This window comes from Paenibacillus glucanolyticus (genome assembly GCF_037333485.1).
Classification (GTDB): domain Bacteria; phylum Bacillota; class Bacilli; order Paenibacillales; family Paenibacillaceae; genus Paenibacillus_AQ; species Paenibacillus_AQ glucanolyticus.
Window position 1 is genome coordinate 1,103,892 of the sequence record NZ_CP147845.1, and the last position, 115,343, is coordinate 1,219,234.

General features: G+C 49.4%; 114 protein-coding genes and 2 riboswitches (1 of these 116 only partly in view). Of the genes, 90 read left to right on the forward strand and 24 right to left on the reverse strand.

The features are described 5' to 3' along the window. Positions 1-190 precede the first annotated feature (190 nt). Entirely contained in the window at positions 191-334 is a 144-nt protein-coding gene (locus WDY75_RS05265; RefSeq protein WP_006212600.1) for a sporulation histidine kinase inhibitor Sda, read from the forward strand. A gap of 194 nt (positions 335-528) precedes the next feature. Here the strand turns inward: WDY75_RS05265 and WDY75_RS05270 are convergent, their stop codons facing one another. Continuing rightward, entirely contained in the window at positions 529-1,530 is a 1,002-nt protein-coding gene (locus tag WDY75_RS05270) for an NAD(P)/FAD-dependent oxidoreductase (RefSeq protein WP_036644695.1), read from the reverse strand. Positions 1,531-2,008: 478 nt separating this feature from the next. On the opposite strand from WDY75_RS05270, the gene WDY75_RS05275 reads away from it, so the two are divergent. After that, positions 2,009-3,202 (forward strand): NAD(P)/FAD-dependent oxidoreductase, encoded by a 1,194-nt coding sequence (locus tag WDY75_RS05275; protein ID WP_006212599.1) that lies wholly within the window; start codon positions 2,009-2,011, stop codon positions 3,200-3,202. Then, positions 3,203-3,466 carry a hypothetical protein gene (locus tag WDY75_RS05280; RefSeq protein WP_063477738.1) on the forward strand — a complete coding sequence of 88 codons (264 nt, stop codon included), beginning with the start codon at positions 3,203-3,205 and terminating at the stop codon, positions 3,464-3,466. Between the two features lie 69 nt (positions 3,467-3,535). Here the strand turns inward: WDY75_RS05280 and hemQ are convergent, their stop codons facing one another. Beyond that, on the reverse strand, positions 3,536-4,285 hold the full coding sequence (hemQ, locus tag WDY75_RS05285; RefSeq protein ID WP_006212597.1) for a hydrogen peroxide-dependent heme synthase: 750 nt from the start codon (positions 4,283-4,285) through the stop codon (positions 3,536-3,538). Positions 4,286-4,535: 250 nt separating this feature from the next. Here hemQ and WDY75_RS05290 point away from each other — a divergent pair, with 250 nt between their 5' ends. The 3 genes from WDY75_RS05290 (at position 4,536) to dnaI (ending at position 7,525) form a co-directional block, all read left to right on the forward strand. Continuing rightward, a complete protein-coding gene (locus tag WDY75_RS05290) occupies positions 4,536-4,835 on the forward strand; it encodes a YuiB family protein (protein ID WP_036644784.1) in 300 nt (99 codons plus the stop codon). Positions 4,836-5,033: 198 nt separating this feature from the next. Next, positions 5,034-6,539 (forward strand): helicase DnaB, encoded by a 1,506-nt coding sequence (locus WDY75_RS05295; RefSeq protein WP_036644694.1) that lies wholly within the window; start codon positions 5,034-5,036, stop codon positions 6,537-6,539. 32 nt (positions 6,540-6,571) lie between these two features. Next, positions 6,572-7,525 carry a primosomal protein DnaI gene (dnaI, locus tag WDY75_RS05300; RefSeq protein WP_063477737.1) on the forward strand — a complete coding sequence of 318 codons (954 nt, stop codon included), beginning with the start codon at positions 6,572-6,574 and terminating at the stop codon, positions 7,523-7,525. Between the two features lie 124 nt (positions 7,526-7,649). On the opposite strand, the gene WDY75_RS05305 is transcribed toward dnaI, so the two are convergent. Continuing rightward, positions 7,650-7,805 carry a hypothetical protein gene (locus tag WDY75_RS05305; RefSeq protein ID WP_006212594.1) on the reverse strand — a complete coding sequence of 52 codons (156 nt, stop codon included), beginning with the start codon at positions 7,803-7,805 and terminating at the stop codon, positions 7,650-7,652. A gap of 252 nt (positions 7,806-8,057) precedes the next feature. Here WDY75_RS05305 and trxA point away from each other — a divergent pair, with 252 nt between their 5' ends. Beyond that, entirely contained in the window at positions 8,058-8,375 is a 318-nt protein-coding gene (gene trxA / locus WDY75_RS05310) for a thioredoxin (protein WP_006212593.1), read from the forward strand. A gap of 136 nt (positions 8,376-8,511) precedes the next feature. Then, positions 8,512-10,521, forward strand: a complete 2,010-nt coding sequence (uvrC, locus tag WDY75_RS05315; RefSeq protein WP_063477736.1) for an excinuclease ABC subunit UvrC — start codon at positions 8,512-8,514, stop codon at positions 10,519-10,521. On the opposite strand, the gene WDY75_RS05320 is transcribed toward uvrC, so the two are convergent. Further along, positions 10,493-12,181 (reverse strand): CPBP family intramembrane glutamic endopeptidase, encoded by a 1,689-nt coding sequence (locus WDY75_RS05320; RefSeq protein ID WP_063477735.1) that lies wholly within the window; start codon positions 12,179-12,181, stop codon positions 10,493-10,495. The genes uvrC and WDY75_RS05320 overlap by 29 nt on opposite strands. 289 nt (positions 12,182-12,470) lie before the next feature. Continuing rightward, positions 12,471-12,616: riboswitch (cyclic di-AMP (ydaO/yuaA leader) on the forward strand. A gap of 65 nt (positions 12,617-12,681) precedes the next feature. Between WDY75_RS05320 and WDY75_RS05325 the strand changes: the two genes are divergently transcribed. Further along, complete coding sequence (locus WDY75_RS05325) at positions 12,682-14,022, forward strand: TrkH family potassium uptake protein (RefSeq protein WP_063477734.1); 1,341 nt, start codon at positions 12,682-12,684, stop codon at positions 14,020-14,022. Between the two features lie 16 nt (positions 14,023-14,038). Continuing rightward, entirely contained in the window at positions 14,039-14,713 is a 675-nt protein-coding gene (locus WDY75_RS05330) for a potassium channel family protein (protein ID WP_006212590.1), read from the forward strand. 34 nt (positions 14,714-14,747) lie between these two features. Here the strand turns inward: WDY75_RS05330 and WDY75_RS05335 are convergent, their stop codons facing one another. Continuing rightward, positions 14,748-15,665, reverse strand: a complete 918-nt coding sequence (locus WDY75_RS05335) for a LysR family transcriptional regulator (RefSeq protein ID WP_006212589.1) — start codon at positions 15,663-15,665, stop codon at positions 14,748-14,750. Between the two features lie 117 nt (positions 15,666-15,782). Here WDY75_RS05335 and WDY75_RS05340 point away from each other — a divergent pair, with 117 nt between their 5' ends. The 6 genes from WDY75_RS05340 (at position 15,783) to WDY75_RS05365 (ending at position 21,126) form a co-directional block, all read left to right on the forward strand. Beyond that, a complete protein-coding gene (locus WDY75_RS05340; protein ID WP_063477733.1) occupies positions 15,783-16,052 on the forward strand; it encodes a hypothetical protein in 270 nt (89 codons plus the stop codon). Positions 16,053-16,146: 94 nt separating this feature from the next. Continuing rightward, positions 16,147-16,818, forward strand: a complete 672-nt coding sequence (locus WDY75_RS05345) for a succinate dehydrogenase cytochrome b558 subunit (RefSeq protein ID WP_006212587.1) — start codon at positions 16,147-16,149, stop codon at positions 16,816-16,818. Positions 16,819-16,834: 16 nt separating this feature from the next. After that, positions 16,835-18,577, forward strand: a complete 1,743-nt coding sequence (gene sdhA, locus WDY75_RS05350; RefSeq protein WP_006212586.1) for a succinate dehydrogenase flavoprotein subunit — start codon at positions 16,835-16,837, stop codon at positions 18,575-18,577. A 19-nt stretch (positions 18,578-18,596) separates the two neighbouring features. Further along, on the forward strand, positions 18,597-19,361 hold the full coding sequence (gene sdhB / locus WDY75_RS05355; protein WP_006212585.1) for a succinate dehydrogenase iron-sulfur subunit: 765 nt from the start codon (positions 18,597-18,599) through the stop codon (positions 19,359-19,361). Between the two features lie 119 nt (positions 19,362-19,480). Further along, positions 19,481-20,281 carry an aminoglycoside N(3)-acetyltransferase gene (locus WDY75_RS05360; protein WP_063477732.1) on the forward strand — a complete coding sequence of 267 codons (801 nt, stop codon included), beginning with the start codon at positions 19,481-19,483 and terminating at the stop codon, positions 20,279-20,281. Between the two features lie 155 nt (positions 20,282-20,436). Further along, positions 20,437-21,126: a potassium channel family protein gene (locus WDY75_RS05365; protein ID WP_006212583.1), complete on the forward strand. Its 690-nt coding sequence runs from the start codon at positions 20,437-20,439 to the stop codon at positions 21,124-21,126. A gap of 83 nt (positions 21,127-21,209) precedes the next feature. Here the strand turns inward: WDY75_RS05365 and WDY75_RS05370 are convergent, their stop codons facing one another. After that, positions 21,210-22,589, reverse strand: a complete 1,380-nt coding sequence (locus WDY75_RS05370) for an aldehyde dehydrogenase (RefSeq protein WP_063477731.1) — start codon at positions 22,587-22,589, stop codon at positions 21,210-21,212. 102 nt (positions 22,590-22,691) lie between these two features. Here WDY75_RS05370 and WDY75_RS05375 point away from each other — a divergent pair, with 102 nt between their 5' ends. Further along, entirely contained in the window at positions 22,692-23,600 is a 909-nt protein-coding gene (locus WDY75_RS05375) for a metallophosphoesterase (RefSeq protein WP_063477730.1), read from the forward strand. A gap of 230 nt (positions 23,601-23,830) precedes the next feature. Here WDY75_RS05375 and WDY75_RS05380 read toward each other — a convergent pair whose 3' ends face one another. Together WDY75_RS05380 and WDY75_RS05385 are read right to left on the reverse strand one after the other, a co-directional pair. Continuing rightward, positions 23,831-24,640, reverse strand: a complete 810-nt coding sequence (locus tag WDY75_RS05380; protein ID WP_006212578.1) for a histidinol-phosphatase — start codon at positions 24,638-24,640, stop codon at positions 23,831-23,833. Between the two features lie 59 nt (positions 24,641-24,699). Then, entirely contained in the window at positions 24,700-25,602 is a 903-nt protein-coding gene (locus tag WDY75_RS05385) for a LysR family transcriptional regulator (protein WP_006212577.1), read from the reverse strand. Between the two features lie 420 nt (positions 25,603-26,022). Between WDY75_RS05385 and WDY75_RS05390 the strand changes: the two genes are divergently transcribed. Both WDY75_RS05390 and WDY75_RS05395 read left to right on the forward strand, forming a co-directional pair. Then, positions 26,023-26,481 carry a chemotaxis protein CheX gene (locus WDY75_RS05390; protein ID WP_006212576.1) on the forward strand — a complete coding sequence of 153 codons (459 nt, stop codon included), beginning with the start codon at positions 26,023-26,025 and terminating at the stop codon, positions 26,479-26,481. 97 nt (positions 26,482-26,578) lie between these two features. Next, positions 26,579-27,352: an SDR family NAD(P)-dependent oxidoreductase gene (locus WDY75_RS05395; RefSeq protein WP_063479691.1), complete on the forward strand. Its 774-nt coding sequence runs from the start codon at positions 26,579-26,581 to the stop codon at positions 27,350-27,352. 13 nt (positions 27,353-27,365) lie between these two features. Here WDY75_RS05395 and WDY75_RS05400 read toward each other — a convergent pair whose 3' ends face one another. Beyond that, the gene (locus WDY75_RS05400) at positions 27,366-28,199 is read right to left on the reverse strand and encodes a nucleotidyltransferase domain-containing protein (RefSeq protein ID WP_063477729.1); all 834 of its coding nucleotides are present in this window, start codon (positions 28,197-28,199) and stop codon (positions 27,366-27,368) included. 62 nt (positions 28,200-28,261) lie between these two features. Then, positions 28,262-29,203, reverse strand: a complete 942-nt coding sequence (locus WDY75_RS05405) for a helix-turn-helix transcriptional regulator (protein ID WP_063477728.1) — start codon at positions 29,201-29,203, stop codon at positions 28,262-28,264. A 150-nt stretch (positions 29,204-29,353) separates the two neighbouring features. Between WDY75_RS05405 and WDY75_RS05410 the strand changes: the two genes are divergently transcribed. After that, positions 29,354-30,103, forward strand: a complete 750-nt coding sequence (locus tag WDY75_RS05410; RefSeq protein WP_063477727.1) for an alpha/beta fold hydrolase — start codon at positions 29,354-29,356, stop codon at positions 30,101-30,103. Here WDY75_RS05410 and WDY75_RS05415 read toward each other — a convergent pair. Then, the gene (locus WDY75_RS05415; protein ID WP_006212571.1) at positions 30,087-31,370 is read right to left on the reverse strand and encodes an adenylosuccinate synthase; all 1,284 of its coding nucleotides are present in this window, start codon (positions 31,368-31,370) and stop codon (positions 30,087-30,089) included. The two genes, WDY75_RS05410 and WDY75_RS05415, sit on opposite strands and share 17 nt — an antisense overlap. A gap of 210 nt (positions 31,371-31,580) precedes the next feature. Between WDY75_RS05415 and WDY75_RS05420 the strand changes: the two genes are divergently transcribed. From WDY75_RS05420 to WDY75_RS05435, 4 genes are all read left to right on the forward strand, one after another. After that, a complete protein-coding gene (locus WDY75_RS05420) occupies positions 31,581-32,465 on the forward strand; it encodes a LysR family transcriptional regulator (protein ID WP_063477726.1) in 885 nt (294 codons plus the stop codon). Positions 32,466-32,725: 260 nt separating this feature from the next. Next, positions 32,726-34,072, forward strand: coding sequence for a DEAD/DEAH box helicase (locus WDY75_RS05425; RefSeq protein WP_063477725.1), 1,347 nt, complete (start codon positions 32,726-32,728; stop codon positions 34,070-34,072). A 133-nt stretch (positions 34,073-34,205) separates the two neighbouring features. After that, positions 34,206-34,958: an ABC transporter ATP-binding protein gene (locus tag WDY75_RS05430; RefSeq protein ID WP_036644665.1), complete on the forward strand. Its 753-nt coding sequence runs from the start codon at positions 34,206-34,208 to the stop codon at positions 34,956-34,958. Next, entirely contained in the window at positions 34,955-36,175 is a 1,221-nt protein-coding gene (locus WDY75_RS05435) for an ABC transporter permease (RefSeq protein WP_063477724.1), read from the forward strand. The genes WDY75_RS05430 and WDY75_RS05435 overlap by 4 nt, the downstream gene beginning before the upstream one ends. 133 nt (positions 36,176-36,308) lie before the next feature. Here the strand turns inward: WDY75_RS05435 and WDY75_RS05440 are convergent, their stop codons facing one another. The 3 genes from WDY75_RS05440 to WDY75_RS05450 all read right to left on the reverse strand — a co-directional run bounded on the left by WDY75_RS05440 (position 36,309) and on the right by WDY75_RS05450 (position 38,753). Continuing rightward, entirely contained in the window at positions 36,309-36,425 is a 117-nt protein-coding gene (locus WDY75_RS05440) for a sporulation protein YjcZ (RefSeq protein ID WP_081742878.1), read from the reverse strand. A gap of 289 nt (positions 36,426-36,714) precedes the next feature. Beyond that, positions 36,715-38,013 carry an aminotransferase class I/II-fold pyridoxal phosphate-dependent enzyme gene (locus WDY75_RS05445; RefSeq protein WP_036644661.1) on the reverse strand — a complete coding sequence of 433 codons (1,299 nt, stop codon included), beginning with the start codon at positions 38,011-38,013 and terminating at the stop codon, positions 36,715-36,717. A gap of 125 nt (positions 38,014-38,138) precedes the next feature. Then, positions 38,139-38,753: a pyridoxamine 5'-phosphate oxidase family protein gene (locus WDY75_RS05450; protein ID WP_063477723.1), complete on the reverse strand. Its 615-nt coding sequence runs from the start codon at positions 38,751-38,753 to the stop codon at positions 38,139-38,141. Between the two features lie 120 nt (positions 38,754-38,873). Between WDY75_RS05450 and WDY75_RS05455 the strand changes: the two genes are divergently transcribed. The 3 genes from WDY75_RS05455 to WDY75_RS05465 all read left to right on the forward strand — a co-directional run bounded on the left by WDY75_RS05455 (position 38,874) and on the right by WDY75_RS05465 (position 42,587). After that, a complete protein-coding gene (locus WDY75_RS05455) occupies positions 38,874-40,337 on the forward strand; it encodes a PLP-dependent aminotransferase family protein (protein WP_063477722.1) in 1,464 nt (487 codons plus the stop codon). A 61-nt stretch (positions 40,338-40,398) separates the two neighbouring features. Continuing rightward, complete coding sequence (locus tag WDY75_RS05460) at positions 40,399-41,184, forward strand: helix-turn-helix domain-containing protein (RefSeq protein ID WP_006212562.1); 786 nt, start codon at positions 40,399-40,401, stop codon at positions 41,182-41,184. 551 nt (positions 41,185-41,735) lie between these two features. Then, positions 41,736-42,587, forward strand: coding sequence for an SDR family oxidoreductase (locus WDY75_RS05465; RefSeq protein WP_082834373.1), 852 nt, complete (start codon positions 41,736-41,738; stop codon positions 42,585-42,587). Positions 42,588-42,647: 60 nt separating this feature from the next. Here the strand turns inward: WDY75_RS05465 and asd are convergent, their stop codons facing one another. Continuing rightward, positions 42,648-43,451 carry an archaetidylserine decarboxylase gene (gene asd / locus WDY75_RS05470; RefSeq protein ID WP_006212559.1) on the reverse strand — a complete coding sequence of 268 codons (804 nt, stop codon included), beginning with the start codon at positions 43,449-43,451 and terminating at the stop codon, positions 42,648-42,650. A 165-nt stretch (positions 43,452-43,616) separates the two neighbouring features. After that, a riboswitch (TPP riboswitch) is annotated at positions 43,617-43,729 on the forward strand. A 91-nt stretch (positions 43,730-43,820) separates the two neighbouring features. On the opposite strand from asd, the gene WDY75_RS05475 reads away from it, so the two are divergent. The 7 genes from WDY75_RS05475 to WDY75_RS05505 all read left to right on the forward strand — a co-directional run bounded on the left by WDY75_RS05475 (position 43,821) and on the right by WDY75_RS05505 (position 49,607). Continuing rightward, positions 43,821-44,450 (forward strand): ECF transporter S component, encoded by a 630-nt coding sequence (locus WDY75_RS05475; RefSeq protein ID WP_036644649.1) that lies wholly within the window; start codon positions 43,821-43,823, stop codon positions 44,448-44,450. Continuing rightward, positions 44,443-46,119 carry an ABC transporter ATP-binding protein gene (locus WDY75_RS05480; protein WP_081742877.1) on the forward strand — a complete coding sequence of 559 codons (1,677 nt, stop codon included), beginning with the start codon at positions 44,443-44,445 and terminating at the stop codon, positions 46,117-46,119. Before WDY75_RS05475 ends, WDY75_RS05480 begins: the two co-directional genes overlap by 8 nt. Further along, entirely contained in the window at positions 46,116-46,922 is an 807-nt protein-coding gene (locus WDY75_RS05485; RefSeq protein WP_006212557.1) for an energy-coupling factor transporter transmembrane component T family protein, read from the forward strand. The genes WDY75_RS05480 and WDY75_RS05485 overlap by 4 nt, the downstream gene beginning before the upstream one ends. A 223-nt stretch (positions 46,923-47,145) precedes the next feature. After that, positions 47,146-47,715, forward strand: coding sequence for a TetR/AcrR family transcriptional regulator (locus tag WDY75_RS05490; RefSeq protein ID WP_036644645.1), 570 nt, complete (start codon positions 47,146-47,148; stop codon positions 47,713-47,715). 4 nt (positions 47,716-47,719) lie between these two features. Next, a complete protein-coding gene (locus tag WDY75_RS05495) occupies positions 47,720-48,079 on the forward strand; it encodes a DMT family transporter (RefSeq protein WP_006212555.1) in 360 nt (119 codons plus the stop codon). A gap of 144 nt (positions 48,080-48,223) precedes the next feature. Further along, entirely contained in the window at positions 48,224-48,820 is a 597-nt protein-coding gene (locus WDY75_RS05500) for a LysE family translocator (RefSeq protein WP_036644642.1), read from the forward strand. A gap of 7 nt (positions 48,821-48,827) precedes the next feature. Next, the gene (locus tag WDY75_RS05505) at positions 48,828-49,607 is read left to right on the forward strand and encodes an AraC family transcriptional regulator (RefSeq protein WP_006212553.1); all 780 of its coding nucleotides are present in this window, start codon (positions 48,828-48,830) and stop codon (positions 49,605-49,607) included. 319 nt (positions 49,608-49,926) lie between these two features. Here the strand turns inward: WDY75_RS05505 and WDY75_RS05510 are convergent, their stop codons facing one another. Beyond that, a complete protein-coding gene (locus WDY75_RS05510) occupies positions 49,927-50,352 on the reverse strand; it encodes an ImmA/IrrE family metallo-endopeptidase (RefSeq protein ID WP_006212552.1) in 426 nt (141 codons plus the stop codon). Between the two features lie 78 nt (positions 50,353-50,430). After that, positions 50,431-50,850 (reverse strand): helix-turn-helix domain-containing protein, encoded by a 420-nt coding sequence (locus tag WDY75_RS05515; RefSeq protein WP_006212551.1) that lies wholly within the window; start codon positions 50,848-50,850, stop codon positions 50,431-50,433. Between the two features lie 296 nt (positions 50,851-51,146). Between WDY75_RS05515 and WDY75_RS05520 the strand changes: the two genes are divergently transcribed. From WDY75_RS05520 to WDY75_RS05630, 23 genes are all read left to right on the forward strand, one after another. Continuing rightward, positions 51,147-51,623, forward strand: a complete 477-nt coding sequence (locus tag WDY75_RS05520) for an ArpU family phage packaging/lysis transcriptional regulator (RefSeq protein ID WP_063477719.1) — start codon at positions 51,147-51,149, stop codon at positions 51,621-51,623. A gap of 540 nt (positions 51,624-52,163) precedes the next feature. After that, on the forward strand, positions 52,164-53,003 hold the full coding sequence (locus WDY75_RS05525; RefSeq protein WP_006212549.1) for a hypothetical protein: 840 nt from the start codon (positions 52,164-52,166) through the stop codon (positions 53,001-53,003). Between the two features lie 10 nt (positions 53,004-53,013). Then, entirely contained in the window at positions 53,014-53,223 is a 210-nt protein-coding gene (locus WDY75_RS05530; protein ID WP_006212548.1) for a hypothetical protein, read from the forward strand. A 2-nt stretch (positions 53,224-53,225) separates the two neighbouring features. Then, positions 53,226-54,692, forward strand: coding sequence for a phage tail sheath family protein (locus WDY75_RS05535; RefSeq protein WP_063477718.1), 1,467 nt, complete (start codon positions 53,226-53,228; stop codon positions 54,690-54,692). 93 nt (positions 54,693-54,785) lie between these two features. After that, positions 54,786-55,193 (forward strand): phage tail tube protein, encoded by a 408-nt coding sequence (locus WDY75_RS05540; RefSeq protein WP_006212545.1) that lies wholly within the window; start codon positions 54,786-54,788, stop codon positions 55,191-55,193. A gap of 583 nt (positions 55,194-55,776) precedes the next feature. Then, positions 55,777-56,211, forward strand: coding sequence for a phage tail assembly chaperone (locus WDY75_RS05545; protein WP_063477717.1), 435 nt, complete (start codon positions 55,777-55,779; stop codon positions 56,209-56,211). 23 nt (positions 56,212-56,234) lie between these two features. Next, positions 56,235-56,369, forward strand: a complete 135-nt coding sequence (locus tag WDY75_RS05550) for a hypothetical protein (RefSeq protein WP_006212543.1) — start codon at positions 56,235-56,237, stop codon at positions 56,367-56,369. Positions 56,370-56,386: 17 nt separating this feature from the next. After that, a complete protein-coding gene (locus WDY75_RS05555) occupies positions 56,387-58,165 on the forward strand; it encodes a hypothetical protein (protein ID WP_063477716.1) in 1,779 nt (592 codons plus the stop codon). A gap of 66 nt (positions 58,166-58,231) precedes the next feature. Then, positions 58,232-58,876 carry a LysM peptidoglycan-binding domain-containing protein gene (locus WDY75_RS05560; RefSeq protein ID WP_006212541.1) on the forward strand — a complete coding sequence of 215 codons (645 nt, stop codon included), beginning with the start codon at positions 58,232-58,234 and terminating at the stop codon, positions 58,874-58,876. Next, on the forward strand, positions 58,873-59,850 hold the full coding sequence (locus WDY75_RS05565; protein WP_036644634.1) for a hypothetical protein: 978 nt from the start codon (positions 58,873-58,875) through the stop codon (positions 59,848-59,850). The genes WDY75_RS05560 and WDY75_RS05565 overlap by 4 nt, the downstream gene beginning before the upstream one ends. Next, a complete protein-coding gene (locus WDY75_RS05570) occupies positions 59,843-60,232 on the forward strand; it encodes a hypothetical protein (RefSeq protein WP_063477715.1) in 390 nt (129 codons plus the stop codon). Before WDY75_RS05565 ends, WDY75_RS05570 begins: the two co-directional genes overlap by 8 nt. Further along, positions 60,225-60,683, forward strand: a complete 459-nt coding sequence (locus tag WDY75_RS05575) for a DUF2634 domain-containing protein (RefSeq protein WP_036644630.1) — start codon at positions 60,225-60,227, stop codon at positions 60,681-60,683. The genes WDY75_RS05570 and WDY75_RS05575 overlap by 8 nt, the downstream gene beginning before the upstream one ends. Next, positions 60,683-61,837, forward strand: coding sequence for a baseplate J/gp47 family protein (locus tag WDY75_RS05580; RefSeq protein ID WP_063477714.1), 1,155 nt, complete (start codon positions 60,683-60,685; stop codon positions 61,835-61,837). Before WDY75_RS05575 ends, WDY75_RS05580 begins: the two co-directional genes overlap by 1 nt. Beyond that, complete coding sequence (locus tag WDY75_RS05585; protein ID WP_063477713.1) at positions 61,830-62,396, forward strand: YmfQ family protein; 567 nt, start codon at positions 61,830-61,832, stop codon at positions 62,394-62,396. The genes WDY75_RS05580 and WDY75_RS05585 overlap by 8 nt, the downstream gene beginning before the upstream one ends. A 1-nt stretch (position 62,397) precedes the next feature. Continuing rightward, on the forward strand, positions 62,398-63,744 hold the full coding sequence (locus tag WDY75_RS05590; RefSeq protein WP_063477712.1) for a tail fiber protein: 1,347 nt from the start codon (positions 62,398-62,400) through the stop codon (positions 63,742-63,744). Between the two features lie 236 nt (positions 63,745-63,980). Continuing rightward, a complete protein-coding gene (locus tag WDY75_RS05595; RefSeq protein WP_231887941.1) occupies positions 63,981-64,235 on the forward strand; it encodes a hypothetical protein in 255 nt (84 codons plus the stop codon). 19 nt (positions 64,236-64,254) lie between these two features. Next, positions 64,255-64,392: an XkdX family protein gene (locus WDY75_RS05600; protein WP_082834244.1), complete on the forward strand. Its 138-nt coding sequence runs from the start codon at positions 64,255-64,257 to the stop codon at positions 64,390-64,392. 293 nt (positions 64,393-64,685) lie between these two features. Further along, entirely contained in the window at positions 64,686-65,138 is a 453-nt protein-coding gene (locus WDY75_RS05605) for a holin family protein (protein ID WP_006212518.1), read from the forward strand. Next, on the forward strand, positions 65,125-65,910 hold the full coding sequence (locus WDY75_RS05610) for a glycoside hydrolase family 73 protein (protein WP_063477711.1): 786 nt from the start codon (positions 65,125-65,127) through the stop codon (positions 65,908-65,910). The genes WDY75_RS05605 and WDY75_RS05610 overlap by 14 nt, the downstream gene beginning before the upstream one ends. A gap of 240 nt (positions 65,911-66,150) precedes the next feature. Further along, a complete protein-coding gene (locus WDY75_RS05615) occupies positions 66,151-66,285 on the forward strand; it encodes a hypothetical protein (RefSeq protein ID WP_006212516.1) in 135 nt (44 codons plus the stop codon). Between the two features lie 56 nt (positions 66,286-66,341). Continuing rightward, positions 66,342-67,757: a deoxyguanosinetriphosphate triphosphohydrolase family protein gene (locus WDY75_RS05620; protein WP_063477710.1), complete on the forward strand. Its 1,416-nt coding sequence runs from the start codon at positions 66,342-66,344 to the stop codon at positions 67,755-67,757. 23 nt (positions 67,758-67,780) lie between these two features. Beyond that, positions 67,781-68,887: an LLM class flavin-dependent oxidoreductase gene (locus WDY75_RS05625; RefSeq protein ID WP_063477709.1), complete on the forward strand. Its 1,107-nt coding sequence runs from the start codon at positions 67,781-67,783 to the stop codon at positions 68,885-68,887. Positions 68,888-69,029: 142 nt separating this feature from the next. Further along, the gene (locus WDY75_RS05630; RefSeq protein ID WP_082834243.1) at positions 69,030-70,064 is read left to right on the forward strand and encodes a TRM11 family methyltransferase; all 1,035 of its coding nucleotides are present in this window, start codon (positions 69,030-69,032) and stop codon (positions 70,062-70,064) included. On the opposite strand, the gene WDY75_RS05635 is transcribed toward WDY75_RS05630, so the two are convergent. Further along, complete coding sequence (locus WDY75_RS05635) at positions 70,009-70,320, reverse strand: MGMT family protein (RefSeq protein WP_036640726.1); 312 nt, start codon at positions 70,318-70,320, stop codon at positions 70,009-70,011. The two genes, WDY75_RS05630 and WDY75_RS05635, sit on opposite strands and share 56 nt — an antisense overlap. A gap of 134 nt (positions 70,321-70,454) precedes the next feature. Further along, positions 70,455-71,408 (reverse strand): D-2-hydroxyacid dehydrogenase, encoded by a 954-nt coding sequence (locus WDY75_RS05640; RefSeq protein ID WP_063477708.1) that lies wholly within the window; start codon positions 71,406-71,408, stop codon positions 70,455-70,457. A gap of 297 nt (positions 71,409-71,705) precedes the next feature. Between WDY75_RS05640 and thpR the strand changes: the two genes are divergently transcribed. From thpR to WDY75_RS05655, 3 genes are all read left to right on the forward strand, one after another. Continuing rightward, on the forward strand, positions 71,706-72,275 hold the full coding sequence (gene thpR / locus WDY75_RS05645; protein ID WP_082834242.1) for an RNA 2',3'-cyclic phosphodiesterase: 570 nt from the start codon (positions 71,706-71,708) through the stop codon (positions 72,273-72,275). Between the two features lie 110 nt (positions 72,276-72,385). Then, a complete protein-coding gene (locus tag WDY75_RS05650) occupies positions 72,386-73,285 on the forward strand; it encodes a cell wall hydrolase (RefSeq protein WP_063477707.1) in 900 nt (299 codons plus the stop codon). Positions 73,286-73,327: 42 nt separating this feature from the next. After that, complete coding sequence (locus WDY75_RS05655) at positions 73,328-74,011, forward strand: metal-dependent hydrolase (protein ID WP_063477706.1); 684 nt, start codon at positions 73,328-73,330, stop codon at positions 74,009-74,011. Positions 74,012-74,096: 85 nt separating this feature from the next. Here WDY75_RS05655 and WDY75_RS05660 read toward each other — a convergent pair whose 3' ends face one another. Continuing rightward, complete coding sequence (locus tag WDY75_RS05660; protein ID WP_036640719.1) at positions 74,097-75,272, reverse strand: UDP-N-acetylglucosamine--LPS N-acetylglucosamine transferase; 1,176 nt, start codon at positions 75,270-75,272, stop codon at positions 74,097-74,099. A gap of 340 nt (positions 75,273-75,612) precedes the next feature. Between WDY75_RS05660 and WDY75_RS05665 the strand changes: the two genes are divergently transcribed. From WDY75_RS05665 to WDY75_RS05680, 4 genes are all read left to right on the forward strand, one after another. Further along, positions 75,613-76,194 (forward strand): TetR/AcrR family transcriptional regulator, encoded by a 582-nt coding sequence (locus tag WDY75_RS05665; protein ID WP_006212506.1) that lies wholly within the window; start codon positions 75,613-75,615, stop codon positions 76,192-76,194. A 214-nt stretch (positions 76,195-76,408) separates the two neighbouring features. Further along, positions 76,409-78,676, forward strand: a complete 2,268-nt coding sequence (locus tag WDY75_RS05670) for a YhgE/Pip domain-containing protein (RefSeq protein ID WP_063477705.1) — start codon at positions 76,409-76,411, stop codon at positions 78,674-78,676. A gap of 567 nt (positions 78,677-79,243) precedes the next feature. Further along, positions 79,244-83,839 (forward strand): glutamate synthase large subunit, encoded by a 4,596-nt coding sequence (gene gltB / locus WDY75_RS05675; protein ID WP_063477704.1) that lies wholly within the window; start codon positions 79,244-79,246, stop codon positions 83,837-83,839. Between the two features lie 338 nt (positions 83,840-84,177). Further along, positions 84,178-84,324, forward strand: a complete 147-nt coding sequence (locus tag WDY75_RS05680; protein WP_164481459.1) for a hypothetical protein — start codon at positions 84,178-84,180, stop codon at positions 84,322-84,324. A gap of 103 nt (positions 84,325-84,427) precedes the next feature. Here the strand turns inward: WDY75_RS05680 and WDY75_RS05685 are convergent, their stop codons facing one another. Next, positions 84,428-84,796: a helix-turn-helix domain-containing protein gene (locus WDY75_RS05685; protein ID WP_006212502.1), complete on the reverse strand. Its 369-nt coding sequence runs from the start codon at positions 84,794-84,796 to the stop codon at positions 84,428-84,430. A gap of 846 nt (positions 84,797-85,642) precedes the next feature. Here WDY75_RS05685 and WDY75_RS05690 point away from each other — a divergent pair. From WDY75_RS05690 to WDY75_RS05790, 21 genes are all read left to right on the forward strand, one after another. Then, positions 85,643-86,332, forward strand: a complete 690-nt coding sequence (locus tag WDY75_RS05690) for a CpsD/CapB family tyrosine-protein kinase (RefSeq protein ID WP_006212500.1) — start codon at positions 85,643-85,645, stop codon at positions 86,330-86,332. After that, positions 86,329-87,381 (forward strand): nucleotidyltransferase family protein, encoded by a 1,053-nt coding sequence (locus WDY75_RS05695; RefSeq protein WP_036640714.1) that lies wholly within the window; start codon positions 86,329-86,331, stop codon positions 87,379-87,381. The genes WDY75_RS05690 and WDY75_RS05695 overlap by 4 nt, the downstream gene beginning before the upstream one ends. Before the next feature lie 287 nt (positions 87,382-87,668). Then, positions 87,669-88,460: a hypothetical protein gene (locus WDY75_RS05700; RefSeq protein WP_063477703.1), complete on the forward strand. Its 792-nt coding sequence runs from the start codon at positions 87,669-87,671 to the stop codon at positions 88,458-88,460. Beyond that, positions 88,457-88,738 (forward strand): PqqD family protein, encoded by a 282-nt coding sequence (locus WDY75_RS05705; RefSeq protein ID WP_006212496.1) that lies wholly within the window; start codon positions 88,457-88,459, stop codon positions 88,736-88,738. Before WDY75_RS05700 ends, WDY75_RS05705 begins: the two co-directional genes overlap by 4 nt. Further along, complete coding sequence (locus WDY75_RS05710) at positions 88,728-89,165, forward strand: hypothetical protein (protein WP_063477702.1); 438 nt, start codon at positions 88,728-88,730, stop codon at positions 89,163-89,165. Before WDY75_RS05705 ends, WDY75_RS05710 begins: the two co-directional genes overlap by 11 nt. Before the next feature lie 76 nt (positions 89,166-89,241). Beyond that, positions 89,242-91,422, forward strand: coding sequence for an ABC transporter ATP-binding protein (locus WDY75_RS05715; protein WP_063477701.1), 2,181 nt, complete (start codon positions 89,242-89,244; stop codon positions 91,420-91,422). 80 nt (positions 91,423-91,502) lie between these two features. Then, a complete protein-coding gene (locus WDY75_RS05720) occupies positions 91,503-91,913 on the forward strand; it encodes a DUF1854 domain-containing protein (protein ID WP_231887938.1) in 411 nt (136 codons plus the stop codon). A gap of 276 nt (positions 91,914-92,189) precedes the next feature. After that, entirely contained in the window at positions 92,190-92,969 is a 780-nt protein-coding gene (locus WDY75_RS05725; RefSeq protein WP_152826608.1) for a YveK family protein, read from the forward strand. A 221-nt stretch (positions 92,970-93,190) separates the two neighbouring features. Next, complete coding sequence (galU, locus tag WDY75_RS05730; RefSeq protein ID WP_006212491.1) at positions 93,191-94,084, forward strand: UTP--glucose-1-phosphate uridylyltransferase GalU; 894 nt, start codon at positions 93,191-93,193, stop codon at positions 94,082-94,084. Positions 94,085-94,100: 16 nt separating this feature from the next. Next, complete coding sequence (locus tag WDY75_RS05735; RefSeq protein ID WP_006212490.1) at positions 94,101-94,808, forward strand: sugar transferase; 708 nt, start codon at positions 94,101-94,103, stop codon at positions 94,806-94,808. Between the two features lie 17 nt (positions 94,809-94,825). Continuing rightward, positions 94,826-95,779, forward strand: a complete 954-nt coding sequence (locus WDY75_RS05740) for a GDP-L-fucose synthase family protein (RefSeq protein ID WP_063479688.1) — start codon at positions 94,826-94,828, stop codon at positions 95,777-95,779. 2 nt (positions 95,780-95,781) lie between these two features. Further along, complete coding sequence (gene gmd / locus WDY75_RS05745; protein ID WP_006212488.1) at positions 95,782-96,780, forward strand: GDP-mannose 4,6-dehydratase; 999 nt, start codon at positions 95,782-95,784, stop codon at positions 96,778-96,780. A 77-nt stretch (positions 96,781-96,857) separates the two neighbouring features. Next, on the forward strand, positions 96,858-98,237 hold the full coding sequence (locus WDY75_RS05750; RefSeq protein ID WP_338842205.1) for an oligosaccharide flippase family protein: 1,380 nt from the start codon (positions 96,858-96,860) through the stop codon (positions 98,235-98,237). After that, the gene (locus WDY75_RS05755; RefSeq protein WP_063477698.1) at positions 98,234-99,034 is read left to right on the forward strand and encodes a glycosyltransferase family 2 protein; all 801 of its coding nucleotides are present in this window, start codon (positions 98,234-98,236) and stop codon (positions 99,032-99,034) included. The genes WDY75_RS05750 and WDY75_RS05755 overlap by 4 nt, the downstream gene beginning before the upstream one ends. Then, the gene (locus WDY75_RS05760; RefSeq protein ID WP_006212485.1) at positions 99,024-99,872 is read left to right on the forward strand and encodes a glycosyltransferase family 2 protein; all 849 of its coding nucleotides are present in this window, start codon (positions 99,024-99,026) and stop codon (positions 99,870-99,872) included. Before WDY75_RS05755 ends, WDY75_RS05760 begins: the two co-directional genes overlap by 11 nt. Before the next feature lie 62 nt (positions 99,873-99,934). Next, complete coding sequence (locus tag WDY75_RS05765) at positions 99,935-101,119, forward strand: hypothetical protein (protein WP_006212484.1); 1,185 nt, start codon at positions 99,935-99,937, stop codon at positions 101,117-101,119. After that, positions 101,116-102,405 carry a membrane protein gene (locus tag WDY75_RS05770; RefSeq protein ID WP_036640705.1) on the forward strand — a complete coding sequence of 430 codons (1,290 nt, stop codon included), beginning with the start codon at positions 101,116-101,118 and terminating at the stop codon, positions 102,403-102,405. The genes WDY75_RS05765 and WDY75_RS05770 overlap by 4 nt, the downstream gene beginning before the upstream one ends. An 11-nt stretch (positions 102,406-102,416) precedes the next feature. Continuing rightward, positions 102,417-103,649 carry a glycosyltransferase family 4 protein gene (locus WDY75_RS05775; protein ID WP_063477697.1) on the forward strand — a complete coding sequence of 411 codons (1,233 nt, stop codon included), beginning with the start codon at positions 102,417-102,419 and terminating at the stop codon, positions 103,647-103,649. Between the two features lie 32 nt (positions 103,650-103,681). Continuing rightward, positions 103,682-105,046 (forward strand): sugar phosphate nucleotidyltransferase, encoded by a 1,365-nt coding sequence (locus WDY75_RS05780; RefSeq protein ID WP_006212481.1) that lies wholly within the window; start codon positions 103,682-103,684, stop codon positions 105,044-105,046. Positions 105,047-105,079: 33 nt separating this feature from the next. Continuing rightward, a complete protein-coding gene (locus WDY75_RS05785; RefSeq protein WP_063477696.1) occupies positions 105,080-105,628 on the forward strand; it encodes a VanZ family protein in 549 nt (182 codons plus the stop codon). Positions 105,629-105,634: 6 nt separating this feature from the next. Beyond that, positions 105,635-106,573, forward strand: a complete 939-nt coding sequence (locus WDY75_RS05790) for an LCP family protein (protein ID WP_063477695.1) — start codon at positions 105,635-105,637, stop codon at positions 106,571-106,573. A 76-nt stretch (positions 106,574-106,649) separates the two neighbouring features. Here the strand turns inward: WDY75_RS05790 and WDY75_RS05795 are convergent, their stop codons facing one another. Next, positions 106,650-108,443 carry a glycosyl hydrolase family 28-related protein gene (locus tag WDY75_RS05795; RefSeq protein ID WP_006212478.1) on the reverse strand — a complete coding sequence of 598 codons (1,794 nt, stop codon included), beginning with the start codon at positions 108,441-108,443 and terminating at the stop codon, positions 106,650-106,652. Between the two features lie 483 nt (positions 108,444-108,926). Here WDY75_RS05795 and WDY75_RS05800 point away from each other — a divergent pair, with 483 nt between their 5' ends. Together WDY75_RS05800 and WDY75_RS05805 are read left to right on the forward strand one after the other, a co-directional pair. Further along, positions 108,927-109,844 carry an ABC transporter ATP-binding protein gene (locus tag WDY75_RS05800; RefSeq protein ID WP_006212477.1) on the forward strand — a complete coding sequence of 306 codons (918 nt, stop codon included), beginning with the start codon at positions 108,927-108,929 and terminating at the stop codon, positions 109,842-109,844. Beyond that, complete coding sequence (locus WDY75_RS05805) at positions 109,837-110,610, forward strand: ABC transporter permease (RefSeq protein WP_006212476.1); 774 nt, start codon at positions 109,837-109,839, stop codon at positions 110,608-110,610. Before WDY75_RS05800 ends, WDY75_RS05805 begins: the two co-directional genes overlap by 8 nt. A gap of 140 nt (positions 110,611-110,750) precedes the next feature. Here the strand turns inward: WDY75_RS05805 and WDY75_RS05810 are convergent, their stop codons facing one another. Both WDY75_RS05810 and WDY75_RS05815 read right to left on the reverse strand, forming a co-directional pair. Then, a complete protein-coding gene (locus tag WDY75_RS05810; protein ID WP_006212475.1) occupies positions 110,751-111,164 on the reverse strand; it encodes a polymer-forming cytoskeletal protein in 414 nt (137 codons plus the stop codon). Positions 111,165-111,204: 40 nt separating this feature from the next. Then, entirely contained in the window at positions 111,205-112,176 is a 972-nt protein-coding gene (locus WDY75_RS05815) for a M23 family metallopeptidase (RefSeq protein ID WP_006212474.1), read from the reverse strand. Between the two features lie 274 nt (positions 112,177-112,450). Here WDY75_RS05815 and cls point away from each other — a divergent pair, with 274 nt between their 5' ends. The 3 genes from cls to WDY75_RS05830 all read left to right on the forward strand — a co-directional run. After that, entirely contained in the window at positions 112,451-113,881 is a 1,431-nt protein-coding gene (cls, locus tag WDY75_RS05820; protein ID WP_063477694.1) for a cardiolipin synthase, read from the forward strand. 167 nt (positions 113,882-114,048) lie between these two features. Continuing rightward, positions 114,049-114,966, forward strand: a complete 918-nt coding sequence (locus WDY75_RS05825) for a YitT family protein (RefSeq protein WP_063477693.1) — start codon at positions 114,049-114,051, stop codon at positions 114,964-114,966. Positions 114,967-115,188: 222 nt separating this feature from the next. Further along, positions 115,189-115,343 carry the 5' end (the start) of an SPL family radical SAM protein gene (locus tag WDY75_RS05830; protein ID WP_063477692.1) on the forward strand. Its footprint extends 934 nt past the window's final position, so only the first 155 of its 1,089 coding nucleotides appear in the window; its start codon is at positions 115,189-115,191; the stop codon falls past the right edge of the window.

Below are 115,343 nucleotides of genomic sequence, written 5' to 3' on the forward strand. Positions count from 1 at the left end.
TAGAGTTGTTCCAAATCCTGTGTATAACATTTATCCCCATAATCCACTTTGATATGACCCTGTTTTTTACACTTACCAACAAATTATACACAGGATTTCCACAGAAGGCTGTGGATAAGCGAACAGTTGTTCCGCTTTAGTATGTCTGATATGATAGATTCAGGAAATTTGAGGAAGGGGTGTGAGAGGGATGGCTATGTTGACGGATGAGATGCTTCTCGATTCCTATCATATGGCTGTTGAATTGAAGTTGGAGCGAGAGTTCATCACTCTACTATTAGCTGAAATTCATAAACGGAACTTGGACACCGATTCCGGCAGCATCCTGCATTAATCAGATTTTTCGTATATAGAGCAGATAACTTACGACATGATACGTATATAATGTGGGAGCTTTCAACCAAGTTCTACATAGGCTTTGACGAAATAGAAAAGGTATCTTCGATTCTGGGCCGGGCTTAAGCCCTTCAGAACGAAGATACCTTTTTTTCTATAATAACGTTCTATATGAAGTCGAAGTCATGAACCTTATAATTTCATGTTACTGCTGTGGCCCGGAGCGAGTCTGGCCTCAGGATCAAAGTATACCTTGGCGTTATTCACAGCGGTTGGCGCTTCACCAAATCCGACGGCGATCAGTTTAACCTTGCCCGGATAGGTGGTGATATCACCGGCCGCAAAAATTCCGGGAATACTGGTTTCCATGCGGGAATCCACAACGATGGAGTTGCTTTCAATCGCAATGCCCCATTCGGAGATTGGACCGAGGGAAGAGACAAATCCGAAGTTGACAATCACATCGTCCACTTCAATCTCCTGCGTTTCCTTGGTCTTGATATGGGAAAGGGTAACCTTGGAGATGGCTTCCTCACCAAACAATTCGGTGATTTCTGTTGGTGTAATGATGTTCACCTTGGACGCCAGCAGCTGCTCGACACTATGCTCGTGAGCACGGAACTTGTCGCGTCGGTGAACCAGGGTGACTTGCTCTGCAATGGGTTCGATCATGAGTGCCCAGTCCACGGCGGAATCGCCGCCGCCGCTAATGAGAACCTTCTTGCCCTTGAAGCGGCTGAGATCGTTCACGAAATAATGAAGGTTGCTCTTCTCGTATTTCTCGGCACCTTCAACTTCCAGACGACGGGGTTGGAACGCACCTACACCTGCTGTGATAATCACGGCTTTGGCATGGTGTTCACCCAGATCGGTTTTCACGACAAAATGACGTTCCTCGAGCTTTTCCACAGCCTGGACTTTTTCTTCAAGACGAATATCCGTTTGAAAGAGCTCCATTTGTGTGGACAGATTGTTCACAAGCTCCTGAGCGGTCACTTTCGGAAAGCCTGCTACGTCATAAATATATTTTTCCGGATACAGCGCAGCCAGTTGACCTCCGAGTTGAGGCATGCTCTCGATAAGTTTTACCGAAGCTTGGCGCATTCCGCCGTAAAAAGCAGCAAACATGCCGGCAGGTCCGCCACCGATAATCAAAAGATCCGTCATGTTGTTGTCTTGTGGCATCGTTGTCATGCGGTAAGCACCTCCATAAAATGAGATTATATTCGAATCAGACAGACGTTCTTGCCTGGATTAAGCTGATTCATGAATTCCTTACCTATTATAATCGCCCCGAACCAGCATGAAAAGACGAGAATTGAGCTAAAATACCTAACATTGGAATGTTTGCGCTTACTTAGTATGTCAGGGTATAAATGGTGGATAAATTTGCATATTAAATGGCAAAAAAAATCTTGATATTTGCATGGTTTATGCATATGATTAACGTGATAACTTGTGTTCATTACAGGGTTGCAATATATTTTGATAATAGTAGCAACTGTACGGAAACCGCAGAATGACAGCTGTTTTTGAACAAAAATGGATAATCAGGTCAAATGATGAAACGGGCTCTGATAAGGGCTCTTCTCTTTTTTTGGGTGTAATTCACAGAATGTTAACATGTGTACCATACTGTATATATAAAGAGTAAGCTGGAAGGAGCAGTAGAATGAGCAGCATACCGAAGATCGTAATCCTTGGCGCGGGTTACGGGGGCATATTGACAGCGCAGCGGCTGCAAAAAGAGCTGAATTATAATGAGGCCGATGTTACATTGGTGAATCGCCATGATTATCATTATATTACAACGCATTTGCATATGCCGGCAGCAGGAACAGACAGCATTGAGAACACCCGGGTATCCATTTCGAAGCTGATTGACGAGTTTAAAATCGATTTGGTCAAATCCTCGGTGCAGGAGATCCGTCTTCACGACAAGAAGGTGATTCTTGAAGATGGCACTTTATCTTACGACTACCTAGTCATCGGGCTTGGAGGGGAACCGGAAACCTTTGGTATTCCAGGGCTCGCCGAGCATGCGATGACCATCCGAAGCATCAACTCGGTCCGATTGATTCGTGAGCATATTGAGTATCAATTTGCTTTATATAAGAATGAGCGCAGACCGCAAGAGCGCATTAACTTTGTTGTGGGCGGGGCAGGTTTCAGCGGCATCGAGTTTGTAGCCGAGCTGGCGGACCGCATTCCGAGATTGTGCAAGGAATATGATGTCGATCCGACACTGGTGAATATCTATAACGTAGAAGCCGCGCCAGCTGCTCTTCCGGGATTTGCACCGGAGCTGGTTGAGTACGCCATGAACGTTCTCGAGAAGAAGGGCGTAACCTTCAAAATGGGCATTGCCATCAAGGAATGCCTGCCGGGCGGCGTCGTGCTGAACAACGGTGAAGAGATCAGAGCGGCAACAGTGGTATGGACCGGCGGTATCCGCGGCAATCGCTTGGTTGAAGCAGCAGGCTTCGAAACGATGAGAGGCCGCGTGAAGGTCGATGAATATCTGCGTGCTCCCGGGTATGAGAATATTTATATTATCGGCGATAACTCCCTGATTTTTAATGAGGAAGGCCGTCCTTATCCGCCGACTGCCCAGATGGCGATGCAGCAGGGCGTATGCTGCGCCCAGAATATCGTTGCGGCGATTAGGGACAAGTCAATGCGCAAGTTCGAGTTCAGTAATAAAGGCACGGTAGCCTCCCTCGGCCGAGGTGAAGGCATTGCTGTTGTCGGGGATAAGAAATATCAGGGCTGGAAAGCGGCTCAGCTGAAAAAATTGGTTGATCTCCGCTACCTCTTTATTATCGGGGGGATTCCGCTCGTCCTGAAAAAAGGTAGGTTTCTGTAAATGAGACACTGCAGCGTTCAAGTACGGGGGCTGCTCACAAGAGATGAGCTGGATCGTTACAACGCCTTAATGGAGGTTGGCTCCTATCTGGAGTCGCAAGATCAATACGATCTTGCGTATACGATTCAGCAGGAAGTCGACATTCTTATTCTTCCTGCCATCGAGCGGCTAAAGGATAAAGGACGTGCCCGCGACCGGGCGACAGCGGAATATCTTGAAACCTTGCGCAAGCAAGAACAAGATGAGGAAAACGATAATGAATGAAGAAGGGATGCTCTCCTGAATTAGAGAGCATCCCTTTTTTTGTACATGTTATCTATGTGTTAGAAGGAGTTATACCTTCATCAAATCGGTAAATGAAGCCTGGTCAAGCAGGTTGCCGACATAGAAAGGACCGAACTCGCCAAAACGTGCACTCACTTCGTCAAATCTCATTTCATACACGAGTTTTTTGAACTGAAGGGCTTCATCGCTGAACAGCGTTACGCCCCATTCCCAATCGTCGAGTCCTACAGAACCGGTAATGATTTGTTTTACTTTGCCTGCGTAGCCGCGGCCAATCATCCCATGGCTCTTCATCATGGATTTACGGTCATCCATGCTCAGCATGTACCAGTTGTCCGACAAGTCTCGTTTTTTGTTCATCGGATAGAAGCAAATATGCTTCGATTTAGGCAGGGCTGGCTTCAGACGAGCGATAACATGCGGATTCTGCATCGGATCCTCATCGGAAGAGCCGGCCAGATAGTTGCTCAGCTCAACAATGCTTACATAGGAATAAGCCTTGGTGGTGAACTGCGCAAACGTCGTTTTGTTAAAGGCATTCTCTATCGCGTTTAGATCTTCCAGCGTCTCGCGCAAATGCATGAATACAAAATCGGCTTTCTGGCCGACGATCGTATATACAGCGGTGCTGCCTTGCTTAGCGGCTTCGATGGCATCCCATTCCTGAAGGAACGCATTCAGCTCGTCCAGCGCAAAAGCGCGTACTTCTTCATCTGCAGCTTTCCAGGCTGGCCAATTGATGGTACGGAAATCATGCAGCGCATACCAGCCCTCCAGCGTCATTGCAGCTTCGTTCATGTAATCACTCCTAAACGTTATGTTCGTTATCATTGAAGCGGATAACCGCTTGCATTAACTCCCTTCATTGTACTGTAAGCGTGGTCGGAAGGGCAAACGATGACACAATGTATTCACGATTGTTCGTTGATCTGTGACATGATTTTTAGTAAACTAGCTATTAGCTAAAGCTTGGTGTGCTGTTTCTTGCTGCAATATTGTAGAATAGCTGCTATGCGTAGGTGATAAAGAAGAGGTGAAAACAGCGATCATGCTTCAATTTATTCCTGTGCTCGTGCTGATGATTTTGTTTTTTGTCATGATGTTCGGTATCGGTTTTATCCTGAATATGTTGATGAAAACGACTTGGTTTCCATGCTTTTTGTTTGTGATTGTTATCTTGCCAGTCGTTGTATACAGCTTGTGGGATCGGGGCCAAATGTCGTTCTGGACTCACGTCGGATCATTCCAACTGGTTGATTACTTAACGGGGGTTGCAGGTCTGATCGGTGCTTATTTGAGCGGATGGACCATTAAGACATTGCGTATTAAAGGCTTTAGAATGTTTTAGTGCGCTTGGCGCAAATTGAATGTAGTGTTAATGGCGGCTCTTCAATACCCGGGGGCCGTCATTTATTATTTGTGGAACCATGCAAAGCGTGAATATGCGAATTCCATAATTTTTGATGCGAAAGAACCGACTTCTGATCTTCGGATTTATGATAGAATAGAGGAAGTCTATTTTTGGGCGACAGGGGGAGCATAAACGATGCGCATGACTAATTTTTTACATTTTACCGAGAACCACCGTTACTGCGTATACCGTGACTTCTGTTTAAGCGGCCTGGATGACAAAATGCTTGGTTCGATTTATCAACCGATGGTTGGTGCGTTTGCGGTCAGTCTGTACCGTCTTCTCGTTTCCCATGTACCGGTGGAGAAGGTGGGTTATTCGGCCATTGAACAGCAGCGACGATTATTCCTGACCCTGGGACTTGATCCTAGTGAAAAAGGACGCCGTTATCTCATTGAACAAACCTCCAAGCTTGAAGCGGTAGGGTTACTGCAGACAAGCCGGATGTTCGTCCCGGAAACGGATGACCATGTATATGAATATGAGCTGCAGGCGCCGCTCAGTCCGGCGGAGTTCTTCAACACACAGCATCTGACACTGCTGCTTCGGGACAAGGTGGGGAAATTCGCCGTCCTGTCGCTAAGGGAAGAGCTGTGGAGCAAGGAGCCTCTTGAATGGTCCGGTATTTCCTTAAACAAGGAGAACATTTCGGTTCCCTTTTATGATATTTTTGAGTTGAACACGCACGTTATTGATTATGAGCTGGAGCAAGCGCTGGAGGAGGTCGCGGTGTCGCGTAAGTCCATCCTGCCGCCGAATCCGCAAGGGGATGGCCTGAATTATGCCGACATCATTCTTCGCTTCCCGCGTGAATCCCGCAATCGGGTATTTGTGGAGCGGCTCCGCTATGATCACGAGCAAATGGGCATTGTGAATTACGTTGTGCGCAAATACGATCTGAGCACGCAGGACTTGTGCCGGCTGCTGGATGAGGACGGCATATTTACCGAGCATGGCGAGGTCGTGCTGGATGATCTGCAGCACAAGGCCAGTCTTCACTTCCGTCAAGGAATGAAGATGCAGGAGAAGCGGCAGATTACGGCAGGCAAAGTGATCGCTCTCCATCAGGAGATGACAGCCGATCCGGACGAGCCCGTACAGGAGCATGCGGTACAGACGGAATTTTATGTGGAGGTTCCAGCCCAGTTCCAATCGAAATGTGATATACACCAATATAATATGATGCTTCGCAACGAACCCTATACCCGGCTGCTGCAGACGTTCTTTCCAGGCTCCGTTCCTGCACAGTTCCTGGATATCTTTGAAAAGATTGATCTGAGCTACAAACTGCCGGGCGAAGTCATCAACGTGCTCATTCATTATTTAATGTCGCTTATTGCCGCAGGCGGCGAGCAGCGGATCAACCGCAATTTTGTGGAAGCGATCGCTTCCAACATGCTGCTGAAGCAGGTTAACAGCTACGAGAAAGCTGTTCAATATATACGTGATCAAGCCAAGATGAAAGGCAAACAGAAGGCAACCACGCAACGTACGCGTACATACGCTAAGGGCGGGAAGGTGAAGCCGGAAATCCCGGTGGCGCTGGAGTCCGATCAGGGTGAGGCCGTATCGGATGAGGAGTTCGAAGAAATGATGCGATTTGCGGCAGAAATGCAAGCTGGCAATAAGAAGGGCGGATAATGAGATACCGCTCATGAGAGGAGGAAAAAGAGATGGAGTCCCTTGGTGAACTGCTGGAGAGTATGAAAAGTCCTGCGCTTCGGCGCAGAACCGAGCAGATTACGGAGGATTTACTCAAGAATCCTCTGATACAAGCATTGCGGAGCGAATTCCCGGAAATCGATGATCGGGTCATACGCTTAAATTTAAGTAAACTGTATCAATATGCGGGGGACCAGGCCCATTGCCAGTCGTGTCCGGGGCTGAACCGATGTCCAAATGATTTCCAGGGGCATATCAGTAAGCTGGATATTCAGCGGGTGAATGGAACGGTAGAAATTTATGAGCGGAAGGCTCCTTGTTCCTTGCAGATTGCAAAGACCAGCGAGGACCAGATCAAGAAACGGATTCGCAGCTTTTATGTGGATGAGCATGCCTTGAACGAAGGTTATAACAATATGGAGATTATGGCAAAGGACCGTTTGCGGGCACCTGCGGTTCATCAGGTCTTTAAATATATCCGGGATACCAAGGAGAACGGCTTGTCTCCGCGAGGACTGTATCTTACCGGTTCGTTTGGCACCGGGAAGACCTATCTGATGGGGTATTTGATGCATGAGCTCGCGAAGGTGGGCCACTCGGGCGTCATTGTGTACATGCCTGATTTCGTGGAGGATCTGAAGACCATGATGCAGGATGGACAGAAGCTGAAGGAAATGGTGGAGACCATGAAGCATTGCGATCTGCTGATCTTTGACGACATTGGTGCGGAGAACTTGAATCCGTGGGTTCGGGATCATGTCCTTGGTTCCATCCTGAATTTCCGGATGAACCGTCTGCCGACCTTCTATACGTCAAACTATCCGCTCGACGGACTTGAGCAGCATCTTAGCTTCACAAGCAAGGACGGCGAAGAAGCCCATAAGGGGCAGCGGTTGATGAACCGGATTGCGCCTTTTGTGGATGTGGTCCACTTATTCGGCGAGAACCAGCGAGGTAAATTTTAGATCGATTGCGGCGTTCACATCTTTATCATGGACAAACTTCCCGGAAATCGTAAAAAGTCTGATCCCGTTAGCGTACAGAACGCGGCGGGATCAGACTTTTTAATGCTGCACAAGGAATCATCAATTAGCCGACCAGGAACTTGATAATAACGAATCCGAAAAAGATGATGGTCATGAAACCGAACATCCCCACGAAGCCCATCATCAAATCGCCAAAGTCATTGCGTGGTTCTTCATTGATGTGCTCCCGTGGATCGTTAACGCGTACGTTTACATCCATGGTGCTTGCCTCCTCAAAAGGTGAACATGTCGTGTGAACACGAAAACTTGACAGTCACCCGACTTGTTACTAGTAGTATACCCAATGCGCAAATCATTTGTAAAGATTGCATAAAAATCCCGTGAAATCCTCTTTCTTTAGGTGAGTATATTTCACTTTTTCGGGCCGATTGTGGTATACTAAATTCGTCGACCCATTCGACAATTATGATTTGCACTATACCCGATCTTATCCTGTGAGGAGGAGAATACAATGGCTATCGTCAATGTTACCGACCAAACCTTCGTGAATGAAGTTGAAGGCGAAGGAACGGTTGTAGTTGATTTTTGGGCGCCGTGGTGCGGCCCTTGTAAAATGCTTGCTCCGATTCTGGACGAATTGTCTTCAGAACTCGGTGATGATGTGAAAATCGCAAAGGTGAACGTGGATGAGAATCCGGAATCCGCAGCACGCTTTGGCGTGATGAGCATTCCGACCATGATCTTCTTTAAAGACGGCCAGCCTGTCGATAAAGTGGTTGGTTTGAATTCCAAGGAAGCCTTGAAAGGCATTATTGCAAAACATCAATAAGCGTGGTTTGGCATCAGCTGAAATCCGCTTTCATACAGCGCCTTCGGTATAAACCCGAAGGCGCTTTGTGTGGTTATTCATAATGGTTTATATTTATGGTTAATAATATATAATCTCCTTGGAGAGGAGGAAAAGCATGGACGATTTTGCCAAACAGCTGCAGGAGCAGGAGAAGGCGCTTGAGAGTATTCGCCATAAGCTGGCATTACTGCCGGATCTGCCCGGCTGTTACCTGATGAAAAATCAGGATGGAACGATTATCTACGTGGGCAAGGCCAAGGTGCTGAAGAATCGGGTGCGCTCTTATTTTACAGGTAGCCATAACGGAAAAACCCAAATGCTCGTTTCGGAAATTCGCGATTTCGAATACATTGTGACAGGCAGCAACATGGAAGCGCTCATTCTGGAGTGCAACCTGATCAAAACACATCAGCCCAGATTCAACGTGCTGCTGAAGGATGATAAAACCTATCCATACCTTAAAATTACGAATGAAGAGCATCCTCGTCTGGAAGTGACCCGAAGGGTGCTTAAAGATAAAGCGAAATATTTTGGCCCCTACCCGAATGCGTATGCGGCACAGCAGACCAAAAAGCTGCTGGACCGGATGTACCCTTTGCGCAAATGCGGTGTCATGCCTAAAGAAGTGTGCTTGTATTATCATATGGGGCAATGCTTGGCTCCATGCGTGAAGGAAGTGCCGAATTCCGCTTATGAGCAGATTACCGGCGAGATTAACTCTTTTCTGAACGGCGGACATGAAGAGATCAAGAAGGAATTGCAGCGCAAAATGCAGGAGGCCGCGGAGGATTTATATTTTGAGCGTGCCAAAGAGCTGCGGGATCAGATCATCCATATCGATACCTTAATGGAGAAGCAGAAGATTACGACCACGGATACACGGGACCGCGACGTATTCGGTTATGCTGTGGATAAAGGCTGGATGTGTGTGCAGATTCTGTACATGCGGCAGGGGAAAATGGTGCAGCGCAACAAATCCGTCTTTCCGTTCTACGGGGATGCGCACAGTGACTTTATGTCTTTTATTGCCCAATATTACAGCGACAATCCTGCACTGCCGCAAGAAATTCTGCTCCCTGGCCCTCTGTTGATAGAGGAAGCTGCTGGTTCAGTAACCGCAACGGGAACCGTTATCGAAGCTGAAAGCGTACAGGGCAAGGAGAATGCCGCGGATTCGGCGAGCCAGCCAACTGCAGGTTCTGCGGAAGAGCTGCAGGAAGCCTTAGTCCAGGCTCAAGAGGAGAAGGCGGAGGCAGAGGGTATCGTGGATGCCGCCGGCGGGGCTGCCGCCTTGCAGGAATGGCTTGGAGTGAAGGTACACGTGCCGCAGCGGGGCTTGAAGAAACAGATGGTGGGCATGGCATCGGATAATGCGAGGGTTTCCCTGGACGAGAAGTTCCGGTTGATCGAGCGCGATGAAGAACGCACCTCGGTTGCGGCGGCTAATCTGGGTGAAGTGATTGGACTCCAGTCGCTAAACCGGATTGAAGCATTTGACAACTCGAACATACAGGGGAGCAATCCAGTATCGGCCATGGTGGTATTCACCAATGGGAAGCCGGATAAAAAGGAATACCGCAAATACAAAATCCGCACCGTCCTGGGACCGGATGATTATGATACGATGCGTGAAGTGATTCGGCGGCGGTACGAGCGCGTCTTGAAGGAGAACTTGCCGCTTCCCGACCTTATCGTGGTTGATGGAGGCAAGGGACAAATCTCTGCGGCCATCGATGTATTGGAGAATGAGCTGGGACTGTTTGTCCCGGTATGCGGGCTTGTGAAGGACGCCAAGCACAAAACGGCGCAGTTAATGATCGGAGATCCACCGGAGCCGGTAACACTGCCACGGGACAGCCAGGAGTTCTATTTACTGCAGCGCATCCAGGATGAGGTTCACCGCTTTGCGATTTCCTTCCACCGCGATCAGCGCGGCAAATCGATGGTGACTTCGAAGCTCGATTCCATTCCCGGCATAGGGGAGAAGCGCCGCAAGCTGCTGCTGAAGCATTTTGGCTCGGTCAAAAAAATAAAAGAGGCTTCAGTCGAAGACTTCAAGCCCCTTTCCATAGGTGAAAAATTAGCAACGCAAATTCTTAATGCACTTCGTAAGGAGGAGTCGTAACATACGGCTTCTCTTTTTTTGTCGGATTGAAACGGTATATCAAATATGCAACAATTCCCGGCAGCACCATGTAGAACACCCCGATCAGCAAGTTGGCGGTATCCTTGAGCATAACGAGGCTGAGGCCCATCAGAATGCTGTTGAAGATGACGTGGGAGAACATGGCCGCGAGATACCCGTATTTCAAGAAGATGTAACTGAACAGCAAGCCGATGATGACCAGCTCGATAGGCCTCGAGATCACAGGGTATATCGGATAAAGCGTATGCCCCAGCGCCCAGATGAGCGAGGTGATCAAACTTGCCACAAAGGTATTGCGAACGATTTTCTTCACCATTTTAATACCAAACAGCCGGTATACGGCTTCCTCCGATATGCCTGCAAACCAGGCCATCAAAGGGAACAGCCATGGATACAGCATATTGTAAGGCGATTGCGTGGCATCGGTTGTGGACCATGTATTCAAGGTAAGACCAAGAACAATAAAGATCAGAGATTGAACTCCGAGCAGAATGAACGCCCACATATACCCCAGCTTCATGCTATCCAGCACATAACGTCCATACCCGGCTTCCTTGGCCCGCGGCCATGGGTTAAGGCCGTCTTCTTTTTGCCACAGCCCGTTGCCCCCGACCAGGGAAAAGTAGAGCAGCGCGGAGAAGATGAGTGAATAGACCGCATAGAATATCATCATGCCGAGAATGCCGGTAGAAGACATGCCCTCGGATTTGAACACGGGTACCAGATTGTACGTATTCAGCATTTGAATAACGAATAGCAGCGCCGATAGGAACAAGCCGCGTTTAAACGAGGTGTAAGCTCTGGTCTTCACACTGTACACAATGGCAAGTATGCCAAGAATCAGGGTAAACAAACCGTAACCCGCCAGCGTCAGCAGTGTTGCATCTTGAGTCTGCTTGTTAACATAAGCGGAATGCGCAGCCGGAATCGAGAAGGATGGCTCATAGGAGCGTAATTTCCCGTGCTCGAAGGTGAAGCGCAGCTCCAGCACGGAATCGCCGATCTTGGTTTCCGGATCCACGTATTTCAGCCGGGGTTCTCCTTCCCGCGTAACCAGCTTCAGATGCGAAATATCGTAGCCTGCACGCTTGAGCCAAGGCTCGGCAAGCTGCTGCTTATCGGCCAAAGTCATGCCGTCCTCTACGACAAGGAGCATTTGTTTCTGCACTTTACCCTTGTTCAGTTCAATCCGGTCATAACTGGAGCGGGCAAAATCATACGAGAACCCAACGATGCCGGAATTCTGCATATGCACGTCCACATTGAGGGCATCGCCTCCCGGCTCGCTGAAGCGAACGCGGTATACGTCATAGGGATATTTGGCCTCAAAGGTTTTGTTGTACTCCGAGAGTTTCTTTTCCCTCGCTAAATATCCGTAAAGCTCCGATTTGGATTGATATGTAATCAATGTCTCCTCAGCTTCCGCAGCGGAGAACTGCAAGTGCTCCTGTGCGAACCTGGAAGCGGCTTGCTGGGCTTGTGCTTTGGATATAATATCCGGAGTGGCCATCTCGGTAGAATCCGTATTGGCTGATGGAAATACCTGAAATAACAGGAACAAAATCAGGCCAACTGCGGCAGGCGCGATGAGCTGCTTCAAGTTGGGCTTCAGCCTCAAAGGCTCTCTTGCACGATTCATGAATTTCCTCCTCTGGAAAGTTGATACTCCACTGGGTATTAGAGCTGCCTGATGAAGAACGCATAGAGCCAATATAACATAGATATGAAAGGGATAAGCAGCTTATCCCAATTTGGTAATAATGAAATAAAACGATGAAAATGAATGAAAGGTTTCGAAAATGTTAGAGAACCATACGCTTGTATTCTTGAATATGCCCAATTCGAGCTCTTTTAAAGACTTTTTGGGTGAAAAACGGCGTTGGGTTACGTACCGGATTGGGTTATAATCACATCATGCTTCAAGGAACCGAATATTCCAGCCGAATTTCGTACTGAAAATGGGGGAACCATGTAATTGGGGTGAATTTCATTATTCTATAGAATAATGAATAGGGCGACCTGTGGAAATGCCCGAATCCGTCAGCTAACCTCGTAGGCTGCAGCACAGGAACCAGACCGTAAGGGGCACTGCGTTTTCCAGTGTCTTTTTTCTTTGACTTTTTTTAAGAAGGTGACGGATTGAACTCCAAATTAAAATGGCTCAGGTTGTCCCCGCCGCAGATTCTGGTGCTTGGTTTTGCGGCCATTATCTTCATCGGGGCTGCATTGTTAATGCTGCCGATTTCCAGTAGAACCGGCGAGCCGCTTGGATTTATTGATGCATTGTTCACTTCGACATCAGCAACGTGCGTAACGGGTCTGGTTGTGGTGGATACAGGGACAACATTCAGTTCTTTCGGTCAGATCGTGATCATGCTGCTGATTCAGATTGGCGGGCTCGGCTTCATGACGATGGCTACTTTGTTTGCCCTGGTCCTCAAACGGCGAATTTCCCTCAAGGATCGTCTTGTCCTGCAGGAGGCGATGAATCAATCCTCGATGGAAGGCATCGTAAGGCTGATTCGCAGAGTATTGTTATACTCACTCGTGATTGAGGCTTGTGGCGCTGTACTGCTGTCTATCCGGTGGGTGTTTGATATGCCGATCGGAAAAGCGATATATTACGGTGTTTTTCATGCGGTGACCATGTTCAACAATGCCGGTTTCGATTTGTTTGGCGATTTTCGAAGCTTGACCGGGTATGTATACGATCCGGTGGTAAACGTAGTCGTGATGTTTTTGATTGTTTCAGGCGGTATTGGCTTCATTGTATTGTCTGATCTGATTGACTTTCGGAAACAGCGGAGACTGTCATTGCATTCCAAGGTGGTGCTCTCTATGACAGGAGCGCTGCTGCTGCTCGGATTTATCGTTATTCTCATATTTGAATTCACCAATCCGCGAACGCTCGGCTCCCTCAATTGGGGCGGGAAGTTCTTAGGAGCGTTGTTCCAATCTGTAACGCCGCGCACAGCGGGTGCGAATACTATAGATATTACGGGCCTAAGGCAGGCCACACAGTTTTTCATCGTGATTCTCATGTTTATCGGCGCATCTCCCGGATCAACCGGGGGTGGTATCAAAACAACGACGTTTACCATAATGGTTGGTGCGGTCATCGCCATGATGCGGGGACGCGACGACATCGTCATGTTCCGTTATCGGCTTGCACAGGAGCGGGTACTGAAGGCGTTAACCATCGCACTTCTCGCCTTGCTGCTCGTTCTTGCGGTCTCCATGATTCTGTCCACGACAGAGGAAGGGGAGTTCCTGGAAATCCTGTTCGAAACAACGTCCGCGTTCGGTACGGTGGGGCTCTCGATGGGCTTAACGCCTGATCTGACCGTGTTCGGCAAAATATTGATTAGTATTACGATGTTTGCAGGACGATTGGGTCCGCTGACACTTGCTTATGCACTAGGGCCGAAAAAGGGTAAAGAATTATATCGTCATCCGGAAGGCAAAATGATTATTGGATAAGGAGTATAGGAGAGACATGAAACCAAAGCAATTTGCAATTATCGGTTTAGGACGATTTGGCTCCAGCCTGGCGCTTGAACTGATGGAACAGGGATATGAGGTGCTCGGCATCGACCGGAACGAAGAGGTTGTCGAGGATATGAGCGAGCTGCTAACACATACGGTGGTCGCGGATGCTACAGATGAAGAGGTGCTTAAATCACTCGGGATCCGCAACTTCGATTGTGGGATTGTTGCAATCGGGAATGATATCCAGATGAGTATTTTATCCGCCATCTTGTTGAAAGAGCTTGGTGTTACCACGGTAGTGGCCAAGGCCATTTCGGTCCTGCATGGCCGGGCTCTGGAGAAGCTGGGCGTGGACCGGGTCATCTTTCCGGAGCGGGATATGGGCATTCGGGTAGCTCACCAGCTCGTTACGCCGAACCTGCTTGACTATATCGAATTATCCAAGGACTATTTGATTGTGGAGATGACGGTTACGGACTGCATGGACGGAAAAACACTGAGCGAGCTGAATACGAGGGTTCGTTATGGCGTAAGCGTGGTAGCCCTGAATAAGCAAACCGGCATTATTGTGGCTCCGACCGCCATGGACGTGGTGAACTCGGGCGATATTATGGTCGTTATCGGATCCAATGATAACGTAGACCGCTTTGAATCTGAAGTCGTGAACATGCTTGAGAAATAAATATAGAAGAAAAACCTGACGGCTATGAACGCTGTCAGGTTTTTTTTGATTTTTCCTCTTCCAGTCTCCGGAACAGAATCTCTGTCTCATCAATCCACCTGCTGGCCGCTTTGCTGAGCTCCGAGGCCTGGCCGTAAATCAGCGACGTCGTTCGACGGGTTTCGATGAGTGCGGGAATATGAATGTCGACCAGTCCGTTATCGGATAATAACTGCGGACGGAGATACGACTTGGGCAGAAGCGCTGCCGCCTTGCAGGTAGGAATCAAACGGACGATCGCCTCGAAGGAGTCAATTTCCATTCGAATATCCGGCATAATGCCCCAGCGGTGGAACAGGTCATCCGTCAGCTTGCGGTACCACGTTCCGGTCGAGAAGATAATCATTGGCAGTCCTTGGAGCTGCTCGATTCCGACGTCTTCGATGTCAGCCAGCGGGTGCGATGAGGGAATGACAAGCTCCAAGTGGTCATCAAACAGCGGAATGCAGTTTAGGCCGGGCTGGTTGATTGAGGAGGCAACGATGCCGACATCCACCCGCTTATCTCTTACATACGAAACGATTTCATGGGTTTTGCCGGTAATCAGCTTGATTTCGGCTGCAGGATGGCGCTCCATGAATGCATTGACCAGCGGGGGCAGCGTCGTCTGAAGAGTGGTCAGGCTGGCACCCAGATTGATCGATATTTGGTCGCCCTCCCGGTAATGGGCCAAAGTCTGCATGAATTTGAGCTGCTGCTGCCGCTGCTCCAGGGCAAAGGTGTACACAATCTGACCGATGGAGGTGAGCTCCAGGCGTTTGCCGCGGCGGTTAAAAAGCTGCAGTCCGAGCTGATCCTCAAGCTTCGCTATTTTTCTGGACAGGGCTGGCTGTGACAAATTAAGCAGCTTGGACGCCTGGTTAATGCTGGATTGCTCTACAACGACGGCAAACATGTCCAGTTCCTCGAACATGAAATTCCTCCTATATAAAATAGACATACGTGCAAATAATTGCTTATGCGTATAGATTATAACGATTAATAATTATATTGCAATTCCATTATAAGAAAAAAAGGAGTAACATGAGACATGACACAAGTTGTTCACACTATTGCAGAAATAGGCAGCTTTTTGTCGTTGAAACGGTTTGAGTCCGCGTTCAAAGAGGTCGGTTTTCAATACTGTGAGGCTTGTGCTGCCGGTGTGCGTTTCTTCAAAACGCTTAGATTGGATGAAGCCAGGGACGTCAGGTGCGCAGCTGGAAGTTTGGGTACGCTGCACCGGAAGGCGCGGCTGAATTCAAGATTCGATGCCGAGTGGCTTCTTGATTCACTTCGCGATCCCAAGCGGGCTTTTTGAACAACCTCTTTAGGACAGGGAAAGTGTAATTGTTCTGAAAATAGGAAAGATTGAAAATGAAAACGCTGCACATTGGAAAGGGGAACGTCAACTAATGAAAGGGTATTATTCCAGAAAGCTACATTCCTTACTTGGTGTCATACCGCTGGGAGCATTCTTGATCAGCCATATGATCTCCAACTTTAAGGCTTTCGAGGGCGGAAAGAAGGGCTTTGAGGGGGCCGTGCATTTCCTGAACAGCATGCCGCTCGTTTTTTTCCTCGAGCTGTTCCTGATCTGGCTGCCATTGTTTTATCATGGCATCTACGGTCTGTACATTGCTTATCAGGCCAAAAATAACGTAGGGAACTACAGTTATGAGCGCAATATTCGCTTTACTATCCAGCGTGTCACCGGGGTTATTACGTTTGTATTCGTTATCTGGCATATGTACGATACGCGTTTCCAAATCATCATCGGCAAAATCACGCATGATGATCTGGGCGCCACGATGCACAACATTATGAACAACCCCGTGCTGTTTATTCTGTATGTTATCGGTGTAGTCTCAGCAACCTTCCACTTCGCAAACGGCCTGTGGGCGTTCCTCGTCAGCTGGGGCATCACCGTCGGTCCGCGCGCGCAGAAGGTATCTACTTACATCTGCATGGGCTTGTTCGTGCTGATGAGCGTGCTGTTTATTCTTGCTATGACTGCATTCCGCAGTTCTGAGTTCCAAGCGGCGGCAACAGCAGCGATCGATGTAGTTAAGACAGTCTTAAGTTAAGGGGAGTGAACGAAAAATGGCATCTAATATTATTGTAGTGGGCGGCGGCCTTGCCGGGTTGATGGCAACCATCAAAGCGGCAGAAGCCGGGGCTCACGTTCATCTATTCTCACTTGTACCTGTTAAACGCTCTCACTCCGTGTGTGCGCAAGGCGGAATCAATGGAGCTGTTAATACCAAGGGCGAGGGTGACTCTCCTTGGGAGCACTTTGACGATACGGTATACGGCGGCGACTTCCTGGCGAATCAGCCACCTGTAAAAGCGATGTGTGAAGCGGCTCCTGGCATTATCCACCTCATGGACCGCATGGGCGTTATGTTTAACCGTACCCCGGAAGGGCTGCTCGATTTCCGCCGTTTCGGTGGAACGAAGCGCCACCGTACTGCGTTCGCTGGCGCCACGACAGGTCAGCAGCTGCTGTATGCGCTTGATGAGCAGGTTCGCCGCTGGGAAACCGCCGGTCTCGTTACGAAATACGAGAACTGGGAGTTCCTGAACGCAATCATCGACGACGAAGGCATCTGCCGCGGTATTGCTGCCCAGGATCTGCGCACGATGGAGATCAAGGCGTTTAAAGCGGAAGCCGTCATTCTGGCAAGCGGTGGTCCCGGCATTATTTTCGGTAAAACCACGAACTCCGTCATCAACACCGGTACAGCAGCAAGCGCTGTCTATCAGCAAGGCGTTCATTATGCAAACGGGGAATTCATCCAGATTCACCCGACGGCGATTCCAGGTGATGACAAGCTTCGCTTGATGTCGGAATCGGCACGCGGTGAAGGCGGACGGATCTGGACCTATAAAGATGGTAAGCCTTGGTACTTCCTCGAAGAGAAATACCCGGCTTACGGAAACCTGGTGCCGCGTGACATCGCAACCCGTGAGATTTTCTCTGTGTGCGTAGACATGGGACTCGGCATCAATGGCGAGAACATGGTTTACCTCGATCTCTCCCATAAGGATCCGAAAGAACTCGACGTGAAACTCGGAGGCATTATCGAGATCTATGAGAAGTTCATGGGCGATGATCCGCGTAAAATCCCGATGAAAATCTTCCCGGCAGTCCATTATTCCATGGGCGGCATGTGGGTCGATTACAACCAAATGACAAACATTCCGGGGCTGTTTGCAGCCGGGGAATGCGAGTATCAATATCACGGTGCAAACCGTCTGGGTGCGAACTCCCTTGTCTCCGCGATTTATGGCGGCATGGTGGCCGGACCGAAGGCCATTGAATATATCAAAGGCATGAAGAAGTCGACAGAGGACATTTCCTCGACCGTATTTGATCGCGTAGCGAAAGAGCAAACCAACAAATACGAAGGCCTGCTCAAGATGGAAGGTACCGAGAATGCTTACGTGATCCATAAAGAGCTGGGCGAATGGATGACCAACAATATGACGGTGGTTCGTTATAATGACAAGCTTGAGGCAACCATCGGCAAAATCAAGGAATTGAAGCAGCGCTACCGCAATATCAATATGACGGATACGTCCCGCTGGAACAACCAGGGCGTGGCATTCACCCGTCAGCTGTGGAACATGCTGGAGCTGTCCGAGGCGATGACGCTGGGCGCACTTCTTCGGAACGAAAGCCGTGGCGCTCACTACAAGCCTGATTTCCCTGAACGAAACGATGAAGAGTTCCTGAAAACAACGAAAGCTGCTTGGACGCCTGACGGACCGCAGATTTCATACGAAGAAGTGGATGTTTCCTTAATCCCGCCGCGTATTCGCGACTATTCGAAAGACAAGTAAGAAGGAAGGGGGATTTAATATGTCTCAAACGGCAGCCGCCTCAAAGAGTGTCAAGTTTATCATTACACGCCAGGACAACCCGGAGACGAAATCCTACACTGAGGAATTCGAGCTTCCGTACCGTCCAGGTATGAACGTCATTAGTGCGCTGATGGAAATTCAGCGTAATCCCAAAAATGCGCAAGGTCAGACAACCGCGCCGGTATGCTGGGACTCCAACTGCCTTGAGGAAGTTTGCGGAGCTTGCTCCATGGTCATCAACGGCAAGCCGCGCCAAGCATGTGCCGCGCTGATCGACAAGCTGGAGCAGCCGATCCGGATTCAGCCGATGAAGACGTTCCCGGTCGTAAGAGACCTGGTTATCGACCGCAGTCGTATGTTCACGGCGCTCAAGCGTGTTAAGGCGTGGATTCCAATCGACGGCACCTATGACCTGGGACCTGGACCGAAAATGGCTGAGAAGAAGCGCCAGTGGGCTTACGAGCTGTCCAAATGCATGACATGCGGTGTATGTCTTGAAGCTTGCCCGAATGTTAACGAAAAAACGGACTTTATTGGTCCCGCGGCCATTTCCCAAGTCCGCTTGTTCAACGCTCACCCGACAGGAGAGATGAACAAGGAAGAGCGTCTGGAAGCTCTGATGCAGGATGGAGGCATTGAGGGCTGCGGCAACTCGCAGAACTGCGTCCGTTCTTGCCCGAAAGGCATTCCGCTTACAACGTCCATTGCGGAAATGAACAAGGATACAACCAAACATCTGTTTAAGCGCTGGCTTGGCGTTTAATCGGATTTCAGGTTTCACAACCAAGGCGTCTGACCGGGGCATCACTTCGGTACAGGCGCTTTTTTAATGTGTGATATAATTCATGTGTTTTACGGATATTTAAACAGAGGTGAGTTAGGTTGATTATAGAAAGACCGATTACGATACAAGACATAAGCGATGACTTGATGATTCTGGGCGTACAGAAGGGAATGACCTTGCTTGTCCATTCCTCGCTCAAAAGCATTGGGGGGTGGGTTGTTGGCGGTCCAGAGGCAGTCATACTGGCGCTGGAGGAGGTGTTGGGCGAAGAAGGGACACTGGTCATGCCGACACAATCTGCGAACTTGACCAATCCTGAGACGTGGGGAAATCCTCCGGCGGACCCGAAATGGTGGGAGCTGATCCGCGAGGGCATGCCGCCCTATCATCCCGATATGACGGTCACTACGGGCATGGGGATTATACCGGAGGTGTTCCGGAAGCAGGAAGGCGTTATCCGCAGCGCTCATCCTCATGTCTCGTTTGCTGCCCGCGGCAGGAACGCAGAGTCACTCATGCATCCTCATGCGCTTGATTATAGCCTGGGAGAGACCTCGCCTTTAGCGCGTTTATATGAGACAGGAGCCTACGTGCTGATGCTGGGGAGCGGTTATGGCAATAACACATCATTCCACCTTAGCGAATATCGCGCCGATTGGGAAGGAAAGAGGATAGTTACCGCCCATGCCCCGGTACGCAGAGTGCAGGGGAGAACGGAATGGGAAGCATTCCAGGACATCACCTACCATTCCGATGATTTCGAAGCCTTGGGAACAGCATTTGAAGTTGAATGCAGGGAAGCATACAAGCATGGCCGTGTAGGCAAGGCGAAATGCATCTTGGCTGAACAACGGGCCATGGTGGATTATGCGGTGCGCTGGATGGAGGAGAATCGTTAGACTCGTAAAGTGTCTTGAGAACCAGCTGCCATGAACACATCACGCCAATTACGCCGATTACCAACCACCTCCAGGTGTTTCAGTACCGTTTCGAGGGTAATAGGATGATAGTAAGGCCTGCTGGTCAGGCCCCAAGCCGAAGGAGGGGACTGAACATGTCCTGGTGGATGTGGCTGCTCAATTTAACTGGATTGCTGCTGTTGATCTATTTTTTCTACAGCATGGATAAGAAATGGTCCAGCAGGCCTTTGCTGCTAGCCCCGCTGCTCATTTATGCCCTGGTGTCGGTTGAAGATCTGCTCGGGTGGATCGATCTCATGAAGATTGTGCCCGGAGAAGGCGGCATGCGCGCTTTGATCCTGCTGTTTGCGTTATGCTCCGTTATTTTTTATGTGCTGTACATATTTGATAAGATCGCTGACTCTGTTCATCAGCACGTCGATATGAAAACAACTCTGGTTCGAATAAGCATGGCGGCGGGCATGTGTATTTTGTTCTTCACGTTGGTGTATATGTCCATCTATAAGCTCTTTGGAGGTGTATCCTTCGAAGGTGTTAATATCGGTCAGGATTTGCTGAGCCAGTTCATTACCTTCCTGTATTTCAGCATGGCGACGTTTGTGACGGTGGGGTATGGTGATGTAGCCGCTGTGGACAACACGTCCCGGCTGGTGGTCGTGCTGGAGATTGCATTCAGCTTCATTACCGTAGCCTACGCGCTGTCGATGCTGGGAACGCTTCGCCGGATCTTTAAACCGGGTGGAGACGGCTCGGAGATGCTGGATGGCGGCGAAGAGAGTAAGAAGGCCAACATGCCGCACCGGAGAAAGCATTCTTCCATGTAATAAAAAAGAGGCGCACCAAGTTGGTGCGTCTCTTTCAGTTCTGCCGGCGTAGAAGGAAACGGACGCCTTGCTTACAGCCGGGCCTACGGCTTCATTAATTTTTTCAGGATGCCCAGACCGTTTTTTGAAGGGTAACGGAATTTAAAATCAAACCGGTTGGTCTGTTTGAGCACACTCTTCATATGGGAAAAGGTATGAAAGCTGTATTCTCCATGGTAAGAGCCCATGCCGCTCTCCCCGACACCCCCGAACGGAAGGAAGGGCGTTGCCAAGTGCATCAGCGTATCGTTCACACATCCTCCGCCAAAAGAAACGGAAGAAAGAACGTAATCCTGCACGTCTTCATTCTCGGTGAACAGGTACAACGCCAGCGGTTTAGGGCGGGCATTAATTGCCTGGACAGCTTCATGCAGTTGGTCATAGGTCAGGATCGGGCACAGCGGCCCAAAGATCTCTTCCTCCATCACGGGCATATCCCACGTGATATCATCCAGCACGGTGGGTTCAATGAGCAAGCGATCTCTAAGGGTATTTCCGCCGTGACGAAGGGTCCCATTGTTCAGAAATCCGGATAATCGGTCAAAATGCTTCTCCGACACAATACGGCCGTAGTCGGGGTTGGCCAGTGGTTCCTTGCCATAGAACGAAGTTATGGCATCCTTCAGATGCGAGATGAACTTCTCCTTCACCTGGCTGTGGACCAGAATATAATCCGGGGCAACACAGGTTTGGCCGGCATTCGTATATTTGCCAAAAGCGATACGTGAAGCCGCTAAGGCAAGGGGGGCATCCTCATGGACGATGCAGGGACTTTTTCCACCAAGCTCAAGTGTGACCGGGGTCAACTGCTTGGCTGCGGCTTCCATGACAATTTTGCCGACATGGGTGCTGCCGGTAAAGAAGATATAATCCAAAGGCTGCTCCAGCAGGCTTGTGCTGACCTCGGGTCCTCCCTCGACAGATGCTACGTATTCGGGATCGAACGTCTCTTCGAACATTGCAGTAATCAGCCTCGATACGTTAGGTGTTAGCTCGGAAGGCTTCACAATAGCAGTATTCCCGGCCGCCAGTGCTCCGATGAGCGGAGAGATGGCCAGCTGCCAGGGATAGTTCCATGGGGCGATAATCAGCGCGGTGCCGTATGGCTCGGGATAGACCATCCCTTTGCTGCCGACGTGCGTCAGCGCGGTTTTGACACGCTTGGGCTTGGCCCAGCGCTTCAGATTCTTTATGATGAAGGAAAGCTCTTTGTAGACAATTCCAATCTCGGTGGAGAAGGCCTCCTGCTCGCTCTTGTTTAAATCCTTGCGAAGGGCTTCCATGATGTCGTTTTCTCTGGCTATCACAGCTTGTCGCAGTTTCCCCAGCTGCTGTAGACGGAAATCGATTTCCTTGGTGATATCTTTATGAAAAAAATGCTGCTGTGCCGAAACTATTGCTGCTATAGAATCGTTAACAGTCATAATTAAGACCCCTTTCTCTTCGGATCGTTTATGTATATGAGTCATGGGTAAGGCTGCAAAACGGGTATTCTTTCATTTTATTATATAGGAGGATGTCCATATATGAGAAATCCATCCTCAGAACCGCTGCATGGTACCGCTCGCCAAGGAGCAGAACGAGTTAGTCAACGTAAGACGTTGTCGCGCCGCCAGTTTCTTAAGGCAGGTCTATCGACGGTGGTCGGAGCAGGCGCTGCAGCCGGGGCCTACGCCTATCTATGGGAGCCTCATCGGCTGGAGGTTACCCGACTGGAGGTGCGGCTTCCTTCACTGCCCAAGGCTTTTGACGGGATGAAAGTGGCACACTTTAGCGATTTGCACCTGGGTTTTCATACTGGAGCGAAAGATGTGGAACGTGTGGTGCAAGCGATTCATGCAGAGAAGCCGGACATGATCTGTTTTACAGGGGATATGGTGGATGGTCATGCAGAGGATATGACAGAAGCGATTAAGCCGTTTGCCACGCTCAAGGCCCCTCTTGGTTTATTTTCCATACTGGGTAATCATGATTACGGAGACGTGGAGAAGCTGACCCACATGGAGGAGGAGGCCGGGTTTAGAGTGCTTCGGAACTCTTCGGTGAAGCTGCGGCGGGACGGTGCTGTGATCGCGGTGGTGGGATTGGACGATGGAATCTGGGGAAATCCGGATCCGATAGCGGCCACTCGCGACTTGCCTGAGGGCATGTTCAAGCTGCTGCTGATGCATGAGCCGGATTATGGAGACATTGCGGCTGGGTATTCATTCCATGTCCAGCTCTCCGGACACAGCCATGGGGGCCAGGTCCGCCTGCCCTTGGTGGGTGAGGTAATAACGCCTCCCGGAGCAAAACTTTATGTGCAGGGGCTGTACCATATTGGCTCTCAAGGGATGCAGCTCTATGTAAACAGAGGAATCGGCACGACAGGGCTGCCTTTTCGTTTCTTGTGCAAGCCGGAGCTTACCATGCTCACATTACGCTCAATGACATGACAGGATCTTTAGTTATCTATCTAAAAATTTCAATATGAAAGGTTTAACTGGAATTTGTTACACAAATGAAATATACCTGTTATCAAACTCTAACAGCCGCAGGTTAAACTTATCACATGACCCCCTTTTGAGAATATATATTATGTTTTGGACCCGGAAACGGGTCCACTTTTTTTGCCTATTTTGCTTAACTTCATAGGTATATACGAAAAAACAGAAGGGGTACCCCATTAGAGAGGTACAGTCACCTTCTGTTTTTGTTCGAAGTATACCCATTCCTTATATCCGATTTCTTTGAGCACTTTGGCAACTTCATCGAACTCATCCCCGACACGGGAAGGCTTGTGTGCGTCAGAACCGAACGTAATATCAACACCATGGTGGTGGGCAACTTCCAGTATGGCATGGGAAGGATACCAGCCGCCGGATAACTTGGTTTTACCCGAAGTGTTGACCTCGATAGCCAAGCCGCATTCTGCGATAACGCGTAAGGTTTCATCGATAGCAGCATCGGTCATGATATCGGAAAAAGGCGGGTAATTGCCTTTCATGGCATCCATGTGGGCGATAATCTGGAACATCCCGCTTCGCGCGGATTGACGGATCAGATTGAAGTATTCCTCTTTATCGGCAATCTGCTGCTCCGGGGTCAGGTTGTTCCAGCGCTTCTTGTTAAAGATGCTTACATCTCTGACGTGATGAATAGAACCGATGATGTAGTCAAAAGGGTGAGCAGCTAACGCTTGCTGATAAACCGGGGCATGGTCAGGAAAATAATCGGATTCAATGCCCAGCAGCACCTTGATTTTCCCTTCGTATTCCCGCTTTAATTCCAAAACCTCTTGGACATAACCTTCAAAATCCGTTTTCCTCATGGAGATGGCCGGGAAGGGCTGATCTTCGGGGCTTCCAAAATACGGAGTATGGTCAGAGATCCCAATCACCTTAAAATCCGCGGCGATCGCAGCGTCGATATAATCCCGAATGCTGCCTTCTGCGTGACCGCAGCGGAAGTGATGGGTGTGCAGATCAAATTTCATATGGACCTCCTTCATGTTGATAGAATGGTTGTTAAGATCCTCTAGGGATTGTATTTGCGTTATTCACTGCTGATGAATTGTGTTTCCGGCATGCCTTTCAGATCGCTGAGGAATTGACGCATCGCGGAACTGACGTATCGCCCGCTCTTATAGATTACGCCGACAGGATGGCTGACTTCAAGCTCGCTGAGTGGTACGATCTGCAGGGTGCCGTTGCGGAGCTCGGTAGAGACCGACTGCTTCGAGATGATCGCTGCGCCCAGATTGATCTCGACCATCCGTTTAATTTCTTCGCTGCTGGACAATTCCATGACAACCTGCGGATTGATGCCGTGCTTTTTCATCACGTCATCGGCGAAACGTCGGCCGACGGTGTCACGCGTAAGCAGAATGAGCGGCGTTCCGCCCAGTACGTCCATACTTGCAGTAGACAGTTTAGCCAGCGGATGCTGTGGAGATACAACCAGCTCGAAGGTATCGTAATACAGAATGGATGTGCTTAAGTTGGGATTGCGCTCGATCAGATAGCCGATCCCGATGTCGATGAGACCATTCTCCACGCTGTGATAGATCTGTGAGGAAGCCATGGATTGAATGGTAGTTTTGATATGAGGGAATTGATCCTGAAAGTAGGAAAGCACCCGTGGCAGGATTTGAATCGCAATGGAAGTAGTTGTACCTAGCTGGATATGTCCCTGGGGAGTTTGGTCAAGGTCGGATAACCGCTGTTTCAGCTCATCCACAATGCTGAGGATTTGTTCGGCGTGATCCACAAAGACCTGCCCCCGGTCGGTTAACGTCACTGGCTGGCTCCGGTCGACCAGTACCGTCTTGAATTCTTCCTCCAGGCTTTTGATCTGAGCGGATACCGCTGGCTGTGTCAGATTAAGAAGCTCTCCCGCTTTGCGAAAGCTCATCGTTTTGGAGATGGTAATTAGCGTTTCCAATTGGCTGATGTTCATAGCCTTCCTCCTTACTTGATATGTTCTTCCGCTCCTACGATCGCGTGCAACCTGTATTATTTAAATTATAGGTTATTCTCCCCGGTGGAGCAATGAAGAGAGCAAACCTGCCGGTTATCGACTAAAAAAGCTTAAAAACATTTTAATTTCCACATAATTATTATTAAAAGATGGGGCAACCATCCGATAATAGTAAAGTAGACATAGAAAAAAGGTGAGACCAAAGGCCCGTTTAAGCGAAAGGATTATCTTCGTATTAAAGCGTTTCAGGCGATATCTGACATAGCAAGACAGTTGTTGTCATGGGGGCTGTCGCTATTTTGTGATGATTTATTACAAGGTATCCATTATAATGTTTAAATAAATAGGTGGGACTTTGGGACCCTGACCAACAACCCAGTGAAAGGGGCGTAATGAGGAATGAAAGCTGAAGTCATCAATCCTTTTTTAGAGTCCGCACGACACGTAATCGAACAAGTCATACAGGTTTCACCTTCCACGGGGAATCTTGGGGTCAAAGAGATCGCGTATATCGAGAATCATATCTGGATCCAAATCGGCATGACAGGTCAGATGAATGGTGATATTGTATTTGGAATTCAGGAGCATGTAGCGCTGCAGATGGTATCCGTGATGATGGGCGGTTATGTCATTACCGAGATGGACGAGATGGGCCGGAGTGCGATTTCAGAGCTCGGCAATATGATCAGCGGCAATGCCAGCACCATTTTATCGAATCAGGGTGTAAGTGTAGATATTACGCCGCCAAGAGTGATGAAGTCGGATAGTACGTCAAATCTTATTCAGAAAAAGGCGCTTTGCATTCCGCTCTTCATGGAAGGAATCGGAGAGCTGGATATTCAAGTCATGATTTCATAAAATAAGAGTAGTAAACCCAAACCGTGCACGTAACGGCCCTTCATCTAAATCGGTGAACGGGGAGCTGCTGCCGGTGAAGAAAGGGATAAATGAAATCATGCTGAAAAACAAAGTTGTTGTCGTTACAGGAGCATCGAGCGGAATCGGGGCCTTGATCGCGGAGAAACTTTCTGCGGAGGGCGCCCATGTAGTGCTGTGCGCACGTTCAGCAGACCGACTGCAGGAAGTCGGCGAACGGATATCCGGATCTCATGAATTAGCCATAATGGATGTCCGGAATTCCGAGCAGGTTGAGTCCGTCATGAAGGGGATTCAACGTCAGCATGGCAGAATCGATGTGCTGGTCAACAATGCCGGTTATGGCAAGTTTGAAGCCATTATGGATATGCCGGTGGAAGAGTTCCAGGACATGATGGACGTGAATTATATGGGCATTGTGCGGTGCACCCAAGCCGTGCTCCCAGGCATGCTGGAGCGGGGAGGCGGCCAAATCGTCAATATCGCGTCCATGGCTGGGAAGATCGGAACGGCCAAATCGACTTCCTATACGGCTACCAAACATGCTGTGCTGGGATTTAGCAATGCCTTGCGACAGGAGCTGCGTCATACCGGAATTACGGTATCTACCGTCAATCCGGGGCCCATCGATACCCCGTTCTTCTCGTTGGCGGATCCAACAGGCGGGTATGTCAAGAATGTGAGCTGGTTTATGATGAAGGCAGACTATGTTGCGGATCAGGTTGTGAAGCTGGTTAGAAAGCGCAAGGAAGAACTCAATCTTCCAAGGCTTGCTTCATTCGGTATAAGGCTGTATCAGCTATTCCCACGGTTTGCGGACCGTGTGTCGTATAAATGGATGAACAAGAAGTAGCGTGGCTGCTGATTCACAATGCTTCTGTTTCGATAATGATGTCCTGAAGCAGCGACAAGGCCAGTTTTGTTTTTTCTATATCGGATGAGAGCAGTGTAATCACTTGGTCCAATCGATCCTTGTAGTTCGCAGGCTTGAGGAGAAAGGTCTCGATCATGGATACTGCACGCTTCTCGTTGATACAGTATAGCCCGTTTTTGGCGAAGATCACCTGATTCAGGCACGAAATACTGCGGAAGCAGTGACCGGTTACATAAGTGATATCATCGATTAATACTGCTTTTTCCGCAAGCATCAAGGAGAAGGATGCCTCGAAGGTAAAAGAGCCGATCATCGCATCCTTTAATGCTGGTGGATATGGAATCGTTTTGGCTTTCCATGTCTTGATCCGATCATCGGGGTCAGACAGTATCTGGCAGATTGCAACTTCCCCCATATACATAACATTCAGATAAGCGTGTGGATGTCCGGTCTGGTAATGGGCTGATACCATGCCAGTAGAACATTCCTCAATTATGCGTGACACGCGGTGAACATCGCGGAATAAGAAATCCACATGGTAGCCTTCTGACCTTAACCAGCCGCCCCCGTTAACCCAGGCTCCCCATTCTCCCAGGGAAGTGATGATGTTATCACGATGCTCGTCGTCTAATTTCCTGGCTGCCCTGGCTACATCCTCCACCTTGAATCCCTGTGATTCATCATAATAAATGCCAATATCGATGTCGGAGCCCGCTGCGGCGGTGCCTTTGGCCCTTGATCCTCCAAGGACTACACCTGTAATGCCAGGCAGACCCTGCAATTCTGTCGTTATGCGCTGGATTAAATGCTCCAATACTGATTTCATTACGAGACCATCCCCTTTATCGCCATTCTAAAAAGTCTGCTATCTCTATTGTCCGATGTCTTTTATGTATATCTTCGCTTTATGGCCTCTATTCTCTCTAACGTCCATTGGACCGCTTCAGTCGGTGAGATGATGGTTGCTTCCTCTCCCAGCCGCCAAACATAGTCCGAGTAGAACGCAATGTCTGCGGCCGGAATTTCAATTTCAACCGATCCACTGCCGTCCTTGTTCTTGTGGATAAAGGGACCGAGCCGTGTATCCGTTTCGAGCTGCCAAACTCCTTTGGAAGTTAATTGTACCTTGAACTCTTTCATTTCCCAACCACTGGTTACCGGTTTGTCCTTCAGCGTCTTGACGGCGATGTCCTCGCGGATGGCGATGGACTTATTCAGGCTGGCAGCCGTCATCCGATCAACTCTGAATTGCCTGATGTCATCTTGTGTGAAGCAGTATGCCGGACAATACCAGTAGCCCGAGCTTGCATACAGGCCGATCGGTTGTATATCCCGCTGGCTGCTTCCGGTTGATGAGCGGTAGTGGACGGTAACGACTTGCCGAACCATTACAGCTTGCATAAGCGTCTGGAGAATGTTGGCTGACATCGGCCGGAACGCATTGTGAATCATGACGCGGTATTTAAGGCGATCGATCTGTTCCTTGATGTCTGCGGGCAAGTAATGATAGAACTTGTGAATTGCCGCGGCTGCCCCGTCACCGAACGGTAACGAACTGAAGTCGTTCAGGGATTGGCAGGCAAAAAAGATCGCGATCGCTTCGCTTTCCGTGAAACTGATCGGCGGCAGCATCCGCTCCTGCAGCAATCGGTAACCGCCGCCCCGCCCTTGCACGGAATAGATCGGCACGCCGAGAACGCACAGCTCATCCAGATCTCTGGACAAGGTTCTGACGGAGAGACCAAATTCGTCGGCCAACTCTTTAACGGTAAACGTTTTTTTTGCGTTGATCATCATCATTAATTGAATCAGACGCTGGGATTTCTGCATGGCACGCCTCGTCTCATCATTTTTTATTTATTTTATCTTATTCCTTAAATAAGACAATATCTGTCTTATTTAGTTGATACGATATCACCAGAAGATGGATTTCATGATAAACCGGGAACATGACAAGTCATTGGAAGGGAGTCATAAAGGATGAAACAAGAAATGTCTCAAGAGCTTGGATTTGTGTTTGTGCATGGTGCAGGGTTGAACGGAGGGGTTTGGAATTCGGTTGTAGATGAGCTGGGCCATCCGTATTTGGAGGTCGATTACCCTATGCGAAGCGGGTCAGCAGCACCGGGACATCATCTAAAGCTTGAGGATTACGTAACTCATATGACGGAACAGGTGAGAGGGTGGAAGACGGACAAGTTTGTAATCGTGGCTCATTCTCTGGGTGGAGTGTTTGCTCTGGAGATGGCTGCTCAATTATCCGATCGTGCTGTAGGATTCGTGGCAATCGGTGCCGCCATTCCTAGGCGCGGCAGGTCGTTTGTTTCGATTCTTCCGTTTCCCCAGAGAGTGATCATGCCATGGGTTCTAAGAATGGCCGGGACGAAGCCGCCGGAATTCGCAATCCGTAAAGGGCTATGCAGTGACCTGCCGGTGGAGCATGCCTCCCGCATAGCAGCAGCGTTTGTTCCAGAGTCACGCCGAGTCTATACGGATCGGATTCAAGTGGCTGTTCCCGATATACCCAAGCTTTATGTGAAGCTTACCCGAGATAAGGAGTTTGGAGGATCCACACAGGATACCATGATAGCCAATCTGTCCCCGGATGGGGTAGAGAGTCTGGACACCGGGCATTTGCCGATGTTGAGTAATCCCGGTGGAGTCCGGCGGATTCTGAAAAGCTTCGCCGCTCAAGTGAATGCACGCCACTCGTCTATGATCTCATCATAATTTGATCCCGTCTTGGACCGACGGATATCGTCTTGATAGGAACTCCAATCGACGATTCAACAAACTGCACATATTGCTGCGCGGCTTCAGGGAGCTCTTCAAACGATCGGATGTCCGACAGGTCACACTTCCAGCCTTTGAGCGTCCTCAGGACGGGTCTCGCGGATTGCAGATCGGCCGTGACAGGAAAATGATCCAGAATGCTTCCGTCCTCTAATTCGTAACCAACGCATACTGGAATGTCATCCAGGTATCCCAGAACGTCCAGATTGGTCAGTACGGCCTCCGTAGCGCCCTGTACCATACACCCATAGCGTGTGGCTACCGTATCAAACCACCCCATTCGTCTGGGCCGGCCGGTCGTTGCGCCGTATTCCCCGGCATCTCCACCGCGGCGCCGGAGCTCGTCGGCTTCATCTCCGTGGAGTTCGGTCACGAAAGGACCCGCTCCGACACAGCTTGAATAAGCCTTCACCACAGCGATGACATTGCTGATGGCGTACGGCGGGAGCCCGGCACCTACTGGTGCATAACCTGCCAGAGTAGATGAGGAGGTAGAGAACGGATATATCCCGTGATCCGGGTCGCGCAGTGCTCCTAATTGGCCTTCAACCAGGATGGGATCGCCTTTGATATAAGCCTGCTGCAGCATCGTGGTGGTGTCTTTTATATAAGAAGTTAAGTATTGGAAAGGCTCGAGAAGCTGATCGACCATTTCATCCACGCTTAGCGGATCTCTGCCGTAAAGGTGCTGAAGCTGTACATTCTTGATATCCAGCAGCTGCTGGAGTCGCACACGAAGTCGATGGGGATGGAACAGATCAGCGACCTGTATCCCGAGCTTAGCATATTTATCCGCATAGAATGGAGCAATTCCTCGTTTGGTAGAACCGAATCCCCGGGCACCGAGTCGTTCTTCCTCCAGCTCATCCAGCAGCCGATGAATGGGCAGGACGACTTGGGCACGTTCGGATATAAACAGATTGGGCTTTGGAACATTCCTAGCTTCCAACTCTTGCAGCTCCTTCAGTAATACATCCATATCCAGAGCCGTCCCTGGACCGATAATATTCGTTATATTCGGATAGAACACACCGGATGGCAGCATGTGCAGTGAAAACTTCCCGTAATCGTTAATAATGGTGTGGCCGGCATTGCTGCCCCCTTGAAATCGAACGACATACGAAGATTGTGCCGCAAGAACATCCGTCATTTTACCCTTACCTTCGTCTCCCCAATTAGCACCTACAATGGCTGTGACTGTCAAACTGTTCGCCTCCTGCGATCATTTTCTTTTACTGGCTCATTATAATTGGTTGTTACAATATAAATAAAATTGATATTAATAATGTTAGACATTAGTTTAAGTTATGTTATACGATTCTGTGGTGAAGGATACTTCGATGCCGGATGAATTCCGGTCCGGCTGTCATGGATCCGGTTCACGTTATCATTTGACAAAATCGAGGTTATCATTATGGAAATCAATATGGAGTGGTACCGGGTCTTTTACTGGACATCCCGGCTCGGCAGTTTATCCAAGGCAGCGGAGCATCTGCATATCACCCAGCCGGCTGTCAGCCATACGATTAAGCATTTGGAAGGAACGCTCGGAGGACCGTTATTCTTTCGAACGACCAAGGGAGTGAAGCTTACATCGGAGGGGGCTGTGTTATTCCGCTACATCGAGCAGGCATTCAGTTTCATTGAAATCGGCGAGAAGGCAATTGGGGACATGCATAATTTGCACAGCGGCGAAATCAATATCGGTGCCAGTGATACCTTGTGCAAGTATTACTTGCTGCCGCATTTGGAACATTTCCATGCTGCTTATCCGGATATCCGCATCCGCATTACCAATCGCACAACACCGGAAACCTTAGTCCTTCTAAAAGAAGGGAAGATTGATTTCGGCATCGTTCATTTACCGGCCTCCGACAAACAAATCGACTTTCGGGCCAGCTCACCGATTCAGGATTGTCTGGTTGCCGGCAAGCCGTTTGCGGAGCGGGCTAATATCCATAACCCTTTACCCCTTCCCGGTATTCAGGACTTCCCGCTGCTCATGCTGGAGGGGGGAGGGAGCACGAGAAGATATATCGACCAGTATGCGGCGCAGCAAGGTGTGACATTGAAGCCCGAGTTTGAGCTTGGCAGCATTGAGTTGCTTGTGCAGTTTGCACGGAGCGGCTTCGGACTTGCCTTTATTATTCGTGACTATGCTTCTGAAGAATTTCGAACGGGTCAGTTAGTGGAGGTTCCCCTTCATCCGCCGATTCCTGAGCGGAGCATCGGCATTGCAACGCTTCGCGGAATTCCGCTGTCCGCTGCAGCAAAATCATTTCTCTCCTTACTGCCTTAGCTGTCTATAAGAATAAGACAAATCTTGAGTTATCCATAAATAATGGGATATTCGCACGTATTCCTCATGTTCTATTTGGTGAGGACTCCTGTTTTGGCATATAATGATAAAGAGCGAACAAGGCTTGTGAAGAAATACGCCTGCTGCACCACTTGTAAAGCAACAAAACGGAAATTAACGGAAGTTTTTCTAGCGATATCAGGCAGACGCGCTTTGGAATATATAGACTTCTGATATCTAAAAAAAGGATGGACTAACATATGACTTCGACTACATTTCATACATTAGGAATAACAGAGGATTTGTCCTCCAGACTTGCGGAGTTCGGCATCGTTACGCCTTCTCCCGTTCAGGCTGAAGCTATCCCGCCCATACTGGAAGGCAAGGATGTGCTTGCGACTTCCCAGACAGGCACAGGAAAGACACTGGCATATCTGCTGCCCGTGCTTCAGAGCATCGATCCGGAGATCAAGGGAGCACAGAAACTGATCCTTGCTCCGACACAGGAACTTGCTGTTCAGATTGTCAGAGAGAGTGAGCGTTACGGGGAGACCCGTGGAATCGGTGTGCTCGGATTAATCGGCGGGGCCGCGGCCAAGCGCCAAATCGAGAAGTTGAAGTCGCATCCGCAGCTGATTGTCGGGACACCGGGGCGAGTACGTGAACTGATCGAAATCCGGAAACTCAAGATGCACCAAGTGACCACTATTGTGGTTGACGAGGTGGATCAGGTGTTCAATCTCGGCGGTGCCGGCGATGTTGACCGCATTCTGCGCAGTGCGCTTCGCGACCGCCAATTGGTATTCTTATCCGCCACGGTGAGCCCGGAGACAGCGGAGCTTGTCAAGAAGGAGATGGACCAGCCGGTTGAGATCGGGATCGATCCGGAGCAGCGGACACCGTCTGCGCTGGAGCATTATTATTTTGTGACGGAAGAGCGTGACAAGTTGGACATGCTGCGCAGAGTGGTGCGGCATTACAACCCCGACCGGGCTATTGTTTTCGTGAATGCCACCGAGGATTTGGCAGAAGTCGAGGCGAAGCTGAACTATCTGGGATTAAATGCAGCTGCCATATACGGAGATGCGGACAAGATGACAAGAAGCCGCGTTCTGAATGCGTTTAGAGAAGGGCGGACCAAACTTCTTGTAGCTAGTGACGTTGCGGCCAGGGGGCTTGATATTGAAGGGCTCGGGATGGTGATCAACTACGATCCGCCCATCGATGCGGAGCATTATACCCACCGTGCCGGTCGTACAGGGCGTATGGGGCGAAGCGGCATGGCGATTACGCTTGTCACGGACCGTCAGACGTTCATTATGCGCAAGTTCAATCGTGAGCTTGGCATTTCGATTGAAGAGCGCGCACTCTATGGCGGCAAGGTAAGAACTCCGCGTTCAGCGCCTCCGGACCGGAGAAGCGGCGCCCGTGGGCCAGCAGGGGGAACCGCCCGTAAAGATAAGCCAGCCGGCAAGCCGGCTTCCATAAGTGCGCAAGGAAAAGCGGGAGGCGGAAAGGCATCCGGTGAACGGCAAAGCGAGCGGGAGCGCGACCGCAAGAACAAGGGTGCTCCAAAATGGCTGAAGAATAAGCCTCCACGGGGCTAACGGTTCGCATTTTCCATCAGCTTAAAGTGTGTATCCTATTCGAATTTGTTGTTTACGGGGTCCGGACGGTTTTCAACCGAGGAAGAAGTAAGCCAGTAGGGACCGGACTCTTTAGAATAAGAGGTGATTGATAATGAGTGAACAGCCGGTATTGTCTGTTCAAGGATTAAGTGGTGGGTATAGCATCAACCGCCCGGTTCTGCATGATGTAACCTTTCAGGTTGAACCAGGCGAGATGGTAGGGTTGATTGGTCTGAACGGTGCGGGCAAGAGTACCACGATGAAGCATATTCTGGGACTGATGAATCCCCAAAAGGGAAATATAGAGGTTCAGGGCAAACGCCGGGCGGAGCATTCAGAGGCCTATCACAGCGCATTGGCGTTTGTTCCCGAATCCCCTCTTCTGTATGAGGAAATGACCGTGCGCGAGCATTTGGAATTTACCGCGCGTTCTTACGGCGTATCCCGCGAAGATTATGAGGCGCGATCGGAGCAGCTGTCGAAGATGTTCCGCATGGAAGAGAAAATGGACAGCTTGTCCACCCATTTATCCAAAGGCATGCGTCAAAAAGTGATGATTATGTGCGCGTTCGTGGCCAGACCGTCCTTGTATATCATTGACGAGCCCTTTCTGGGGCTTGATCCGCTAGGGATACGCTCCCTGCTTGATTTTATGCTGGAGTTGAAGGCATCCGGCGCTTCCGTATTGCTCAGCTCGCACATTCTCTCCACGATCGAGAATTATTGCGACCGGTTCATTGTGCTGCACCGCGGCAGCATTATTGCTCAGGGGACGCTGAAAGAAATCCAGGATCAAACCGGAAGACCGGGAATGTCCCTGGAAGAGCTGTTTAACGTGTTGATTCAGGATGGTAACAACGAATGAATCTGCGTGAGCTGTATGTCAAACGACGCGGACAGTTCTGGGGCGAGATTCTTCCCTATCTGGGTTATGTCATACAGAGCGGCGTAGCAGTGGTATTTCTCTTCCTGCTTATCGCATTCGCAGCCTGGTATACCGCCCTTCTGCAGCAAGTACCGCCAGATCTTCCGATACGCTGGATCATGCTGGTCATACTTGTGCCCATCATGATAAACAGCAGCATCCGCACGTATCTTCGTACTGCGGATACGGTGTTCCTCATTCCACAGGAATCTCGGATGAAGGAATACTTCCGGAAGGGCTGGTTCAGCGGAGTCATTTATAAAATCATCGGCTTAGGCTTAGTCATGCTGATCCTGTGGCCATTGTACATACGCAGCGATATTTCGCCCAAACCGCTTTTGGCTACATTTGCGGTCCTGATTGCCTTTAAATTGCTGTCCAGTTATGGAAGCTGGAAAGAGCAGCTTATGGTTTCTAGGAATGCTGCAGCCGCCTATCGGGTGCTTCGCTGGATCGTTCCCGCGCTAGCCGCAGCCGCCTGGCTATGGCATCCAGCAGGCCGGGCGTTCATATTTATGGGGCTGCTCGCTCTAACCTATGCTGCCGCCTTGTCCGTACCTGCGAGGCATCTGGTAGCCTGGGAGCGATTAATTGCGGTGGAGCAGAGGCAGGCAAGCCGGGTGATGATGGTCCTGAGCTGGTTTGTGAATGTGCCTCAGCGTGGACAGCGCGTGCATGCGCGAAAATGGCTGTCCGGGTGGGGGAAGGGGCTTGCTTGGAAGAAGGAGAGCGCATATCGCTTTCTTCTTATCAAGAGCCTCTCACGCAGCGATATTCTGGGCATATTGATTCGGGTCGGATTGCTTGCGGCTTTTCTTGTATGGATAACCCGCGATAGTCTGTCATCTGTGCTGGTGTATCTGATTAGCCTTATGATTATCGGACTCCAGCTGTCCGCACTGCGAAAACTTCATCCTGAATCGTTCTGGCTGCATGTATACCCGCTTCCGGAGGGAACGCGCCGCGACAATGAAGGGAAGCTGATCTTCCAGGTGCAAATGTTCTGGGCTGTGCTCCTGTGGCTTCCGCTCATTCCGAGTATCTTCAGCGCTCCAGGCCGGATCCTCGGTACGGCAGCTGCAGGCATCGTGTTGGTATTCCTGTTCCGAAGCGCAGCTGCACGAAAAAATCGCCGCGAGGACGAAGATGACGAATAGACATAGAAGAGGCCGAGACGTTGACGTCTCGGCCTTCTATGGGTGAGGATATAGTATAAGTTATTGCTGCAGAAATCGCAGTGCTTTCTCGCGTGAAGACTTGCGATTTCTGTACGCTGTTATCTAGATGTCATTACACCCAGAAAGAGCGAGTGATGATAACGAGCAGGATAAAGAGAACCAGAATTGCTCCGACTCCGTATCCACCGCCGTATCCGCCACATCTTGCTTCTTCTACTACTCCACTCATGTTCATTCCCCTTTCGGTTCGTTGATTTGTAGTACACGGTATTGTATGTAGCAAAGGAGCTATGTGTATGGGCGAGCGCTTATTTACGAATATAGAAATTATAAGCTCTCTGCGAAGCTGAATAAATGCGATAATTCCATGAAAAACGTTTCCTTCAGCCGAGGGATGTCTTCTTGGTCATGGTAAGTTGATGCATTCTTCTTATGGCTGAAGGACAAATAAAGACCGGGAGGAATCCCGGTCTTTATTAGGTATGATGGATTGGCCATGTGATCTCCAAACGTTTAATTTAAGCCTGCTGCAGGTCCTGAATCCCTCTGTAAACCAGATCAAACAGATCCTCCAAGTACTCTTCATCGATACAGGAGAACGCAATTCGGAGATCATGCTCTCCGAGGGCGATCGTTCCCACGCCGTACTCATGGATCAGATGGGAGCGCAGCGCTTCCGCGGATACCGTGTTCAGCTTGAGGCACATGAAATAGCCGGAATTGAATGGATAATACTCCCATACGTCACCATACTTACCGCTGTCGAGAATGGATTTCACTTTGTTGGCGCGGCCCTTCATAATGACAAATTTCTCTTCCTTCTGCTCGTGGAATTCAGGTGCCTTCAGCGCTTCCAGAACAAAGGTTTGCGAAGGATGCGAGGCGCTGGAAATCGTCGCGCGGATAATGCCGAGGGTCTTCTGTTCCAGTGCGTCCAGTACGTCTTTATCGTCAGCCGCGAACGTTATGAAGCCCACGCGGAATCCCCACACAAATTCTTCCTTGGTTGCACCGTCCACTTTAACGGGGAGCACCCGAGGATGAAGGCCAGCCAGACGGCCGAAGAGTGATTCCTTCAGCGAATCCTCAAAGAACAATCCGAAATACGCGTCATCCGTAACAACAACAACGTTAATGCCGGCTTCGGCAGCTTCCTGGATCGCGGAAACAATGGCAGCCCCTTCTTGGGCGCCAGGCGTATACCCTGTCGGGTTGTTCGGGAAGTTGAGCAGAACGACAGCTTTGCCTTTATCCTTCTGGCTCAGCAGAGCCTGCCGAAGTCCTTCGGCGTTGAATTTCATATCTTCAGTGAAGAGAGGATAGGTTACATGAACGCCATGGCGGCGAATGCCAAATGTGAGCTCGTAGTTCTCCCAATTCTTGTCCGGATAAATAACGGCATCCCCTTCATCCACAAACAGATCCGCTACAATGCTAAGTCCGTGCGTCAGGGCATTGGTCACAATCGGATTGCTGAAGTTCTTGCCTTCCAGGGAGGGATTCTCCTGAATCATTTTGCTTCGCCATACGGAGCGCAGCTCCGGCTTGCCTGCCGGCGGGGCATACGGGTACAGATCCTTCGGCTGGTAAGCCGAAAGTTTGTCTTGGATGACGCCAAGATGCATCGGGATTCCACCTTCGGTGGCAATACCGATCGTCGCGTTATATTTTTTCGCATGACTCGTTGCTTCCGCAGATTGGCTCAGGATGCCTTCCTTCGGGAAGTAAATTTCTTTGCCGAGTGTGGAGAGCATGTCGTATACATGCGGATTGCCAGCTTGCATTTTTTCATTCAATTGACCAACCAATGGGTTCATGAACTGATTCCTTCCTTCCGATTGCTTTTGGTTAACGTGAGAGCAGATGACGTGTTACCTTTACGTTTTCATTGCCTAACATTATACCACCTACCCCTGGAACCGTCACGGATAAATGTAATGCTTTAACGCGGTACAGGATGATACTTGCACATAAGTTCCGCGGTCTCCTCATCCCGGTGTTTTCCCCGGCACTCAAGCTCCTCTACGACCGAGTTCAGCCGTTCCGGCTTCAGGTTCTGACCGAACTTGAATTTGGCACTCATTCGCTGCGGAGCAAGTTTAATGACGGCTACCCCTTTTAGTCTGGGAATATAAGCCCGGTCGCTTGCATCGATGGTGCGGTACCCGCCCTCAGGCTGCAGCTTTTTCATTAAAGCCTCCATCGCAAGTGCTTTCTCCTCCAGATCATCGACGAGGATCACCTCTCCGACAGCCGTTACACTTTTGAAAAAAGCCGTGGCCGGGCATGCCATCTCCGGATCGGAGAAATAAGAAGGGATGAGGGCATATTCGTCGGCAACGGTAAAACAGACCGCTGGCGTTCGGCGCAGATGCTCCATTTTCTCACCCATTCGGCTGCCGTGGAAATAAAATGCACCGTTGACATAGGCGAAGTTCAAGGGGGTGACGCGAGGGATTCCCGCCTCATCCGTCGTTCCAAGGAAACCAAAACTCATGCCATTCAGGAAATCCTCGACCTCATGTGGGTCTTTCATCGCAAATTCGTCTCTTCTCATGATTAAACTCTCCCTCTATCATTTTGAATAACAGCATACGATGAACATTGACAAGGAAAAAGCGCCAATTTAGAGTAATTTATATAGTCCAATCTTACGAAGGTTAGAGGAGTAGGTAACATGGAGCTGGGATTGCCTTTCGAAACGTATGTGGAACAATATCGATATAAATATTTGGCTTTATATCACGCCATTCGTACTGCGATACACAGCGGCAAGCTGCCGGAAGGAACCCGTCTTCCTGCAACCCGGGAGCTGGCGAAGCTGTACGGGGTGTCCAGAGGATCAGCCGCACAAAGTTATGACATGCTCATGGCAGAAGGGTATGTTGTATCCAGACCGGGCAGTGGAACCTATGTGGCTAAGGGGATTGCTATGATAGACCAGCCGCCGGCGGCAGATCGCGCACCCGTTCTCTCGGCTTGGGGTCAGCGATTAATGGAGAAGAGCGGGGAATATGCCTCTGCTCTCATGTCGATTCAAGAGCCTCCCCTAGGTACGATCTCATTCGCGAATGCAAGGATGCCCATTCAAGATTTTCCGTATTCGGAATGGAGGAGTGCCCTGTCCTACGCGGGCGGAAGCGGAGGAACGCAGCTCCAGAGCGGAGCGCCGCCCGAGGGAGATACGGAATTGCGTCAGGCGATTGCCGGGCACTTGCGCTTTACAAGAGGAATCCAGGTCGATCCCGAGCATATTGTCATCTTCAGCGGATCGATGCAGGGGCTTGTTCTGTTATTTCAACTGCTTGTGGATCCTGGTGATCATGTGGTCATGGAAGATCCGGGATATCAGGGAATCCACCGGGGTGTAAGCCTTAGCGGCGGAATCCCGCTGCCCTCCCCGGTTGACGAGGCCGGACTGATTCCGCGTGATTGGGATGCCGGGCTGCTGGTCGTAAGCCCCAGCCGTCAGTACCCGACAGGTGCTGTGCTGCCGCTGGAGCGGAGAAGGGCTTTGCTCAATTGGGCGAGAAGCCGTCAAGCCTTTATCATTGAGGATGATTATGACAGTGAATTCCGCTGGGGCGGCAAGCCTATCGAGCCCTTGAAAATGCTGGATGACGAGGGACGTGTCATCTTTGTCGGTTCCTTCTCCAAAACGATGTTTACCGGGCTTCGCATCGGTTATGCTGTACTGCCCCCAAGCCTGGTAGAGACGGTCGTGCAGGCCAAGGCTCTGTACGAGCCGATCTCGCCTGCCGTACTGGAGCAGCGTGCGCTTGCGCGTTTTATTGTAAGAGGTGGCTATGGACGGCATCTAAGAAGGATGACGAGGCTGTACGGTGCGCGGTACGAGGCGCTTCACCAAGCGATGGATGCTTATGCCTCCGATCTGTTCTGCCTGCACTCCGGTGATGCAGGTCTGCACGTGTACGCGAACTGGCTGCGATCGGGGGAAGAGTATGCGGCGCTGCGGGATGCAGCCCGTAATCGAGGGGTTATGTTTCGGGATGCTGCGGTCTATCACCTCACGCCTGGACCGCCTGCCGCCTGCTTTGGCTTCTCGCATTTAGATGCTTCTATGATTGAGGAAGGGGTTAGACGAATAGCCTTGGCATGGCTGGACATGCAAAAAACTTAAAAACCGGGTATGATGGAAAAGAGATAATTTTCAAGAAATGAGATGAGGGGGTAATGACGTGATGCTGAATGCATCGCCGTCTTCTTTTATAATCATGCCTGCGCTTGCCAAAATCGTCTGTGAGCCGGGCTGGAAATGGCAGAAACGCGAAAGACCCATGCAGAACTATGATTTGTTCTATGTATGGAGCGGGGAAGGCACAGTCGAGGTGAATGACGAGCCTTTTACCGTGGGAAAAGGAAGCTGCTTCCTGTTCCGACCTGGAGATCATACGAGTGCAACGCATAATCCGCAGAAGCCGCTCGTATTGACATATATCCATTTTGACGTGACCGATCCGGTCCAAGACATCCCTGCGCCGTATCGCCAGCTGACGGAAACGATGGATTTTGAATACTTGCTGGCACGATACGTGCGATTGTATCTGGACAAGCCTTACGGGGCATTGGAGGAGGGTCAGCTGATTCTCAAGCAGCTGATGATTCATCTACTGCGTGTGGACCTGGATGAGCCCGTTGTCAAAAAAGCGAGCAATCAGCTGTCAGAGGCGATCCATGAAATCGCGAATTACGTCCGTCAGCACCCGGGGGTTCCCCATCGGGTAGAGGATTTGGCGGCGAGAGCGGGTTTGTCCCCCCGCTACTTCTCGATCAAGTTCAAGGAACTGATCGGTACGCCGGTGCAATCCTACATCATTCAGATGCGGATCGAGCGGGCACAGCATCTGCTGCTGCATCAAGGGATGAATGTCACGGAAGTAGCCGACGCGCTGGGCTATCGGGACATTTTCTTCTTCAGCCGTCAATTTAAACAGTATACGGGCAAGAGCCCATCCGAAATTCGGTGATTCCCCCACCCTTCCATAACTTACCTGATTGATGGAAGGGGCTTATGGGTTTCATAGTAAGCGCTTTAGGGTAAATGTGACGTACAGTTTAATTTTATGAAGGGGGGAGAGGGGAATGAGCCCAAGAAGACGGGTGCGCGGTCGTTTCTTCAGCCGCGGTGGCTGCGGTATATTCAGAAATCGCTTGCGCCGCATGAAGACAGCGAATCAGGATCATCAGGATGTGTGGTTTTAATGAGCCTTGGCCTTCATACGGGTGATGTTGAATCCCGATTTCATATATGCTTTTCTCAGGATGAACCGCAAAGGGAGCTAACCGGCTCCCTTTTTCTCGTATATATAGAGTACGCGATAGGGATTTTTTTCTTATGTGTACCTTCGGGTGCCAGACCTATTCATACAACGGAAATTTGATATATTAAGCATATACATAAAGTTTGTTCGGCTGAGGCCAAAGGGAGTAAGTTTGTTGGTAAGGTATTCTGAAGGAATAGAAAGGTGATGGGAGTGACGTTGTTGGTGGCAAGTACGGAATATGTGGTGAACCGTTGGTGATTGCAGGGACAGGAAAAGTGGCATTGGTGACGGGGGCCTCCAGCGGCTTTGGGCTGCTTATCAGCCTGGAGCTGGCGCAAGCGGGATATGATGTGGCTGCAGGGCTTCGCAGACCGGAGGCGGCTCAAGAGCTGATGACCCGCGCGGAACAGGCGGGTGTTGCAGAGCGAATTCATCGGGTTCGATTGGATATATGCGATGAAGAGCAGATACGGGCGGTTGCCCTGCATTTGGAGCAGCGGTTTGGTCGATTGGATGTGCTGGTGAACAATGCTGGTGAAGCGGTAGGCGGAATGGTGGAGGAAGTGCCGCTGAGTGGGTGGAGAAGACAGATGGAGACGAATTTCTTCGGAACGGTATCTGTGACACAGCACATGCTGCCGCTGATGCGCCGGACCGAGAATTCCAAGATTATTCTCATGAGCAGCATCAGCGGCGTGGTCGGCTTCCCGGGTTATGGACCTTATGCTTCCTCCAAATTTGCGATTGAAGGATTCGGGGAGAGCCTGTCGCTGGAGCTTATGACCTTCGGCATGCACGTTGTGCTGGTTCAGCCAGGTGCTTATGGCACACCGATCTGGAATAAGAGCTTTGGTGAGTTAGAGGTGAAGGAAGGGTCACCCTACAGCGACATGCTGAAGGGTGTGCTGGACTATTCCGAGCGGACAGCCAGGGGAAGCGGAAATCCGCTGGAGGTGGCGAAGCTCGTGGCAAGGATTGCCTCCATGTCCAAACCGAGATTCCGATATAAGCTGCCTCAAGGCACGCGTATAACCGCATGGATTAAGGGATTGCTGCCGGACCGGTGGTTTCAGCAGATGATTTATCGGATGCTGGGCAGACGTTAATCATTCATGCTGCTAATGATCGATTGCCTTAACTTGTCATGTGCGCTGAGTCGGCAGGAATTACCCTTTTTTGGCCGTGGAGGGGTGCAGCAAACCGAGTAATTCTCCCATTTTCACTTTGGAGCCGGGCTCCAGGTCGCCGCGAGGGCTAAACGTGCCGTTCTCCGTCAAAAGCACAACGGTAGAGCCGAATTCAAAATACGCGAGTTCATCGCCGATCTGCCATTTCTTAACGCTCTCATCGGCGTAACGGATGCTGCTCACGTTCATTGCGCCCACCTTCACGACGGCAACTTCTCCGAATTCATGGGCAATGTAGGTAATGAGACGCTCATTGCGGCTCAGCACAGTTCGGATATGGGTCATCGCAAAGTCATTCACGGGGTAAACCTTCCCCTTCAGATGCTCGCTTTCCGCCTGAACACCGGTTACGGGTGAATGGATGCGGTGATAATCTGTTGGGCTTAAATACAATACGAATGCATAACCGTTTATATAGTTTTCCATTCTCGGGGATTTCGCGAGCAGCTCGCTCAGGGTGTAATCCTGTCCCTTGACACTCAGAATGGTGCCGGCATGAATGGCGCACATTGCTGAAATAGTGGCATCGACAGGGCTTACCATGGCATCGACGGTGTCATCGATGGCACGCAGGCCTATTTTTAACCGGCGGGAAAAGAACTCGTTCAATGAGCGGTATTCGTGGATCTCTTTCTCCGCTTCATGAGCCGGAATTTGATAGATTCGTATAAATGCAGGTATTAGATGACGGCTCAGCCGGCTGTGGGAACAATGCCCCATCATTCGGGACAACCATTTTCGGGAGGAGAGCTCAGTCATCAGACGCAGCAATTGTTTAGCCATGTCATTCTCCTTTGTGCATAGGTGTAAGCAATATAACGATGGTGGAAAAGCCAATCACTCTGATATTGACATAGAATGAGATGGAAATCAATAAATAGCCATATTTGAAAAAAGGTTCTTGCAAATTCTGGAGCGGACCTGTATTTTAAAATTAACATAAAACCGAATAGGGAATACGGGGGCTTGAGTGAATCAGGCTGAGATTGCAGCTATTATCCGCTGTTGACCGTTAATCTGAACTGGGTAATGCCAGCGTAGAGAATATCCGACCCTGCCTACATAGGGCCTATTTTTCCGTCTGCGCGTTTTTCCAGACGGTTTTTTGTTGTGTTTACACAAAAATAGCGGTGGAGAGGGGTACAGGTTGTTATGGGAACATCAATGCAAGAGAAGTTGGGGGTTCAGCCCAGAAGAGGGCTGCGGTTAAGCGATATTTTGGTGACGGTGCTGGTATCGCTTGTGTTTGGCGTGATTTATCACTTCTGGGGGTCGGTCTATAATCTTTTTAAACCGTTGTTTTTTGAAGCGGATGAGCTGCTCTACGGCATGTGGTTTGCGGCAGCTACGCTGGCTTATTTGTTAATTCGCAAGCCGGGCGTGGCCATCATCGCGGAAGTGGCTGCGGCCCACGTGGAGGTGCTGTTTGGCAGCGGCTGGGGATTGACTCTATTGTTATATGGCTTGATTCAAGGACTGGGGGCAGAGTTGGTATTCGCGGCGTTCCGCTATCGGAGTACCTCAGCGTGGACCTTGGTGATTGCCGGGGCCGGAGCGGCCATCGGTTCGATGATGATGGACTTTTATTACAGCTATACGGATGATCTGCAGACATGGATGTTCCTTGCCAAATACGGTATGCGGGTAATCAGCGGTGCAGTTATTGCAGGTCTGTTAATGCTGCTCTTGGCCAAGGCGCTGGATCGCACAGGCGTAACGTCTCTGCTGCGTCCCGCGTCGAAGAAGGATTACGAAGCGCTGGATGATGCGCGCCATGTCTAATGCCACGGTAAGCCTATTTCCGGCTCAGTCCGCTGAGGTTCAACAGGAGCAGGCTGTGCAGGTGGAGGGACTGCGCTTGAAGTATCCCGGGGAAGAGAGGCTGATGTTCAAAGATCTCTCGTTCTCGGCAGCCCGTGGGGAAAAGGTGCTGCTGCTTGGTCCGAGCGGATGCGGCAAATCCACGCTGCTCCAGGTGCTTAGCGGAATGATTCCCCGCGCTACGGAAGTGCCAATGAAGTGTGAGGCACAGATTGTCCCGCGCTCCTGGGGATACGTATTTCAAGACCCGGATACGCAGTTTTGCATGCCGTATGTGGATGAGGAGCTGGCCTTTGTACTGGAGAATCTGAGTATTCCCCGAGACGAGATGAAGGAACGGATGCAAGCGGCGCTGCATGAGGTGGGGCTGAATTTGGAGGAGCTTCATCTGCCGATCGGCCATCTGTCGCAAGGGATGAAGCAGAGGCTGGCGCTGGCTTCCGCCCTGCTGCTGGAGCCGGAGGTGCTGTTCCTTGACGAGCCGTCCGCACTGCTTGACCCGGAAGGACGGGAGCAGATCTGGGATGCAGTGAAATCCGTATCGGAAGGACGTACACTGATCATCGTCGAGCACCGGATCGAAGAGATGGCGAAATACGTGGATCGTGTCGTTCTGTTCAGTCCGGATGGCGTTATTCTGGGCGATGGACCGCCGGCGGCAGTATTTGCTAAGTATGAGTGCGAGCTTAAATCCTATGGAATCTGGTATCCCGGCGTGTGGGAAGATTATGCTCAGACCCGGGCCGGCCGGGAATTGTTTGCTCCGGTTGATGCCTATGGCGAAGATCTGGGGAATCTCCTGCACGAGGCTGCCCTGCCTTACCCTTTAGATGGGGAGCCTGTGATCCGCTTAGAGGATTTCAAGGGACTGAGATGGGATAAACCTGTGATTTCTCTCCCTTCGGCAGAAGTTTATCGGGCAGAATTTATTGCGGTGGTAGGGCCGAACGGAGCGGGGAAAAGCTCGTTTCTTCTCAGTCTGATGGGACTGCTGCGCGCGCAAGGGACCTACGTGCTCTGCGGGGAAGAGGTTGTGCAAGGCAAGGCGAGAAAGGTGCGGAAGAAGAGAGAGCAGCAGCTCCGTCAAATCGGATTCGTGTTTCAGAATCCGGAGCTTCAGTTTCTGACGGAGCGTATTGGCGACGAGGTTGTTTACTCCTTGCTGGTGGATAACATGCCTGCGGAGGAAGCGAAGGCCCAAGCCGATCGCTGTCTCGAACGCTTCGGACTAAGCGGAATGGAGAACAGGCATCCCTATCAGCTGTCAACCGGTCAGAAGCGGCGCTTAAGCGTTGCCACTGCGATGGCCAGACAGCCGGAAGTTCTGCTCCTGGATGAGCCGACCTTCGGTCAGGACGCGCGGAATACGTTTGCGATTCTGGAGATGTGCGAGCGTCTGCGCCGCACGGGAACCGCCATTCTCATGGTGACCCATGAGATGGAGATTGCGCAGCGGGTCGCCACGCATATATGGGAAATTCGGGAAGGTCAGCTGACCTCGAGCATGGCTTCACCCCGATTGTGTACCGGTGCGGAATCCCGGCAGGAGGATGATGGATTGAACCGGGCCGGAGAATCCTACGATCCCTCCTCCGCAAGCGCAGCTCACCTCACGGGGGTGAATTCATGAATATATGGAACCCTGTACGGATCACCTGGCTGCACCGGGCCAATCCGGTGGTGAAGCTCGGCCTTATTTTTGCCCTCTTTTTCATGACGGTGCTGACCCATGATCTGGATTTCATGATGTATCAGGCACTGGTATTTATGGTCTGTCTGGTGGTGCTGAGTGGGGTTAAACCGTGGAAGATGCTGCTCTTCTTCATTCCGTTTCTGCTTGCCTTTATATCTTCGTCCTCTTCCATGATGCTGTTCGGCAAAGGGGAGACTCTCTGGTGGGAGTGGGGGTTGTTCCGGGTATCGGAAGAAAGCTTCTACCGGGGACTGCATCTGGGGTTTAAGGGGATTGCTTTTGCCTCGGAGGGACTGCTCCTTGTAACGACAACTTCCTCCGTGGATTTATTCTACAGCCTGATGCAGAAGCTGAGGCTTGCGCCCAAGTATGCGTACAGCTTCATGGCTTCGATACGGCTTCTGCCCATGGTGTGGGAGGAGTTTGTGATTCGCCGTCAAGCCTTGAAGGTAAGGGGAGTTCGCCCGATTCGGGGCGTGCGCGACATGGTCAACCGTGCGGGGATGTACGTGGTGCCGCTGCTGGCGCAGAGCATCCGCCGGGCACACCGGGTGGCTGCGGCAATGGAGGCGAAGCAGTTTAACGGGGACCAGGTGAAGGCCCGGACGTATTATTATCCGTCACGTTATTCGCGGTATGATCTGCTGGTGATCGGCTTGCTGGCGGCCGCAGCCTGCTGCGCTTATGTGGCAGCCGGGTATTTTCCGTGGTTCGGGATTGGCGATGTGCGCTTTGATTAAGAAGAATTCATTTTGCAGCAACTAAGCCGGGGATATCCTGAAGGGTCTTTATGGACCTTTTGGGATATCTTTTTTTGGTGAGATTTCAAGGCTATGCCTGAGTGTGGAACAGGCCATTCTTCATATTTTTGTAAGGATGTCTGGATTTAATGCCGAGTTTGGCGTTATAATACTGTTGGTACTGATATAGTATTTGAAGTACCAGAAGCGGGGGAGTATTCACTTGCGTGAGCGAATATTGAATGAAACGATGCGATTGATTCAGCGGCAGGGCTTCACCTTCACCGTTAGTGACCTGGCCCGAGAACTTGCCATCAGCAAACGGACGATTTATGAGCATTTCTCTTCCAAGGAAGAGATTGTTGAACATATCATTGATGGAATGATCCGGCATATCCAGGAACAGGAACGTGACATTGCAGCGGATGAGGAGCTTACCATTCCGGAGAAGCTTCGCCAAATTCTGATCTGTCTGCCTCAGGAGATGGAGAAGATGGATTTGGGGATGCTGCCGGATTTGAAACGGTCGCATTATCCGCAATGGGAGAAGCTGGACACCTTTTTCAGAGAAGAATGGGGTATTGTCAGCGAGCTGATGGAGCAGGGGATGGCGGAAGGAAGTCTAAAGAGAATCCATCTGCCGGTGTTCATTGATCTGTACCTCGGGTCGCTTCATCAGATTTATGACTCGAGAGCGACGGTTAAGCATCAATTGCCGCTGGGAGAACTGCTGGAGTCCATCATGGACATATTACTGTTTGGCATCGCCGCGGATAAACGGGAGGGGTCGTAAGATTATGCATTGGTTGTATTTAGGTTTGGCGATTGTGTTTGAGGTGGCGGGTACCCTGAATATGAAACTGTCGGAAGGGTTCAGCAAACCGCTGCCCAGCGTTCTGCTGGTTGTATTCTACATCTGCAGCCTGAGCTTTCTGACGCTGAGTCTGAAGCAGATTGAAATCTCGGTGGCATATGCGATTTGGTCAGGTCTTGGCATTCTTATTATTACGCTTATCGGATATATGTTTTTTGCGGAGCAGATCAATGGATTGAAGGTCTTCTCCATCCTGCTTATAATTGCGGGTGTAGTGCTGCTGAATTTGTCAGGCAGCGCGCATGCGCAGGAACAGCCAAGGATTCATCAGTCCGGCAACTAAGTGCGTCAACCATATAGGATTCTTAGAGAAGAGCTGTGCCAAGTACTTGGTGCGGCTCTTGTTCTGCTGCAATAATGTACTATGCCCCGCAGCGCAACCGGCTCTATAATGGCAAAGGAAATTCCTTTGTAAGGAGCTATCATCATGAACCTTTCGTCGTTTTTTATTTACTGTGTCATTGTGGCGTTCTCGCCGGGGCCAGCGAATATCGTCATCTTGGCCTCTGTTCAAAATTCCGGCATGAAAAAGACGCTGCGCTACATTGCCGGAGCATCGATTGCCTTTTTCCTATTAATTGTCGCTTCGGTTGTGTTAGGTCAATTGCTGACGTCCAGCATGCCTTTCATTCTGCCGGTGCTGCGAATTGCGGGCTGCCTGTTTATGCTGTATCTTGCGTATCAAGTGTATACCATGGATGTATCCAAGTCGTCCGGTAACCAAACGACATCCTTCACATCCGGTTTTCTTATGCAGTTTCTCAATCCGAAGGTGGTGCTGTTCACCCTCACGGTTATTCCGAGTTATGTCATGCCATATTATACGGCAGGCCCTGTCATCTCTGCGTTTGTTGTTGCGGTATCACTAATCGGGCTGTCTGCGTACATGACCTGGGCGGTGTGCGGTAGCCTTTTTCAAGGAATTATGCAAAAATATCGGAGAACGACCAACACGATTCTGGCTTTGTTTCTGCTGTATTCGGCAATCGTGGTATCTGGCATACCTGAGCTCATAAAGGGGTGATGGAAAGATGGAGCAGTTTATCTATAAAAAAGCGGTAGGCATTACGGCGCTGTCCGCGAGCCTGACTGATTTTAAATACAAAAAACATTACCACGAGGAGTATGCCCTTGGCGTAACCCTGCGCGGCATTCAGAAATACTCGCTGGATGGCAGTCAGCAGGCTTCCTACCAAAGCGGGGTGATGCTGTTCCATCCAGAGCAGAATCATGATGGCTGGTCGCAGGAACGGACGGGTATCGACTATGTCATGATCTACATTCATCCTGAGCTGTTCCTGGAATTGATCGAGAAGAAGGATATTGTCCGTTTTCAGTCCCCGGTTGTGTATCATGCCGGACTTCGGCAAAGCATCCTGGACGTGACAAAGTCGATTTTCACCGGTCAACCGGAGGCAATGAGCAGCGAGCTGCTGCTGGGTTTGGCGGGACATTTTAACGAGCATATTCTGAACCCGGACGGCAGGAGGGACACCATCTTTACCCGGAAGGCAAAAGAATTGATGCAGGGTCACCTGGACCATGTTCTAAGGCTGGACGAATTAAGCGGGGAGTTCGGGATGTCGAAGTATCAGTTCATCCGTTCCTTTAAAGCGAATACGGGGCTCTCGCCTTATCAGTACTATCTGAACTGCAAAGTGGAGCGCGCCAAACATCTGATCGAGGACAGCAGGGATGTCTATCAGGCTGTTACCCAGTGTGGCTTCACAGACCTTGCCCATCTGAACCGGCATTTCAAGAATGTGTACGGCACAACGGCGTTTGACTACATGTCCCACCTGGATAAGTAAGGGACAGCCGCGTATTTCAGGCGATGCGTGGCATTCGTGCATCATCTCTGTTCAAATGTGTATAGAATGTAAGAGGGACCGTGCGCTAACACGATCCCGGGATACAAGGTACCGCTATAAGGGCGGCCTTGCTATGGGAAATCCGATCAGAAATAGACCGCTATCCTGACCAAAGGACGGTCTATTTCTTTTTATGTAAGGAAAGTATGAACACAACCACCGGTGCAAATGAAATCATTCGCGTCACTTTTTAGGGTCTGATTTCAAGTTTGTTTAGAGCTTTGGCATATGGATATACATATTCAGAACGTATGTTCGATTAAAGTCTAAAAAAATATAGCATTTCCTGTGGGATGCCAGCCCGTAGATAGAATTCGTGCAAGGATTCTCCCGGTCCCGGGGCCAGATTGGCCGTCAACAGGGCGATGGCAAAACGGTTGGCCTGCCGCTCCAGTTTGCCGGGGCTGAAATAGGAATGCTCCTCCAGAAAAAAACGGCTGATTCCCTTATGGAGACGATCATGTCCCAGCTCATGGGCGCACACAAAGCGCTGCCAAGGGGGTGGCAGCTGATTATGAATGACGATGAATCTCCGTCTTAATTTACGGAAATACAGCCCTTTGGTCGTCTGGCCTAAATCTGCAAATCGAATATGTATGCCCAGCGAAGCCGCAATTTCAAAAGGGCAGTTGGTATGATGTTTTTTGATCAGCTGGCGGATTACGGGTTGTAATTGATCATCCATGCCGGTTCACCTGCAATATTGGTATTGGTTGAATCGTAGTAATCGGTATGTAGCTCCTTATTATGTAGATTTAGTAGATTATTTCTTGCGTTTGTTCATCTGTTTGGCTTCCCAGAACAGTCCGGTCAGCACGTCCTTGATGCGCTGCTTGTCCTCTTCATTCAGAGGGACGCCATCAAACATCAGCTCACCGTCATCCTCAAGCATTTTCTTAAAATCCCGTTTGTCCCTGGAGGTTGCCCAAGCGGGAGCCGATATTTCATCTTGATGTGCGGCATCCGTCGGCAGATAGCCTGCTTTATTCATTAGCTCTTCGTAGGGGATTTCAAGCGCATCGGCAATCTTGCGCAAGGTTTGCGGCTTGGGTATGCCCCGCAGCCCGTTCTCGATACGGGAGATCTGTGATCCGCTGATGTCAGCGGCGTGTGCCAGCTGATTGATGCTCCAGCCTTTATCCTCCCTGATCTCTTTCAAGTATGTTCCAAATATGTGATCCACGTTCCGGCCACTCCTCACCATAGTCCATCTGAGACATCTACCCCTAGTATAAACACATTCACAATCTTTGCCAACAGGTAAAATAAAAGAGAGTATTATTGCCAAAAGGCAAGAAAACGAGAGTTATGATCCCTATTTTCGTGAAAAGTTCACCCTTTTGATGGTTTACGTCTCTCTCCAAATAGTGGTATATTAATGAAAAAATACGAACAATATACGAACGTAAGAATGAGACCATCTTCTGCCAAATGGCAAATTAAACTTTGAAAATGACATTCAAAAGGGAGTGTTTTAAAATGAATCCATTTTTACCGGAATTAGATCGCAGAAAAACCCAGCATGCCGTTGAGGCGATATTCGAGAAATATCGTATCTATAAAACCATTACATTCGAAGTAAGAGAGGTAAGCGTCACCGCTTCCTACACGGAACGGTTCCATGGGCCAACCAACGTAACCTCGGATCAAACGGCGAAGGTCGCTATATATAATGTAGATGTTCCAGCGGCGAGGAAGCAGTATTGCGAGACCATCGAATCGATTGTGGAACGGCTTGGCGAGCGGGAACAGCTCCTGATCCGGGAACGGTATATGAAGCATGACGACGTATTTGATTACAAGGTGTACAACCATATCCTCGAACCGCCGGTCAGCAAGGATACGTATACAAAGATCCGCACCCGGGCGTTCTATAAACTGGCCTTGGCCTTGGCGGACAGGGGACTGCTGAAACTGAACGAGTTGGAAAAAGCCGTGAAAAGCACACGGAGCTGAGCTGATACATGTCCAGCTAGAACAGCATATGGAAGTTTAAAGCTGGTACATGCCCAGCTAGAAAAGCACATGGAAGTTTGAGCTGATACACGCTCAGCTAATGGATCCAGGCAAACGATAACCGGAGCACCTCTAAGAGGCGCTTCGGTTTTTTTGTTTCAAGATGTGTGCAGTTTACCATGATGTTAGAACTCAAAGGAGGTTGTGGATTATACAATAAACAAGAACAAGTGTTCTTACTTTTTTCCGCCGACAATCCACTTTAATTTCCGCTTTAACCGTCCAACGATACGTCAGCGTATCCGATTTAGGGGTGTAAGATTGTATTATCGGGAATGAAGCAAAAGAGCATATCGAACACGCATCGTGTAGATGTAGGCCGGCCTTGTAGAGGACCGGTTTTTTGCTTTCGGATGAGTTTCGATTGCTTCATTTTCGATCCCTATATGAACAGAAAGGAGGGGCCGTGTTGCACAATGTGATCGTAGTGACAAGCTGCCTGTCCGATGAACGAGCGGAAGCCGTCCGGCAATCTGCGGAATGAGAGGGGCGGTCAGGCAGGCCGTTGTAGGCATCATTCCGGAGCTTGAAGGCCGCGTGTATGATGTATACCCGCCGGATGGGGCCGTTGAGCCTCTTTTTGCGGCCATCACGCTCGGTGAGGACGTATGGAAATCCTCATGGGCGGGGTACCGGCAGGTGGTTCGCTTGAAGCTGTATGCGAATCCTTCCGAATTGCTGCAGCTGGATCGCTGGGCGAATCAATTAATTCCGGGACTTCACCGCAAGCGGGTTACCGGAGCAGACGGGAACAGCTTCAAGCTGCATTATTTGGGTGTGCCGGAAGCCGACAAGTTCGATCCATCCACAGGCAAAATGATCCGAATCATGCGATTCGGTGTCTATGTGCCGGAGCTTTCAGGAGCTGGTTTCACCGGACAGCCTGACGAATGGCTGAGTGCGCTGGCAGCCTGGACGGGAGATGTGCTGGGCAATTCCTGGAGCATCTACCACACGGCATGGCCGGCAGGGCGGGACGATTGCGCCATGTTATGGCGGATGACGGGTTGTGAGACCCGAATGGCGGGTGCTTCGATGGTTGAGGTCCGCAAAACCTTCACCGGGCACATCGCCGCTCTGGATTCCGGAAGCGAGCAGCTCACCGCTGTAAGGCTTGTGGAGGAGCTGGGCACCCAGGTTCAGCTGCTGCTGGATTCACAGAATCGCCGCTATGCATCGGTGGTTGAGATTGCGAGCGATATGCAAGCCGATCCCATTCTCGACGGACAGCTGAAGCTGACCCTGGCGCAGCGGAAGCTGCGTTCACCGGAAGAAGCAGCCTTGATCAGGCGCGTTAACATTCAACCTATTTTAAAGTGAGGTGGCCACAATGGCTGTGAAAAAAACAAACAAGGCGGAAGCCCAGAGCAGCAGCGCTCCGCGATATGCACTTGCAGAGCTTAAAGCACACGCCAAGGAATTGTTCGAGGTTCGGACGGAAGTGCTCGCAGGCGCCATGTATGGAATTGACGGAGCGTTGTTCACGGTAGCCGAGGTCAAAGAAAAAATCCAACAATTTATGAAAGCGAAGGTGGTCTAATCATGGCGGGTGGAACATGGGAAAGTACAAATAAACCGGTATTGCCGGGGTTGTATATGAATTTCAAGGCGGCGGCCGCTTCGGCGATCTTGGGCGGAGCCCGAGGTACGGTCGTTGTGCCGGTCAAGGCCAATTGGGGACCGGTGCGCGAATTCGTAGAAATCGGAAGCGAGTCTGCAATTGCCGACCTGTATTCTGTGGATAACCAGGACGGGGCAACGGCCTACGAGACGCTTTACCTGGCCTTGCTCGGCGGTCCGAAGAAGCTGCTGGCTTATCGCCTGGCAGATAACACAGCAGCCGCGGCAACTGTTACGCTTCAAAATGCGGAGGCCACGCCATCCGATGTGCTGAAGCTCACGGCTAAATACCCGGGCAGCCGGGGCAACGGCTTCTCGGTCAGCGTTCAGCCGTCGCTGATTGATCCGGCAGCCCGGGAACTTCGCCTCTATGAAGGCGCCAAGCTGCTGGGTTCTTACACAAGTGAAGACGGTTCAGCCGCTTCGATTGCGGCTCAGATCAATGCGGATGACGCGAATCTCTGGGTAACGGCTGCAGCGCTGGATGCTGCCGGTATTCCCGCCGATGTGAGCGGTGCCATGCTGTCCGGAGGCAAGAGCGGCAACGGCAGCCTGACCAACGCGGATTACATCGAGATGCAGGATGCGGTCGAAGGTCAGGAGTTCAACGTGCTGGCACTGGATTATGCGGCCGATATGGCTCTGCTGCAAAGCTTTGCCGCTTGGGTGAAGCGCCTCCGCCAAGAGGGACGCGGCGTGCTGGCGGTGTTCGGAGGGAGCGCTGCGGACGATACCTCCAAGGATGCAGCAAAACTGGCGGCAGATCGTTCGCTTGCATTGAACCACGAAGGGATTATCAATGTCGGTACGGGCGTGCGGCTGTCCGGCGTGAACTACAGTTCCGCCCAAACCGCTGCTTATGTTGCCGGGCTCATTGCCGGCCAACGCTTGAATCAATCTGCTACATACGCGGTAACGCCTTTTGAGGATGTGACCCGGCGCTGGACACGCTCCGAGCAGGAGCTGGCCGTACGCAGCGGTGTGTTCGTGCTCTTCTATGACGGACGCCAGGTAAAGGCGCTGCGCGGAATCAACACACTGGTGAGTCCGGCAGAAGGTCAAAACAATGCCTGGAAAAAAATCCGTTCGATCCGCGTCATGGATGCGATCCATGCGGATTTGCAGCTGGCTGCCGAACAAACCTACATCGGCAAGGTAAACAACACGGAGGAAGGCCGACTCGCATTGATTGGCGCCGTGAAGGAATATCTCGCTTCGTTGTCGCTCAGCAATGTCATTGAGCCTGATGGCTATGACGTCATTCTCGATCCGTCCTATTATGGCGATTCCGCCGTGAACACGCCGGAACCCGATCAGGTCTTCCTGCAGTGGAACGTGAAGTTGACCGACGTGATGGAGCAGCTGTTTGGAACATTCTACGTGCAATAAATGGGACGCCCGATCAGCGTATTTAAGATACCACGAACTGCCCGAAGAGGGCTTTGTTTGATTAAAACCTAACCATTCGAGGAGGAACTTAACATGTTGGATGCTTCAAGAGTCATTATGGGGACATATGGCCAGGCGTATATTGACGGGGTATGGCAGACGCATATTAACAAGCTGGAAGCCAGCGTGGAATTGGAGAAGCGCGAGCTGAAGCTGGTCGGCAACGACTGGACGGTGCACAAGAACGGCAGCAAAAAAGGAACGGGCACGATGACCGGCTACAAGGTCACCTCCGATATGATCTCCCGCGGCTTCACCAAATTCGATATCATCTCCAAGCTGGATGATCCCGAATCCTACGGTCATGAGCGCGTTCGCCTGATCCGCTGCATGCCGGACAAAATCCAGCTGGCCAACTGGACAGCGGGTGAGGAAGTGCAGGAAGAAACTTCCTTCACCTTCGAGGGGTATGAGCTGCTGGATCCGATTCAGGGGGATTAAGAGGGACAGACTTGATGTATGCAGGATGTAAAGTCGGGGGTTGTTCGTTTTAGGACGCCAATGGCTCCTCAGAGTGCAGCGTGTCCCCTTTACGGCTGTCTTCTATTTGTGTCTTTTGAGTAGCGGACTCTGGTTCCGTTATGTCTTGGGTATTGCCATAATTTTAGATTTAGCGGACATTAGATGCGCTATTGGGTCTATTATTGGCACTTTTATTGTGTTTTCGCGCAAATAGCGGATCGTGGGTCCGTTCAGTTTCTAAAAAAACCCATTTATTCGAAATAGCGTCTGCTGGGTCCGCTTTAAGAGTAGGGTCCTACCGATGGGAGCCGGTGGCTAGCCGCTGGATGATTTTGATGAACGCTATGTTGGTGTTATGACAGCTGAAGTTAAGCATAGAGGGAGTGGCTGCATGTACGGATTCGTTCTGCCCATTTCCTCATGCGTTTGAAGGTAGGGGATTGTTACGCTGTACACTACTGTACGCTTCAATCCTACATCGGAACAGACATTGGCTCGCGCAGCAGCCCCATTGAGGGCACCGATTTGATTTGATTACTTGATTCATAAAGGAGATAGACGCATGAGTTTAAACGAGAACATGAGCGAAGAGCAAATTTTGGATGGTCTTTTTGAGGCGGCGGAGAAGCTGCCGGAGGAAACCGTACGCATTAAGCGGCTGAATATGCAGATGGTACTGCAAGGCTTGACCTCTAGTAAAGTGGACAGCATCCGCGAGCGCTGCACAGTCCGCCGGACGATCAAAGGCGCGGTGGACGAGAAGGTGGATACGGAGACTTTTAATGCATTGCTGATCTCCGAGGCCACCAGCAGCTTGTCCGTAAAGGGTCTGACGCTTAGCGGCTGGGGTGATTCCCGGATTACTAGCCGCTTGAAGCTGTCGGGCGGAGAGCAGGCGGTCCGCCGCATGCTGCTGGCGGGTGAACTGGATGCCGTAGGCGATAAGGTGCTGGAGCTTTCCGGCTTCGGGGTCGAGATTGCTGACCTAAAAAACTGATCGGCTCCGGGGGAATGACAACGATGCTGTATCATCTGTGGGTCCGGCATCACCTTCGTCCCGGAGATTTTTGGCTGCTGCCGCGAGGCGAGCGGCTGCTGCTGCTTGCCTTCTCCCAGGAGGAGATGGAGGGCATGGCCGGTCAGAGCTTGAAGTGAACAGGAGGTGAAATGAAATGGCTGAAGCCATGAACTACCGCATGAATCTGGTCATCGATCCGAAAAACGTGATCAAGGCCAACCGTGAGCTGCGGGCGATGGAGCGTTATTTTGAGCGGATCCAGGGACGCGTCATGCGTATCGGGCGCACCCGCATGGCGCCTGAAATCGTGCTGAAGGACAGCGCCTCGAAAGGGCTGGACAACCTGCTTGCCAAGATGCAGCGGGTGAAGTCGCAGGTGATCCAGGCCTCGGCCAATGTGAAGCTGAACGTGCAGAAGCAGATCGATACCAATCTGAACTTAAGCGTGCAGAAGCAAATCCAGGCGAGTGTTATGGTGGATTTGCGGGCATCGGGGCTTGATTTTACTCCCATGATCGATGCCTTGAAGGCGAATACGGAGGCTGTGATTCAGCTTACGAGTTCGCTTGGGGCGATAAAGCCTGCAGGCGGGAGCGGGAAAAAATCTGGTTGGGATACGGCGATAGGTATATTGGGGAACGTAGCGTTGGTTGGTTCCACTATGCGTGGCACGGGCCAAATGAAAGATAAACACCAGAAGATGCGCGAGGCCTGGAGTAAAGATAAACCTGCTGATAACAAGCCCGCTGAGGTCAACAAAGAACGAAGGGTAGGCTCCAGAAATAGGGGGCGTCAGGCGAATCAAAACACGGCTGCTGTTCCCAAAACTGAACAAGCGGAGAAACCTTTAACGAAGTGGGGCAAGGCTTTTAACAGAGCTGAAAAAACAGGGGACTTTATAGAAAACGTTGGATCAACGGGAAAGGGGGCAGTGGAATTACTTAAGAAGGCCTCAGATTTTGCCAAGGATATGTTCGGCGGCGGTGGTGCCAGCGGCATCGTTTCCGGAGGTTTGGCAGGTGCTAGCAAGACGGGTGCAGGATCAGACGCCGTAAAACAGGCGGCCGATGGCAGCACAGCAAACGCAGTGAAAAATGCCGGCAAAAACGGCCTAGGCTCCGGTTTAATGAAGGGTCTTGGTAAACGGGCCCTTGGTCCGTTAGGATATATAGCCGATGCGGCCGCAATCGCTACCGCTAAACCAGGGAAAGAGCGCAATCAAGCCATGGGCTCTGCCGTTGGCGGCGGCATTGGAAGCACAATTGGCGGAATTGTCGGCTCCGTGATCCCGGTTGCAGGGACCTTGATTGGATCGACGCTCGGCGGCACCGTTGGAAGTTTTGTTGGCGAGAAGGTAGGCGGTGCCATAACGGGCATCAGCGAAAAGTTTAATGAGAGCAAGGAGAAGGTATCGGCATGGTTCTCCAAGACGTTTTCCTTTGGAAAAAAAGACGAGGAAGCAGTCAAGCCGAAGGAGGCTCCAAAGTCGCCGCCTCCTAATTCCAACGTGGCTGCTCTTCCTGCTCCCATCATTCCGAAACCAGCGCCGGCTGATTTCAACAAGCCGCTGCTGCCGAACCCAGCTCTGAATCCGATGTATGGTTCCTATGTGCCGCCTAGTCATGCTGCAAGCATGAGTACTTTTGGGCCGCCTGCAAGTGCTGCCCAGAACCAGGCTTTTGCCGGGAAGCCAACGTCCCCGCAGTCCGTTCAGATTAGTCCGGACCAGATGAGCACCATATCCGGCTTGCTGATGGACTTCAAAACGGAGACAACCGTCAACTACAATCTTCCTCCAGGTGCGGTGCAGGTTACGGTTCATGAGGAACACCCTGTCGATGTCGAAGGCTTGATCCTTCTGATTGGGCAGAGGCTGAGAGCCGAATTCAGCAAGGCGGCGCAGAACCGGAAGCCGACCCCGATGGCCTATTGAGGATAATCGATAATGACAGGCATGAAAGGGGCGGAACGCATCCATACAGAAAGGAGGGGGCCCAAGGTGGAGTTTCTTTTGAAGAATGGAAAGGGCATGACGTTCATATTCCCGGTTAATCCCGAAGAGGTGACCATTTCACGGCAAAAGGGCCTGGAAACGGCCACGATTCTTAACTATGGAGAGTTTGATTTTCCCCAGGGCAATCGGATCAAGGAGATTTCGTTTTCTTCATTTTTCCCGCAAGAGTATGATGCAGCATTCTGCAAGGGGGATAAGAAGGATCATATTAAACCCCAAACCGCGATGAATAAACTTAACGAGTTTCTGGCGTATAAAACGCCGCTGCAGTTCGTCATTACCGAGACGGCGGTGAATGTGCCGGTGTATGTTGCTTCCCATCAGTCCACGTTCCGTGGCGGCGAGGTCGGGGATGTGTATTTTGATATCACGCTTCGGACCTGGAGCGATATGAAGGTAGCCAAAACAGCGGGCAGCAGCGGGGCAGCGGGAGCGAATAAAAAGCCTCGGGCAGACATGAAGGAAAAGAACAAAACCTACATTGTGAAGTCAGGGGACTCACTCTCCAAAATCGCCAAGCTGGAGCTCGGGGACAGCTCAAAATGGAACCAGATCTACAAGCTGAACCAGAAGATGATCGGTAAAGATCCGAACGCCATCAAGCCTGGACAGAAGCTGGTGTTGTCATGAGTTACAAGGTGATTTTGCAGGATCAGTACGATTTATCTCCCTTAGTAGAAGCTATCCATCTGCGGGATTCGCTTGAACAAGTTGCCTATCAGGGGACCGTCAATCTGGTCGTAACGCCGGATATGCCGCCGATCTCGCCGGGAATGGCAATCCGTATCAGCGGAATTCCTTACGGCAAGAAGGATTATGTCCCCCTGCTGCACCCGGCTGTCGTGTGGGAAGTGGAAACTTCGAATAACGGGGTGAAGCGAATGACCCTCACACTGTACGACCGTACGGTCTATCTGGACAAATCAGAGGATGAGTACCTGTTCCCGGCGAAGCAGACGGCCACCCAGCGGTTCAAAAAGTATGCAGCCGACTGGAACCTGAAAATTGCGGTTTTGCCGGATACCGAGAAGCAGCTGGGACGTTCCGTTTACCGCACGCAGTCGATCTACGCAAGTATGTTCGCTGATCTGCGGGAAACGGCCAAAGCCGGCGGCAAGCTGTACCACCCGAGAATGATCTCTTCCGGGCTGGAGCTGTATGAGCTTGGAACGAATCGAGATGTGTATATCCTGGAGGCTTTAACCGATACCACGCAATCGCGGACGCTGGAGGGTGCGGCGACCAAGGTCAAGGTGCTGGCAACGGCCGCAAGTGAGACGGGACAAGAGGTTCCGTCCAAGGTGATGGCGATTGAGGAAAAAGATATCGCTAAATATGGCCAGCTCCAGGCCATTATTCAAGATGATGAAGTGAAGTCGCCTGCGGCTGCCCGCCAGCTGGCTCGAAATAAATTGAGAGGAATTCGGGAGACCATTTCCCTCAATGCACCCGACATCAATACGATTCGCGCCGGTGATGCGGTGATGCTCGGTTCGATGAGGCTGCTCGTCATTTCCGTCAGTCGAGAGCTGGGCAGCCCCGGTAACATGATGCTGGAGCTGGGGAGTTACGACGATGTAAAAAGGAGGTTTTACCTTGAATAAAGACCCCTATGGACAACTGGCGTCCTCCCTGTATGCCTCATTAAACAAGCAAACTCGTCAAGCCGTGGGCGGCGTGGGGGCCGTGCTTGGCACGATAACCTCGACAGGACTCAAGCTGGATGATTTTAAGCATGAGCTGCAGGACTATATGGTGGCGGAGCTGCCGGGCTTGTTGTCCTTACCCCGTTATACGGTTGCTGGCAGCGCCAATCTGGGGGGCCAGCAGCAGGATATGACGTTCGATGTGGAAGAGCATGAAATGGAAGACACCCTTTTTCAATTGGGAAAAGGCTTGAAGCCGGGGGATCGTGTGCTCGCCGTTCGGGTCAACAGCGGCAATGACGTGGTGGTCGTGTGTAAGGTGGTGAGCAGCGGTGGCTAATTTATTTCCGGAAAGTGATGACATGATCTGGAGTGATGCCACGGATCCGGAGGTGCTGGAGGGAGACGGGGCTGTTTTTGGACGGAGCTGGCGGTATGATTTTGAAGCTGGCGAGTTTATTATGACACCCACCCGGAAGATTCCGGTTGCGGACGAGAAGGAAGCCTGGGTCATCTGGTGTGAAAAAGCGATTCGTACGCCGCGTTACCGTCATCTGATCTATACGCGGGATTACGGCAGCGAGCTGGAGGAGCTGGTCGGCAAAGGCTACGACCGTGCCTTGCTGGAAAGTGAGATTCAGCGCATGGTGACCGAGACGCTGCTGGCAGATGCGCGGACGGAGAGCGTGGACCAGTTTCTTTTTGCCTGGGAAGGAGAAGCTTGCCGTTTCAGCTGCCGTATTACGAGTGTCCGGGATGAAACGGAAATTATAGAAAGCGTGGTGATCTGATGGCAGACTTGCCGTTGTATTTGTTGGATCAGACGGAAGAAAATATTATGAACCGCATGCTGAATCAAGTGCCTTCGGACATCGACAAGTCGGAGGGCTCTTTTATCTGGGATGCGCAGGCACCGGTGGCATTTATGCTGTCCGAGGCGGCCTTGTGGGCGCAGGAGCTGCTGCGGCGCGGCTTTGCAAGCACCGTGGCAAGTGATCGTCCGGAGATCCGGTCAGTCGAACTCGATCTGAGGACAGCAGAACATGGGATCACGAGACGAGAAGCGGTCGCTTCGTCCGGTAGTGTTGTGTTTACGGGAAAACCGAGGACAACGGTGCCTGCCGGAACTTATGTAGCCACACCGGCCGATGAAGGTTCCGGGGAGTCCTCGGTGGAATATGTGACGATATCCGGCGTTACGCTGGGTGACTTGGGTACCGGCACGGCGCCGATTCGAGCCGTTACACCGGGCAGCAGCGGGAATGTTCCGGCAGGCGTCATTCAGCTTATGATGACGTCGGTCAGCGGCGTAACATCGGTTACCAACCCGGAACCCACGCGGAGCGGGACGGATACCGAAAGCGACCAGTCGCTGCTGGAGCGTTTTTACGCCAAGGTTCGCAGTCAGGGGACCAGCGGCAACAAAGCGCAGTATATGCTGTGGGCCAATGAGATTGCGGGCGTTGGCGGTGTGGAAGTGGCGCCGCTGTGGCAAGGGCCCGGTACGGTCGGGCTGTATCTTCTGGATACGGACAAGCGTGCGGCAAGCCAGGATATCGTAGATGCTGTTCAACAGCACATTGACCCGTCCCAGGATGGGCAGGGGGAAGGCGTTGCCCCGGCTGGGCCGGTTATCACGGTGATGCCCGCGGCGGAAGTAGCGATAAATATTTCCGTCAAAGTGCAGCGCACGCAGGAGCAGCCCTCGACGATGGATGAAATCCGTAAGCTGATTGAGGACGGTGTTCGTTCATATTTACAGCAGATCGCTTTTAACAGGAAAGATCCGTTGGTTCGTTACACGAGAATTGCCGCTGTACTGCTGGATATTCCGATTATCGTGGACTACTCGGATTTGACGATTAACGGCCATACCGAGCAGCAAAATATTGAAATTGGCTCCGGTCAGGTAGCGGTGCTGGGGACGGTGAGCGTAAGTGAATAATGTCCGAATGAACAGCTTGCGCGGTCGCGAGCTGTTTTCTTATCTTCCGGCCTATTACGAGACCTCGCGCGTCATGTTATCCGATATGGATGCCAAGGGCAGCGAGTTGGACGCGCTTTATCAAGCGCTGAATTCAGCGGCGGACCAGTTTTTTGTCCGTACAGCCACCTGGGGGCTGGCACACTGGGAAATGGAGCTGGGCATTCCCACCGACCGGAACAAGCCAATCGAGCAGCGGCGGGCGGTGCTGGAGTCCAAGCTGCGCGGAGCAGGAACCTTCTCCGGTGCGCTTTTGAAAAATGTGGCGGAAGCTTATGACGGCGGAACCGTGGAGGTTTTTTTCCAGCCGGAGGCATGGGGCTTTACCGTCAAGTTCGTGGATACGCTCGGCATCCCGCCGAACCTGGAGGATCTGAAGTCCGCCATTGAGGAGATCAAGCCGGCGCATCTGGCGGTGGGGTATGCGTTCAACTATTTGCTCATACGCGATATTCATGACGTGATGACTTTGGGCGAGCTAGGGCAGACGCCGTTAAACAAATTTGCAGGAGGTGTTTGAGTTGTCCAGTAACACACCGAATTTAGGACTATTGAAAAAAGACCCGATGGTGGATGGCAATGAGACCTTTAACATCGAGACGATGCTGAATGAGAACTGGGATAAGGTTGATGAGGCTGTGGGGAATATTAAAGTTCCAGACGCTTCGTTGACGGAGAAGGGTATAGTGCAGCTCTCCAGTGCCACAAATGGTACGAGGGAGAATGTGGCGGCTACGGAGAAGGCGGTGAAGGCGGCATATGACGAAGCGCTCGCGGGAAAACAGTATACTGATCAGCGAGTAAATGGAATCAACAAGGCGCATGTTGGGTTAGGAAACGTTGAGAACTACGGGATAGCTTCTCAAGCAGAGGCTGAAGCAGGTACTGTCGAAAATAAATACATGACCCCCATGAGAACAGCACAGGCTATCGCCCGGAGGGCTATTGGACAACGTTCTGCTACTATTGTAATCGCTGCAAGCAATGCCACCGAAACATCAAAAAAGGGTGCAGATTATGTGTGTACCGGTGTGAACGATGAGGATGTAATAAACGATGCAATGTACTATGGTTTGCCTGTTGGCGGCGGCGAAGTGGTGCTCACAGAGGGTGCCTTCGTAGTAGGCAGCAGATCTATTGCTATCCCCAGCAATACAACTTTCAGGGGGGCGGGTTTTGGAACCATAATTAAGTTACGCGACAACGCCTCTAATAACGTAACTTTGTTAACTAATGAAGACACCTCTTCTGGAAACGGTGGAGATATTACCGTTTGTGATTTGGTCTTAGAAGGTAATACCGCAAATAATCCTACTAGGGGTGCGGGCGGACTTAGTTTTTCCAACGGTGAACATTTTATCATCCAACGGGTGCTGATTAGAAACATGAAGCACGAAATTCTCCGCGTTAGCGACAGCCGTTACAACCTCATTCTAGGTAATATTATTAGAAATAATTCTGCATCATCGTCGAATTCGGTAGACTTATCCTCAACCGGTTTTAGCACCGTATCCAATAATATAGTTGCGGATAACGGAACAACTGGGGTGTATGGTGGAAACCACCTAAACATTACTGACAACATATTTATAGGAGCTTATGACGCTGTAGACCTCCGAAGCACCGGCACAAGGGTAGCAGGCAACTTGATTTTTAGTAGTTTGCGAAATGGCATATCCATCGATTCCGCTGCAAGCTACAACACCGTTCAAAATAATACAGTTAGATTCTCGGCGCAGAATGGAATTCGTATACATTACCAGGCCCAAGGAAACTTTGTGACTAATAACGACCTATATAACAGCGGTTCAACAGCGTTTTTCGATCAAGGGACAGGTACCATTATAACTGCGGGCAACCGAACGTAGTTAAATACCTATATCTTAAGCCCAGCCCCGTACCTAGCGAGACAACTGAAGAACGTACGCTTTTTCTTCACGTGCTTTACACAAATCGTAAAAAAGAGACATCCCCCCCTATTTTTTATGGGGGGATGTCTCTTTTTTAGATCTCAAAGTCGATCCAATCACTGTATTTTTAGTCTATCAGTTTCAATATCCGCTTAAGATTTACAGCGAATATGGTCATTGCGCCTTGCATTTCCATGTCAAGCAGACCCGAGGATGTAGCAGTTCAGGAGTCCCCACCTCAGCCGACTCTATGGATTGAAGGCTTAACCCCGGAAGAAATCGAGGAACTAACAAAACCTCAACCACGGGAAGCCAATGAAGTGGATCGCCTAGGCAGCGAGATGGTGACACGTGAACTGGAGGTATTGGAGCTGCGTCAGCAGAATGAGGCGCAGGGCGCTCAAATCGTGGGGCTTGAATTGCGGCTGCTGTCACTTGAAAATAGCTGATTGAAAGGAGCGGGAGACGATGTTTGAGAACGATTTTGAACGATTGAAGTATTACTATGAAAAAAAGTGGGCGCAGAAGTCTCAATTGAGACAGTATGTTGCGTTTGGCGTAATCACCTCGGATGAATATGAAGTCATCACTGGCGAGGCATACTAGACGCTGCTTTGAATGAGCTTACATTAAAAAGCTTCAACGGAGAAGGCGGAATCAGGCTGGAGAAGCGGAGCGTTCGCCTTTGTCCCCGGATTTTAACCTCATTTATATTAGGCACGAAAAATCTGGGGGCAACAGCGATCGGAAGCATGATCCGCATACGAAGTGATGCACATACTAAAAAGGTGATCTCTATTATGATCAGCTATGAATAACTTCAATTCTAACTTCAATCCAGCCCTCGGCTCACCGAGGGCTTTTTCACACCCTCAAAACCATATAAAGGAGGAGCAATTATGTATGAGCACATCGGTCAGATTTTTAAGATGCTGGTGGCGGGGACGGGGGCCGTGACAGGGTACGTCTGGGGCGGGTGGTCGCTGCCGCTGCATCTGTTGTTATGGTTCGTGGTGATCGATTGGCTGACAGGATGGGGCGCGGCCTGGATGAACGGTGAGCTGCGCAGCCGCATTGGTTATACTGGTATTGCACGAAAAATGACCATTTTTCTCATCATCGCCCTGATGCATCTGGTGGACCGGGTGCTGGGAGAGATGAATTATTTTCAGAATACCGTGATTTTCTTCTATCTTGCGAATGAGCTGCTGTCTATTATTGAGAACGTTGGGCGAATGGGAGTACCGATCCCTCAGTCCCTGCGTAATGTGGTACAGGTGTTCCAGATCAAATCCGAAGAAGGGGACAAGCAAACCGAAGGAAAGGAGGAGAAAAAGAATGAAGCCTCTTGAATTTATTGCCCGACTTGCCCCTATTGCTGTTCAGGACATGCGTAAATACGGGGTACCGGCTTCACTTACGCTGGCCCAGGCTATTTTGGAGTCGAATTGGGGAACGAGCGGTCTCACGCAAAAAGCAAATAATCTGTTCGGTATCAAGGGAACCGGTCCGGCGGGAAGTGTCACCATGCAGACAACGGAATACCGGGGGCAGACACCTTATACAACCAACGCCCAGTTCCGCAAGTATAACAGCTGGAGCGAATCGGTTGCTGATCATACGCGCCTCATCCTGAATGGAACGAGAGACAAGCCAATGCGTTACCATGGCGTGTTATGGGCGGACTATAAAACGGCAGCTACGGAGATATGGAAGGGAGGCTACGCTACAGATCCCAATTATCCGAAAAAGCTGATCTCCCTTATGGAGCAAAACGCACTTCATCAGTATGATGTACCCAGTCCGGAGGAGGAGGAAGGCATGAAAATCGAACAATTAACAGCGGAGCTGCAAAAGACACAAGAGCAGGTACGTCAGCTTAACGAGCAGTATGCTTCCGCATTGAAAATGTTAACAGAACAGAGCAATACCATGAAGCAAATGAACTCCAGGCTCAAGGACATAGAGAGTGGAAAGTCTGCAAAAGTTCCAAGCTGGGCAGAACCCGCGATACAGGCTGCTCAGCAGGCAGAGGTTTTGAATGACCCGGAAGGCAGCTTCGATTTTTACCGAATCATGACTGTCCTGCACCGGGTAGGGGTCTTTAATAACGAGAGTAAGTGACAAGCACTGCTTAACGGCACATGAAATAGCCGCTAATTTTGCAGCATCTAACAGCCGTATTCGCAGAAAAAAACTTATTGTGAAACACTGGGGTCGCCAATAGGCGGCCTTTTCATTTGGTACGGGTTTTGTGTGAATCCTAGAAGCATCTGGTGCTTTACATAATGTAAGCTTTATTACGCTCCAATCCATCCTTTTTACATAACATGAAATGCTTGGCAGAGGGAGAGTCTGCTCACCGTGTCGGTGTTTGAAGCTTGGTATATGAAGGAAAATCCTCCACAGCGGATAACAGGCGTTACGATAGGGGTATACAATGAGGGAACGGGTACAGAAGGAATAACCTTTTTCTTTCAGAAGCGAGATGGCATATAATCTAAGGAACGAACAATTCAGAATCGACCATAAACAGATAAACAGGAGTGGGGAAAATGAGACTGAGGGAGCTTAGAGAGCATCGCCAATACCCGGAGCAGACGAAGTCGGATGCTTCGCGCGCAGTATACGAGCGGGATTATTCCCGCTTGATCCATTCGCCGACGTTCCGCAGGCTGCAGGGGAAGTCACAGGTATTCGGTGCAGGCACCGGCGATTACTACCGAACGCGCTTAACGCATTCACTGGAGGTTGCGCAGATTGCACGGGAAGCGGCGCGAAGCCTGACCCGTCATTATCCTGAAGTGCTGCCGGAACAAGCCGAGAATGCGGGCCTGATGATTGATCCCGAGGTGGTAGAATGTGCGGCAATCGCCCATGATTTTGGACATCCTCCATTTGGTCATAAGGGTGAAGAGGTACTCCAGGGCATTCTGGAGAAACTCATCGACCGCAGAACCGAGAAGGAGCTGACGCGTCAGCCGGGTACACCGACACCGGAGCAGGCTGCTGAAGTGCAGCGGGCGATGCGTCGAAAATATGAGCATTTTGAAGGGAACGCGCACAATTTTCGGCTGATCATGTTTTTGGAGAAAAGAGAGAACGTGAACGGGCTCAACCTGTCCGATGCGGTTCTGCTTGGAATTAATAAATATCCGTTCTCCGGTTTGGTGAATCCGAAAGGGATGTACCGGCATGAATGGGAATATATCTCCCACATCCGGGAGGCTTGGCAAATTCCTGGCGCGTATCGGACGCTCGAAGCGCAGCTGATGGACCTCTGTGATGACATCGCGTATTCCGCGCATGATCTGGAGGATGGCATTAAAGCCGGAAAGATTGAGGTCCATGAGCATTTTCTGCGGGACAGTCATCTGAACAAGCTGATCGTGGAGAAGATCATGACGCTGGAGGACGAGGTGTGGAAGGGCTGGACCCCTGAGAAGATTCATCCGAAGGTGGATTCGGTGCTGGATGAGTTCCTCAAGATTTGGAATGAGAAGATGCCGACCTGTGAGAATGACTATTCCCGTACCCGGCGCGAGGTAAAGGCCTATTGGGTGAGTCTGTTTGTAGGCAGCCTGGGCGTGATCACGAACGGGGACTGGAAAAAGGTGACGTTTGTCAGAGACGGTGCGGAGGACGAGGATATGCTGCGCACGGTCAGCGTCCTGAAAAGTTTCGCCTGGGTGACCATGATTCGCGACCTGCGGGTCCAGCGTCTGCAAAAACGCAGTGAGTGGATTATTAAGCGCCTGTGGGACGCTTTTCTTGATCCTGTTGCCTCAACGGCCATCATTCCATCGGATTGGCTTCAGCGTTATGAAGCGGATCAGAAGCGGGCGCACCCGATCTGGACATGGGAGCATATGGTGATTGATTATATCGCGGGCATGACGGATGCCTTTGCCGAGAAAATATACAACGAGTTATATGGCCTGAAGGTTGGCTCGATCTACGATCTGGATTAGGGGTCAGGAGAAGGAGGGAGCTTATGAACAACCCATTGAAACTTAGCGTGCTTGATCTTGTTCCGCGTTTTGGGGAGAGCACCTTCGAGGAGGCCCTTTTGCATGCGGTGGATCTGGCACAGCATGCGGAAGCGTGGGGCTACCGCCGTTACTGGGCGGCGGAGCATCATGATCTGGAGCACTTGTCCTGCGCTTCGCCCGAGATTCTGCTCTCCCATATCGGCGCCCGGACAGAACGTATTCGCCTCGGCTCCGGGGCCGTGCTGCTGCCGCATTACAGTCCGCTGAAGGTAGCGGAGAATTTCCGTATGCTGGCGGCGCTGTATCCCGGACGCATCGATCTCGGGATCGGGCGGGCGCCGGGAGGTTCCGCGCATACAAGCATGGCGCTTAACGGAAATTTCCTGGGCCACGTGGCAGATTTGCCTCATCGGATTCGGGCCCTTACCGAACTGCTCGAAGACCGGTATCGCTACGAGGATGTGCCGGTGGCAGCGAAACCGGTTCCTGTAACGGAGCCGGTTATGTGGATGCTCGGCACGAATACGAAGAGTGCCGGTTATGCGGCGGAATTCGGCACGGGGTATGTATTCGGCCAGTTCATGAGCGACACGGATGGTGCCGAGGTTTTGCGCTCTTATCGTGAAGGTTTTCAGCCCAGCGCACGTCTGCGAGAACCGCACACGATGGTGGCAGTAAGCATTGTGTGTGCAGAGACGGAGGAACGAGCAGGCGAACTTGCTGCTGAAGCTTCCGGGTTCGGACAGCGCCCGCTGCCCTCGGACCGCTTGGACACGGGGGCAGCTGCTCCCGAACAGAGCTCTGCTTCAACCAGGATTGGACAAGCTGAGTTTTATGGATCGGCCGATCGCGATAAAGGGGGGAGCCGCAGCCGAGATCCGATCTACAACGGAGATCCGGCAGGCAAATCCAGACAAGGAAGTCCGGATACGGCTGCTTCCAGGACGCCAGGCCCTAGTCGACTTATTGTCGGTACGCCTGCAAGCGTGCACCTCAGGCTGCAGAATATGGCAGAGCAGTATGAATGTGACGAGTTCTTGATTGTTACACCGGTGAGTGATTATGCTGCGCGGCTGGCATCTTATCGTCTATTAGTAGAATCCATATAGTTCTCTTTATAATAGAAGAAACTATTCTAAACTGCGCAGCATTTTATTTCCATACAACATTTATCCTGCCACATATGTATTAATGCGTACGTTTAAGCTGATGCAGGGTACTCACCTATATAATAGAAGGAAGTAGAAATAAATGACGAATTTCGTTCAAGATGACATTGCATGGGGCCCTTCTTCCATAAGGGATAAGTCATCATATCTGTATACTTACACCTGTCATGAAACAGAGCGTGAGCTGTGCTTCATGGAGCTGGCCGAGCTGTTCGGACATATGCCGGATGGAGAGGACTGGCTGGAAAGCGAGCAATGGGTGGATCCGGATCGCAGCCCATTCCTGTCCGCTTGCCTGGATGTCAGGGTGACTGGCAATTCGATAGAACAAATGGCAGAGCAAGCAGGCCAAATTCAGCTTAGGAACGCCACCTTCAAAGTTGTTTCCCTAAAGGCGGGAGATCCTTATACTTATGATCAATTACGCGAGTTTGAGCGGAGGGTAGGCCGCCGAATCGCAGGAACAGCACAGATGAAATCACCCGATATCACGTTTGGGATGATATCCATAGACGGCATCTGGCGCTTGGGCATACTGCAAGAGCCAGCGCGTGCCTGGCTGAAGCATAAGCAGAAGCCGCAAAATTACTCCACAGGTCTTAGCTCTCGGTTAGCAAGGGCATTGGTTAACATCGCTGCACCTGAACCCGATGGGGTCATGCTGCTGGATCCCTGCTGTGGAATGGGAAATGTTCTGATCGAGGCGTTGTCGATGGGAATTTCGGTCGAGGGCTGTGACATTAACCCGCTTGCGGTGCGGGGAGCAAGGGTGAACCTGAAGCATTACGGTTATGATGACAACATAGTTGCCATTCATGATATGAATACATGGCAAGGACATTATGACGCGGCTATTCTGGATCTTCCTTATAATGTGTGTTCCGTTTTCCCAGAGGAAGAGAAGTTGAAGATGCTGCATAGCTTACACGGGTTGGCAGATCGGGCGGTTATCATTAGCACGGAACCATTAAGGGGACATCTGCAGGAGACGGGGTGGAAGGTGCTTCGTCATAGCACGACCCGCAAGGGGAGTTTTGTAAGAGAAATCTGGCTGTGTGTATCTATTCCGCAGGATCGTAACCAAATTTCTTCAAGTCGATCATGCCCAGGTGGTTAACCGTAACGCCTTCGTCCTGCAGGTACAGCTCCTGCATTAATCTGGACTCATCGTCCTTGATGGCAATTTCGCCTTTGGCATTAACAACCCGATGCCATGGAAGCTTATGAATATGACTTTGGGTGTGAAGTATTCTAACGACTTGGCGTGCGGCCCGCGGACTCCCAGCCAATCGGGCTACTTGTCCATAAGTCGCCACATATCCTTCGGGGATGCTCTGGATCACTTCGATCACGCGTTTCGTAAATGGCTGCATACATGTTCACTCCTGCCGGCATTGGGATTATTATATAAACGAATAGGGTGTCCCGAGGATACAGATCACGGGACACCTTTCTATTTGCTTCAAGATCGCTTCAAACGAATGTTCAGACTTCTTGCACTCTGATCCTAGTACGACTTGCTGTAATCGATCACATTGCGGGATAGCGGCTCGCCGTTTACATAGTTCTTTAAATTTTCCAGGAAAATAGCCACGGCTCGCTCGCTGTAGCGATCCGTATCGCCCGCCGTATGCGGCGTGATGATAACGTTGTCCATCGCCCACAGCGGATGATCCGACGGAAGCGGCTCTTCCTCGAAGACGTCAAGGCCTGCACCCGCCAATGACCCGTCCTGAAGCGCCCGAATCATATCATCGGTTACCACGGTCTGGCCTCGACCCACGTTGATGAAAATAGCGGTGTCCTTCATAGCGGAGAATCGTGCTTGATTGAATAAGCCCTGGGTCTCATCCGTCAGCGGGAGGATGTTCACGACATAGTCGCCCTCCGCCAGCGCTTTATCAAGCTGATCGACCTTATACATCACTTCTATATGGGGATCTGATTTACCGGAATGACGAACCCCGACCGTCCGCATGCCGAACGCCTGCGCGACACGTGCGGTGTGGCTGCCGATCTGGCCGACGCCGACAATGACAATCGTTTTGCCTGCCAATTCTGTGAAGGTACCCGAAGTATCCCATTTCTTGTTCGACTGCTGCCGGATGGAAAGATGCAGGTTGCGGGTGAAGCCCAGGATCATGGCAAAAATATGCTCCGTAATCGGAACGCTATGTACACCGCTGGCATTGGTGAGGCGGATGTCCTTTTCCTGAAGCTCTGGAAGCGGCATTTTATCCACGCCAGCGGACCATGCTTGTATCCACTTGAGTTTACTGTTCGCAGACAAGACATCCTCCTGGATGGAGCGCGACCAGCCGATCAGTATTTCGGCATCCTGAACTATGCTTGTCGTAAGCTCTTTGGCTTTTGTAACGATCAGCTCATAGCCGGGGGCGATATCCTTGATTTTTTGCTGCTGCTCGGTGGTTAAGTCGTGAATGGCAACGATTTTCGGCATGGTACTACCTCCTGGGGAATGTGATGATAATACAGAATAAAAGCGATACTCTCTTTGGAACATATTATCAGAAATCATGGCTTTGCGCATGGCGGAACCCGTCCGCTTAACAAATTTATACATGTATTATTGTCCGATTTATGGTAAATTGAAGCTTCATCATATTTTTAGGCGAAATGATGTACCCCTCATATTTATTTTCAGGCTCTATTGCTCACACTATAAACGAACTGCGAAAACATGGTGCTTATAGCAGCCGATGGCTGCTTGATGATGATTAGGAAGGAAGTGTCTTAGTTGAGCCATTCGGCTGAGGGAGCTATGGATCGTTTATTTGTTGCCGTTCATCTGCCATCCGAGGTATCTTCCCGGATTCAGGAGTGGGCGGACAAGCTGGCAGAGCATGTGAATTTCAAAAAATGGGTTCATCCGCAGGATTATCACATTACTTTACAGTTTCTAGGTGATACACCGACTCATCGCATTGAGGAATTGACGAAGGGGCTTCAGCAGGTAGCCGGGGAGCACAAGCCTTTCAAACTTGGCATACAGGATGCCGGCGTGTTTGGGACAAGCAGCTCACCCCGGATTTTATGGACAGGGGTCGGCGGAGATTTGAATGCGTTGGCCCATCTTCAGCAATCGGTGGTGTCCAAAATGCAATCCTTCGGATTTGCGCCGGAGGATCGTCCCTATCGTCCACATATTACCATCGCCCGGAAATTTCAAGGAAATCAAAAATTTTCATTGGATGAAATCGGAAGAGGACCCGATCCTATCCAGTGGAACGTGCAGGAGCTTGTTCTTTTCCGTACAAATTTGCAGTCGATTCCGATGTACGAAACTGTAGGTGTGGCGCGGCTTTAAACCTTTTTCTGAAATTGAAAATAAAATGTTCATAAAATTACCATGTTTTCAACGCCTAAAAATGTGGTTACATAGTGTAGGAAATGTGCCGACATCATAGGAGGAAAAATATGGTTATAAAAATTCTTCGGCAAAATCGCTGGGTTGCGCTGCTCATCGGAGCGCTCTTTGTGAGTTTGTCTCTTATAAGTTTGCTTGGAATGCAGGCAGAAACAACTGAAGGGGAAGAACAGCAGCAGGACATGCCGAAGTTTGTGATGGCTGCCCTGGCTCCTGAAGGCGACCCTGATACATTAGCGGTAAAAGCGAGTACAAAGCAGGATAGGGAACCTGTCAACATTTTGTCTTCAATTGTTTTCCATGAGTGGAATAAGCCGGGTGGCAAGAATGACGCTTTTTCAAGTTCAAAGGGCATTGGTTTGGCTGATCCCGGGAACTTATACTCACAAAAAACATTGAAGACTGCAGATGAGAAGAAGGAAGAATCCAAATCTCAGGATGCAGACGGGAAACCGGCAAAACAAAAGGGGACACATGTCGTCAAATCACAGGCTAAAAGCCTAACACCCCCCACAACTTTATTCTTCACAAGAACAAATACGTTAACCCAGGCTCAGAAAGATAAAGCAACCTGGACCTATGATTTGTCAGCTGAAGAGCTGCTTCTGCTCCAGAAGATTGTCATGGCAGAGGCGGAAGGCGAACCGTACGAAGGCAAAGTAGCAGTTGCTAATGTTGTCTTAAACCGGCTGCGGTCAGCCAATTTTCCCGATACTATTACCGATGTAATCTATCAAAAGCACCAATTTAGTCCTGTAGCGAACGGGCGTCTTAAGCGTGTCCAGCCAAACGAGGAGACGATCAAATCTGTGAATGCGGCACTTCACGGCCAAAAGGAAGTAAAGGACGACACGTATTTTTTCCTGTCTCTAAAGCTTGCTCAGGACCTGACGGTTCATCATTCAAGAACGTTCGTGAAAAAAATAGGGAACCACTCTTTTTACAAGTAGTGCCCATATGGGTAAACTAGTATGTAGGAGGTGTGTTTAACCATGAATATTACGTATTACGGCCATTCTAGCATGTTGGTGGAAGAAGGCGGAGTTCGTGTTATCATCGATCCGCTGCTATCAGGCAATCCAGGCTCCGGTATTAAACCAAGCGATGTGAAAGTTGATGCGGTTGTGCTGACGCATGGGCACTCCGACCATTTTGGCGATTGCATCGAGATTGCCAAGCAGAACGATTGTCCGATTATCGCGGTTTATGAACTCGCGGTGTACTGCGGTACCCAGGGCGTCAAATCCCATGGCATGAATATCGGCGGAAGCGCACAGTTTGACGGCTTTAAGGTGAAGTTTACCCCGGCCTTTCACTCTTCATCCATTTCGGTAGGGGACACCTGGATCTATGCAGGGCAGCCTGGTGGCGTCATTCTGACGATGGGCGGCAAAACATTCTACCACGCGGGCGATACGAGTCTGTTTGGGGATATGCGCCTGATCGGGGAGATGAATCACATCGATGCAGCTGCGCTGCCGATCGGTGACATGCTGACCATGGGTCCGGAGGACGCTCTGCTGGCCGCACAGTGGATTCGTGCGAGGCATGTGATTCCAGTGCACTATGACACCTTCCCGGGCATTAAACAGGATGCAGGGGCCTTCTGCGCCGAATTGGCCAAAACCGGTATTCAGGGTCATCCGTTGAAAGCGGGAGAAAGCCTCGAAATATAGATGGGTTAATGCAAAAAAGCTTCCCTGTCCTCCGTGACAGGGAAGCTTTTTGTTTGAATAGGCAATGTAAGAATTAGAATGGATATTAGGGCTGGTCCGCCAATATCTTGATCGTTTCTTCCTGATAGCCGGGTATGCGTCCTTCGTTCAGCAGCCCCATCACCTGGCCTGCGCAGTGATCCGGCTCCAAATGCCGAATGCGCCGCCTGCCTGCATCATTACGGTGTTTCGTTACTTGATCATAGCGATCCGACAGCAGATTCAACCATTTATCGATAACGGAAGCAGAATCCAGAATCTCCGCATAGCCCTCGCTAACAAAGAAGTGGGAATTCACTTCCTCCTGTCCCGGGATCGGCTCGTAGAACAGCATGGGAATCCCTTTGGCGGCTCCTTCCGTACAAGTCATTCCGCCGGGCTTCGTAATGAGCAGGTCCGACACGTCCATGAGTTTATGTATATCCTCACGATAACCAAGGACGTGGATGTTGGGGTGCTGAAAGATCGGATCCTCGCGCATGCTGGCCACCAGCTTCTCGTTCTGTCCCATACAGAAGACAAGCTGGATATCACCGGCCCGGCTTGCCAGCTTACTGAGCAGTTCCTTATTGAATACGAGACCCCATCCGCCGCCCATAATCAGTACTGTAGGCATGTTTTTTAATTGAAGCTCGGCTTGAAGCGCCTTGCGATCGCCCCTTTCCCAGAATTTCGGATGCACGGGAATGCCGGTCACATGTATGTATTCCGGCAGAATGTCCCGGAGCATGAGCATCTTTTTCACATGGGGAGTGGATACGAGATATTCATCCACTTCCGGATTGACCCAGGTGCCATGTGCATCATAGTCGGTGATGAGTGTATAGAGCGGGACTTCAAGTCCTTGACGCTTCAGGCGTGAGACCACGGCGTTAGGAAACGGGTGCGTACATATAATAAGATCCGGCTGCAGCTCCTCAATCACCCGCTGGGCCTGTGCATAGAAAATCCGGTGAAGCGCGAGCCGCGTCAGACGGTTTAACGATTTCTTATATTGCGAACGGTACAGCATGCCGACAAGGCGCGGCCTGGTGCTGACGGTTTTTCGATAAGCGGACAAGATTAACGGCCCTACGGTCGGATTTAAAAAATTGCCAAGCTCAATGACACGGCATTGGATGCCGGGACTCATCCGTTGTATACCTTCAGCCAGCGCATACGCTGCTTGCGTATGTCCTGTGCCGAATCCCTCGGAAAAGAGGAGCACTCTTGTATATCGCATGGTTTCACCTACTTCTTTCTCCCTCTATCTTACAAAACAGGAATCGTTTTTTGAAGAGCGGCGCGAAAAAAAAGAGTATGCACCCTAAGTATACGCGCAAAAGGGAAAAGCATTTCAATTATTTTGCGGCCCCATATTCGTTGATCGACGTTTTTCTTTCATTAGACGTTATAATAAGATTTGAACACTTCACTTGGAATTATTTAAAAATTTAACGAAAGATATTGCAATGGAATCGATAATCTGATAAAGTGATTTTTGACCGAATGACCAGAATTGTATTATGGTCAGTTTCGAGGGTAAGACCAATCTTAAGAAGATCATAGAAGGAGGGGTAAGCATGCCAGCTGTGGACCGTCGGAAGCAGGTGCTAGATGCTGCCTCCAAGTCGTTTGCTTTGTTCGGATATAAAGCGACGACGATGGAACAGGTGGCGAAGATTGCGAATGTTGGGAAAGGTACGATCTACACGTTTTTCACGAATAAGGATGAACTGTTTGACGAAATTCTGCTCTCGGCGATTATGGAGATGAAGCGTCTTGCGGAGCGGGAGATCAAGAAGGACAGGGATTTCTTTGACAATCTGTATCGCGTGCTGGATGCGCTGCTTGAATTCCGGAGCGAGCATGAGCTGTTCATCAAGCTGTCTCAGGAAGTGCGGGATATCGGCACGCCGAAGGCTCATGAAGGATTGACGAAAGTGGAGAACGGGATCGTCGGCTATCTCCAGGGGATTGTGGAGCATGCCATATCGATCGGTGAGATCAAACCGCTGGATGCTCAAGTGGTATCCTTCGTGATGCTGAAGCTGTACGTTGCGCTCACGACCGACTTTAATCAGCTTCATGAGCCATTAAGCAAGGAACAGATCAAGGAATATATGATGGTGTTCCTGGCTGACGGGTTGAAGGCCTCTTCATAAGAGGTAAGAATGCAGCCTCCTTCGTGATGAGGAAGGCGGACTCTCTTGGCTTGAGGGATCGTCTTCCTTGCCAGCGATCGCTTTTTTTGGTTTAAACTGACCGAATGAGAGAATTGGTCATTATGTACTGGTTTGGAAATGTTATCTGCCTGTGATGCAAATTCATGTCGGCAAAATAGCTGCTGTATCTAGAGAAAAAAAGGAGAGAGACTGGATGAAGTCATTATCTGTATTTGCAAAGGATCTTGGCGCTGCCGTTCGGAACAAAAAAATCTTGATTCCGATTATCGCAGTGCTGTTCATACCGGTCATGTACAGCGGTATGTTCTTGGGGGCCTTCTGGGACCCCTATGGAAAGATGGAGGATTTGCCTGTAGCGGTCGTCAATAACGACCAGGGCGCTGTTTTTGAAGGGAAGACGCTTCAGGCTGGCGAGGACTTGGTCGCCGAACTGAAGAAGGGAAAGGATTTTAATTGGCAGTTCGTTGACCGGAATGAAGCTGAGCAGGGCATGCAGGATAATAAGTATTACATGACCATCAGCATTCCGGAGAATTTCTCGCAGCAGGCGACAACTTTAATGGATGAACATCCGCAGCCTGCGCAGATCGTATTTGAGCCGAATGAAGGCTACAACTTCCTGGCAGCCCAAATTGGCGGATCTGCCGTGAAGCAGATTCAGTCCAAGGTGTCCGCGAAGGTAACGGAAGCCTACACAGAGACGCTGTTTGATCAAGTAGCCAAAGTATCCGATGGTTTAAGCGAAGCCGGAGACGGCGCGACCAAGCTGTCCGAAGGTGCCGTTAAATTGGACGATGGCGCCGTGAAGCTGAAGGAAAATCTGGCTAAGCTGGTCAGCGGCACGCAAGAGCTGCAGGACGGAATTGCGCCTTTAACCCAAGGGGTGCAGGAACTAAATAACGGTGCTGGCAAGCTGAACACGGGAGCAGGCACCCTCGCCTCCGGCTTGGATCAGCTTAAAGCGGGTCACAGCCAGCTGCAGGCAGGCGCTGAGGAAGCAAGCAAGGGCAGCGCGAAGCTGCAAGCAGGGATTGAATCTGCTGCAGCGGGCAGCACCGGTCTCCATGAAGGGCTGCAAGCCAACCAGGCCGGAGCTTCCCAGCTTGCGGCAGGAGCGAAGAGCGCTCATGAAGGCAGCAGCAGCCTTAAAGCCGGGCTGAATCAATCGCTGGAAGCTACGGCTGCCCTGGAGCAAGGGGCTCAGGCTGTTGCGGATGGATTGAAGAAGCTGGCAGAAGGGAATCCGGAGCTTGCGCAGAGTCCCGAGGTTCAGCAGCTGCTGGCAGCGAGCCAATCCGTGTCATCCGGCACGAGCGAGCTGAATGCGGGCCAGAAGCAGCTGGCACAAGGTGCAGCGGAGCTGAACCAGGGCACGCAGCAGCTGCAGGAAGGCGCAGGCAAGCTGAGCGCAGGAGCGGCTCAGCTGACTGAAGGCGGCAAGCAGCTTGCAGCCGGCGGCCAAGAGCTGCTGGCGGGTGCAAAGCAGCTGAACGCCGGCCAAAGCCAATTGGCTGACGGCATGAAGCTGTTCGGCACGAAGCTGAGCGAAGCGGCAGCCGGTGGCAAGGAGCTTGCCAGCGGTGCGGCCACGCTCTCGCAAGGGACGCAGCAGCTGGCCGGCGGAGCAGGCAAGCTTGGAAGCGGCGTAACTACGCTGGCCGACGGCTCGAAGCAGCTGGATTCCGGCGCCGGAGAACTGGTGAGCGGAATGAATGAATTGAAGGATGGCAGCGGGGAGCTTGCAGGCAAGCTGAACGAGGCTGCCGGCAAGACGGGCGACATTAAGACAACCGACGAAACGGTGACCATGTTTGCCGGACCGGTACAGGTTGAAGAGCACAAAGTGAATGAAGTGCCGAACTATGGTACGGGCTTCGCACCATACTTCCTGTCGCTCGGCTTGTTTGTCGGGGCATTGATTTCTACGATTATCTTGCCGATTCGCGATGCCTCTGTTCCGAATGCATCCGGATGGAACCGGTTTGTCAGCCGTACATTATCCTTCGCCGGTATGGGATTGATCCAGGCATTACTGGCTGTGGTCGTCATGCTGTACGGGTTGAAGCTTGAGGTGCAGAGCGTTCCGCTCTTCTATCTCTTCTCCTTCATTACAAGCTTGTCGTTTATGTTCCTGGTGCAAACGTTCGTAACCTGGCTGGATCAGCCTGGACGCTTTGTTGTCATTGTGATTCTGATCTTCCAGTTGACCACGAGCGCAGGCACGTTCCCGGTGGAGCTCATTCCAGGCTGGATGAAGGCATTAAATCCGCTGCTGCCGATGACATACAGTGTCAAAGGCTACAAGGACGTCATTTCTACAGGAAGCTTCGACGGCATGTGGGCCAGCGCAGGCGTACTGGCCGGATTCGGTTTGGTATTCCTGGTTTTGACCGCCGTATACTTCCTGGCTGCCCGAAATAACAAGAAGGCGGCAGAGAGCGGCGCAGCGGTGACTGCTTAAGCAAGATCACATTTATATGTAAGCAAAAAACAAAGAGACTTCCCCAAAGGTCGATCGGATCTGGGGGAAGTCCTTTTTTTAATGACCAGATGAGCTTGGCAATGTATACTTGAGCACGCTCTAAAGACGGATCCATTTGGACGAGGTTTTTGGTCCGAACAGATCCCTGAAGTCTGATTTCGGTAGAATGGGGAATGGCAAAGCTGAACCGAATATATTCATTTTGCAAAAAAAGTCAATACATCGACCTGTTCGGAATGTTTTATTTGCATGTTTTTTTGCACTATTCTACATAAAAATAAGCGATCTGTTGTGATTACTCTCACAAAAACAATTCTTATCAAATTCATAAAAACTTTGAATTGCCTGCATTGTATGAGGGTGATAAAATATATAGAACTAATTAATCTACGTGTTAGGTAAATGTCAACCTTTGGCGCTTTTGCACAATACTGCATCACCTCAAGACAGTGTGTCCACTGCAGGTGAGGATTGATGTCCAACCTTTATGTTTTTTCTGTTATTGATCAGCAGTTTTTTATTCTATAAAAAGAAAGGTTGCATCTTATGAAACATACTGATTTTCCCCAGAAACAGGGCCTCTATGATCCGCAGTTTGAAAAAGATGCTTGCGGTATGGGTTTCGTTGCCCATATCAAGGGTAAGCCATCCCACGAAATCGTCAGCAGCGCGCTGACTATGCTTGCCAATATGGAGCATCGCGGCGGTCAGGGCAGCGAGCCGAACTCCGGTGACGGCGCTGGGATTATGTTGCAGATTCCTCATTCTTTTTTCTCCGCAGAAGCGGCCAAACTGGGCTTTGAGCTCCCCGAGGCTGGGCACTATGGTGCGGGCATGCTGTTCCTTTCTCATGATCCTGCCGTTCGCACGGCACATGAGGACCAGTTGGCTTCCATTATTGCTGAGGAAGGTCAGACCCTGATCGGGTTTCGCGATGTGCCAACCAGCGATGAAATGCTTGGCAAGTCCGCAAAAGCGGCAAAGCCGTATGTTCGCCAAGTGTTCATTGGACGCAGCGCCGACATTCAGGATGATCTTGCGTTCGAGCGCAAGCTGTATGTCATCCGTCGTCGTGCCGAGCTGGCTATCCGTTACAGCGGCAAGCCCGAGGGCGACAGCTTCTATGTATCCAGTCTCTCCTGCCGCAAAATCGTATACAAAGGCATGCTGACGACGGAACAGGTCGGGGAGTTCTACCTTGACCTCCAGGAAGAAGGACTGGAATCCGCAATCGCGCTGATTCACTCCCGTTTCAGCACGAACACCTTCCCGAGCTGGGAACGGGCGCATCCGTACCGATTCATGATTCACAACGGCGAGATTAACACGCTGCGCGGTAATGTGAACTGGATGCACGCACGCCAGTCGCTGTTCGAGCATGAGCTGTTCGGAAGCGACCTCGAGAAGGTGAAACCTGTAATCAATCCGGACGGTTCCGATACCGGTATGTTTGATAATACATTTGAATTCCTGTATCTCAGTGGTCGTTCCCTGCCGCATGTGGCTATGATGATGGTTCCCGAGCCATGGAGCAATCATGAGAGCATGGATAAAACCAAAAAAGCATTCTACGAATATCACAGCACGCTGATGGAACCATGGGACGGTCCAGCAGCCATGGCGTTCACTGACGGAGTCCAGATCGGGGCTACCCTGGACCGGAACGGACTGCGTCCATCCCGGTATTATGTGACCAAGGATGATCTGATCATCCTGTCCTCCGAAGCGGGCGTGCTCGATGTTCCGCCGGAAAATGTGTTGTACAAGGACCGCTTGCGTCCAGGACGGATGCTGCTTGTTGATACGAAGGAAGGCCGCATCATCTCCGACGAAGAGGTCAAGGCCAGCATTGCAGCCGAGCTTCCTTACTCGGATTGGCTGGATGAGCATCTGGTAGAGCTTCATGATCTTCCTGAAGCGCCGGAACTGCCGGATCCGAAGCACGAGAATGTGCGCCAGCTCCAGCAAGCGTTCGGCTACACTTATGAGGAGCTGCGCAAAGTGCTGGAGCCGATGGCGATCACCGGCGCAGAAGCCATAGCGTCCATGGGTTACGATGCACCGCTTGCGGTGTTGTCCGACCGGCCGCAGCGGCTGTTCAACTACTTCAAGCAGATGTTTGCCCAGGTTACCAACCCGCCGATCGATGCGATTCGCGAAGAACTGGTGACTTCAACCGCAACGACCATCGGTCCGGAGCGCAACCTGCTGAAGCCGGAACCGGAAAGCTGCCGCCACATCCGCCTGGATTCGCCGGTGCTGTCCAATGAAGAATTTGCGAAGCTGCGCCATGTTCGCCGTCCCGGCTTCAAGTCCATGACGATTCCGATCTTCTTCCCGCCAGCGGAAGGGGCTGAAGGTCTGCGCAAAGCAATCAATACGCTGTGCGAGGCAGCGGATCGAGTGATTGCCAAGGGCCATAACATTCTGATCCTATCGGACCGGGGTGTGGACAAAGACAATGCTGCGATTCCTTCGCTGCTCGCCGTCTCGTCGCTCCATCACCACCTGATTCGTCAAGGAACTCGGACGAAGGTGGCTATCCTGCTCGAATCCGGTGAGCCACGCGAAGTGCATCATTACGCGCTGCTGCTCGGTTACGGTGTGAGTGCAGTCAATCCGTACCTCGCGTTCGAAACGCTGGACGATATGATTCAGGAAGGCATGCTGCGCGGCATTTCACATGAGAAGGCTGTGAAGAACTACATTAAAGCAGCAAGCAAGAGCGTTGTTAAAGTCCTGTCGAAGATGGGGATTTCTACAATCCAGTCCTACCGTGGCGCTCAGATCTTCGAGGCTGTCGGCCTGAAGGAAGATTTCGTGGAAAGTTATTTCACACGTACACCATCCCGTATTGGCGGCATCGGCCTGGAGGAAGTGGCCAAGGAAGCGCTGGCCCACCACGACCGTGCCTTTACCGATAAAGATGGCAATGATAAAGCGCTGGATTCAGCCGGCGAGTATCAATGGAGAGCAGACGGGGAAGAGCATTTGTTCAACCCGAGAACGATCCATCTGCTGCAGCAGGCTGTTCGGACGAATGATTATGCAACATACAAGAAGTATGCCGAGCTTGTACAGGGTGAGAATGAGCAGCATCTGACACTGCGTTCCCTCTTGAAAATCAAGCCGGTCGGCGAACCGGTTCCGCTGGATGAGGTTGAATCTGCAGCCTCCATTATGCGGCGTTTTAAGACCGGTGCGATGTCCTTCGGCTCCATCAGTAAGGAAGCGCATGAGAGTCTAGCAATCGGGATGAACCGCATCGGCGGCAAGAGTAATACGGGCGAAGGCGGAGAAGATCCGGGACGTTATGTGCCGGATGCTAACGGCGATTCCCGCCGCAGTGCCATCAAGCAGGTTGCTTCGGGAAGATTCGGCGTAACCTCCAACTATCTGGTTAACGCAGACGAAATCCAGATCAAGATGGCGCAGGGGGCGAAGCCGGGTGAAGGCGGACAGCTGCCGGGACGTAAAGTGTATCCTTGGGTAGCTGAGGTTCGGGGATCAACGCCGGGTGTAGGCTTGATCTCGCCACCACCGCATCACGATATCTACTCCATTGAGGATTTGGCAGAGCTCATCTATGATCTGAAGAACTCGAATCCGCGTGCGGATATCAACGTGAAGCTTGTATCCGAGGTCGGTGTAGGTACCATTGCAGCAGGTGTTGCGAAGGGCCGTGCAGATATTATTTTGATTAGCGGTTACGATGGCGGTACAGGCGCTTCACCGCAAGGCTCCATTCGCCATGCCGGTATGCCGTGGGAGCTTGGACTTGCCGAAACGCATCAGACCCTCATCATGAACAATCTGCGTGACCGCGTTGTGCTTGAAACCGATGGCAAAATGCTGAACGGACGCGATTTGGTTGTGGCGGCGCTGCTTGGAGCCGAAGAGTATGGATTCTCGACTGCACCACTGGTTGCCATCGGCTGTATCATGATGCGTGTATGCCAAATGGATACTTGTCCGGTTGGCGTAGCCACGCAAAATCCGGAGCTGCGCAAGAACTTTACGGGCGATCCGGAGCATGTGGTCAACTTTATGCGTTTTGTTGCTGAAGACATGCGGGAACTTATGGCGGAGCTTGGCTTCCGTACCATTGATGATATGATCGGACGCACCGATTGCCTGGACGCCGTTCAAGCCGATTATCACTGGAAGAAGAAAGGCGTGGATATTTCCGCACTTCTGTATACGCCGGAGCTTCCGGAAGGCAGCACACGCTTCCGCACGCAAAGGCAGAATCATGGCCTGGAAGAAACGCTGGATATGCGCTCTCTGCTGAGCAGCGCTGCATCTGCATTGGAATCGGGAGCAGCTGTTGAAGGCACGTTCCCGATCACGAATGTGGATCGTGCGGTTGGTACTATTCTGGGCAGTGAAGTGACACGTAAATACGGTGCTGCCGGACTGCCGGAAGATACGATTCAATTCAGCTTCATTGGTTCCGCTGGTCAGAGCTTTGGTGCATTTGTGCCGAAAGGGATGACCCTGACGGTAGAAGGGGACGCCAATGACTATATTGGTAAAGGACTTTCCGGTGGCAAGCTGATCGTGAAGCCTTCACCGAAAGCGACCTTCAAAGCAGAAGAGAACATCATTGCGGGTAATACCGCATTCTACGGTGCTACAGGAGGCGAAGCCTACGTAAGAGGCATCGCGGGCGAGCGCTTTGCCGTTCGTAACTCGGGTGCGAACATCGTGGTTGAAGGTGTCGGCGATCATGGCTGCGAATATATGACGGGCGGCCGGGTGGTTGTTCTCGGGGAAACCGGGCGCAACTTTGCAGCGGGCATGTCCGGTGGCGTTGCATACGTCTATGATCCGGAAGGTACTTTTGTAGATCGCTGCAACCTGGAAATGGTGCTCCTCGAGCGTGTAGAGGAAACATCAGAAGCGGAAGCACTCCTTCGTCTGGTTCAGCAGCATGAGCGGTATACCGGCAGTGCGCCGGCACAGCAAATTCTTGCGGATTGGGATCAGGCGCTAAGCCGCTTTGTTCGTATCATTCCGAAGGATTATAAACGGATGCTGCTGCATATCGAGAAGGTTCAAGACCAAGGCCTGACAGGCGAAGCGGCGCTCCTCGCTGCATTTGAGGCAAATATGAAAGAACTGGCTCGTACAGGGAACTAGAACCGGGCTCAAGTTGCGTCAAACCACATTGTATTCTTAAATGAATCCAATGTGGTTTTTTTATATATAAATAAGATACAATCGAAATCATCAATAATCTAAAATATGTGACATCATCTCCCCATATAAAATTCGACAAAATTAGAACCCGAAGCATAGGACAATGGTTCCACAAGACGACAGTATCGTGTGAATACATTCGCTATAATATTGGTAAGTAAGTTTGGTGAGTAAATTGGTCTAGCGAGTAAGTTTTTGTACGGATGAGAAATAATGACAACGAGTTTGCGGAGTTGGGGATGGAGAGGAAATTATAGATAAGCGAGGTAGTTGTGGAAATGAGTGTGGACAAGGAGAGAGGCTCTGGAAGCACCGAGCAGCAGCTTGACCAGCAGAAGACGAATATAGACATCTATAAGCTCATGACTCAAATGGGAATCCATCCTGATAAATGGCTGCAAACGGAGGAACTTCATAAAGATTAAATCATTTGTCATCACTTATACATGACAATTAGTGAAAATCCCCGATATCACTGAGAACTTCTCATCAGTGATTATCGGGGATTTCCATTATTCGTTGCCATGATTACTTCATAGACCGTTCCATGCGAACAAATGCAATAAACCGTCTGGCTTCCTCTTCCGTTAGCTTGCGACCATCCACCGTGAGATTGAATCGCTCCAGCAGGTCTTGATCCGAGAGTTCAAGTCCGTCCACAAATGATCGAACCTCCGGATCAAGCACCGCTTTCTCCTGTGCCGTTCTCCCGATTAGATAATCTATCGATACGTCAAAGAGGTCTGCCAGGCGGGTCAATGTTTCGAAATCCGGTTTGCGCCGGTTTTTCTCATAATGGGATAGTGCAGCACGAGTAATGCCGACAGAGGTAGCGAGTTCTTCCTGAGTCCACCCGCGCTGTTCACGTAGTTCTGAAATTCGTACTCCGTAGTTCATGCTAGATCCCCCTTTCAATTGCTGGCAATACCTGTTGTGTAAAAAAATAAATTTGTCCAAAATTTATATCAATCAGCCTAAGGTACTTTAACTCAGTCTTATCCTGAGAGGTTGTACCTTTACGAAACATGCTAATTTCACACACAGGAGGTAGAAACTGACGATTTTCCTGTTGACTTGATACAATATGTATCGTAAAATTGGAAAATAAAATGATACATAATGTATCTGGATAATTCAAAAGAAGTAACACTTAGTATCATTTTATCCATGGATAAAATGTCCCATACCAGAATTTATAGAAATAAAGGAGCGAATTAAATTCCTGATGTCAAGTGAAACGAAGCATCTTATAACGCTTGGGATTAGAGTCATGGAAATTGGCGCACTGAGTGTGCACGGCAGAAGCCACAATGTAACTCCGGTTGAGCTTAGCCCGGAGAAGCTTGTTTTCCTGTGTCCCTGGGACATCCCGATAAGTCCTAAGATAAAACTAAGCTACGAAATTGATGACACTTATGATCATATTCAAGTTTTTGGCAGGATCCAGATTCAAGAGCATTTACATGATTATCAGTTATATCAGGTTGAAATATGTACAGACCGCGATCAAAAAGCACGGATAACAGGAATGCTTAACCGAATGATCAGTAGTCATATGGCGCTAAATCACTCCGTTTATAGAAATTACATACATAGTTCGCAAGGCCAATATAATAAAAAGCTAATCATACAGTGATACAGACATTTTACTATATTTGAGTTGCTTGGTCATTAGTTCTTTTACCTTAAATCCGTGCACTCATGCATAGAGAACGGACTATTTTAATAGGCAGGTGAGGTAATATGGCAAGAAAATACAAAAACCCCTTGGTTACCGTCATTAATCCAAAATCTCCGGCAGCAGAATCTTATCGAGGACTGCGGACTAATATTCAATTTTCTGTTCATGACAAGCAAGTAAGGGTCATCATGGTTGCTTCGGCCCAAATGAATGAAGGCAAAACCACAACGGTAAGTAATCTGGCTGTTGCCTATGCTCATGAAGGTAAAAATGTATTATTAATCGAAGCAGATTTACGCAAACCATCGTTACACCATGTATTCGGCGTTTCCAATGAAACTGGATTAACAAATGTTTTGGCCCAGCAGATGGATGTTGAAGATGTGATACGACAGACTGCTGTTCCTAATCTCTCCGTTATTCCTTCAGGCTCTATTCCATACAACCCCTCCGAAATGTTAGGTTCTCAAAATATGCAAGTGTTAATCCACGATCTCAAGCAGAAGTATGACATGATCTTGTTTGATACGCCTCCGGTATTGGCAGTCAGTGACGCGCTTATTGTCAGCGCTTTGTGTGATGGTGTTGTTTTAGTTGTGCTAGGGGGGAAAGTAAAGAAATCCCAGGTCAAAAAGGCAAAGGCTCAACTCGAGCATGTTAAGGCACGTCTTCTTGGGGTAGTGCTTAACAATATCACCATTCGCGAAAATGAAGCTGAACAGCTTTATTATGGCAGTACATGGCTGAAATGAAGAACCAAGATGTCCTGGTTACGTTTCTTGATGAGTTATATCAGGGACGATTGCCCTCTCTTGATGAGATGCAATATGTCAACCTTATGATGGATATCGATTTATTTGATATCGCCCCACAGGTGTTCGCTGAGCTTCGACAAAAAGGATTGTCTCATCAAGTACCTGAACAGGTCCGGCTCAAGTTAAGCTCTGAAGCAGATATTGTCCTGATACAGAACTTCCTCATTAAAACCGAACTGAAAATGATACTTCAGACCTTCGAAGCGTCCTGTATAGAGGTAATCCCTTTAAAAGGGACACAGCTTGCTGAACGCTATTTCGGCGGTCTTGCAGCTCGTGGAACGACGGATATTGATTTGCTTGTTGGTAAGAAGGACTTACATCAGGCAAGCGATTTGTTGATCAGCCTTGGATTTGATAAAGTGACAGGCGATCCGACCCATTTCCATGAAGAATACGTCAAACCATTGAATAATGCCAGTTTCCCCTCATTAACCGTAGAACTGCATTGGAATATTATCAGGGAAGATTTTACGAATACTGATGTCTCGCGCTTGTGGAGAGATGCTTCCTTAATGAGTGGCTGCCATTATGTCTATGAGCTGAGTCCCTTGCACACTTTCTATCATATATGCTTGCATGGTATGAATCATCATATGATGTCGATGAAATATTTTGTAGATATAGCAACCCTTATTCACGTGATGGATAGCAGGCTCGAGTATGCTGAATTACTAGATGTTGCCGCCGCAGATCGAAATCTTTCTAAGGTATGGATTGCTTTGTCTTTAGCTTATGATATGCTTCCACATCTTCAAAGGTTGAAGCCGATGCCCATGCTTCCTTATAAGTTTAAGTATCCTGGATGGAATCTTGAAAAAGCACGCAAGGTAATGCTGGGTCGTAAAGGTTTCAGTTACTCCTGGTTTCGAATTGTGACTGCATTTACGGTTCACGATACATGGGGGCAGCGTTGGTCCCAGCTAGGGTTCCTGATTTGGAATCTTCCATTATTGTGGATCCGAAAACGTGAAATCTTCAGATAGGTTCTTTTTACTATTTACAAGTTACGATGTGTAACAATAATCAGTTGACATGATACATATTGTATCATAAACTAATCCTCAAGAAGGAGGTGTTAAGTATGAAAAAAACGTATGAGGCTCCCAAGATTTTGGCACAAGGCAAAGTGGAGTTCGGCACAACTCGTCCCAGCAACCCGGGTGGAGGCGGGAATCCTATCTGGTAACAGGTATACATTTATTTATTAATGACTCCATGCACAGTTTTCGCTCGAATTGAATTATTATAAGTGGAAGTTGAGGTTGATCATATGTTTGTAGCTACTGCAATAGTCGGAAAGTCCCGGATATCCTTCAAAACACAATCAGAACGAATGGCTGAATTTGTCAAGCGGCGGTTCAGGATATCCAATATTCAACATCAGGAGCCGCAGGCTGACCTGTATGTTCGTATTCAGGATGGGTACGGAAAGCCCTTTGATGAAGGACCTGTCCATATTTCCGCATCCGACCATTCGGTTACTTTCCAGCGCTGCGACTATCATATGGTTTCATCCCGGGATTACAGCTCGGCGGAAATTCATATCTATGATGAGTTTGCCTTGAAGCATGCACTTATTAACTTGTATAGCTCATGGCTAATCCATGGAGCGCGCGGGCTGCTGATCCATTCCTCTTGTGTGATTCATGAAGGCAAAGCATGGATGTTTGCAGGCCAATCCGGTGCAGGGAAGTCTACTGTAGCTGAGTTGTCGCGTCCGCGTCCGATTTTATCTGATGAAGCTACGTTTCTGTACATAGAAGAAAACGGACGTGTGACCGTATACGATTCTCCATTTCGTAGCGAGATGGAGAATCCCTGTGAACTTGAAGAGGCGAAATTATACGGTATTCATTATATTATTCAATCACCTGACGTTGAGCGTATTTCAATCACACCGTTAGATGGATTCGCTCTTATGTTGGATAAGGTATTTTATTGGCGCCACGATGCAGAGGAAACAAGAAACATGATCGCTTTATGCAAGAAAGTGGTACAGCAGGTTCCATCGTACCAGCTCTATTTTCAGAAAAATGATACGTTTTGGGAGAGGATTTCATGAGTCAAACACAAACGAAGCTGCTGAGAAGGAATGAACATGTTGAGAGCGAAATGATTGGCAGTGAATGGATTCTGCTAAATATGAAGGAGCATGTGGCGACCAAGTTGAATGAGCTTGGAGGTTATATATGGAGCATCATCCCTGAATATGGACTCATTGATGAGATCATTGAGAAAATTGCCGAAGAGTATGAGATTGATCGTCATACTGCTGAACAAGATGTGAACTCCTTTATAGAGCAGCTGTTAGGCAGCGGTTTGCTGAAATATGATGGATGAGACCAAAATCGTGACCGAATGGTTGACTAGACGCGGAGGGATCGAGCTTCCCTCCTGGGGACGCAGTATGTTTCCCTTCATGATGGAAGGGGAGCGCAGCTCCTTTGAGGCGTTCAACCATGACGGACTCCGGATCGGTGAAGTATATCTCTTCATTACCACAGAGGGAAAGCTCGTCTGTCATCGTCTTTATGATATTCAAGGGGAAGGCGATTCGAAACAGTACATATTTAAAGGGGATACGAATATTGTCCCTGATGAACCGGTAAATGCCGCTCGGATTCTGGGGTGTTTCACGGGCACGTATAAGAAAAAAGGCTGGATTCCGGCCCATCATTGGAAGTTGTCATTGCTAACCTGGATAACACTTAACATACCGCTGTGGCCAAAGATGGTGAGGCGGTATTTGTCGTTCAGAAGGCTATAAATAGAAAGTTGTGTTGATTATGAGGGGAATAAGAAGACGAGAATCGAGCGCATCTGGTAATTCGGGATTATTTGGCATGGAAGAAGCATGGCTGACATTACAGGGAGACTTGAACCGCAATATGCAGTTTGAACAATTACAGGTTTTGTTTACTGCTTCCAAGCTTCTCGTACTGGATCGTGAAGGGAGACAAATCCTGCACATTCCCAAGCAGAATGTTGAAAACATTAGATTGATTGAGGCTCTGGGCGGTGGCTATCTTGTGGCTTCGACAGCTAAAGGTCCGGTTGAAATTCTTCGGTTCACGGAAATGCATCTCGATTCCTGTCGTAAGGCTCTATCACGGGTTGAACAGTGGGTATCGAAAGATTCATTCACCACGGATAAACGCAACGATTTGAAGGATAGAAATAAAACCTGTGCCCATTGTGGGCGCGTTATGAGATCTGCTAAGGATTCCTGTATGCGTTGTAACCGTAAATGGAGTACCGTGTCTCATCTTCTTCAGCGGAGTAGAGCCTATAGTGCTTCTATGATTGTGATGGGAATTATCGTTATCCTTACGGTTCTTGTATCACTTGCCCCTCCGTATATAATCAAATGGATTATTGACGGGATATCAGCACCTGTCGGTATGGGTGGCGTTTCCTCTCATTTATTATGGATGTCTGGTTTGCTCGCGGGGATTTACATTTTACAAGCCCTGCTGCAAATGATTGAAGGCTATACTGCGATTTCGATCGGTGGGCGTTTTCTGGGTGAACTTCGGAGAGATATGTTTCATGCCCTGATGAAGCAATCCATGCGTTTTTTTGATAACCGTCAGGTTTCTCAATATATTGGACGCATTAACCAGGATACCGATACCATCAAGGATTTTATGTCCCAAGGCATAGTTCATCTGACGTCGCAATTGTTATCAGCCCTCTTTATTCTGGGGATGCTGTTCTATTTGGATTGGCGTATGACCTTGATGATTCTAATACCGCTTCCACCGCTTGGACTATTCGTGATGCGTCTGTGGCCCAAGGTGAGAGAAATGTGGTATTCCCAGTGGCAGTCGTCTATTCATGTTCAAAATATGGTTGGAGAAGCCCTTCAGGGAATACGGATCATTAAAGCTTTCTCTAAGGAAAATGATGAGAAAGAGCGTTTTGATAAGGCAAATTCTCGATTTGTAAACCGCATGATATCCATACAGAATTTATGGATGTTCATGACACCCGTACTGACGTTGTTTATTTCATTATTTGTTGCGCTTATCTGGTTTGCCGGAGGACGAAAAGTTCTGGAAGGTGGCATGACTGTCGGAACCTTGAGTGCATATGCAACTTATCTGATCATGTTTTTCGGACCTGTTAAATGGTTGGCGCAGTCCGCAAGCTGGATAAATGAGGTGCTTGGATCCGCAGAACGAATTTTTGAGGTGATCCATACTCCAGCCGAAGTGACGGACGACGAGGAAGCGCAGCCACTTAGCAAAGTCCGGGGAGAGATTAGATACAACCATGTGGGGTTTGGTTATGCGCAAGATAGACGAATTTTGCATGGAATCGATCTCCATATTGCACCTGGTGAAATGATAGGCTTAATCGGTCCCTCCGGGGCGGGCAAGTCGACTTTGATTCATCTATTATGCCGCTTCTATGATCCGGATGAGGGGGAGATATTACTGGATGGCCGTCGCCTTAGCAGCATCAGACAAGAGGAACTGCGCAAAAATATCGGTGTTGTCTTTCAGGAAACCTTCCTCTTTGATGGTACGATTGCACAGAATATCGCTTACGGAAATCCTGAAGCTGAAGCACAGGATATTATACAGGCAGCAATGACCGCAAATGCACATGATTTTATATGCCGACTCCCTCATGGCTATGAGACAAAGGTAGGAGAGCGTGGACACCGTCTGTCTGGGGGAGAGCGGCAGCGAATAGCGATTGCAAGAGCTGTATTACTCGATCCACCGATCCTCATTCTGGATGAAGCAACATCTTCCGTAGATGTTGAGACCGAAGCGGCCATTCAGGAAGCAATGGATAAGGTGATTCAAGGGAGGACGACCATTGTGATTGCCCATCGCCTGTCAACCCTACAGCGCGCAGACCGGCTTTTGGTTCTTGAAGGAGGAAGACTTGTCGAAAGCGGAAGTCATGAGGAGCTGCTCAATCGCGGAGGGGTATACCATCGTTTGCTTCATGCTGCACAGGGGGCGTCAGGCAGAGAGGTATGGATACCGATGCAGGAGGTTGCGAGATAGTGAGAATAAGCAGGGGAATACGACATAAGGGTTCAGGGCTTCGGTTTTATCGGAATGAGGAAGGGGTACTGGAGGCTGTTATGAATGGAGAGCCGGTCAGTGATATATACCTCGTTCTCACATTTCCAGTTACAGAGCCGGAGAGGTATATTTCTGTGCGAACCGCATCGCATCAAGAGATTCAACTAATTCATTCGTTAAGTGAGTTAGATATATCAAGCCAAGCTGCGGTACGGGAGGATCTTGAGCGCCGCTATATGATTCCTAAAGTTGTTGCAATCAAGATGATCAAACGTCAGGGTAACCATTGGTTATGGGATGTGGAGACCAGTTATGGCAAGGTTGCGTTTCGTACGAACCAACCCCAAGAGAATATAGACATACTATCAAACGAAACATACATCATTCGAGATACCGATGGAAGGCGATTTGCTCTACATGTGTCGCGCCTCGACAAACGCAGCAAGCTATTTTGGAATAAAATCATTTAGTTATATGGACTCACAATTTAAATGAAAAGAGTACCAAATTATGTAAACGCTTGCCGAAAGGAGGCGTTTTTCTTTTTTTATTATCCTGTATTTATATTTGTGTACGCTTTCATGCCTAGAAAATATGCTGAAATATTGTGAGATATCTTCTGATTGTGTAACAAAATGTATCGTTAATAGGTAAATAAGACCAATTCAGTATTGACATGATACGAATTGTATCGTAAATTGAAGATGCTATATGATACGAATTGTATCGGAAAAGAACATTTGCTTATGGACGGAGGAAATTTAGTGGAACTTGAACTTAAGGAGTATGCTACCGTTTTGAAAAAAAGACTATGGCTAATTCTCCTTGTTGTTGCTGTGGTCTGCGTACTCGTTGGATTTTACAGCTATCGAATGGTTGAACCTCAATATGAAGCAAGCAACAAGATGATTGTGACAAACAAAACAGAGGAGAAAAAGTCTGTCCTTAGTTCAGATGACATGGATATGGGGATGCGCTTGGTTTATACATACAAGGAAATTATCGGAACGAGCGTGATTTTGGAGAAGGTCGTTGAGCAGCATCCGGAATTGAAACTCACTGTGAAAGATTTGATGGATATGATGGTGGTTGATTCGGTGCAGGATACACCGGTTATGACGATATCTGTCAGAGATTATAGCTATGAAGGTGCCCTTAAAGTATCAAAGGCCGTTGCTGATGTATTTAAATCCGAAATCTCCTCTATCATTCCGGGTGGAAACATAACGATTCTGTATGAAAATAATGCAGATCCCAAACCAGTCACTCCAAGCCCATTGCTGTATGTGGTGATTGCTTTCGTAGTGTCACTTATGCTGTCGATTGGCTTCTGCTTCTTGCTCGAATATTTGGATGATTCTATCCGTACTGACAAAGAGGTCGAGATGGTTCTTGGACTTCCAACTCTTGCTGTCATACAGCATTTCAAATCAAGTGATTTCAAAGCGAGAGGCGGATCCGTTTCCAGACGCAGCCCGGTAGAACCTCCAGGGTCCGGTAAAGCTATCGTTAATGCGTCTGATTGATAGGATTTTAAGATAGCATACATCAGGTGATGCCTACTGAACCTCTACCACCGTAGGCACTCGATTATGCTGTGGGCATCCGTAATGAAGGATGCCTTAGACGTTCATCGTCAAGGGCATAAAGTGAGGCAGGGTTAGATGCCCTCGCTTAAGCACTCGGCATACACGACACCCAATCTTCCGGTACACACGAAATGATAAGGATAGAGGAGGGAAGTACAATGGCAACCATTAAAAAAGCTATCATACCTGCTGCCGGACTGGGTACTCGATTTTTGCCAGCAACCAAGGCAATGCCCAAAGAGATGCTTCCGATCGTGGATAAACCAACTATCCAGTACATTGTGGAAGAGGCAATAGAGTCAGGTATTGAGGACATTATTATCGTCACAGGTAAAGGCAAGCGGGCAATTGAGGATCATTTTGATCATGCATTTGAGCTAGAGCATAAGTTGAGGCAAACCAAGAAACTTGATTTGCTTCATGAGGTACAGCGTCCTTCACGAATGGCGGACATTCATTATATTCGTCAGAAGGAACCCAAAGGGCTGGGTCATGCTGTATGGTGCGCACGAAAGTTTATAGGCAACGAACCGTTTGCCGTTCTGCTGGGGGACGATATTGTTCGTGCCGATAAGCCGTGCATCAAACAATTGATTGAGCAGTACGAACAGACACAGAGTTCAGTCATCGGCGTGAAATACGTATCTCCCGAAGAGGTGCATCGATACGGAATCATTGATCCGTACCCTGTACCCACCATTGGGGGATTATCCCGAGTACAAGGAATGGTGGAAAAGCCGCAAGCCGATGAAGCTCCATCGAATTTGGCTATCATGGGACGTTATATCCTAACTCCAGCCATATTTTCATACCTTGAACAAATGAAAGAAGGAATCGGTGGGGAAATCCAACTGACGGATGCCATACAGAAGTTGACTGACATTGAAGAAGTGTACGCCTACCAGTATGAAGGCACCCGCTATGACGTTGGAGAGAAGCTCGGGTTTATTCTTACATCGGTTGAGTTCGCATTGATGAAAGATGAGCTGCGTCTTCCATTACTGCATGGACTTGAGCAAATGATACATAAGAATCGAACGTTGGCTAGATAGGAGACCAGGTCAAGCCATGAATGTAGAGACGACGATAGAAACGAGAACGCTGGAGAGTGTTGTAGCAGAAGAATATCCGATGATGACAGGGGTACACCTTGTTCCAGCGAAGCCCCATATCGGATATTCCCGACTGAAAAGGGTAGGGGACGCCATTCTGTCTGCAGTTGGTCTTATTCTGCTCTTGCCTCTATTTATGATCATATTCCTGTGTATGAAGTTCGAAAATCCCCATGGCCCCATGTTTTTCTCTCAGACCCGCGTAGGAAAGAACGGGAGAATCTTTAAAATGTACAAAATCCGTTCCATGGTTGTAAACGCGGAGGAGCTGCAACAAAAACTGATTCATCTAAATGAGATTGAGGGTGCTATGTTCAAGATGAAGAACGACCCTCGGATCACGAAGGTCGGACGTATTCTTCGGAGAACGAGTCTTGATGAGCTTCCACAGCTGTGGAATGTACTCCGGGGCGAAATGAGCCTTGTTGGCCCGAGACCGCCGCTGCCTACAGAGGTAGAGTCCTATACACCATATGATATGCAGCGGTTAAGTGTAGTGCCTGGCTGTACCGGCTTGTGGCAGGTAAGCGGGAGAAACGCGCTTGGATTCCATGAAATGGTGGAGTTGGATTTGCAGTACATCCGCGAACAATCTACGACCCAGGATATCCGGATTATGCTAAAGACAGTCCGAGTGTTTCTAGGGTCCAAAGATGCTTTTTAATGAAGGAGATGGCAGATATGAATTTGGATTCCCGGATATATGTGGCCGGTCATCGCGGTCTTGTGGGATCTGCTATTGTAAGAGCTCTTGAACAACAGGGATACCATAATCTGGTTACCCGTACCAGTCAAGAGCTGGATCTGCGAGAACATGATCGCGTAGAGCAATTTTTTGGCAGTGAAGGAATCGAATACGTGTTTCTCGCTGCAGCGAAGGTCGGTGGCATCGTTGCTAATCGCGATTATCCTGCCGATTTCATACGCGATAATCTTCAAATCCAGAATAATGTTATTGATCTTTCTTACCGCTACGGAGTGAAGAAGCTGCTATTTCTTGGCTCTACGTGTATTTACCCCAAATTGGCGCCACAGCCGATGAAAGAAGAATATTTCATGACAGGCACTTTAGAACCTACCAATGAGGCATATGCCATTGCCAAAATAGCCGGGATCACGATGTGTCAATCATATAACAGGCAATATGGAACTCGCTTTATATCGGCCATGCCTACGAATTTATACGGTCCTAATGATAATTATGATTTGGAAACCTCTCATGTTCTTCCGGCTTTACTGCGGAAAATACATGAAGCTAAAGAGAATGGCCGACAAGAAGTAGAAATATGGGGAAGTGGTCAGCCAAAACGGGAATTTCTCCATGCTGACGATCTTGCCGATGCTTGTGTATTCCTGATGAATCAATATGAGGGGAATGACATTGTCAATATCGGATGCGGTAAGGATGTGTCGATCCGTGAGCTTGCCGAAAGTATTGCCTCCATTATTGGTTACGAAGGACAGTTTGTTTATAACACTTCGAAGCCTGACGGAACACCAAGGAAGCTGGTTGATGTTAGCAGACTGACTGAGCTTGGCTGGAGGGCTTCGATTACTTTGGAGCATGGCTTAGCCCGAACGTACGATCATTTTTTGGAATCTCATCAGATCTTCAGTAAACCTGTTGGAGGATAAATATGAAAAGAGCATTGATTACCGGTGTTACCGGCCAGGATGGTTCATATCTTGCTGAATTTCTTCTCAGTAAAGGCTACACGGTCTATGGACTGAGACGTCGAACCAGCACGCCCAATTATGAGAATGTGCAGCATATCAAGGAGCAAATTCACTGGATATCTGGCGATCTTACTGATCTTGCATCACTAATCGAGGCTGTCCGTATTGCGGATCCTCATGAAGTATATAACCTGGCAGCCCAGTCTTATGTAGCGGCTTCCTGGCCTCAGCCTCTGGCGACAGGTCAAATGACAGCCATCAGCGTTACCAATATGCTGGAGGCGGTCCGACTCGTTAAACCGGATACGCGTTTCTATCAAGCATCGAGTAGCGAGATGTTTGGCAAGGTGATTGAAACTCCGCAGAAGGAGACCACTCCATTTTATCCGCGAAGTCCTTATGGTGTAGCTAAGGTATATGGTCATTGGATCACGGTGAATTATCGAGAAAGCTTTGGGATGTTTGCTTGCTCCGGCATTTTATTCAATCATGAATCCCCTCGGCGGGGGTTGGAGTTTGTTACCAGGAAAGTGACAGATGCTGTGGCCAGGATCAAACATGGTTTGCAGCAAGAGCTGCGTATGGGGAATCTTGATGCGTTGAGGGATTGGGGTTATGCAGGGGATTATATTAAGGCCATGTGGTTAATGCTCCAGCAGGAGCAACCGGACGATTTCGTCATATCGACGGGTGAAATGCATACAGTCAGAGAGCTGCTTGAAGTAGCCTTCTCGTATGTGGACTTAAATTATGAGGATTATGTAGTCATGGACCCAGAATTCGTACGACCTGCGGAGGTTGATTTGCTTCTCGGGGATTGTACGAAAGCTAAACAGCAGCTGGGGTGGGAACTTGAAGTCAGTTTTCAGCAGTTAATTAAAATGATGGTGGATGAGGACATGAAGCGGGTGCGAGCAGAGATTAAATACCAAGAAGCGCTGTCTGCGGCATTGGTGTGAGAAGCAAACGCTCATCAAGAAAACAGAGCGGGAAGCATGGACTCCATCATCTTCGTGAATTAACTCGTAATCAAACTGTGAATGGTGGTTTGTGGATATTTGTAGGGCGGGCATTCTTTGCGGGGTCCGCCTTACTTATTAACATTTTACTATCAAGGGTCCTGGATACGGCAGCTTTCGGTGCATATTTGATGGCTTTTAACATCGCTTTTTTCGGTGGTGTGTTCGGTACGCTCGGATTGAATCAGAGTATTATTCGTTTTATGGCTGAGCACAGGGAAAATGGAACGTGGAGGAGGGCCAAGAATACCGCGCTGCTGTCTTTAAAGTTAGCGTCTATTGGAGCGGCGGGTACGGGACTGTTGTATATATTTTTGCAGCTCACGCTCCTTAAAGGCGTATTAGGCTCAGAACTTATGGCTTCCGCTGCACTATGGACAGGGCTATGGATTATGCTGACGGTGCTGCAGAATTTAATAGCTGAAACCTTTCGGGGTCATGGTGATGTCAAACAGGCAACATTATTTAGCGGCGTATTGTCCAATTTCTGCATGCTTGTGGGTTTGGGTTTGATGATGTGGCTGGGCCGTTCGTCTTGGTCGCTTCAGGAAGCGCTCCTGCTCGTGACAGTCTGTATGGGGGCAAGCTGCTTCATAGCCGGTTGGCGATTGTTAAAGCTCCTCCAGGTAAGAAACTGGCAGCAAACGAATGAAGCGGCAATGAGCAATGAGCCAAGAGCACGGCAACTGCTGGCTGTCTCATTGCCAATGATGGCATCCAATGTAGCTCTGTTTATGCTGACCTCAAGCGACATCTGGATTTTAGGTGTATTTTACAGCGAGAGTGAAGTGGCGATTTACGGGGCAGCAGTTCGCTTAATGGCGGTGCTTAATTTTTTTGTGGTGTTGATGAATACATTGATGACGAGCATCATCTCCAAATATTTCGGCAGTGCTCAGTTCCCCAAAATACAGAATTATGGACGAATTATAGTGGGTATCTCCACATTGCCTGCAATTGTTATTGGAGCTGTTTTTATTGTAATGGGCGAGCAAGTACTCAATCTGGCTTTTGGAACTACATATGGTTCGGGTCAAACGATACTGGCGGTATTGTCGGTGGGGCAGTTAATTAATTTGTTTGCAGGTCCATCAGGCCTGCTTCTGACCTTAACCGGTAATGAGCGTACCATGTTGAAGATTACACTGATTACGAGTGTTGTCACGGTAATAGCGGCTGTAACAGTTGTTTATCTATGGGGACCTTTTGCACTTGCAATAGTGATGGTATGCGGTTTGTTTGCACAGAACGGGTGGATGTGGGTAGAAGTGAGAAGAAAACTTGGTATTTCGGTTCACTTCAATCCCGTTGATCTGGTTCGTCAGTTGATACGTCTTGCAGGCAGAAACAAAAACTTAGAACAGCAAGTTCGAATAAAGGGAGCCAGTTACAAATGATACGGACTCAGTGGGTAGAAGACAGATCTGAAGTATTTCTGTCCGTAGTCACGGTTTGCAGGAATAATTTGCAGGGTCTGATCAAAACTTGGCAGAGCGTAAGGTCCCAATCTATCTCGTTGGAGTGGATCGTAGTGGATGGACAATCAGACGACGGTACGCTGGTTTTTCTTCAGAGTATTGAAGATGAACGGTTGTCTTTTATCAGTGAACCAGATCAAGGCATCTACGATGCCATGAATAAAGGGCTGGAACATTGTAAAGGTCGTTACGTTGTCTTCATGAATTCCGGGGATCAGTTTCATGATCATTTGACTGGAGACTTGCTTCAAGTGCAGGCCTTACGAAATCACCTACCCGATTTGCTGTATGGCGATGCACTTGAGGAAACAACCTTCGGTGAACTGTTATACAAAGCAGCCCGCAGTCATAAGCGAATGTGGTACGGCATGTTTACGCATCATCAATCCATGGCTTTCAGGCTGGGAAGCCTGCACAGCATCAGGTATCGCCTTGAATATCCCATTGGAGCCGATTACGCTTTGACGGCAGAACTATTGGTAAGAGGTGGAACTGCAGCATACATTCCGGAGCCCTTATGTATTTTTGAACAGGGTGGAGTCTCACAAATGCAGCATAGGCAAGGTCAGAGGGATCAATGGTTTATCCGCAAGACTATTCTTGGGATGCCGATCATCCTTCGTGTTGCCATTGCATCGCTGCATTGGGGTGTTCGTTTGGTTAAACATAGCTTTCCTAAATTCTATAAGAAGGTGCGCTTTTCTTATGAAAAATAAAATTCCGGTGTCCGTCATTATCATGACAAAGAACGAAGAAAAAAATATCGCGAAATGTCTGGCTTCGGTATCTGCTTTTGATGAAATATTCGTCGTCGATTCCAACAGCACGGATCGAACCTGTACTATAGCAAGGGAAATGGGTGCTCATGTAATCAATTTCACTTGGAATGGTCAGTACCCCAAGAAGAAGCAATGGTGCCTTGAGGAATTGCCATTCCGAAACGACTATGTGTTTTATGTTGATGCTGATGAAGAAGCTACTCCAAAGCTGGTTGCCGAAATGATGGATATGTTTCAGAGTAAGCAGACATTGGCCGCAGGTTACTTCGTAGCATACGACTATGTTTTCATGAACAAAGTGCTCAAGCATGGGCACAGGATGTATAAGCTTGTACTGTTTCACCGTAGCCAAGGCAGGTTTTTGGATCATAATGATCTGTCTGCGTCGAATATGTGGGAAGTGGAAGGGCATTATCAGCCTCAAATCGATGGAGGTACCGGGGTGCTGGGCAACTGCATGGTGCACTATGATCATGATTCCCTGTTTGACTATTTTGCGAAGCATAATCGCTACTCGGATTGGGAGGCTGTTGTCCGCTCTAATGGTGGTTTCCGTAATCTGAACGAATCCCAAATCTTTATCCGCAGTCTTCAGAAAAAGCTTTTTGATCGAATGCCGCTGAAATGGGTCGTTGCATTTATACACTCATACATTGTTAAACTCGGCTTTCTTGATGGATCCGCCGGTTTCCACTATGCCTTTGCTCGTTCCGTTTATTATTGGCAGATTGGAATCAAGATGTCGGAACTTCGGAAAGTAAGTCAGGGCACATGAACAGCCGTAGTGCTATCGGTAATCCGTTGTCCTCAGTCCCAACTCCGACCGGAGGAGGGATTTTGGGAGGGCTGGCATTTATCCTGGCTCTCTTGATTTACGCTATATTCAGCGCTCCATTTCCAGCCAATCCAGGCATGACAGAAGTTCTGATTGCTGTATTGCTCATATTGTTTGTATCACTTCCTACAGGAATTTTTGTCATAAGCGGCGGTTTCACGCTATATCGCAGATATGACACAGTTCCCATGCCGCTGCATTTGGGTTTTTTTGTGCTGCTGTGGCTGGGCCTACTAAATGGAGGCGTAATATACCGATGGGATTCTACGGATATATTGCGTGATCTCATCCCATGTGTGTATTTATTCGTCCCCTTGCTCCTTCTTCCAGCGATGAACCGTTCCAAATTAAAGTGGTTGTCTATTCTTCCTTGGTTAGTCGCAGTAATGGGTGTTATTTTATCCATCAGATTTTATATGGAAGTTCGTATTTCACCGCTGGATATAGGGAAAATGTATTATTTTGATAATTTTCTATACCTTCCGTATGATCCGAGTGTCTCTTTTGCAGGGGTTTTCCTTCCAATCATGGCTGTACACACGTGGAAAAGCTCAAACCCACTCCGTTGGCTAAGCAGTCTTGCTATGTTAATCGGAGGGTTTTTGGCGTTAGGGTCCCTAATGGCAGTGGCACAGCGGGCGCCTCTTGGGCTGGCTGTCCTATGCTTTGCGGTATATTTTGGTTTAAGTTCTGGAAGGTCCGTACGCAAGTTGCTCGTTATCCTTGTGATCATGATTGGAGCTGGAATGCTGGCACAGGAACAGATATCGAGTTCGTTTGATTTGCTGTTATCCAAGCAAGTGAACTATGGAGCGAACGGTAAGACAGATGAACTGGCAGCTGTTCTTCAGGAAACATCCAAATCGGTGTACACCTTGCTGCTCGGCATCGGGTGGGGGGGATTATTCTTTGATCCTACTTATATGTCGGAAGTCTCGTTTACGCACTCGGCATTTACCTTTCTGCTTTTAAAAGGGGGGGTTATCGGCCTGACTGTCTTCTTGGCTTATCTTAGCTGGATCTCACTGAAGTGCCTAAGACGGGTAAACATGAACAATCTGCCTTATATGCTTGCAGCTGGAGTTCCGATTATGATCGGATTGTTTTTTCAGCCCAGTTTTAAGACTCTTTCCTATGGAATGCTCCTCACTGTTCTGATCTTAAAAGATAAGGAGTCAATCTCATGAATCACAATCTGAGTTTACCTGCTGATACATTGCATAATCGAGGCAGAAGCTCAGTGGCCAACTGGGGAGGATTCGGTTTTATAGCGGCGCTGCTGTTATATGCGCTGTTTAGTTCCCCTTTTCCAGCGGACCCAGGTATTCCAGAAGCTTTGATTGCCGTTCTTTTGATTTTATTTGTATCCGTTCCAACGGGAATCATCGTCTTGGGTGGAGGTTTCTCGTTGTATCGGCATTACGGAACCGTCCCTGTCATTATTCACGCGGGTTTTTTCTTCTTATTGTGGATTGGACTCCTGAATGGCGGGGTTGTTTATGGCTGGGATATGACGGATATTATCCGCGATCTGATCCCATGTGTGTATCTGTTCGTTCCGTTATTGCTTCTGCCTGCGATGAAACGCTCAACGCTCAACTGGCTTGCCATATTGCCCTGGATCATATCCGTAATGGGCGTCATTCTATCTATTCGATTTTACCTCGTTGTACAGATTTCCCCGCTTGAAGTGGGCAGAATGTACTATTTTGACAACTTCTTATATCTACCTTATGATCCGAGCGTTTCTTTTGCGGGAGTCTTTCTTCCTATCATGGCGGTCCATACGTGGAAAAGTGCAAGCCCATTTCGATGGTTGGGCAGCATTGCGATGCTGACTGGAGGCTTTCTGGCGCTTGGATCGCTCATGGCCGTTGCCCAGCGTGCACCTCTTGCACTTGCCGTGCTGTGCTTTGCTGTGTATTTCCTGGTAAGTTCACGCAAATCAATGAATAAGCTGATCATCGGGCTGATCGTTCTTGTTGCAGCAGGAATTTTTGCCCAAGAACAAATCTCCAATTCATTTGAACTGTTGGTATCTAAGCAGGAGGATTTTGGCGCCAACGGAAAAACGGATGAGCTCGCTGCCGTATTGGCTGAAACCTCAGCGTCTCCCTACTCCATGTTGTTTGGAGTGGGCTGGGGAGGGTTGTTTCATGATCCGGCGGTGAACAACATTCTTGTCTCCTATACCCATTCAGCTGTCAGCTTTTTCTTGCTGAAGGGTGGATTGATTGGCATCGCTGTGTTGATGTCTTATCTTGGCTGGATCATGTACAGGGCTTTACAGCGGTTTACGATGGTCATGCTTCCTTATATGCTGGCAGCGTTTGTACCTGTAGTCATCGGCCTGTTGTTTCAGGTCAGTTACAAAACCTTGTCGTACGGAATGATCCTTACCCTGATTTGCCTGATACATAAGGATGTCGGTAAGGTTCATACAAATGACCAGAAGAACATTCCAAGACAGTAAGGGGTCATGAAATGAAAAAAGAAATTGTGTTTGTAGCTAATTATTTTCATCCGGATTATGCTTCCTCAGGGCAATTATTGACTGAGCTTTGTCTTGAACTTCAGCATGATTTTGATGTGACAGTTATCGCTGTTCAGCCGGAAAATGTAGATCTAGGCAAGAGAAATAAGCTGTTCGAATACGATCAGCTCGAACAAATACGCGTTATCCGTCTGCGTACACCCAAAGTGGATAAACGAAGCAAATTCAGCCGTGTCATGTTTATCCTGTCATATTTTATATTGGCTGTTATTGCTCTGCTGCGTATTAAGAAGGTGGATGTGATTTATACAATATCTTCGCCTCCAATTATCGGGGGATTGGTCGGAGCAATCGGTAAGGTTCTGAAACGGGGCAAACTCGTGTATAACATTATGGATTTTAATCCAGAGCAGGCTGAAGCTATCAGTTATACGAATCGTAAATGGCTGTTTAGTCTGGCGAAGAAAATTGATAACTTGAGCTGTAGCGTATCCGATCATATCATCACAGTTGGACAGGACATGCAAGAAACGCTGAACCACCGTTTTCGCGGGCGCAGGGTGCCCAGCAACAGTGTCATCAACAATTGGACTGACGAGCAGGATATCATCCCCTTGCCTCGCAGTCATGCTCAAGTATCGAAGTTTGTGAGAGAGCATGATTTACAAGGGAAATTTATCGTGATGTATTCGGGCAATCTGGGTTTGTATTACGATTTGGAAAATATTATTCGAGTGGCTTCGGATTTTAAGGATCATCCGGAAATCCTGTTTGTTTTTATCGGGGATGGCGCAGTGAAGCCCGAAATGCAGCGGTATGTGAAGGATAAGGGATTACAGAATGTGCGTTTCCTTCCTTTTCAGCCTAAGGAACATATCAAATACTCCCTGTGCGCAGCAGATGTTCATCTGGTAGTCAATCAAAAGGGAATCAAGGGTGTCTCTGTTCCGAGCAAAATATACGGTGTTATGGCAGCTGGAAAGCCAATTCTCGGTGTCCTGGAACAAGGCAGCGAGGCTGCTGTTCTAATTAAGGAGAGCGGATGCGGAGTTGTGATAGAGCCGCAACAATACCATGAAATCTCCGAGCATATAGCGAATATGTACGCCTGCGGTCAGGAGACGTTGGAATTGACAGGGCGAGGCGGCAGGTTATATTTGGAACGTTATCTTGCCAAATCTCAGTCCATCGATAAATACCGAACGCTTCTGCAATCCATATAATTTCTGTGTGAAGGATGGAGGGAAGTAGTAAGATGAAAATTATTTTATTGTCCGGTGGTTCAGGTAAGCGTCTATGGCCTCTCTCCAACGAACTTCGTTCCAAACAGTTCCTCAAAGTGCTCCCAGGAGATAAGGGACAGTCTGAATCTATGGTCCAACGGGTTTGGAAACAGCTGCAGAAGACCAATTTGGCTGATTCATCCTTTATTGCCGCAGGCATATCGCAGATTGAAATTATTCGAAATCAGCTCCCTGGCAGAGTGCCCATTATCGTGGAACCCCAGCGGCGGGATACCTTCCCGGCTATTGCGCTCGCTGCCGTATACTTGTATTCGATTGCCAATGTGGATTTGAAGGAAACAATAACAGTATTGCCTGTAGACCCTTTTGTGGAAGAACCTTTTTTTCAGACCTTGTCTTCCTTAGATCGAGTTTTAGCCGATTCAGGAGCAGATATCGCTCTGATGGGAGTCAAACCAACCTATCCTTCGGAGAAATACGGTTATATTCTGCCAGAGCGAGCCAAAGCCGGACCGGTCGCCTTCCATAAAGTAAAAAGCTTTAAAGAAAAACCAAGCGAAGAGCAGGCCCTGGAATACATGGAACAGTCTGCTTATTGGAACTGCGGTGTGTTTTCTTTCAAGCTCGACTATCTAATTCAGCTGTTGATTGATAAGGGACTCCCGATTCAATATGAGGAGATGTCGAAACAATATTCGCGATTGTCCAAGATCAGCTTTGATTATGAGGTAATAGAGCAGGCTCAGCGCGTAGTGGTTGTTCCGTATGAAGGCAGCTGGAAGGACCTTGGGACATGGAACACGCTAACAGAAGAGATTCCCTCGCCCATAAACGGAAAGGGAATGATCAGCGATGATTGCCAGAACACGCATTTAATTAATGAATTGGATATTCCGGTAGCCGTGTTGGGGCTCTCTAATGTAGTAGTTGCTACAGGTGCTGATGGTATTTTGGTTACGGAGAAATCATCCAGTCCGCGATTGAAAGAATTCATTTCACATATCGAACAGCGGCCAATGTACGAGGAACGGCGATGGGGGTGGTATCGGGTGCTGGACCTGCAAAAGCACAAGAATGGGCAGGAGGTTCTGACAAAGCGAATTCGGATAGATGCAGGGAAGAACTCCAGTTATCATTATCATCTTCACCGTGAAGAATATTGGACCATTACGAGCGGTACTGGAGAAGTGTGCATTCAAGATAAGGTGCAACCCGTTAAAGCCGGAGATGTGCTCAAAATTCCAGCGGGAACCCTGCATGGTATTCGTGCCCTGGAGGATCTTGAATTTATAGAGGTTCAATCCGGTACTGAGGTATCAGAGGAAGATACGATAAGGCTAACATTTCAATGGGAAGAAATGACTCAGTTCGTCTAAGGGTATAGGCGATAATGTAACGGGGAGGATATCGTGAGCAGAAAGAGAAGCAGCTACAGGAGCAAGAAGCGCCTGTTGATCATCATCATCGTAATCATGTGGATGAGCATCATTTTTTTCTTCTCCTCCCAGTCGTATCAGCAGCAGGATCTAAGACCGTGGCTGCAGAAGCACTTGCCTGAAACAACGATTGAACATTGGTTTTCCTGGGTTTCATTCACTTATGCCGGGGAAATTGTCAGTATCGATGCAAAGGGTATGCCTGGATTTGTTGAATTCTTCATTCGAAAGGCTGCTCACATCGGAGAATATCTAGTTCTTGGCGGCCTGTTGTTTCTACTGCTGGCGACCTTGTTGCGAATCAGGGCCAGGGTCGCCATGCCAATTGCGTGGTGCTTATGCGTGCTGTATGCCATCAGCGACGAGCTGCATCAAAGTACATCAGGTTACCGCGTCTTTAAAGCACAGGATGTTGTTTTGGATTCAATCGCCGCTTTGTTCGGTATTACGCTGGTTAGTGCATATACATTTTGGAGGTCTGCAAGAACGAGACCGAGGGAAGTGTTAGATCGGAGAGGATGACAAGGTATGAGAAAGTGGCTTAAGATTACGGGGACTGCACTTGTAAGTCTTACAGTGTTGGCAGGCGGTTACGGTATATATGTGTATCAGTCTGTTAAAGCGACAGCTGAACAAATTTACGAGCAGCGAGAACCGTCATCGCTTCCCGCTTTTATATCAGCCGATCCGGTCCTGGAGGAAATACATTCCGCAGATATTGATCAGCGCGAGCCCTTCACAGTTCTGGTGCTGGGCATCGATGAGCGCCCCAATGATCGTGGGCGTTCGGATGCGATGATTATGCTATCGGTCAATCCGTCTAAACAATCCATACTCATGTTCAACATACCAAGGGATACCCGAACATTAATTGTAGGCCATGGTACCGAGGACAAAATCAATCATGCCTATGCCTTTGGAGGAATTCAGATGTCCGTCCGGACGGTGGAAGAACTGCTGCATTTTCCTGTTAATTATTATATTAAAGTTAATATGGAAGGATTTGCGAACATTATTGATGCTCTTGGCGGAGTAGATGTAGATAATACAATAACGTTTAATTATGAGGGACATCATTTTAAAGAAGGCAGTTTACATTTGAACGGACAAGAAGCATTGGCTTATTCTCGTATGCGTTATGAGGATCCGCGCGGCGATTTGGGCCGAAACTCACGTCAGCGTCAAATTGTGAAAGAGGTATTGAAGAATGCGCTTGATGTTTCAACCGCTTTTAAGCTTGAAACCTTACTTAAGGAGGTAGGCACAAGCGTAAAGACAGATATACGATTTGATGAGATGAAGACTTTTGTAACGGAATATCGGCAGGATATGAAGAAGATCAAGCAGGTCGAGATTCAGGGCAGTGGCCAGAATATCGGCGGTATCTGGTATTATAATGTGGCTGATAAGGAGCGTGAGCGAATCCATGAGCTGCTCAAAGAGCATATGGATCGAGAGGGTTCTTGATCTGAAACGAAGCGGGTGAAGACGTGCGTCTTCGCCCGCTTCTTTATTAAAATGTTCAAAGCTCAGGTCGTTTGAACTATCCCAGCTTGATCCAGGTATGAACACCTTTTGAACGCTGCTTGCAGATATATAGGGAATCCACGCCGCTGCTGTCCTCAACCATGATGATTCGGCCCCGGTGGGCGGCAGATGCTGCAGGGATTGCGGGCAGCGGACTGATGACCATACTGCTGGAACGGATCAGTTCAGTAAAGACTGCTGAGCTTGATATCGTCTCCTCACCATAAGGGATTTGATTAACGATATTCGGTATGACGTAAATAGAATGGATTTGAAGGTTCAGCGGTTCATATACAACGAGGTCGACGATATCGGAATAGAATTTCTTAAACGTTTTGGTGATGGTGAAGCGTTCAGAGCCAGAAGGAAGTATGAGTGTCAGATCGTTGGTGTCCCCCCCGATGTCAACAAATAATGGAGTGGATATACCGGAAAGATTAGTGCCTGAGATAACAAAAGTGTAGTATTCATGCTTATGCAATCGCTCTATGGTTCTCATTCGGAGCTTGATCTTGGTGCTGCTCGTACTCTGCGAGACAATACAACCTGATGGAGCAGCCTGTTTGAAGGTAAAGCCAGGGTCGGGTTCTACCGAGTAAGGGACATCATTTGCAAACATGGCATATAATGACGGATTTCGAAGCAGGTTATGCCCTGCAGAGCCTATATAGGGTACAGTGCGTCGTTCCGTTAAATAGAAGGAATCCCGAAATGATGTTCGATCCGCAATGTTCTCGACGATTACACAGCCGACAGGATCTTTGACCAGTGTCCCGTGTGTTGTATTGGGATGATTAGCCTGAATTCGGTAATTGCGAGGGCCGAGAATGATATCTTGTGATGCTGTAGAACCTGGATCAACGGTAACGATGTAACCTTTATTGGGATTATAATCCGTGATAGCATAGTGATCCAGACGGCATCCGTCAATCCATACGCCGGAAGTATGCCCGTAGATACCGACAAAGCTTTCATAGGTGGCTTCTGCATGACATTCTTCAATAGATATGGCTCGGGAGTTATTCAATTTGATTAGAGGGGCTGTCATTACTTTATTTGCAGCAATTGCATCTCGCATGACATCTTCCTCGGTGCGTCCTTCAGAGGGAGAAGCAGGGGGAACGGCCTGTTCGCTCCTTTCAAAAGCGGTTGACGTAATATGAATACTGTCTGAGTTCACAATTTCAAGGTGGGGGTAATTCCGTACTGATCTTGAAAAAAAGCAATTATCAATGGTTGTACACAATACGATATCCTCCAATTTCAAACCTGTTCCCAGATACCCCGTCTCCTGCCAGAATCGGCAATTGCGAAACGAGATCATGTAGCCCCCATAACCTGAAGTGGAGTTCGTACCGCTTCGCATCCCCTGAATATATACCCCGATTTTCCCTTCGCCGCATGCACTTGAAAAGAAACGCTCGAACATTTGGTGTGCACCTTGGGGCAAATAAATCCCCCCGCCTTGGGCGTGGTTTATATAAAAGTCTCTAAATAAGATGGTTTCAGCCATGTCTTTATCACTGTAAAGGGCGTAGTCGGTACCCGTATAGATAATACCGCTGTCATACATTCCATCCCCATAGATCGTAAGCCCGATCCCCTGTGTGGCGTTGGTATTAGGCCTTTCCTGTTTCGGTAATACCAAGGTTTGCGTAATACGGTATCGGCCTTTAGGCATATAGATGACCGAGTATGAACCTGATGCACACGCATTTATTGCGCTTTGGAAGGCTAACGTATCGTCTGCAACACCATCGCCTTTTGCTCCGAAATTTTTAACATTGGCTAGATTATTCAGGACAGGCATGTTTGTTTCCTCCCAGCTGATTTGTTTATTCTTATTTACAAAATATGATCAAGGATCGTATGAAGTGATGCCTGTTCACCTAATTGTCCTTAAGTATTGAAGATATTTGTTTGACAAAAGGGTACAAATTTATTAGGATACATTCTGTATCGAAAACCATTATATCAAGCCATTTCTCATTGGGAGTGGATCATGTGTGAAGAATGAAATGAAAATGTATTGTATCAGCTGCCGTCGGATCGTGCTGATGATAGAGGGTGTTAGTGTGTTTAAAACCGGTTTCTACAGATATGATATGCCGATGGGAATATGTAGAGAGTGTAACACTGTCACATCCAATACATCATTTCTTATAGTGCAAGATAGTTGAATGATTAGTCGTATAAGACACATCAAGTGAGGGTACGAATAGACTCATATTATGTAATGTGTATAATTAGGGATAATTGAACGTGCGTCATTTGGCAAAGGAGAATCGATTTCATGAAGCAGGAACCGCTGGTAAGATTGCTCGGGGTTACGAAGAAAATATCGTCCAAGGTTCTGGTTGATGATGTGACCTTAGATATCCTGCCTGGACAGATCTTCGGATTTCTTGGGCCGAATGGAGCAGGCAAGACAACGACCATTCGGATGATGGTGGGGCTGATGTCCATTACCAAAGGGGATATTACCGTCGGGGGTTACAGCATTCGGAACCATTATGAGCAGGCAGCCGCCCAGATTGGAGCGATTGTCGAGAATCCCGAGATGTATAAATTTCTGTCCGGTTATAACAATTTGAAGCATTTTGCGCGTATGATGCAGGGCATCACCAAAGAACGCATCGACGAAGTGGTGGAGCTCGTTGGGCTGGGCAACCGAATCCATGAGAAGGTGCAGACCTATTCGCTGGGGATGCGCCAGCGTCTGGGCGTGGCGCAAGCACTGCTGCATAGGCCGAAGCTCTTGATTCTGGACGAGCCGACAAACGGCTTGGACCCACAGGGGATCCGGGAGCTGCGCGATTACTTGCGCAGATTGACGCAGGAGGAAGGGACGACGGTATTCGTATCCAGTCACCTGCTGTCTGAGATGGAGCTTATGTGTGATACCGTTGGTATTATTCGCCATGGCAAGCTGATTGACATCCGGAAACTTCGGACGGCTGAAGGGGAGCGGATGTTTGAGGAAACGGCATTTACTGTGAGTGATGCGGACGCTGCCGAAGGACTGCTCCAGGATTTTCAAGCGAGAGCCCAGGAACATCGAATTATCGTCCGTGGGGACCGGAACATGATTGCCGATATCAATGCGGTTTTGGTCGGAGCCGGCATTCAGGTGTATGCCATACAGCCGGTAACGCGGTCGCTGGAGGATCAATTTTTGGAAATGACGGGAGGGGGATCCGCCGTTGAGTAACTTTACCCGTCTTGTCGCCAATGAGAATATGAAGATTTACTACCGTGTACGGACATGGGTTATGCTGTCAATCCTGGTGTTGTTTAATGTGGCGATGCCTGCCATGCTGTACTTTACCAACGCACCGATGGATGTCTGGACCGTGTTTACCTGGACCGAAAGCTTCACCATTTATTTGAGTGCCATATTCTCGGTAATCATCGCTGCGGATCTTGTTGCCGGCGAATTTGCAGGAGGCACAATCAAATTGCTGCTGATTCGCCCGTGGAGCCGAGGCAAAATCCTGATGTCCAAATTCACGTCCCTGGTTCTATTTAATCTGCTCTGTGCGGGAATTACGGCTGTGGTGGGTATCGCTATCTCCATGCTGTTGTTCTCGGGCAACACGGGATTCTCTAGCGGATTTGAGGGATCGTCCATGAACAACTCCCTGCTGCTCCTGCTGACGGATACGATCCAGGTGTTTGTGATCTCGCTGATAGCCTTTATGCTATCTACCGTATTCCGTTCAGGCGGACTGGCGATTGGATTATCGCTGCTGGTTCTGTTCACCAAAGATATATTTGGTTTTATTTTCAATCCGGAACGGTTTCAATGGGCCAAATACTTGCTCTTTCTCCATACCGATCTGAGCGGGTATATCCAGTCTCCTATCGGACCGGGAGGAGTGGGTATCGGCTTCTCCGTTTCCGTTCTGGCTGCCTATTGCCTAGTGTTTATGCTCATCTCTTGGTTAGTCTTTACCAAGAGAGATGTAGCCGCATAGCGGGAACGACAGGATAAGAAAAGAGCTCCTTCTGCCGTGTGATCACATGGTTTTAGAAGGGGCTCTTTGATTGTGCCGGCTGAATGCAGCAGCCGGTCTATATAAAACTGCCGGGTTCGGGCATTCGTCCATATGCGGGGTTAACCTGCTTCCGGACGCTGAAGCGGCAGTGGGGTTTCGGTTGATTCTGAAGGAGCGGCGTTTGCGGCTTGATGTTCCATTACACTCGCGCCATGAAGGAGTCCGCCTTCCATAATGACGAGGGAATTGGCACACACATCTCCATACATTTGTCCGGTAGGCGTAATGGTCAGCTTATTCTCCGCTGTTACATCCCCGTAGATCTTGCCAGCCACAATGACCTCCCGGGCTGAGATGCTGGAGCGCGCAACAGCGTTCTCCCCGATGGTAACGCAGCCCTGACTCTCGATGGAGCCGTTAAAGCGTCCGTCGATCCGTAAATTATCCTCGCATTGCAGAACACCCTCAACTTCGCTCCCTGGTCCAATCAGCGTATCAGTCCGGTGGGATGGTCGCTTGTTCTTCTTCTTCATACTACATTCCTCCTATTAATGAATAATAAATGGATGGGACTTATTGCAGGTAAGGTATCGGGTCAACCGTCTGATTGTTTTTGACAACCTGAAAATGAAGATGAGGCCCCGTGCTTCTTCCCGAGGAACCCAGCTTGCCAATGGTTTCTCCTTGATTAACATGATCGCCTACCGATACATCCAGACTGTCCAGGTGCATGTACCAGGTTTCCAGGCCATTGGGATGTTTCACAATGATATAAAGGCCACGGGCTCCGCTGCGTTCGGCAGCAGTTACTTCACCGGCGCCTGCGGCATAAACCGGATCACCGATTTTGCCGGCAATATCGATGCCTGCGTGATAGGCCGAGCGCCCGGTGAAAGGATCGCTACGATAACCGAAGTTTGATGTCAGACGCTTGGACGTTGTCGGCCACAGTGAAGGCGTCCCTTCCCGTTTTTCCTGGGTTTCTTGCGCCTGGTCCAGCGTGCGTGGAATATGACGTTCCATGCTGGCTATCAATTGCTGAATTTCCACAAAATCATCTTGGGTCTCTTGGGCGAGGCTCAGCATTTCATTCTCATGAACGGCAATGAATTCCCCGCCGACATGTTGGTCGTTATCATCCGGAATGGAGGAGGTCTGTCCGGACAAGCTGCCGTGCTTCTGAATGAACTGCTGAAGTTCCTGTTCCAGCTGCTGCACGCGTTCCATCTGGACCTTCGTTTGCTCTGCTTCGCCCGATAGCTGAATGATGGCTTTATTGAGGCGTTCGATGGCTTCATCCTTGTCTGTGACCGTTACTTCCATCTTGATGGCTTCCAGGCTTTTCAGGGTTAACTGCTTCTCCAGCCCCATGATCGTTTGGGCTGATTGGATCTGCAAGGAAACAATCAATCCGGCGATTGACAAAATAGCGGCCGCAGGCACCGCTATCATCAGAGGTCTGGACAGCTGGATCTGTCTGACTGAATGCTGGGCATCCCGAAGCACCAGCAGGGTTAAGCGTTGTTTACGGTGTGCGGTTTTCATGGCATCTCCCTTCCCTACATAATGAATGGATCTTAATGGCTATCCGCTAGACTTGGCCAGCCCCTTATCTAGTATGTATTCTATTCTTTCGAAAACTATGTCAAAAATGATGAGATAAGAGAACTTATTCACTATGGTGCCAGATTGGGTAATTGAATAAATACATAAGGAATTGGTCAATGATGTAGTGTAGTTATTTTGCAGGTCTCGCATTCCAGTGCATTGTCATTTCTATTCAATAACCACTATTATTCATCGTGAGGAGGCTGCCGATATGGTGTGGCTTCTGCTTGCACTAATCACCTTTATTTTGCAGATGGCCGCGGTGCTGCTGCTTGAGTTCCGAAACCCGTCCAAGGCTGTGGCATGGCTGTTTATTTTATTTTGCCTCCCCTTGATCGGCTTCGTACTCTATTTCTTTGTGGCGCAGGATTATCAGAAGCGGTTGAAGATTCGTAAGCGGGGCTCCAGGCTATTCCAGGAAATCAGAGGGCATCTGTGGGATCGAGCTGCCGTTGTTAAGCGTAAAGAGGATATGAACAATCCCGGCTTTCATCACAATGACCGTTTGTTTAATTTGCTCAATCATCTGTCGGAGAGTCCCATCACAGGCTGTAATCAGAGCCGGGTGCTGACGGATGGGGAAGAGACATACGATGCGATGCTGAATGCCATGGAGCAGGCCAAGGATCACATTCATGTGGAGTTCTATATCTTTCGCCACGACCGGATTGGTACCCGGTTTCAGGATGTAATGATTCGCAAGGCAAAAGAAGGCGTTAAGGTACGTCTGGTTTGCGACGGATTGGGAAGTTATAAGCTTAAGAGAACGTTCATTCAACGGTTCAAAGAATCGGGGGTGGAGTTCTATTTCTTTCTGCCTGCCATGGTTTCGATGTTCAGCCGCAGAATCAATTACCGGAATCACCGCAAAATCGTTGTTGTGGATGGAACGGTCGGGTTTCTTGGCGGGATCAACGTCGGGGATGACTATCTGGGCGAGTACCCGAAAATGGGCTTTTGGCGGGATACGCATCTGGAGGTCAAAGGGGACGCGGTCTATTTTCTGCAAAATGTATTTCTGCACGATTGGAAGCTTGCCTCCGGCGAGCGCATTTCTGATTTTGGCCTGTATCCGGAGCATGAATGCACCGGAAATGAGCAAGTCCAGATCCTGAGCAGTGGACCGGATATGAACTGGAATGCCATCCAGGAGATGTGTTTTGGGGCGATTTCTGTAGCCAAAGAACGGATATGGATCACAACCCCGTATTTCATTCCCGATGAGGGGATATATGAAGCGCTGAAGACGGCTGCGGTGAGCGGCGTTGATGTACGGATCATTATTCCGGATCGTGCCGATTCCCGTCTGGTCAAGATGGCAAGCTTGTCTTACGTGGAAGAGCTGCTGGCAGCGGGAGTTACCTTCTATGAGTATGAAAAAGGCTTTATTCATGCCAAGGTATTGATCGTAGACGAGCTTCTGGGCTCGGTAGGTACGGCAAATATGGATATGCGGAGTTTCTTCTGTAATTTTGAGCTGACTGCCGTGCTGTTTGATCAGCAGCCCATAGAGCGCTTGGTATCGGACTTCAGGGAGGACCTGAGACAGAGCCGCCCTATTGATGCGGAGGCATTTCGGCAGCGGGGAAGATGGCAGAAAGCAGCGGAAATATTATGCCGCATGCTGTCGCCACTTCTATAACTGTAATATATTACATCGAATGTCATATTTAATAGAAAGCAAGTAAAAAGGAGGAAGAACTTTGAAATTTGGATGTCCAGCTTTTATTTATATGATAGAATATTTATATAAGTTCCACTTATAAATATATATTAACTTAGTTTCCATAAGTTGAACGGGGGAGATTTATGTCAATTGATGTGAAGATTCTTGCACAAGTGAAAGCGGAGCAGCAGAAGCCGGAGAATCCCAAAGCAGGCTCAGCAACTTTGAAGATTCTCCGCCGTCTGGTGTTCTTAACTTTCGGTGCGGTATTGATGGCAATAGGGCTCGAAATATTTCTGGTGCCGAACAAGATTATTGACGGAGGAATTACCGGGGTATCCATTATGGTTTCTCATATCACAGAAATTCCGCTGGGGATATTCTTGACCTTGTTCAACCTTCCGTTTTTGTTTATAGGATATAAACAGATCGGAAAAACGTTTGCTCTATCCACGCTATACGCCGTATTGGTCATGTCCATTGGCACTTATTTCCTTCATCCAGTCGACCCGCTTACGATCGATCCGCTGCTTGCGGCCGTGTTCGGTGGCGTTCTCCTCGGTATTGGGGTTGGCTTAGTTATCCGATCCGGTGGCTCCCTGGATGGAACGGAAATCGTGGCTATCCTGATCAACAAGAAGTCACCGTTCTCTGTCGGTGAAATCGTGATGTTCATCAATGTGTTTATTCTGGGCAGTGCAGGTTTTGTTTTCGGATGGGATCATGCCATGTATTCACTCATTGCTTATTACCTGGCGTTTAAACTGATTGATATTACGATTGAAGGTATTGATCAATCCAAATCGGTTTGGATTATCAGTGACAAGCATAAGGAGATTGGTGATGCATTGACCCAGCGTTTGGGACGCGGCGTTACCTATCTGGATGGAGAGGGTGCTTACTCGGGCGATAGCAAGAAGGTCATTTTTGTTGTAATTACCCGCCTGGAGGAAGCGAAGCTGAAATCCATTGTGGAAGACTGGGACTCCCAAGCCTTTGTTGCCATCGGCAACATCCATGATGTGAAGGGCGGTCGCTTTAAGAAGAAGGCAATCCATTAATATGATACCGATATATAGGTTTCACCCGTGTTGTTTAACAGCGGGTGGAACTTTTTTTATTTAGCGAGTATGAGAATTCAGTTAACGTTTTTTTATTGACGATGTGAACTGGAGTTTTATTTGTAAATCCAGTAAGTTCCACTTATAATAGGAACATATGTTTGTTAAAATTAAGGGTATACCCAACCTTTATCATGGCAGTATCCGAGGGGAGGAAGAGGAATGGCTCATACGCAATACGAACGCATAACCACTAAACAAACATTAAACAGGGTGAAAGAAGAGAGGATGCCCTTCGATTGGTCCATTAATCCGTATCGTGGCTGCGGACATGGGTGCAGTTTTTGTTATGCCCGTGCTTTTCAATCGTTTATCGG

Coding starts and splice junctions, on each gene's coding strand:
- WDY75_RS05375 (WP_063477730.1), top strand. CDS start 22,692: ATGAGAAATCCATCCTCAGAACCGCTGCATGGTACCGCTCGCCAAGGA.
- WDY75_RS05440 (WP_081742878.1), bottom strand. CDS start 36,425: ATGAGTGGAGTAGTAGAAGAAGCAAGATGTGGCGGATACGGCGGTGGA.
- WDY75_RS05640 (WP_063477708.1), bottom strand. CDS start 71,408: ATGCCGAAAATCGTTGCCATTCACGACTTAACCACCGAGCAGCAGCAA.
- WDY75_RS05420 (WP_063477726.1), top strand. CDS start 31,581: ATGGAAATCAATATGGAGTGGTACCGGGTCTTTTACTGGACATCCCGG.
- WDY75_RS05320 (WP_063477735.1), bottom strand. CDS start 12,181: ATGAATCGTGCAAGAGAGCCTTTGAGGCTGAAGCCCAACTTGAAGCAG.
- WDY75_RS05680 (WP_164481459.1), top strand. CDS start 84,178: ATGAGTGTGGACAAGGAGAGAGGCTCTGGAAGCACCGAGCAGCAGCTT.
- WDY75_RS05370 (WP_063477731.1), bottom strand. CDS start 22,589: ATGACTGTTAACGATTCTATAGCAGCAATAGTTTCGGCACAGCAGCAT.
- WDY75_RS05690 (WP_006212500.1), top strand. CDS start 85,643: ATGGCAAGAAAATACAAAAACCCCTTGGTTACCGTCATTAATCCAAAA.
- asd (WP_006212559.1), bottom strand. CDS start 43,451: ATGGCTAAACAATTGCTGCGTCTGATGACTGAGCTCTCCTCCCGAAAA.
- WDY75_RS05625 (WP_063477709.1), top strand. CDS start 67,781: ATGAACAACCCATTGAAACTTAGCGTGCTTGATCTTGTTCCGCGTTTT.
- galU (WP_006212491.1), top strand. CDS start 93,191: ATGGCAACCATTAAAAAAGCTATCATACCTGCTGCCGGACTGGGTACT.
- gltB (WP_063477704.1), top strand. CDS start 79,244: ATGAAACATACTGATTTTCCCCAGAAACAGGGCCTCTATGATCCGCAG.
- WDY75_RS05735 (WP_006212490.1), top strand. CDS start 94,101: ATGAATGTAGAGACGACGATAGAAACGAGAACGCTGGAGAGTGTTGTA.
- WDY75_RS05780 (WP_006212481.1), top strand. CDS start 103,682: ATGAAAATTATTTTATTGTCCGGTGGTTCAGGTAAGCGTCTATGGCCT.
- WDY75_RS05580 (WP_063477714.1), top strand. CDS start 60,683: ATGGCAGACTTGCCGTTGTATTTGTTGGATCAGACGGAAGAAAATATT.
- WDY75_RS05460 (WP_006212562.1), top strand. CDS start 40,399: ATGCTGAATGCATCGCCGTCTTCTTTTATAATCATGCCTGCGCTTGCC.
- uvrC (WP_063477736.1), top strand. CDS start 8,512: ATGGACGATTTTGCCAAACAGCTGCAGGAGCAGGAGAAGGCGCTTGAG.
- WDY75_RS05630 (WP_082834243.1), top strand. CDS start 69,030: ATGACGAATTTCGTTCAAGATGACATTGCATGGGGCCCTTCTTCCATA.
- WDY75_RS05705 (WP_006212496.1), top strand. CDS start 88,457: ATGAGTCAAACACAAACGAAGCTGCTGAGAAGGAATGAACATGTTGAG.
- WDY75_RS05445 (WP_036644661.1), bottom strand. CDS start 38,013: ATGAACCCATTGGTTGGTCAATTGAATGAAAAAATGCAAGCTGGCAAT.
- WDY75_RS05665 (WP_006212506.1), top strand. CDS start 75,613: ATGCCAGCTGTGGACCGTCGGAAGCAGGTGCTAGATGCTGCCTCCAAG.
- trxA (WP_006212593.1), top strand. CDS start 8,058: ATGGCTATCGTCAATGTTACCGACCAAACCTTCGTGAATGAAGTTGAA.
- WDY75_RS05495 (WP_006212555.1), top strand. CDS start 47,720: ATGCATTGGTTGTATTTAGGTTTGGCGATTGTGTTTGAGGTGGCGGGT.
- gmd (WP_006212488.1), top strand. CDS start 95,782: ATGAAAAGAGCATTGATTACCGGTGTTACCGGCCAGGATGGTTCATAT.
- WDY75_RS05265 (WP_006212600.1), top strand. CDS start 191: ATGGCTATGTTGACGGATGAGATGCTTCTCGATTCCTATCATATGGCT.
- WDY75_RS05290 (WP_036644784.1), top strand. CDS start 4,536: ATGCTTCAATTTATTCCTGTGCTCGTGCTGATGATTTTGTTTTTTGTC.
- WDY75_RS05655 (WP_063477706.1), top strand. CDS start 73,328: ATGAATATTACGTATTACGGCCATTCTAGCATGTTGGTGGAAGAAGGC.
- WDY75_RS05385 (WP_006212577.1), bottom strand. CDS start 25,602: ATGAACATCAGCCAATTGGAAACGCTAATTACCATCTCCAAAACGATG.
- WDY75_RS05620 (WP_063477710.1), top strand. CDS start 66,342: ATGAGACTGAGGGAGCTTAGAGAGCATCGCCAATACCCGGAGCAGACG.
- WDY75_RS05475 (WP_036644649.1), top strand. CDS start 43,821: ATGGGAACATCAATGCAAGAGAAGTTGGGGGTTCAGCCCAGAAGAGGG.
- WDY75_RS05695 (WP_036640714.1), top strand. CDS start 86,329: ATGAAGAACCAAGATGTCCTGGTTACGTTTCTTGATGAGTTATATCAG.
- WDY75_RS05670 (WP_063477705.1), top strand. CDS start 76,409: ATGAAGTCATTATCTGTATTTGCAAAGGATCTTGGCGCTGCCGTTCGG.
- WDY75_RS05390 (WP_006212576.1), top strand. CDS start 26,023: ATGAAAGCTGAAGTCATCAATCCTTTTTTAGAGTCCGCACGACACGTA.
- WDY75_RS05335 (WP_006212589.1), bottom strand. CDS start 15,665: ATGTTCGAGGAACTGGACATGTTTGCCGTCGTTGTAGAGCAATCCAGC.
- WDY75_RS05770 (WP_036640705.1), top strand. CDS start 101,116: ATGAATCACAATCTGAGTTTACCTGCTGATACATTGCATAATCGAGGC.
- WDY75_RS05435 (WP_063477724.1), top strand. CDS start 34,955: ATGAATCTGCGTGAGCTGTATGTCAAACGACGCGGACAGTTCTGGGGC.
- WDY75_RS05400 (WP_063477729.1), bottom strand. CDS start 28,199: ATGAAATCAGTATTGGAGCATTTAATCCAGCGCATAACGACAGAATTG.
- WDY75_RS05535 (WP_063477718.1), top strand. CDS start 53,226: ATGGCGGGTGGAACATGGGAAAGTACAAATAAACCGGTATTGCCGGGG.
- WDY75_RS05810 (WP_006212475.1), bottom strand. CDS start 111,164: ATGAAGAAGAAGAACAAGCGACCATCCCACCGGACTGATACGCTGATT.
- WDY75_RS05305 (WP_006212594.1), bottom strand. CDS start 7,805: ATGGATGTAAACGTACGCGTTAACGATCCACGGGAGCACATCAATGAA.
- cls (WP_063477694.1), top strand. CDS start 112,451: ATGGTGTGGCTTCTGCTTGCACTAATCACCTTTATTTTGCAGATGGCC.
- sdhA (WP_006212586.1), top strand. CDS start 16,835: ATGGCATCTAATATTATTGTAGTGGGCGGCGGCCTTGCCGGGTTGATG.
- WDY75_RS05600 (WP_082834244.1), top strand. CDS start 64,255: ATGTTTGAGAACGATTTTGAACGATTGAAGTATTACTATGAAAAAAAG.
- WDY75_RS05345 (WP_006212587.1), top strand. CDS start 16,147: ATGAAAGGGTATTATTCCAGAAAGCTACATTCCTTACTTGGTGTCATA.
- WDY75_RS05525 (WP_006212549.1), top strand. CDS start 52,164: ATGAGAGGGGCGGTCAGGCAGGCCGTTGTAGGCATCATTCCGGAGCTT.
- WDY75_RS05775 (WP_063477697.1), top strand. CDS start 102,417: ATGAAAAAAGAAATTGTGTTTGTAGCTAATTATTTTCATCCGGATTAT.
- WDY75_RS05545 (WP_063477717.1), top strand. CDS start 55,777: ATGAGTTTAAACGAGAACATGAGCGAAGAGCAAATTTTGGATGGTCTT.
- sdhB (WP_006212585.1), top strand. CDS start 18,597: ATGTCTCAAACGGCAGCCGCCTCAAAGAGTGTCAAGTTTATCATTACA.
- dnaI (WP_063477737.1), top strand. CDS start 6,572: ATGGAGTCCCTTGGTGAACTGCTGGAGAGTATGAAAAGTCCTGCGCTT.
- WDY75_RS05480 (WP_081742877.1), top strand. CDS start 44,443: ATGTCTAATGCCACGGTAAGCCTATTTCCGGCTCAGTCCGCTGAGGTT.
- WDY75_RS05815 (WP_006212474.1), bottom strand. CDS start 112,176: ATGAAAACCGCACACCGTAAACAACGCTTAACCCTGCTGGTGCTTCGG.
- WDY75_RS05365 (WP_006212583.1), top strand. CDS start 20,437: ATGTCCTGGTGGATGTGGCTGCTCAATTTAACTGGATTGCTGCTGTTG.
- WDY75_RS05410 (WP_063477727.1), top strand. CDS start 29,354: ATGAAACAAGAAATGTCTCAAGAGCTTGGATTTGTGTTTGTGCATGGT.
- WDY75_RS05430 (WP_036644665.1), top strand. CDS start 34,206: ATGAGTGAACAGCCGGTATTGTCTGTTCAAGGATTAAGTGGTGGGTAT.
- WDY75_RS05715 (WP_063477701.1), top strand. CDS start 89,242: ATGGAAGAAGCATGGCTGACATTACAGGGAGACTTGAACCGCAATATG.
- WDY75_RS05550 (WP_006212543.1), top strand. CDS start 56,235: ATGCTGTATCATCTGTGGGTCCGGCATCACCTTCGTCCCGGAGATTTT.
- WDY75_RS05660 (WP_036640719.1), bottom strand. CDS start 75,272: ATGCGATATACAAGAGTGCTCCTCTTTTCCGAGGGATTCGGCACAGGA.
- WDY75_RS05650 (WP_063477707.1), top strand. CDS start 72,386: ATGGTTATAAAAATTCTTCGGCAAAATCGCTGGGTTGCGCTGCTCATC.
- WDY75_RS05530 (WP_006212548.1), top strand. CDS start 53,014: ATGGCTGTGAAAAAAACAAACAAGGCGGAAGCCCAGAGCAGCAGCGCT.
- WDY75_RS05725 (WP_152826608.1), top strand. CDS start 92,190: ATGGACGGAGGAAATTTAGTGGAACTTGAACTTAAGGAGTATGCTACC.
- WDY75_RS05790 (WP_063477695.1), top strand. CDS start 105,635: ATGAGAAAGTGGCTTAAGATTACGGGGACTGCACTTGTAAGTCTTACA.
- WDY75_RS05280 (WP_063477738.1), top strand. CDS start 3,203: ATGAGACACTGCAGCGTTCAAGTACGGGGGCTGCTCACAAGAGATGAG.
- WDY75_RS05275 (WP_006212599.1), top strand. CDS start 2,009: ATGAGCAGCATACCGAAGATCGTAATCCTTGGCGCGGGTTACGGGGGC.
- WDY75_RS05605 (WP_006212518.1), top strand. CDS start 64,686: ATGTATGAGCACATCGGTCAGATTTTTAAGATGCTGGTGGCGGGGACG.
- WDY75_RS05520 (WP_063477719.1), top strand. CDS start 51,147: ATGAATCCATTTTTACCGGAATTAGATCGCAGAAAAACCCAGCATGCC.
- WDY75_RS05540 (WP_006212545.1), top strand. CDS start 54,786: ATGTTGGATGCTTCAAGAGTCATTATGGGGACATATGGCCAGGCGTAT.
- WDY75_RS05740 (WP_063479688.1), top strand. CDS start 94,826: ATGAATTTGGATTCCCGGATATATGTGGCCGGTCATCGCGGTCTTGTG.
- WDY75_RS05510 (WP_006212552.1), bottom strand. CDS start 50,352: ATGGATGATCAATTACAACCCGTAATCCGCCAGCTGATCAAAAAACAT.
- WDY75_RS05380 (WP_006212578.1), bottom strand. CDS start 24,640: ATGAAATTTGATCTGCACACCCATCACTTCCGCTGCGGTCACGCAGAA.
- WDY75_RS05760 (WP_006212485.1), top strand. CDS start 99,024: ATGAAAAATAAAATTCCGGTGTCCGTCATTATCATGACAAAGAACGAA.
- WDY75_RS05710 (WP_063477702.1), top strand. CDS start 88,728: ATGATGGATGAGACCAAAATCGTGACCGAATGGTTGACTAGACGCGGA.
- WDY75_RS05565 (WP_036644634.1), top strand. CDS start 58,873: ATGAGTTACAAGGTGATTTTGCAGGATCAGTACGATTTATCTCCCTTA.
- WDY75_RS05505 (WP_006212553.1), top strand. CDS start 48,828: ATGGAGCAGTTTATCTATAAAAAAGCGGTAGGCATTACGGCGCTGTCC.
- WDY75_RS05700 (WP_063477703.1), top strand. CDS start 87,669: ATGTTTGTAGCTACTGCAATAGTCGGAAAGTCCCGGATATCCTTCAAA.
- WDY75_RS05270 (WP_036644695.1), bottom strand. CDS start 1,530: ATGACAACGATGCCACAAGACAACAACATGACGGATCTTTTGATTATC.
- WDY75_RS05485 (WP_006212557.1), top strand. CDS start 46,116: ATGAATATATGGAACCCTGTACGGATCACCTGGCTGCACCGGGCCAAT.
- WDY75_RS05450 (WP_063477723.1), bottom strand. CDS start 38,753: ATGAGAAGAGACGAATTTGCGATGAAAGACCCACATGAGGTCGAGGAT.
- WDY75_RS05330 (WP_006212590.1), top strand. CDS start 14,039: ATGAAACCAAAGCAATTTGCAATTATCGGTTTAGGACGATTTGGCTCC.
- WDY75_RS05405 (WP_063477728.1), bottom strand. CDS start 29,203: ATGCAGAAATCCCAGCGTCTGATTCAATTAATGATGATGATCAACGCA.
- WDY75_RS05455 (WP_063477722.1), top strand. CDS start 38,874: ATGGAGCTGGGATTGCCTTTCGAAACGTATGTGGAACAATATCGATAT.
- hemQ (WP_006212597.1), bottom strand. CDS start 4,285: ATGAACGAAGCTGCAATGACGCTGGAGGGCTGGTATGCGCTGCATGAT.
- WDY75_RS05800 (WP_006212477.1), top strand. CDS start 108,927: ATGAAGCAGGAACCGCTGGTAAGATTGCTCGGGGTTACGAAGAAAATA.
- WDY75_RS05635 (WP_036640726.1), bottom strand. CDS start 70,320: ATGCAGCCATTTACGAAACGCGTGATCGAAGTGATCCAGAGCATCCCC.
- WDY75_RS05825 (WP_063477693.1), top strand. CDS start 114,049: ATGTCAATTGATGTGAAGATTCTTGCACAAGTGAAAGCGGAGCAGCAG.
- WDY75_RS05610 (WP_063477711.1), top strand. CDS start 65,125: ATGAAGCCTCTTGAATTTATTGCCCGACTTGCCCCTATTGCTGTTCAG.
- WDY75_RS05795 (WP_006212478.1), bottom strand. CDS start 108,443: ATGCCTGTCCTGAATAATCTAGCCAATGTTAAAAATTTCGGAGCAAAA.
- WDY75_RS05295 (WP_036644694.1), top strand. CDS start 5,034: ATGCGCATGACTAATTTTTTACATTTTACCGAGAACCACCGTTACTGC.
- WDY75_RS05555 (WP_063477716.1), top strand. CDS start 56,387: ATGGCTGAAGCCATGAACTACCGCATGAATCTGGTCATCGATCCGAAA.
- WDY75_RS05685 (WP_006212502.1), bottom strand. CDS start 84,796: ATGAACTACGGAGTACGAATTTCAGAACTACGTGAACAGCGCGGGTGG.
- WDY75_RS05500 (WP_036644642.1), top strand. CDS start 48,224: ATGAACCTTTCGTCGTTTTTTATTTACTGTGTCATTGTGGCGTTCTCG.
- WDY75_RS05395 (WP_063479691.1), top strand. CDS start 26,579: ATGCTGAAAAACAAAGTTGTTGTCGTTACAGGAGCATCGAGCGGAATC.
- WDY75_RS05425 (WP_063477725.1), top strand. CDS start 32,726: ATGACTTCGACTACATTTCATACATTAGGAATAACAGAGGATTTGTCC.
- WDY75_RS05720 (WP_231887938.1), top strand. CDS start 91,503: ATGAATGGAGAGCCGGTCAGTGATATATACCTCGTTCTCACATTTCCA.
- WDY75_RS05755 (WP_063477698.1), top strand. CDS start 98,234: ATGATACGGACTCAGTGGGTAGAAGACAGATCTGAAGTATTTCTGTCC.
- WDY75_RS05595 (WP_231887941.1), top strand. CDS start 63,981: ATGTCAAGCAGACCCGAGGATGTAGCAGTTCAGGAGTCCCCACCTCAG.
- WDY75_RS05340 (WP_063477733.1), top strand. CDS start 15,783: ATGACACAAGTTGTTCACACTATTGCAGAAATAGGCAGCTTTTTGTCG.